This window comes from Variovorax sp. GW823-FHT04F07 (assembly GCF_058795995.1).
The window spans coordinates 1-111580 of the sequence record NZ_JBXAIG010000004.1; the positions used below are offsets into that span (position 1 = coordinate 1).

Consider the following 111580-nt stretch of genomic DNA (forward strand, 5'->3'; position numbering starts at 1 on the left):
GAATGTCCCCCGGGCTTCGCCCTCCTCCTTGATTTCGCTGCGGGAAGCACCCAGTGTCCTGCGCACGGGAAGCGGCGCTGGTGTGCGGCCGATCAACGACCGCACCGCCCAACGCTCACGCCGATGCGGTGCCTTGCGCAGCGAAATCAAGGAGGAGGCCGCAGGCCGGGGGACATTCGCGGAGCAAGGCTCCCCGTCGGCGGGAGCGTCGCCCTGAACAGCAGCGCTGAATCAGGGCGCGTTGCCCTGCGGCCCCACAGGCGGTGGCGCCGCGCGCCCACTCGAGCCCGGTGCCAGCTTGCGTCCGAAGGACTCGCCCACGTTACGCACGGGCCGGCTGGCTTTTTCCGACACGTTGCTCACGCCGCGCCGCGTGGCCGCATCGGCGCGGTTGACGCCGCGGCCGGCGGCGTTGGTGCCGCGCTGCACGCTGCCCACCACCTTGCCGCTGCGCGAGGGCGACTTGATCGTGTGGGCGCGTTCGGCCTGGGGCGGGTTGTCGGCGCTCTGCGCCTGCGCGATGACGGGCAGCCAGAGCGCGGCGGCGATGGCGGCGAGCGATGCGGTGGTGATGTGAAGCTTCTTCATGGCGTCGTCCCCTGGGAGTGGTCTTCGGATTCGGCGGCGGCCGCGCGGGCCATGCGTTCGCTCTTCCAGTACACGTCGTCGCCGCCGTTCATGCGGTTGAGCACGCGTGCGAGCACGAAGAGCAGGTCGCTGAGCCGGTTGAGGTACTGGCGCGGCGCGTCGTTGAGTTCGGTGGTGGCGCCCAGCGACACCACCGCGCGCTCGGCACGCCGCGCCACGGTGCGGCACACGTGCGCGAGCGAAGCGGCGCGCGTGCCGGCGGGCAGGATGAATTCGGCCAGACGCGGCAAGGCGGCGTTGTGGTCGGCCAGCGCGTTGTCGATCTGCAGCAGCGCTTCGGGCTTGAGCAGCGTGAAACCGGGCATCGAGAGTTCGCCGCCGAGGTTGAACAGCTGGTGCTGCACATCGACCAGCAGCTCGCGCACGGGCTCTGGCAGCGGTTCGCACAGCAGCACGCCGATGTGCGAGTTGAGTTCGTCCACGTCGCCCATCGCGTGCACGCGCAGGTGGTCCTTGGGCACACGGGTGTTGTCGCCCAGGCCGGTGGTGCCGTCGTCGCCGGTGCGGGTGGCGATCTGGGAAAGTCGGTTGCCCATGGGCGCTCCTCTCGGTTCAGGTCGTGAGGCCGGCTGCGTCGATCTTGCCGGCCAGCCATTGCAGTCCGGCCAGATGCTGATGGTCGTGGCTGCACAGGTAATGGATGAGGCTGCGCATCGTGAGCGGGCCGTAGCCCTCGAACACGGCCGTGCGCGCGAGCTGTGCGTCGCTCAGCTGCGAGATGATTTCCATCGTCTGCACGCGCGCCAGGCGGAACTCGGCGAGCACCGCTGCAGGGTCGGCCGCGCCGTAATGGCGCTCGATGGCCAGCGGCTCGCTGTCGATCGATGCGAGCGTCGGATGGGTTTCGGCGAGCGTGCGGCGAAAGCGCACGTGGTAGCCCTCGATCTCGATGTCGCGCACATGGCACAGCTGCTCGATGGCGGTGAAGGCCTCGCTGGGCACGCCCTCCCACGAAGGCGGCGCCCAATGCCGGAAGGCTTTGGGAATGGCCGCGTAGTGAGCTTCGAGCTGCGAGGGAAAGGCCGCGAGGGCTGCAAGGGTCGTGGGGTTCATGTCTTTTACCGAAGCGCATTATGGTGCGCGCTCCGTAAAATGACCGATCCCCCTCAGCCCCTCCAGGAGACGCCCGATGAACGCCCCGACTTCCACCTCGCACCTGATGCCGGCGCTTCATCTGCGCGATGTCCCTGCAGCCCTGATCGACGGGCTGAAGGCGCGCTTCGGCGACAACTGTTCCACGGCGATGGCGGTGCGCACGCAGCACGGGCGCGACGAGTCGTCGTTCGACGCACCGCCACCCGCGGCCGTGGTGTTCGCCGAAAGCACGCAGGATGTTGCCGATGCCGTGAAGCTCGCGAGCGAACACAGCGTGCCGGTCATTCCCTTCGGCGTGGGTTCTTCGCTCGAAGGCCACCTGCTCGCGGTGCAAGGCGGCATCAGCATCGACGTGTCGCGCATGAACCAGGTGCTGTCGATCAACGCCGACGACCTCACGGTGACGGTGCAGCCCGGCGTCACGCGCAAGCAGCTCAACGAAGAGATCAAGAGCACGGGCCTGTTCTTTCCCATCGACCCGGGCGCCGACGCCTCCATCGGCGGCATGACGGCCACGCGCGCCAGCGGCACGAACGCGGTGCGCTACGGCACGATGCGCGAGAACGTGCTGGCGCTCGAAGTGGTCACGGCCAGCGGCGACGTGATCCGCACGGGCACGCGCGCGAAGAAGTCGTCGGCCGGCTATGACCTCACGCGCCTCATGGTGGGCAGCGAAGGCACGCTGGGCGTGGTCACCGAGGTCACGCTGCGCATCTACCCGCTGCCCGAGGCGGTGTCGGCGGCGATCTGCTCGTTCCCGAGCATCGAGGCCGCGGTGCGCACCACCATCGAGACGATCCAGCTGGGCGTGCCGATCGCGCGCGTGGAGCTCATCGACGTGAACACGGTGCGCATGGTGAACGCCTACGCCAAGCTCAACCTGCGCGAAGAGCCGATGCTGCTGATGGAATTCCACGGCTCGCCCGCCGGCGTGAAGGAGCAGGCCGAGACGGTGCAGGAACTCGCGAGCGGCCACGGCGGCAACGCCTTCGAATGGGCCAGCACGCCGGAAGAACGCACGCGCCTGTGGACCGCGCGGCACAACAGCTACTTCGCGGCCGTGCAGTCGCGCCCGGGCTGCCGCGTGATCTCGACCGACACCTGCGTGCCGATCTCGCGCCTGGCCGATTGCCTGCTCGACTCGGTGGCCGAAGCCGATGCCAGCGGCATCCCCTACTTCCTCGTCGGCCACGTGGGCGACGGCAACTTCCACTTCGGCTACCTGCTCGATCCGAACATCCCCGAAGAGCGCGTGAAGGCCGAAGAACTGAACCATGCGCTGGTGAGCCGCGCGCTGGCCCTCGAAGGCACCTGCACGGGCGAGCACGGCGTGGGGCTGCACAAGATGGACTTCCTGGTGACCGAAGCCGGCGTGGGCGCGATCGACATGATGCGCACGATCAAGCGCGCGCTCGATCCGAAGAACATCATGAACCCGGGCAAGATCTTCAGCCTCTGATCCCTCGCGATCACGCATCAATGAAAAAGCCCGGCGGCTCGCAAGAGCGCCGGGCTTTTTCGTGGCCCGAAGGCCCGCGTTTTGTTCTTACCTGCGGCGACGTGCCGGTGCCGGCTCCGGCGGCACGTAGGTCTGCGAAGGCGCAGCGCCCCCATCGACACCCAAGCGGCCACCGCCGCCCAGGCCCTGGCCGCGCACCGTCTGCGCCTTGTAGTTGCGCAGCGAACGAACCATCTGGTTGAAGGCGTCCATGAAGGCTGCGGCAATCACCTTGCCCTGCGCCGTGTTGGTGTAGCCGCCGAGGCCACCGGCGCCGCTGCGGCCGGCCAGGCCACCGAAGGCGCCGAAGTCGGTCTTGGAGGCGCTGCCTTCGGCAGCAGCCACCTGCACGCCCGAGCGGTTGTCGATGAGCGTCAACAGCGCGCTGGCTTCCTTGGTCTGCAGACTGCCGCCGACGGCCGCGATGGCGCGGCCACGGCCACCGCCCACGAGGCCGCCGAGCGCACCACCGATGCCGCCGGCATCGCTGTTGCTGAACACGATCTCGGGCGACAGGCCATAGTCGGATGCCACCATCTGGCCGCGGCCGAAGTTGCTGCCGCCGCGCATCTCGCCCGACTGCTGCAGCGCGCGTTCACGCGTCATCGCGTTCATGCCGGCCGCGCCGCGCTCGACCACGATGAAGCAGTTCGATTGCTGCACCAGCAAACGCAACAGATTTGCAGTAGGCGGCAGGCGGTACTCGCCCGTGAGGATGGTGTACCAGCCGGCGTTGACGTTCTCGACCAGCGAGACAGTCCCGAGCGGCGATTCGCAGCGCTCGAGCTGGCTGCTCTCGCCCGAGGTGGCACCGCCGGCGGCGCTGCCGGTGGCCATGGTCTTGGCCGACTGGCTGCCCATCTGCATGTCGGTGGTGGCGCAGCCCGTGAGCAGCAGTGCGCCGACGGCGACTGCGGCGAGCGGGAACTTGGTGGCGAAGAACGGCATGGTCGACTCCCTCGTTTCGATGGTGGTGGTCTTGCAGGGCTGAAAGAAAAACCGCGATCGAGGATACGCGCAAAGGATTGCAGGAATCAATCAAACGAACGCAGGGGTCCGTCTTCGCAACGCAAGCCGAACTAGGCCGTTCGGCGGATGCGCTCGATGAGTCCGTTGAGCGCCTCGATGGAGCCGAAGTGGATCGCCAGCTCGCCGCTTTCGCCGCGCTTCGTGCGCTTCTTGATGCGCACCTCGACCTCGGCCGTGAGCAGGTCGGCCAGCTCTTCTTCCACGCGCTGCAGGTCGCGCGACTTCTCGCCGGCATTGCCGCGCCGCGAGGGCGTGAGCGTGAACTCGGCCGCGAGCTTCTTCACCAACGCCTCGGCCTCGCGCACCGACATCTTCTTGGCGGCGATCTGGTTGGCGGCGGTGATCTGCGTGCCGCGGTCGAGCGACAGCAGCGCGCGCGCGTGGCCCATGTCGATGTCGCCGGCCATCAGCATCAGCTGCGCGGGCTCGGCGAGGTTCAGCAGGCGCAGCAGGTTGCTGGCGGCACTGCGCGAACGGCCCACGGCCTGGGCCGCCATTTCGTGAGTGAGCCCAAACTCGGTCACCAGGCGTTGCAGGCCTTGGGCCTCTTCCAGCGGGTTGAGGTCTTCACGCTGGATGTTCTCGATGAGCGACATGGCCGCCGCGGCCTCGTTGGGCACGTCGCGCACCAGCACCGGCACGGTATCGAGGCCCGCGAGCCGGGCGGCACGGAAGCGCCGCTCGCCCGCGATGATTTCGTACTCGGCGTTCTTGGCCGCGGCCGACTCGGCGTCGAGCCGGCGCACCAGGATCGGCTGCATGATGCCCTGCACCTTGATGCTCTCGGCCAGCTCGTAGAGCGCGCCCTCGTCCATGCGGGTGCGCGGCTGGTAGACGCCGGCCACCATCTGGTCGAGCTTCAGGGTGTTGGGGTTCTGCGGGGCGCCGCCCTCTTCCGTGGCGCGGTCGCCGCCATTGCCGAGCGGATCGGCGGAGGGTGCGGCCGTCGGGCCGAGCAGCGCTTCGAGGCCGCGGCCCAGGCCCTTGGGTTTCTTGGTCGCCATCAGTGCGTGTCTTTCGAGAGGTCGTTCAGGAGTTTCCGGCCTTCGGGCCAGTCGCCCAGGCCGGATTCGGCGTTCAGGTGGCCGCCGGTGCCGGCATCGATGAAGCGTGCGCCCCAGTCGCGGGCCAGCTGCTTCGAGCGCGAGGCTTCGCAGTACGGGTCGTCGTTGGCCGCGATGAGCACGGCCGGGAACGGCAGCGGCTGGCGCACGATGGGTGCCCAGCCGGGAATCAGTTGGCGCAGGTCGTCGCGCTCCAGGTCGCCGGGCGCCACCAGCAGCGCGCCGCGCACCTTGTGCGTGTTGCGCGAGTGGGCCGCCCAGGCGGCGGTGAGGATGCAGCCGAGGCTGTGGGCAGCCAGCACCACTTGGCCCGGCGCGGCCAGCACTTCTTCTTCGAGGCGGATCGACCAGTCGCCGCGCAGCGGGCGCATCCATTCGTGCTGGTCGACGCGGTGGTCGCCGTAGACCGACTCCCAGCGGGTCTGCCAATGGCCGGGGCCGCTGTTCTGCCATCCGGGCAGCAGCAGGATGCGGGGTTCACTCATGGCTGGTTGCTACGAACTTGATAGCGCCTGCCGCCCATCGGGCGAGCATCAGACGGGGTTTTGATCGGTATCGGCGACGGAAGCAGAAGGCGCAGCGGCCAGCACATCGTCAGGAATCGGCAGGTCGGGCACCACGCGCGGCGGGGGCGTGACCGGCGGTGCCACCGCGCCCGAGGCGAAGGCGCTCGCGGGCGGCATCTTGGCGACCAGCTCTTCCGCGAAGGCGATGAAGGCCTGGCTGCCGCGGGCGGACGGGTCGAACACCACGCCCGGCAGGCCGTAGCTCGGCGCTTCGGCCAGGCGCACATTGCGCGGGATCACGGTGTCGAACACCTTGTCGCCGAAGTGGGACTTGAGCTGCTCGCTCACCTGCTGCTGCAGCGTGATGCGCGGATCGAACATCACGCGCAGCAGGCCGATGATCTGCAGGTTCTTGTTGAGGTTGGCGTGCACCTGCTTGATGGTGTTGACCAGGTCCGTGAGCCCTTCGAGCGCGAAGTACTCGCACTGCATCGGCACGATCACGCCGTGGGCCGCGCACAGACCGTTGAGCGTGAGCAGGCTCAGGCTCGGCGGGCAGTCGATCAGCACGAAGTCGTACTCGGCGCCGACCGCGGCCAGCGCGGTGCGCAGGCGTTTTTCGCGGCGGTCGAGCGCCACCATTTCGACTTCGGCGCCGGCCAGCTCACGGTTGGCACCCAGCACGTCGTAGCTGGCTTCGGCCTCCACGAGCTTGTCGGACTTCACCCGCGCCTCGGCCACCGAGGCCGATTCGAGCAGCACGTCGTACACCGTGAGCTCCAGCTGGCGCTTGTCGATGCCCGAACCCATGGTGGCGTTGCCCTGGGGGTCGAGGTCGATCATCAGCACACGCTGGCCCACCTTGGCCAGGCCGGCGGCGAGATTGACGGTGGTGGTGGTCTTGCCGACGCCGCCCTTCTGGTTGGCGATGCAGAAAATCTTGGCCATGTGTCGTCAGTGCGGGTCGTCGGGGTCGGTCAGCGCGAGATCGCGAGCTTGATGCCGAAGGCAATCAGGAAGGTGCCGGCCAGCTTTTCGAGCGTGGCCGAGATGCGGGGATTGGCGCGGATGCGCTCGGCCAGGAAGTGCGTGAGCAGCGTCGAGGTCAGGCCGTACAGGAAGGTCAGCGCGGCGATGGTCACGGCCATGGCGCCGAAGGTGATGACACCCTGGTGGCGCGCCGGATCGACGAACAGCGGGAAGAAGGCCATGTAGAACACGATCGCCTTGGGGTTCAGCAAGGTGATCGTCAGCGCCTGGCGCAGGAAATGGCTCGGGCGGATGTTCAGGATCGGTGCCGCGCCGGGCTTGGCCAAGAGCATCTTGAGGCCGAGCCACGCCAGGTAGGCGGCGCCCAGCCACTGCACGGCCTTGAAGGCGGCCGGGTAAGCAGCCAGCACGGCCGACACGCCCGCCACCGCTGCCCACATCAGGACCTGGTCTCCCAGAATCACGCCGAAGGTCGCTGCCAGGCCGCCGCGAATGCCGCCTTTGCTGGTCGAAGTGATCAGCGCCAGATTGCCCGGACCGGGAATCAGAAGGAACAGGACGATGGCGGCGACGAATGCGCCGTAGTCAGCGATGCCGAACATGGAATTTGCCTCGAAAAAGAGAGCCAGGGGGAGGCTTCGAGTCTAAGGCAGGCCAGCGCCGGGAAGATTGCTCCGGCACCGGCTTTTGCCGGCGCCGTCGCATCTTTTACGAAATCAGGCGGCCTCTTTGCGCGCCCAGACGATGCAGCGCTCGGCGTCCAGGCCCGGCACCGTCAGTTGTTCCACGTGAAACACTGCGACGCCGGCCGGCAAGGCGGCCAGTTCGTCGGTCGGCACCTTGCCCTTCATGGCCAGCCAGACACCGCCCGGTGCCAGCAGGTGCACCGAGCCATTGAAGAAATCGGGCAGCGACGCGAAGGCGCGCGAGCTGATCACCTCGTAGCTGCCGGCCAGCGATTCGACCCGCGCATGCAAGCCGCGCAGGTTCGGCAGCTCCAGTTCGGCCGCCACCTGCTGCACGAAGGCGGCTTTCTTGGCGACGGCATCGAGGCAGCTGACCTCGATGTCGGGCCGCATGATGGCGATCACCACGCCCGGAAGACCACCGCCGGAGCCGACGTCGAGCAGCCTGCCCTTCCCTGCCCACTCGCGCTGCAGCGGTGCGACGGCCGCGAGGCTGTCGAGCAGGTGGTGCGTCATGACGCCGGCCGGGTCGCGCACGGCCGTCAGGTTGTAGACCTTGTTCCACTTGAGCATCAGCGTGCCGTAGGCCAGCAGCTGTTCGCCCTGCGTGTCGGACAGGGCCACGCCCAGGGCGGCTGCGCCTGCGCGCAGCGTGTCGAGGGGCGTCGCGCTCATGGTGCGGTGTGCGGCTCGGTGGCAGCAGCTTCGGTGGTTTCTGTGGTCGCGGCGGTCTCGGCGGCATCGCGGGCGAAGGCCTTGTGCCCGCCCTTGCGCAGGTGAATCATCAGCAGCGAGATCGCGGCGGGCGTCACGCCCGAGATGCGCGATGCCAGCCCCAGCGTTTCGGGCCGGTGCTTGTCCAGCTTCTGGCGCACCTCGAAGCTCAGGGCCTTGACCTGGCCGTAGTCGAAATCGGCGGGCAGCTTCAGGTTCTCGAAGTGGGCGGCGCGCTCCACTTCGTCGTGCTGGCGCTCGATGTAGCCGGAGTACTTGGCCGAGATCTCGATCTGCTCGATCTCGGAAGCGCTCAGCGCCGACGACGGACCGTACTTGCCGCCGTCCAGCGACATCAGGGTTTCGTAGTTCACGTCGGGCCGGCGCAGCAGGTCGGCCAGGTTGTATTCGTGCTCGATGGCTTTGCCCAGCACCCGGGCCGACTCGGTCGCCGGCAGGTTGCGCGGGTTCACCCAGATCGACTTGAGCCGCTCTGTTTCACGTGAAACAGCGTCGCGCTTGCGGCTGAAAGCGTCCCAGCGCGCGTCGTCCACGAGGCCCAGCTTGCGCCCTGCTTCGGTCAGGCGCATGTCGGCATTGTCCTCGCGCAGCTGCAGCCGGAACTCGGCGCGGCTGGTGAACATGCGGTACGGCTCGGTCACACCCTTGGTGATCAGGTCGTCGACCAGCACACCCAGGTAGGCCTCGTCGCGGCGCGGCAGCCAGGCGTCTTCGCCCCGGCACTGCAACGCGGCATTGATGCCGGCGAACAGGCCCTGGGCCGCCGCCTCTTCGTAGCCGGTGGTGCCGTTGATCTGTCCGGCAAAGAACAGGCCGCGGATCGCACGGGTCTCGAAGCTGCTCTTGAGCTCGCGCGGATCGAAGTAGTCGTACTCGATGGCGTAGCCCGGGCGCAGGATGTGGGCGTTTTCCAGGCCCGGCATCGAACGCACCAGCTGGTACTGGATGTCGAACGGCAGGCTGGTCGAGATTCCGTTCGGGTAGTACTCGTTGGTCGTCAGGCCTTCGGGCTCCAGAAAGATCTGGTGGCTGTCTTTGTCGGCGAAGCGGTTGATCTTGTCTTCGACGCTCGGGCAGTAGCGCGGACCGACGCCGTCGATCTTGCCAGTGAACATCGGGCTGCGGTCGAAGCCCGAGCGGATGATGTCGTGCGTGCGCTGGTTGGTGTGCGTCACCCAGCACGGCATCTGCTGCGGGTGCATCTCGACCTTGCCCATGAAGCTGAACACCGGCATCGGCCCTGCCCCGCCGGGCATGCCGTCGCCGGGTTGTTCGGTGCACTTCGAGAAGTCGATGCTGCGGCCGTCCAGACGCGGCGGTGTGCCGGTCTTCAGGCGGCCCTGCGGCAGCTTGAGTTCCTTCAGGCGCGCCGACAGGCTGATGGCCGGCGGGTCGCCCGCGCGGCCGGCCTGGTAGTTGTCGAGGCCGACGTGGATGCGGCCGTCGAGGAACGTGCCCGCGGTCAGCACCACGGTGCGCGCGCGGAAGGCAATGCCCACCTGCGTGACGGCACCGACCACGCGGTCGCCCTCGATCATCAGGTCGTCGACGGCTTGCTGGAACAGACTGAGGTTCGGCTGGTTTTCCAGGCGGTGGCGGATCGCGGCCTTGTACAGCACACGGTCGGCCTGCGCCCGCGTGGCGCGCACGGCCGGGCCCTTGCTCGAATTGAGGATGCGGAACTGGATGCCCGCCTCGTCCGTGGCAATGGCCATCGCGCCGCCGAGCGCGTCGACCTCCTTCACGAGGTGGCCCTTGCCGATGCCGCCGATCGACGGGTTGCAGCTCATCTGCCCCAGCGTCTCGATGTTGTGGGAGAGCAGCAGCGTCTTGGCGCCCATGCGTGCGGAAGCGAGCGCGGCTTCGGTGCCGGCATGGCCACCGCCGACGACGATCACATCGAATTCTTCGGGGTACAGCATTGGAAAAGGGGGCGCACCACAGACGCGTGCGCGGCGCAAAAAAGGGCACTAATTTTAAGCGGCGATGCCCTGCCGCAACCCCTGTGTGGACAAGCTAGGGAGCCGCGCCAAAATCGGCCTGGAGCCTTGTCGGCATTGCGCAGTTTGCTATATATTTAATAGCAAACAACCCGCGTCGGGCGGTCACTTGGAGGGTCAGAGCACCGGTTCGGGCTTCTCGATGCCCCGCAGCTCGCCGCTGGGTGCCGGCGTGCGCGGCGCAATGGCCCGCTCGTCCTGCAATTCGCGCACGGCGAGCTTCTTGTCGGTCATGCGCACCGCGCCGAAGATCGTGGAGAAGGCCACGTCCTTCGCGTCGCGCCCCGTGCCCACGCGCACCAGCCGGTCGACGGGCGCCATGCGCGTCGGATCGAACAGCACCCACTGCCCGCCGAGCCAGGCTTCGAACACGGCATGGAAGTCCTGCGGCGGTTCGTCGAACCACACATAACCCACCACCAGCCGCGCCGGGATGTTGAGCGCGCGGCAGAAGGTGATGCCCAGGTGCGCGAAGTCGCGGCACACGCCCGCGCGCTGCACGAACACCTCGCGCGCGGTGGTGGTCGAGTCGCTGCTGCCCGGCACGTAGACGATGCTGTCGTGGATCCAGTCGGCAATCGCCTGCACGCGGCCGATGCCCGGCGGCAGGTCGCCGAAGAGCTGCTGCGCGCAGCGCGCCAGCAGGTCCGACTCGCAGTAGCGCGTGGGCAGCAGGTCGCCCAGCACCGCGTCGGGCAGCTGGCTCACCGGCACCTCGGGCAAGGTGGCCGGCACATGCACCACCGGGCGCCGCACCGTCGCGCGGTAGGCGATGGTCAGCGGCCCGGGCGCCGCGTCGAAACGCACGAAGCGGTTGCCGCTGTCAGCCTCGCAGCCCACCCGCAGCCGCGCGGGCGGCGCGATGGTGAGCGTCTCGGCCAGCACCGCCTGCGCGCCCGTGCGCGCGGCCTCGATGTTCAGCCGCAGGTGCGCCGGGGCGTCCACCTCGTAGTCCAGGCGCAGGTCGACGTGCGACAGGTGCATGGCATGGGGCAAGGCGGTCAATCGAGCGCCTTCTTCACCGCGCCCACGCCGAGTGCGGCCAGCACCACGAACAGCACCGCCAGCACGAGGAACAGGCCGAACAGCAGCTTGGCGATGCCCGCCGCGCCGGCCGCCACGCCGCCGAAGCCCAGCAGACCCGCCACGAGCGAGATGACCGCAAAAATGATCGCGTACTTGAGCATGGTGAACCACTCCTTGGTTGCTTTGCAGCGGGCATGCGCCGCCGTGTCCGGACTGTAGGAAGGCCCACCGTGCCGCCCGATAGTCGGCGCGCGCGAGCCGCCGTAGGACAAAAACGCGATGCGGCCAAACCCGCTAGCATCCCCTGCGGTCGCACAGATCTTTTCCTTCTATCCATTGGAGTTTTTTCGAATGAAGCTGTACTACTCGCCCGGCGCCTGCTCGCTCTCCCCCCACATCGCGCTGCACGAAGCGGGCATCGCCTTCGAGCCCGTGCTGGCCAGCACCAAGAGCCACAAGCTGCAGGACGGCACCGACTACTACGGCATCAACCCGCTGGGCTACGTGCCGATGCTCGAGCTCGACGACGGCACCCGCCTGCGCGAAGGCCCGGCCATCGTGCAATACATTGCCGACCTCGCGCCCACCAAGAACCTCGCACCCGCCAACGGCACCATGCCGCGCTACCGCCTGCAGGAGTGGCTGACCTTCATCGGCACTGAGATGCACAAGGGCTTCAGCCCGCTGTTCAACCCGGCCATGCCCGAGGAAGCCAAGTCCATCTCCAAGGACAAGCTCAAGGCCCGCTTCCAGTGGCTCGACGGCGAACTCGCCGCCAAGCAGTACCTGATGGGCGAGCATTTCAGCGTGGCCGACGGCTACCTGTTCACCGTGACCAACTGGACCAAGCCCACCGGCGTGGACATCTCGGACTTCCCCAACGTGCTGGCCTGGCACGCCCGCGTGGCTGCCCGCCCCGCCGTTCAGGAAGCGATGAAGGCCGAAGGCCTGCTGAAGTAAGCAAAAGCGCGCAGAACGCGACGCCAGCGACGATCCGAGTCACCACAGGGAAAACCCGGATCACCGCAGCCACAAGCCGCATGCCGCGGCTTTTTTTTCGGGCGACGCTACGGCATCCGTCACCAGGAAGCCGAGCCGCCCATGTCCGAATCCCCTCCCCCTTCTTCTTCCCCGTCCCCTGTCGAGCTGCGCGAAGAGATGCGCGGGCCCGTCATGTGGCTCACCATCGATCGCCAGGAACGCCGCAACGCCATCAACGCGGCCGTGCTCGAGGGCCTGTCCGATGCGCTGGCCCGCGCCAACCGCGACACCGCCGTGCGCGCCGTGGTCCTCACCGGCGCCGGCACGCGCGCCTTCTGCGCCGGCGCCGACCTGCAAAGCGGCACCTCCTTCAAGTTCGACTACGCCGCGCCCTACCAGGGCATGGCCAACCTCTTTCGCCAGGCGCGGCAATCGACCGTGCCGCTGATCGCGCGCGTCAACGGCGCCTGCATGGCGGGCGGCATGGGCCTCATGGCGATGTGCGACATGGCCGTGGCCAGCCGCCAGGCCGTGTTCGGCCTGCCCGAGGTGAAGGTCGGCGTGTTTCCCGCGCAGGTGCTCAGCGTGCTCGGCGGCCTGCTGCCGCGCCGCGTGCTGGCCGAGATGTGCATCACCGGCGAACCGATCGACGCCGCGCAGGCGCTCGAGCTGAAGCTCGTCAACCGCGTGAGCGACGACGTCGACGAGAGCGTCGACTGGCTGCTGGGCCGCCTGCTCGACAAGTCGCCCGCCGCCATCCGCCGCGGCCTGTACACGATGAAGAAGATCGAGGCCATGGCCTTCGAGGAATCGATGGCCTTCACCGAAAGCCAGATCGGCCTGTTCGCGCTCACCGAAGACGCGGCCGAAGGCCAGCTCGCCTTCCGCGAGAAGCGCAAGCCGCAATGGAGCGGCCGATGAACAGCAACAAACACAACGGCCGCGTCGTCCGCATCGGCGGCGCCTCCGGCTTCTGGGGCGACAGCAGCGTGGGCGCGCCGCAGCTCGTGGCCAGCGGGCAGATCGACTACCTCGTGTTCGACTACCTCGCCGAGCTCACCATGTCGATCCTCGCGGGCGCACGGCTCAAGAAGCCCGAGCTGGGCTACGCGACCGACTTCGTGGCGGTCGCGATGAAGGCCGTGCTGAAAGACGTCGTGAAACAGGGCATCCGCGTCGTGAGCAACGCGGGCGGCGTCAACCCGCAAGGCTGCGCCGATGCGCTCGCGGCACTGGCCGCCGAGCAAGGCATCACGCTGAAGATCGCCGTGGTCAGCGGCGACGACGTGTCGCCGCTGCTGCCCGAACTGCGCGCCTCGCAACCGCCCGTGCGCGAACTGCAGAGCGGCGCGCCGCTGCCCGAGCGCGTGCTCAGCGCCAATGCCTACCTGGGCGCGCGCCCGGTCCAGGCCGCGCTCGACGCGGGCGCGCAGGTCGTCATCACCGGCCGCTGCGTCGACTCGGCCGTCACGCTCGGCGTGCTGATGCACGAATTCCAATGGCAGCCCGGCGACCACGACCTGCTCGCCGCGGGCAGCCTCGCGGGCCACATCATCGAGTGCGGCTGCCAGGCCACCGGCGGCCTGCACACCGACTGGGACACCGTGCCCGACTGGCCGAACATCGGCTACCCCATCGTCGAATGCGCCGCCGACGGCAGCTTCGTCGTCACCAAGCCCGCGGGCACCGGCGGCAAGCTCACGCCCGCCGTGGTTGGCGAGCAGATGCTCTACGAAATCGGCGACCCTGCCGCCTACCTGCTGCCCGACGTGGTGGCCGACTTCACGCAGGTTCGCATCGAACAGGCGGGCGAACACCGCGTGCGCGTGCACGGCGCGCGCGGCCGCGCACCCACCGGCCGCTACAAGGTCTGCGCCACGTATGTCGACGGCTTCAAGACCGCGGCGCAGCTCACGATCGTCGGCTTCGACGCGGTGGCCAAGGCGCGGCGCACCGGCGAAGCGATCCTCGCGCGCACCGGCGCCCTCTTCGCACAACAGGGCCTCGGGCCCTACAGCGGCACGCAGCTCGAAGTGCTCGGCGCCGAGTCCTGCTACGGCCCGCACGCGCAGACACAGGCGCTGCAGATCCGCGAGGCCGTGCTGCGGCTCGCCGTGACGCATCCGCGCAAGGACGCGCTGGAGCTGTTCGCGCGCGAGGTCGCGCCGGCCGGCACCTCGTGGGCGCCCGGCACCACGGGCGCGGGCGGCGGGCGCGCCTCGGTGTCGCCGTCGATCCGGCGGTACGCGTTCCTGCTCGACAAGGCGCGCGTGAGCCCGCAAGTGCGTGTCGATGGGCAGGCCGTCGATGTGCCCGCGGCGCACGCCACCAGCGACGACCCGCCTGCGGTGCACACCAACGATGCACGGCCCCTCGCCACGCCCGGCGACGACGCCATCGAGGTCCCGCTGATCCGCCTCGCGTGGGCCCGCAGCGGCGACAAGGGCGACACCTCGAACATCGGCGTCGTCGCGCGCCATCCCGAGCTGCTGCCGCTGCTGCGCGCGCAGCTCACCGAGGCCCGCGTGGCCGCATGGCTCGCGCACCTGGTGCAGGGCCGCGTCACGCGCCACGAGGTGCCCGGCATCCACGCCTTCAACTTCGTCTGCGAACAGGCGCTGGGCGGCGGCGGCATGGCCTCGCTGCGCAACGACCCGCTCGGCAAGGGCATGGGGCAGATCCTGCTGGCGCTGCCCGTGCGCGTGAGCCCGGCGCTGCTGGCGCGGCTGCTTCCTTAGCACCAATCGGGACAACCGTGCGACAGCAGGGTTGAGACGGGCGGCTTAGCCTTGCGCCTGTTTCAACTCTGCCCCCTCAATCCACGATGTCCACCCTTTTCGACCCCGTCCAGGCCGGCGACCTCCAGCTCGCCAACCGCATCGTGATGGCGCCGCTCACGCGCAACCGCTCGCCCAACGCGATCCCGCCCAACATCGCCGCCACCTACTACGCCCAGCGCGCCAGCGCCGGCCTGCTCATCACCGAAGCCACCGCCATCAGCCACCAGGGCCAAGGCTACGCCGACGTGCCCGGCCTCTACGGCACCGAGCAACTCGACGCCTGGAAGCGCGTGACCGACGCCGTGCACGCCGAGGGCGGCAAGATCGTCGTGCAGCTGTGGCACGTGGGCCGCGTCTCGCACACCGAACTGCAACCCGGTGGCGGCAAGCCCGTCGCGCCCTCGGCCATCACCGCCAAGACCAAGACCGTGCTCATCAAGGACGGCGTGCCCACCTTCGTTGAAACGTCCGAGCCGCGCGCGCTCGACGCGGCCGAACTGCCCGGCATCGTCCACGCCTATGCCGCGGCCGCACGCAACGCCGTCGAGACCGCAGGCTTCGACGGCGTCGAGCTGCACGGCGCCAACGGCTACCTGCTCGACCAGTTCCTGAAAGACGGCAGCAACAAGCGCACCGACGACTACGGCGGCTCCATCAAGAACCGCGCGCGCCTGCTGCTGGAGTCCACGCGCGCCGTGGTCGACGCCGTCGGCGGCGGCAAGACCGGCATCCGCCTGTCGCCCGTCACACCCGCCAACGACGCGCACGACAGCGACCCGCAGCCGCTGTTCACCTACGTCGTGCAGCAGCTCGCGCCGCTGAACCTGGCCTACATCCACATCATCGAAGGCGCCACCGGCGGCCCGCGCGAAATCGCCGACCGCCCCTTCGACTACGAAGCCCTCAAGGCCGCCTACCGCGCCGCCGGCGGCAAGGCCGCCTGGATGGTCAACAACGGCTACGACCGCCCCCTGGCCGAAGAAGCCGTGAAGGAAGGCGACGACCTCGTGGCCTTCGGCAAGCCCTTCATCTCGAACCCCGACCTGGTGCGCCGCCTGCGCGAGCACGCGCCGCTCAACGAGCTCGACAAGGCGACGATGTATGGGGGTGGGGTGAAGGGGTATACGGACTATCCGGCGCTGGGCTGAGCCCACGGCAGCCCCTGAGGGCCATGGCAAGATGCGGCGGACCTCTTCATCAACGTCCGCCTGCAGGAGCGCAACGCCATGGCCCGCATCGAACAACGGCTCGGAGCACTCGGCCTCGTGCTGCCCCCACCGGTCACGCCACCACCCGGCGTCATCCTCCCCTTCCAGTTCGTCCGCCTCATCGGCCGGCGCGCGATCGTCTCGGGCCATGGCCCGCTGGATGCCGACGGCCGCATCGCCGCTCCGCTCGGAAAACTCGGTGCCGAACTGACCGTCGAGCAGGGCTACACCGCCGCGCGCCTCACCGGGCTCGCGATGCTCGGCAGCCTGCAGCGCGCGCTCGGCGACCTGGACCGCATCACCGCATGGACGCGCGTGTTCGGCATGGTCGCTTCGGCACCCGGCTTTCAGCAGCAGCCGGCGGTCATCAACGGGTTTTCCGACCTGATCCTCGAGCTCTTCGGTCCCGAGGTCGGCGCGCATGCGCGCAGCGCCGTGGGCATGGCCGAGCTGCCTTTCGGCATCCCGGTGGAGATCGAGGGCGAGGTCGAGTTCGACGCGTGAGCGACAACGCTGCATCCTGGCACCTGCGCCGCGCCACCGCCGCCGACGTGGCGGCCGTCACCACGTGCGCCGTCGAAGCCTTCCGCACCTACATCGCGCGCCTGGGCCTCACGCCGCGGCCGATGACGCGCGACTATGCGCAGGCCATCGCCCATCTGCAGGTGTGGGTGGCCGAGTGCACGGGTTCGCAGATCGGCGCGGCGCTGCTGCTCGACGTCACCGACGAAGGCTTCCTCATCGACGTGATCGCGGTCCACCCCGACCGCCAGGGCAGCGGCGCGGGTCGCGCCTTGCTCGAACTGGCCGAGCGCGAAGCACTGCGCCAGGGCCACGCATCGATCTACCTGTTCACGAACGAGAAGATGACCGAGAACCTCGCGCTCTACCAGCGCATCGGCTATGTCGAGTTCCGGCGCGAATCCCTCGACGGGCGCACACGCGTCTATCTGCGCAAGCCACTGACAAGCGCGTGAACGGTCAGGCGTCATCCCCGAAGGTCACGCTCACGCGCAAGCCGGTGGGCTCCGCGGCGTCGAGCCGCAGCTCGGCCCCCAACAGCTCGGCATAGCGCGCCACGATCGACAGCCCCAACCCCGCGCCCTGCCCCAGCTTCTGGCCCGCGGGCCCTTGCGCCCAGCGCTGCATGAGGTCGCGCTGCGCCTCGAGCGGAATGCCGGGTCCGTCGTCGATCACGCTCAGCGTGCGACCCGCGAGTTCGACGGTGATGGTGCGGCCGCCGTAGCGCAGTGCGTTGTCGATCAGGTTGTCGAGGATGCCCTCCACCAGCGCTTCGTTCGCAAGCACCGTCACGCCGTCGTCGAGGCCGCGCGCACCCAGATCGACACCGCGCGCGTCGGCGCGCGCCAGGTGGCGCAGCACGGTCTGCTCGGCCAGCATGTCGAGCGACACGGGCGTGCGCTGCAGGTCGGTGCGCGCCTCGTCGGCCAATGCCAGCGCCAGCAGCTGGTCGATCAGGTGACTCGCACGCGCCTGCCGTTCGGACACGCGCGTGAGCTGCTCGCGCCACACCTCGGTGTCGTGCTGTGCGAGCCCGTACTCGGCCAGCGCGCGAATGCCGGCGAGCGGCGTGCGCAACTCGTGCGCCACGTTGCCCACGAACTCGCGCTGCGCGCGCACGCTGTGGCGCAGCCGGTCGAACAGCGCATTGACGGCATCGCCGAGGCGCTGCAATTCTTTCGAGGTCTGCGCCACGGCCACTGGCGAGAGGTCGCGCACGTCGCGGGTGTCGAGTGCACGCTGTAGCTCGCCGAGCGGTCGCAGATCGCGTCGGATGCCATGCCAGAGCCACACGGCCAGCAGCACGAGCAGCAGCACCTGCGGCGCCATGGCATAGAACAGCAGCCGCTGCACCAGGGCGGCGCGGCTCAGCGTGGTCTGGGCCACGATCACGCGGTAGGGCATGTGCAGGCCGGGCTCGGCGTCATGATCGAGCACGACGGCACGCAGCACATTGCCGTCGTAGTCGATGTCAGAAAAACGGTAGCGCGAACCTTCGTCGGGCAACGGCGCCTTCAGGTCGCCCCTGCCGGAGATGAGCGTGCCGTCGAGCCGCTGCACCGAGAAGTAGACCTTGTCGGTCTGGTCGAACAGCACGGTCGCCACCTCGCGCGGCGTGAGCAGCAGCTCGATGCCGCGTTCGCCGGCCTGCACGTTGGCCGACAACGCATAGGCGTCGTCGAGCATGCCGCGGTCGAAGGCCTGTTCCGAAAAATAGTTGGCGATGACGAGTGCGATCACCGCACCGGCCATCCAGGTCAGCGCCAGCGGCACCAGCACGTTGCGCAGCACGCGCCGCGTGAGCGAAGGTGCAGTGCGCGTGACCGGTGGGATGGCCTCGCTCACGGGCGGCCTCACACCTCGGCTTCGAGCAGGTAGCCGATGCCGCGCAGCGTGCGGATGCCCGCGCCCGAGCCGAGCAGCTTCTTGCGCAGGCGCGAGATGAAGGCCTCGAGCGCGTTGTCGCCCAGCGATTCGTCGAAACCCGAGAGCTTGTCCGACAGCGCCCGCTTGCTCACGGTGCGGCCCGGCGGGCTCATGAGTTCCCACAGCACCTCGAACTCGCGCGCCGGCAGGTCGAGCGGTGCGTTCGCGACCGCGAAGCGCCGCGCCTTGCGGTCGAGCTTGAGCTGGCCGAGCACCACGATGTCTTCGGTGCCCTTGGCGCGCCGCACCAATGCACGCAGCCGTGCCTCCACCTCGGCGAGGTCGAAGGGCTTGCCCAGGTAGTCGTCGGCGCCGGCGTCGAGCCCGGCGATGCGTTCTTCGGTGCGCCCGCGCGCCGTGAGCACGAGCACCGGCGTGCGGTCGCCGCGCGCACGCGCCTGTCGCAAGGCCATGAGGCCGCTCGCCAGGCCGCTGGTGGGGCTGGCGGTGGCGGGCAGGTTGAGGTCGAGCAGCACGGCATCGAAGGGCTGCACGCGCCACAGGTGGTCGGCATCTTCGACGTTGGTCGACACGTCGACCCGGTGGCCCGCGTCGGCGAGGCTGCGCAGCATCACGTCGCGCAGCACGGTGTCATCTTCCACAAGCAGGATTCGCATGGTGAGTGAATGAGTGGTGGGTGATTTGTGGGTCTGCCCTGGCGATGGACGCGTCAGCGGCCGGTCAGTCGCTCACCGCGATAAACGCGACATGAGCATACGACACACCTTCCGATGAGTGCACGCGATCCCTCCGATCCCTTGAGCCTCGTGTCCCCCGCCGTGCAGCGCACCGCGGTGGTTCTGCTGCATGGTTTATGCAGCACGCCTGACGAGCTGCTGACCGTGCAATCGACCCTGCAGCGCCACGGGTATGCGGTGCAGCCGCTGAGCATCGCCGGCTACTCGTTCGACGCCGCCGCGCCGCTGCAGCAGGCCGTGCCCTTCGAGCGCTGGCTCGACACCCTCGAGGCGCACGTGAAGGCGCTGCGGCGCACGCACGACCGCGTGATGCTGGTCGGCATCTCGGCCGGCGCCTCGCTGGCCCTGGGCGGCGCCATCCGCTGCGGGCGCGAGGTGGACGCGCTGGTGCTCATGTCGACCACGCTGCGCTTCGACGGCTGGGCCGTGCCGCGCACGCGCTTCCTGCTGCCGCTGGCTTTCTACACGCCGCTGGGTCGCCTCTGGCAGTACCGCGAGCGCCCGCCCTACGGCGTGAAGAATGAGCGCGTGCGCACCTGGATCGAGCGCGAGCTGCGGCATCGCCAGGTCTCGCGCGCCGGCAGCGCGGTGATCGGCGTGGGTCACCTGCGCGAGCACGACCGGCTGATCCGCCACGTGCGGCGGCGCCTGAATGACGTGCAGTGCGAGCAGGTGCTGGCGCTGCATGCGCGCGAGGACGAGGTGGCCAGCCTGTCCAACCTCGACCTGCTGGTGCGCGGGCTGCGCTGCGCCTCGCTGCGCACCGTGGTCCTGAACAACAGCTACCACATGATCAGCATCGACAACGACCGCCAGCAGGTCGTGCGCGAGACCCTCGCCTTCGCCGAGACCGTGGCCCACGGCCCGGTGCCCGAACCCGTGTTCCGCGCCCGCGGACTTGTTCTCCACGCCTGACCCCAGGCCAGACCGAAAGGAACCCGCCCATGTCGTCCTCTCCCACCTTCAACAGCATCGCCACCATCCTCGAGACCGACTTCCGCGTCGCGCGCACGGCCATCTCGCCGGCCACCGCGCTGTCGGACCTCGGTCTCGATTCGCTCGCGCTCATGGAGTTCGTGTTCGCGGTGGAAGACGCCTTCCACCTGCGCATTCCCGAAGACCGGCTCGACCCGCGCGAAGCCGGCATCACGCTGCAGCGGCTGTGCGAGGTGATCGACGCCGAGGGCGAGGCCGCCGCCGCACGCGCCGAACCCATGGCAGCGGCCGCATGAGCAGCGGCGCCGCCCATGCCGTGCTGGCGGCCACCGCCACGGCCCACACCGCCGCCGCGCCCGTGCACGTGAGCGGGCTCGGTTTCATCACGCCGCTCGGACGCAGCATCGAGGCCTTCGACGACGCACTGTTCGCCGGCCGCTCCGCGGTGCGCGCGCAGACCCTCGAGATTCCCGGCATGGACCCGATGGCCATCGCCGCCGCCACCTGCGACTTCGACGCCAGCAGCGTGCGCAGCGCCTCGCGCCTGCCGCTCGACCGTGGCACCGCGATGGCCCTGGCCGCCGCACAAGACGCCGCGGTCGATGCCGGGCTCGACCTCGACACCCTCGACCGCGACCGCCTCGGCGTCTTCTGGGGCAGCGGCCTGGCCGGCGCCGGCACTTTCGACGCCACCACGCGCGCGCTCTACGGCGAACAGCGCCGCATGCGCCCCACCACCGTGCTCACCGTGATGCCCAACGCCGCGGTCGCCGAACTGGCGCTGCACTTCGGCGCGCGCGGCGCGGCGCTGGCCTATGCCTGCGCCTGTGCTTCGTCCGCAGTGGCCATCGGCGAAGCCATGCGCGCCATCCGCGGCGGCTGGATCGACATCGCCATCGTCGGCGGCCACGACGCCATGCTCACGCCCGGCGTGATGGCCAGCTGGCACGCGATGCGCGTCATGGCGCCACCGCCGGCCGATGCGCCCGCCACCGCCTGCCGTCCGTTCTCGGGCGACCGCGCGGGCTTCGCCATCGGCGAGGGCGCGGCCGCGCTGGTGCTCGAATCGGAAGCCCATGCGCGCGCCCGCAGCGCCGGCGCGCAGCCCTTCGTGCTCAGCGGCTACGCCAGCAACTGCGACGGCACGCACATCACCAACCCCGACCCGGCCGGCCAGGTGCGCGCGATGCGTGCCGCGCTGCGCGACGCCGGGCTCGTGCCCTCGGACATCGGCCACATCAACTCCCACGGTACGGCCACGAGCGCGGGCGATGCCGCCGAGGCCGCGTCGATCGGCGAACTGTTCGGCAACGCCGCGCCCGTCAGCGCGACCAAGGCGATCCACGGCCACGTGCTCGGCGGCGGCGGCGCCATCGAACTCGTGGCCGCACTGCGCGCACTGGCCCGCGAGACCTTGCCGCCCATCGCCCACCTGCACACGCCGGATGCTGCGTTCGGCAACGTCGACTTCGTGCGCGGCGCGGCACGCGAGGCGCGGGGGCTGCGCCATGTGCTGTCGAATTCCTTCGCCTTCGGCGGCACCAACGCGGTGATCGTGGCGAGCCGGCGCGTCTCGGAGGGCTGAGCTTCGGGGAGGACAAAAGCGGTGCGGTCGTCGGCACCGCCTTGCTATGCTCGGCCGCATCCTGCCCTGCAGACCTCCCAGAAGAAGCGCGACATGCCCCTGCACCGCCTCGCCACATCCTCGGACTTCGACGCCGTCTTCGATCTCTACATGCACGAGCGGGTCGTGCCCTACCTGGGCTACGACCCGATGCCGCGCGACGACTTTCGCCCGATCTTCCAGGGCTTGCTCGACAGCGGTGCGTTCTTCATCTTCGAAGTGGATGGCCAGCTCGCCGGCTTCTACCGCGTCACCCGCTACCCGGGCCGCGCGCAGCATGTGGCGAGCCTGGGCACGCTCGCGGTCGATCCCACATTCCACGGCCGCGGCGTCGCGCAGACCATGGTGACCGACGTGCTCGCGCGGCTGAAGGCCGAAGGCGTTCGCCGCGTCGAGCTGATGGCCGAGAGCGACAACGCCACAGCCCTGCGCTTCTATGCCCGGCTGGGCTTCGTGCAGGAAGGCACGCTGCGCCAGTTCTACCGCCGGGCCGGTGAAGCGGACTTCGTCGACGAGCACCTGATGGCGCTGCTGTTCCACTGATCCACGGTTCGGTCAGTGTTGTTGTTGGTGCTTCGGCTTCCAGCGCCGCAGCAACAGCGCATTGGCCATCACGCTCACGCTCGACAACGCCATCGCCGCGCCGGCCACCACCGGGCTCAGCAAACCGAAGGCCGCGAGCGGGATGCCGGCCACGTTGTAGGCAAAGGCCCAGAACAGGTTCTGCCGGATCTTCGCCACCGTGCGGCCCGAGAGCTCGAGCGCTTCGGCCACGAGCGCGAGGTCGCCGCGCATCAGCGTGATGCCGGCCGCTTCCATCGCCACGTCGGTGCCACCGCCCGAAGGCGCCATCGCGATGCCCACATCGGCTGCGGCCAATGCGGGCGCGTCGTTCGCGCCGTCGCCGACCATCGCGACCACATGGCCGTTCTTGCGCAGCGCGCTCACCTGCTCGGCCTTGTCGGCCGGCAGCACGTCGGCGCGCACGTCTTCGGCCGGAATGCCGAGCCGCGCCGCCATCGCCTGCGCCGCGCGCAGGTTGTCGCCCGAGATCATCACCACGCGAAGGCCGCGCGCACGCAGCGTGCGGATCGCTTCGGCGGCCTGCGGCTTCGGTTCGTCGGCGAAGGCCAGCAGCGCCTGTACATGTGCGGAGCCGGCGTCGTCGAAGCGCAGTAGCGCGGAGACCGTGGCGCCTTGCGACTGCAGGCGCTCGATGTCGGCCTCGGCCGGCATCGCGTCGAGCTCGCGGCACCAGCGCAGGCTCGCGATGGCCCAGGTCGCGCCGTTCACTTCGCCGCGCACGCCGCGCCCCGGCATGGCCTGCATCGCACCGAGCGGCGGCGCCTGCACACCGCGTTCGGCGGCGGCAGACAACACGGCGCGTGCGAGCGGATGCTCGCTGCCGCCTTGCAGGCTGGCGGCCGTGGCGAGCAAGTCGTTCTCGTTCGCCAATGCACCGGCCGCGGGCAGCAGCGCCGTGAGCACGGGGCGGCCCACGGTCAACGTGCCAGTCTTGTCGAAAGCCACGGTGTCGACGCGGTGTGCAATTTCCAGTGCTCGCGCGTCCTTGATGAGGATGCCGTGCTTCGCGGCCACGCCCGTGCCCGCCATCACCGCCACCGGCGTCGCCAGGCCCAAGGCACAGGGACAGGCGATCACCAGCACCGCCACCGCATGAATCAACGCGGTCTCGACGCCGGCACCCGCGACCATCCAGCCCGCGAAGGTGACGAGCGCAATCACCAGCACCACCGGCACGAACACGGCCGCCACCTGGTCGACCATGCGCTGGATCGGCGCCTTGGCGGCCTGTGCGTCCTCGACCAGCCGGATGATGCGGGCCAGCACGCTCTCGGCACCGACCGCGCGCACCTCGATCACCATGCGGCCGTCGCCGTTCACCGCGCCGCCGGTCAAGTTGTCGCCGGGGTTCTTGGCCACGGGCAGCGGTTCGCCCGTGAGCATCGATTCGTCGACCTCGGACTGCCCTTCGAGCACGCGCGCATCGGCCGGCACGCGTTCGCCGGGGCGCACGGCGAGGCGGTCGCCGACCATCACCTCGGCCAGCGGCACGTCGCTTTCCTTGCCGCGTGCGTTGATCAGGTGCGCCACTTCGGGCCGCAGCTGCTGCAGCGCGCGGATCGCCGAGGTGGCCTGGCGCTTGGCACGCGCCTCGAGCCACTTGCCCAGCAGCACCAGCGTGATCACCACCGCCGAGGCTTCGAAGTACAGGTGCGGCACCATGCCATGCCCGGCATGCTCGCCGGTGGCGGCGCGCCACCACAGCCACAGCGACAGGCCGAAGGCCGCGCTGGTGCCCAGCGCCACCAGCAGGTCCATGTTGCCGGTGCGGGCCTTGGCCGCATGCCAGCCCGCGCGGTAGAAGCGCGCGCCGAGCCAGAACTGCACCGGCGTGGCGAGCAGCAGCTGCACCCAGGGCGGCAGCATCCAGCTCTGGCCGACCAGGTCGCCGAGCATCGGCGCCATCAGCGGGATCGACAGCGCCAGGCCGATGGCCACGGGCATGAAGCCGTGCCAGGGCGACAGCGCGGCGGCCTCGTCCTGCGCGGTGCTTTCGGCGCGCGGTTCGTAGCCGGCGGCGCGCACGGCGCGGCGCAGCAGCAGGGCCATGTCCTCGCCGCCGGTGGCCACGATGCGGGCCGACTCGGTGGCGAGGTTGACGCTCACGTTCTGCACGCCGGGCACGTTCTTGAGCGCGCGCTCCACGCGCATCACGCACGAGGCGCAGGTCATGCCGCCGACCGAGAGGTCCAGCGTGGCGGCGGCCGCGGAAGGTTGAGGCTGAATGTGTTCCATGATCCCGAGGCTAAAGCCTGACACCATGGCAAGGTCAAGCGCGGTGGCTTCAAAGCCCTTGGCTGGACGTTGACATCGTGAGAGGGTTGAAACTGGCGTTGTCCCCGATTCGGGTGTTCAATCCTTCCACCCTTCATTCATTCCGACAAGGAGCAACGACGATGAGCCAGAAATTCCAGGTCTCCGGCATGAGCTGCAACCACTGCGTGGAGGCGGTGCAGGACGCGGTGCAGACGGTCGACCCGCACGCGCAGGTCACGGTCGATCTCGAAACCGGTCATGTGGACGTGTTGAGCCAGCAGCCGCGCCAGGACATCGTGGTCGCGATCGAGAACGCCGGCTACACCGTTCAATGATGACGGCGAGCTCCGCCCACGGCCGCCAGGTCGCCATCGGCGAGGCCGCGCGGCTGTCGGGCGTGTCGGCGCGCATGGTGCGCCACTACGAAGGCCTGGGCCTGCTGCCCGCGGTGGCGCGCACCGAGAGCGGCTACCGCCAGTACAACGACGCCGACATCCACACGCTGCGCTTCATCAAGCGCTCGCGCGACCTGGGGTTCTCGATGGAAGAAATCGCCGAGCTGGTCGGCCTGTGGCACAACCGCCGCCGCGCCAGCTCGAGCGTCAAGCGCATCGCGCAAAAGCACCTGGGCGAACTGGAACAGCGCATCGCCGACATGCAGTCGATGCGCAGCACGCTCGCGCACCTCGTGCATTGCTGCCACGGCGATGCGCGGCCCGACTGCCCGATCCTCGACGATCTGAGTCAAGTCTAGGGACTCCCCCAGGCTTCGCGCACTTCGTGTCGCTGCGCCAACCCCCTCGCCGGGGGCGATACCGGTGGCCCGGCAAAGCCGGTTCCACGGTATCCCTGGGAAAAGTCAGGCGTTCTTCACGAGCGACAGGACCTGGCTCGTGTCCAGCGTGCGCGCCCGTTCCTGGATCGCCGGCAGGTACTGCGTCTGCAAGCCCTGCCCTTCCTTCACCACGCTGGAGAACGCGTCCTTCAGCATCTGCGTGGAGAGCGTGCGCCCGCCCGCGTAGTAGCGCTTGGCCACGTGGCCCAGCGCATAGGTCGACGCGAAGCTCATGCCCGAGCTCACGGCCTGCTTGCCCAGACCGCCCAGCAAACCGCCGCCGACCTTGCCCAGCAGGCCGCCGAGCAGCTTGCGCCCGGCCTGCTCCAGGTACTGCGAGGTCAGGCCCACGCCCACGGTGGCCAGGAAATCCTTGATGTGGCCGGTGTCCAGCTGGTAGCCGTGCGCCTGCCCGATGCGGTAGACCAGCTTCATCTGCAGCGGAATGATCGCCATGGTCGACAGCGTCTCGGGCAGCAGCTCGAGCGCGCCGTTGAGGATGGCAGCGTTGAGGATCGCGCGGTCGAGCTCGGTGCTGTCGGGCGCCTGCGGCGCTGCGGGGGCGGTGGCCGTTGCGGCCGCTCCGGCCGTCACCGCGACCGCCGCCGGCACCGCGGCGGCGATGTCTTCCGCCCGCTGCGAGAACTGCGCCGCCGAGGCGTCCAGGCCGAGCGAGCTGCGCACGTCCATCAGGAAGAGCCGCTCCGGCTCCGACTGCACGCCGTCGGCGTCGCACATGCACACCGCCATCTCGTACGCCAGTTGGCGCGACTCGGCGCTTTTCAGCTCGCCGGCCACCGAGGCCAGCGACACCCGCTTCATCAGCACGTCCTGGTAGATCGTCGGCAAGTTCACGCCGTCGGCCTGCGACAGGCCCTCGGCGATGCGCTTGATCTCGGCACGCTCGCGCTCGTGCTTTTCGCCATCGACGAAGGCCGCCAGCAGGCTCAAGGTGACGATCGCTTTTGTTTCAGAAGGTGTCATGTTCGAGTTTTTTCGTCATGTGAAGGAGCGGATTGGGTCCGCCCGGCGCCCGAAGGTTCCTCCACGCGTTCTCCCCACAAAACTGGGGCAACTCTGTGGATAACCCCGGCACTGCTCTGTAGGGGCGTCGCAAGTCATTGATTTGCAATGGAAATCTACAGCCTGCTCAATTAACAGGCAATGAATTTCTCGACCCGAAAACCGCCTTTCGCAGAATTCCGGAAGGCTGTCAAAGGACAACTCTGGGGAGAGTTTTTGCACAAGCCATCGGTTATCCACAGGGCCGGCGGGTTACCCCATGTTGTCCAAGTTGCGGGTACACCACGGAAGCGCGGGTGCGCACAGTGACGCGGGCATGACAAGTCGTTGTCACGTCAAGGAAAAAGCGACCTTTCCACAGACGGGTGCGACCCTTATCTACTACTACTAATTTGAATAAGAAGAATAAGAAGACAGGAAGAGGAAAAGCCGCGCCCGAAAAAAAAGGCCGCGAAAGGCCGCGCCGGTCGCCGGCGCCTCGGGCGAAAAACCGGGCACGGGTCGTCCGTGGCCCTCGCTAACATCGCCGGATGAGCTTCAAACCCCGGATCCTGATTGCCGAAGACGAATCGGGCATCGCCGACACGCTCCAGTACGTCTTGAGCAGCGATGGTTTCCAGCCGATCTGGTGCGCCACGGCCGAAGAAGCCATCGCGCAGTTCGCGCAGGAGCGCCCCGCGCTGGCCATCCTGGACATCGGATTGCCCGACCTGAACGGCTTCGAGCTCTTCAAACGCCTCCAGGCGCTGAACCAGTCGATGGGCGGCCCGGAGGTACCGATGGTCTTTTTGACGGCCCGCAGCGACGAAATAGACCGCGTGGTGGGCCTCGAACTGGGTGCGGACGACTACATTGCCAAGCCGTTTTCCCCCCGGGAACTGGTCGCCCGGGTGCGAACCATCCTGCGACGCAGTGCCAGAAACGGCTCAGGAAGCCCGCCAGCCGCCGCAGCGCCGATTCATGGGGTACCCCATCAAAACGCGCCGGCGCCGCCTCCAGCGGCGCCACAGACCCCTGCAACGCCCTTTTCGCTCGACAGCGAGCGCATGCAGATCCGGTACTACGGACGGCTGCTCGAACTCTCGCGCTACGAATACGGCCTGCTGAAACTCATGGTCCAGCGCCCGGGGCGCGTGTTCACGCGCGACGAACTGCTCGAACTGGTCTGGGACGACGCCAGCGACAGCTTCGACCGCACGGTCGACGCGCACATCAAGACGCTGCGCGCCAAGCTCAAGACCATCGCGCCGGAGGTGGAGCCGATCCGCACGCTGCGCGGCACCGGCTACGCGCTGCACGAAGATCTGCCCGCCAGCAGGGAATGACCCGGCGCACGCGGATCTTCATCGGCATCCTGCTGATCTACACGGCGGGCATCGCCTTCCTGCTGTACCGCGTCGTTTCCGACATCGACCCGCGCTACCGCGAGTCGGCCGAGGAATCGCTGGTCGAGACCTCGCAGCTCATGGCCAGCCTGGTCGAGCAGGACGTGATCGCCGGCGCCATCAACACGGCGCGGCTGGAGCCGCTCTTTCGCAGCGTCTACACGCGCGAGTTCTCGGCCCAGATCTACAACCTGCACAAGAGCCGGGTCGAGCTGCGCGTGTACGTCACCGACCGCACCGGCCGCGTGATGTTCGATTCGCTCGGCCGCCACCTGGGCAACGACTACTCGCAGTGGAGCGATGTGAAGCGCACGCTGGGCGGCCTGTATGGCGCGCGCACCTCGCGCGATGTCGACGGCGACCCGCGCACTTCCGTGATGTACGTCGGCGCGCCGATCCGCTGGAACGACGAGATCGTCGGCGTCGTCAGCGTCGGCAAGCCGGTGCAGAGCTTCGGCCAGTTCGTCGAGGACGCGCGCGTGCGCACCATCTGGGTCGGCGTGGGTTCGGCGCTGGCGCTGCTGCTGCTCACCGTGATCGTCTCGGTCTGGCTGGTGCGGCCCTTCGGCCTGATCCGCGACTACTGGACCTGGGTGCGCGCGCAGCGCAGCCTGAGCCTGTCGCGCATGGCGCGGCGCGCGGTCGACGCGGTGCGCACCGGCTTCGGCGAAATGCGCGACGCGCTCACCGGACGCAACTACGTGGCCGACTACGTGCAGACCTTCACGCACGAAGTGAAGAGCCCGCTCTCGGCCATCCGCGGCGCGGCCGAGCTGCTGCAGGAACCGCAGATGCCGCACGACCAGCGCGAACGTTTTCTGAAGAACATCGAACGCGAAACCCAGCGCATCCAGGAAATCGTCGACCGCATGATGGAGCTCACCGCGCTCGAGACGCGGCGCACGCTCGACCGCACCGAACCCGTGGCGCTGGGCCCGCTCATCGAGGACATTGCCGCCAGCGCGCAACCCGCTGCGTCGCGACGCAACATCCGGTTGATCGTGAACATCCGCGAGCCTGCGCGCGTCGAAGGCGATCCGTTCCTGCTGCGCCGCGCGATCAGCAACCTGCTCGACAACGCGCTCGACTTTTCACCGCCCGACAGCGAGGTGCTGCTGACGCTGGAAACCACCTCGCGGCTGGCGCGCATCAACGTGCGCGACCATGGCCCGGGCATTCCGGACTACGCCCAGGAAAAAGTCTTCGAGAAGTTCTATTCGCTCGCCCGGCCGCACAGCCAGAAGAAGAGCACGGGGCTCGGCCTGGCGTTCGTGAAGGAAATCGCGACGCTGCACCGGGGCCGCATCGACCTGGGCAATGCGACGCGCGGCGGCGCCGTGGCGACGCTCACGCTGCCGCTGCTGTCAACCCATCACTGACCCACGAGCGCGCGGTAGGCCTCGCGCGTCTCGGGGCTCACGGCGTCGAGCAGCTGCTCGTACGAAGTCTGGTGCCGCGCCAGCATGCGCGCCGAGGCCACGGCCTTCGATTTGCAGAACCAGTGGCAGGTGTGCTGCATCAGGAACAGTTCGGCCGACATCGTGAAGGCCTTCGATTTCGGCGAACGGCCTGCCGCATTTTTCGCCACGCCCGTGATGCCGCGCGCATGAATGCGCAGTGCTTCGCGCAGGTCGAAGCTCGCGGACGGGAACAGCGTGGTGGCGAACGGCAAGGCCACCGGCAGCCGGCTCACGCGCGTGTCGGCTTCGGGTTCGCGCGCCAGTTCGGCGGCGAAGGTTTCGAACTGGGCGGCGAGCTTTTCCTCGGTGGCGTCGAGCAGGTGCCAGATCTGCTGGCGGCGCTCGGCGTCGTCTTCGCCGAGGCAGCGCAGGTAACCCTGGGTCAGGCTCTCCATCAGCTTCTCGATCTGGTAGCGGCCCAGATGGCGACCGAGCAGCGCGATGCGCTGGCGCTGTTCCTTGGACTTGAGGATGTAGAAGCCGGCGGCGATCAGGGCCACCAGGGTGAGGATTTCCATGGATGCGAGAAAAGGGGAGAAAAGAGAAGAGGCAAAAAAGAAGCGGGGGCCGCGGCACCGAGTGTAGGCACCGCAGACCGCCCGCGTTTTCCTTCTGCTGGATCGTCTTTTCGTGAAACACCGCGGAACCGGCTTTGCCGGGCCGCTGGTGTTGCCCCCGGCGAGGGGGTTGGCGTAGCGACACGAAGTGCGCGTAGCCTGGGGGAGTGCCGTTACCTGAAGAAATCGAGGATGCGGTTGCGTTCTTCAGGCGGCGGTGGGGCGCCGACCGGCGCGCCCGTCAGCACTTCCACCGGCTGGATCGGCTGCTCGGCGCTTTCCAGGCCCAGGCTCGCCACGTTGTGGCCCGGCGTGAAGTCGTCGAAGTACCATTCGCCGTCGATGCTCACCACGCCGGGCGGTTCGGCCGGCAGGGTCACGGGCACGCCGCGCAGCGCCGACTGCATGTAGCCGATCCAGATCGGCAGGCTCAGGCTGCCGCCGGTCTCGCCGCGCACGCCGAGTTGGCGCGGCGTGTCGTAGCCGACCCAGGCGATGCCCACGCGCGTGGGCTGGAAGCCCGCGAACCAGGTGTCGAAGGAGTCGTTGGTGGTGCCGGTCTTGCCGTACAGGTCGTCGCGCTTGAGCGCCTGGTAGGCCTTGAAGCCGGAGCCGCCCTTGACCACGCTCTGCAGCAGCGATTCCATGATGAAGGCGTTGCGCGCGGGAATGGCGCGGCGGCTTTCGTCGAGCACCGGGGGCTCGGTTTCCATCAGCACCTTGTCCTTGAGGTCGGTGACGCGCGTCACGAGGTACGGGTTCACGCGGTAGCCGCCGTTGGCGAACACCGAGTAACCCACCGCCATCTGGATCGGCGTGACCGAGCCGGCGCCCAGTCCCATCGGCAGATTGGCCGGGTGCTTGTCCTTGTCGAAGCCGAACTTGGTGACCCAGTCTTGCGCGTAGGGCGCGCCGATCGATTGCAGCACGCGCAGCGTGACCAGGTTCTTCGACTTCATGAGCGCGTTGCGCAGCGGCATCGGGCCTTCGAAGCCGCCGTCGAAGTTCTTCGGGTCCCAGGGCTGGCCGCCGTTGGCGGCGGCATCGAACACCAGCGGCGCGTCGTTCACCACGGTGGCCGGCGTGAAGCCCTTTTCGAGCGCGGCCGAGTAGATGAAGGGCTTGAAGCTCGAGCCCGGCTGGCGCCAGGCCTGCGACACGTGGTTGAACTTGTTCTTGCCGAAGTCGAAGCCGCCGACCAGCGCCGTGATGGCGCCCGTGCGCGGGTCCATGCCGATGAAGGCGCCCTCCACTTCGGGCAGCTGCGTGATTTCCCAGGTGTTCTTGGGCGTCTTCGCGACGCGGATCACGGCGCCGCGGCGGATCTTGATGTTGGGCGGTGCCTTCGCGGCCAGGCCGGACTGCGCGGGCTTGAGGCCCTCGCCCGAGATCTCGAAGGCTTCGCCGTTGGCGCGCACCGCCGTCACTTCCTTGGCGCTGGCTTCCAGCACCACGGCCGAGATCACGTCGCCGTTGTCGGGGTGCTCGGCCAGGGCTTCGTCCACCGCCTCGTCGATTTCCTTCTGGCCGCTGGCCGGCAGGTCGACGAACTTCTCGGGGCCGCGGTACACCTGACGGCGCTCGTAATCCATGATGCCCTTGCGCAGCGACTTGTACGCTGCCGCCTGGTCGGCCGCCACCAGCGAGGTGTAGACCTTCATGCCGCTGGTGTAGATGCTGTCGCCGTACTGCGCGTACATCATCTGGCGCACCGTCTCGGCCACGTACTCGGCGTGCAGCCGGTTCGGGTCGGCGGCGTCGCGCAGGTGCAGTTCTTCCTTCTTGGCTTCGGCCGCCTGTTCGGCGGTGATGAAGCCGGTCTCGTGCATGCGGTCGATCACGTAGAGCTGGCGCGCCCGCGCGCGGCGCGGGTTGGCCACGGGGTTGTTGGCGCCGGGCGCCTTCGGCAGGCCGGCCAGCATGGCGGCCTCGGCGATGGTCACCTGCTGCAGCGGCTTGCCGAAGTAGGCCTCGGAGGCGGCGGCAAAACCGTAGGCGCGGTTGCCCAGGTAGATCTGGTTCAGGTAGATCTCCAGGATCTGGTCCTTGCTCAGCTGCTGCTCGAGCCGGAAGGCCAGCACGATCTCCGAGGCCTTGCGGCTGAGCGTGCGCTCCGAGCTCAGGTAGACGTTGCGCGCCACCTGCATCGTGATGGTCGAGGCGCCCTGCTTGCGCCCGCCCTTGAAGCTGGCCACGGCCGCGCGCGCGAAGCCCTTGTAGTCCACGCCGCCGTGGTCGTAGAAGCGCGCGTCTTCCACGGCCAGCACGGCGTCCTTCATGACCTTCGGAATGTTGGCGAAGGGCGTGAGGTTGCGGCGCTCCTCGCCGAACTCGCCGATCAGCGAACCCTCGGCCGTGTACACCCGCAGCGGCAGCTTGGGCCGGTAGTCGGCCAGCTCGGAAATGTCGGGCAGCTTCGGGTAGATGGCGACCACCCCCACGATGGCAGCGCCCAGCAGCGCGACGGCGCCGGCACCGGCCGCGATGGCGCTCCAGCCGGCGATGCGTTTCCACGGGAGCTGGCGCAGCGCACCGGCGGGTTGGGAAGGGCGAGGTTCTTGGGACATGGGATGGGGGCTAGCGAAGAGGTTGGAGCCGTGGCGCGCGCGGGCGTTCCGTCACCCGGGGATCGAGCGCGCCGCGCCGCACGCCTTCCAGCGCGCAGTGCATGGCATCGAAATACTTGTCGTGGTCGTAGGCGATGAGCAGCAGGTCCACCCCGGCATCGAGTGCGCCCAGGGTGGCGTTGCAAAGACCTCGGTTGTAGGCCCCGCCCATCGTGAGGTCGTCGGTGACGAGCAGGCCCTGAAAGCCCCATTCGCCTCGAATCACCTGCCGCACGATTTTGCGTGAGAAAGAGACCGGCGCGTCCGCGTCGAGTTCCCGAAGGATGACATGGCCGAGCATGATCGCGGCATCCGAATGTTTCGACACGTCTTGAAACGGCTTCCAGTCGTGCGCGGCCAGCTGGGCCACGGGCGTGCGCAGTTCGGCACCCATGTGGTGCGTGTCCTCGGTCACGCCGGCCAGGCCGGGAAAGTGCTTGAGCGTGCCGCGCACGCCAGCCGATTCAAGGCCTTGCTCGTAAGCGAGCGCCACCTGCGCGGTGACGTCGGGGTCGCTCGAAATGGCGCGTTCCTCGATGCGGGTGTGCAGGTCCCAGCGGCCCGGGGCGCGGCCGGGGCGCAGGTCGACCACGGGGCTGAAGTTCAGCGTGATGCCCAGTGCGGCAAGCGCCCCGCCCTGCTGCGCGCCGTAGGCGCGGGCACGTTGCAACAGTTCGTGTGCGGGCACGTCGGCCTCGAGCAGGCTGGCGAGTGCCGGCTGGCGGGGCACCATCGGCGACAGGCGCGAGACGCCGCCGCCCTCCTGGTCGGTCGCCACCACCAGCGGCGGCAGGCCGGCCGCCTGTCGCAGCGCCTGCAGGCTGGCAATTTCCGCGCGCAGGGTGTCGGCGCTGCGGCCCTTCACGTTGCGGCCGGTGACGAAGATGCCGCCGATCAGGCCCCGGCGGGCCAGTTCGCGCAGGTCGTGCGCGTCGTCGTAGCCGACGATGAAGCGCGCGCCGAGTGCCTGCGCCACCGGGCCCGAGGCCGCGTTCACTTCCAGCCGGTGCTGGCGCGAGGCCAGTTCGTGGCCCAGCGCCGTCAGCGTCGCGCCCACCGTCAGAGCCAGCGCCACGACACGGCGCGCGCCGCGCGCGCTGCGCCAGGCGATCGCGGCGGCGGCGCACAGCGCGGCGAGCAGCAACGGCAGCTCCTCCTCGCGCAGGAAGCGCAGATGCGGGTCCTTCAGGTGCCAGGCCCAGGCGCACAGCACGGCCAGCAGCAGCCAGCCGAGCACGCCGGGGATGGCGCGCAGCAGTCTCATGCGTCCACCGTGGCCGCCGGCGTGGCCGGGGCGGGTTCGCTGCGGCGCGACAGCGCATACCAGTCGACCTTGCGCGTCACGAGCATCAGCGTGGCCAGCATGCCGAAGATCAGCAGCGCTCCCAGCAGCAGCGCATTGCTTTCCGAGGCCAGCAGGCCGTAGAGCGCGCCGTACAGCAGCGCCACGAAGGCGGCGAACGACAGGCCGCGGCGCCAGCCTTCGAGCACCGCGCTGAAGTACACGGCCAGCAGCGCCACGCTGGCACCGGCCGCGCCCGCGTAGGCCATCCAGAAGGCGAACTTCTCCGACAGCGCGAGCAGCAACAGGAAGAACAGCGCGATCGACAGGCCCACCAGCCCGTACTGCACCGGGTGCAGGCGCAGCTTGCGGAACAGCTCGAACATGAAGGCCGCCATCAGCACCAGGCCGATGAAGAGCGCGCCGTACTTGCCGGCCCGCGTGCTCATCGAATACACGTTGACGGGCTGTGCGAGCGACACGTCGAAGGTCTGCAGCGGGCCCGAGGCATGGCGCGACATGGACGCCGAGGGCGCCGTGCGCACGACGGCCGCCGCGGCGTTCTGCGCGGCATCGCCTTCACCGGCCCACAGGCCGGCGCGCACCTGTTCGCGCGCCGTGGTCACGAGCGAGGACACGCGCCAGTGCGCGTCGAAGCCCTGCGGCGTCACCTGGCGTTGCGTGGCAAGAAAGCGCCCGCCGAAGCTGGGGTGCGCCCACGGCGAACGCAGGTGCGCGGTGGTTTCCTCGGCGATCGGCACCATCGAGAGCGTGTCCTGGCCCACCAGCGAGAGCTTCATGTCGAAGGCCAGCGGCTTGCCCGTCTGCCAGGCGGCGAGCGCGGCGCCCGTGAGCGGCGCGTGGATGCCGTCGGCGTACGTGGCGTTGTCGGGCAGGCCCGGCACGCGCTGGCGAAAGCGCAGCGCCTCGCCGTTGACGGTGAGCGCGGGCGAGCCGTCGAGGCCGCGCAGGTCGCTCACGTGGAAGGCGACGAACGGCGGGCGGAACTCGATTGACGAGCCGCTTTCGCTGTGCGGCACGGCCTGCGGGTCGAAGCCCGCGAAGCCGCCGCCGAGCGCGGCCGTGAGCGTGTAGAACGGAATGCGGAAGATGCCGCGGTAGCGCTCCTGCGGCGCCATGTCGCCCTCGATGTGCAGCTTGTCGGGGAACACGGCGTGCACCATCTCCTTGCTCTGCGGGGCCTGCCCGATCACCTTGCCCTGCGCGTCGCGCAGCGGCTCCATCCAGCGCTCCACGTACGGCACCAGCAGCAGCGGGCCGACCATGGCCTGCGGCCCGGCATAGGACTCGGCCAGTTCGCGCGCGGCCTCCTGCTGGCTTTCGCCGCGGGCGCGGTTCAGGTCGTCGATGCGCGCCAGCGGGATGCACAGCACCAGCAGCAGGAAGAACAGGCCGGCCACCTTGACCAGCACCGAAGCCTGCAGGGCCTTCAACAGTTGAAGCATGGGTTTCTCCCCTCTTTGCGGGTTTTTTCGTGATGAGGCGCCGATGCTCTCCGGCCGATCCGAAGGCCGTATGAAGCCGCCGCGCCGCGCACTTCACACAGACTTCACACAGCGGCGCCTCCGGTTGTGGCGACTTCAACGCGCCTTCCAACTGCCTTCTCGCACGCTCACGACAGTGAGGGCCGTGCAAGTTCGCACGCAGAAGGACACCCGCCATGGACACCCCCACCACCCCACGCCCCGGCCGTTGGCTCTGGCTCGCCACCGTGAGCCTGGCCACCGTGGGTTTCATCGCCATGGGCGCCCGCCCGGTCCACGCGCAGGAAGCGCCCGCCGGTCCGCGCCTGAAGACCGAGAGCCCGTACTTCTTCGTCAAGAGCGACGACCCCTCGGTCGACCGCCTGCCGCTGAAGGGCACCGAGGTCTCGGTCAAGATTTCGGGCGTGATCGCCGATGTCACGGTCACGCAGACCTACCGCAACGAAGGCCAGCGCGCCATCGAGGCGAAGTACGTGTTCCCCGGTTCCACCAAGGCGGCCGTGAGCGGCCTCAACGTGCGCCTGGCCGACCGGCTCATCACAGCGCAGATCCGCGAGAAGCAGCAGGCCAGGATCGAATACGACACCGCCAAGAAGGAAGGCAAGACCGCCGCGCTGCTCGAGCAGCACCTGCCCAACGTGTTCCAGATGAACGTCGCCAACATCCTGCCCGGCGACGACGTGAAGGTCGAGCTGCGCTACACCGAGCTGCTGGTGCCGCAGTCGGGCAACTACCAGTTCGTGTTCCCGACCGTGGTCGGCCCGCGCTACAACTCGCCGCAGTCGCAGAACGCGCAGGCCCAATGGCCGGCGCAGCCCACGCTGCGCGCCGGCGTGGCACCGAGCACCAGCTTCAAGCTCACGGCAAGCATCGACACGCCGATGGGCCTGAAGGAAATCCGCTCCGCCACGCACACCATCGACGTGAAGAAGCGCGACGAAGACCAGCACGCCGACATCACGCTCGGTGCCGACGGCCGCCCCGCCGACAACCGCGACTTCGTGCTCGACTACCGCCTGGCGGGCGAGAAGATCGAGTCGGGCCTCATGCTCTACAAGGGCCAGGGCGAGAACGCAGAAAACTTCTTCCTCGCCATGGTCGAGCCGCCCAAGGCCGTGACCGCCAGCGCCATCTCGCCGCGCGACTACATCTTCGTGGTCGACATCTCGGGCTCGATGCACGGCTTTCCGCTGGACACCGCCAAGACCGTGCTCGAACGCCTGATCGGCGGCCTGCGCCCCAGCGACACCTTCAACGTGCTGCTGTTCTCGGGCAGCAACAAGATGCTGTCGCCGCAGTCGGTGCCGGCCACGCGCGCCAACATCGAGCAGGCGCTCGCCACGATCAAGAACTACAGCGGCAGCGGCAGCACCGAACTGATCCCGGCGCTCAAGCGCGTGTACGCCGAACCCAAGGCACCGAACGTGTCGCGCACCGTGGTGGTGGTGACCGACGGCTACGTGACGGTCGAGCGCGAAGCCTTCGAGCTGGTGCGCAACAACCTGTCGAAGGCCAACGTGTTCGCCTTCGGCATCGGCTCGTCGGTGAACCGCAGCCTCATGGAAGGCATCGCGCGCGCCGGCATGGGCGAGCCCTTCATCATCACCGACCCGGTGCAGGCACCCGAGCAGGCCGCGCGCTTTCGCCGCATGGTGGAGTCGCCCGTGCTCACGAACGTGAAGGCCACCTTCGGCGGCCTGGACGTGTACGACGTGGAGCCGCAGGCGCTGCCCGACGTGCTGGGCGAGCGCCCGGTGATCGTGTTCGGCAAGTGGCGTGGCGAGGCCAAGGGCCGCGTGATCATCGAAGGCCAGGCCGCCACCGGCCCGTACCGCGAGGAAGTGCGCATCACGCCGCAGACGCGCCAGGACACCGCCGCGCTGCGCACGCTGTGGGCACGCCACCGCATCCAGAGCCTGAGCGACCAGGAAGCGCTCGAGGGCAGCGCCGCCTTCAAGGACCGCATCACCGAGCTGGGCCTGAAGTACAGCCTGCTCACGCAGTACACCAGCTTCATCGCGGTGGACAAGGTGGTGCGCAACGTCGCGCCGCAGCACAGCGTGGACGTGAACCAGCCGCTGCCGATGCCGCAAGGCGTGAGCGACCTGGCACTGGGCGCCGAGGTGCCGAGCACGCCGGAGCCGGAAACGCTGGGCGCGATCGCCGTCGTGCTGTCGATGCTGGCCATGCTGCGCCGTCGCGCACGCCGCAACGATCCCCGTCGTTTCACGGCTTGAACACAGGACGCACGACCATGTCTCTGGCAACCCTGGCCCACCACCATCCGCGCGTCGTGGACTGGGCCATCCGCATCGACCGCACGCCAGCCTTCGGCTGGCTCGCGCTGCAGTGCGCCGCGCTCGCGCCCACCTGGGCCTGGATGGCGCGCCGCCTGCAGGACGGTTCCGACGATCCGCTGGGCCTCGTGGCGCTGGTCGCCCTGGCCGCGCTCGCCTGGCAGTGCCGGCGCGAGCTGCGCGCCTCGCCGCGCCTGGGCTGGCTGGCGCTGGCCGGCGTGGGCACCGTGCTCGCCACGCTGCTGCGCACTGGCGGGGGTGGCCTGCCCGCGCTGCCGCCGCTGGCCTCGGGCCTGGTGGCGGTGCTCTCGCTCGCGGCCGGGCTGCTTGCCTTCCTGCCGCGCGGCGTGGCGGCGCTGCCGGTGGCCGGGCTGTCGGTGCTGGCGCTGCCGCTGCTGTCGTCGCTGCAGTTCTACGCCGGCTACCCGCTGCGCGTCGTGACGGCCGAGGCCAGCTGCTGGCTGCTCGCGCCCGGGTTCGAGGTGGCGCGCGAAGGCGCGACGCTGATGGTCGACGGCCGCCTGGTGATCGTCGACGCGCCCTGCTCGGGCGTGCAGATGGTGTGGCTGGGCTACTTCACGGCCTGCGCGGTCGCGCTGTGGGCGCGGCGCAGCGACCGCGCCTTCCTGCGCCGCCTGCCGGCCGTCGGCCTGCTGGTGCTGGCCGGCAACATCGTGCGCAACAGCGTGCTGATCGCCTGCGAAGGCGCCGGCCATGCGCTCGCGCCCTGGGCGCACAACGCGCTGGGGCTGGTGCTGCTGGCCGTGGTCTGCGGCGCCATCGCGCGCCTGATGGTGCCGGCGCGCGTTGCGCCGCGCATCGAACTCGACCGCCCGCTGCCGGGCCTGATCACCGCCGAAGGAGGCCGCCGTGTCGATACCGTTCGTTGAGCGCTGGTTCGCCAACCATTTCATCAACCGCGTGGGCCACAAGAGCGCCTTCGCGCTGGCGATGCTGCTGTGCGTGCTCTGGTCGGCTGCCGCAGCGCTGCGCGCGCCCGCCGAAGAGGCCGACGCCGTGGGTTCCCACGAATGGCCGAGCCAGTGGGACGGCGTGCCGCTGCGCCCGCTGGCGCTGAGCGAGGTGGAGCAGCGCTTTGCCGATCGCTTTCCGGGCGCCATCGGCCGCATGACCGACGGCCAGCAGACGCTGGTGATGCGCGCCGTGAACCGGCCCACGCGCATGCTGCATCCGGCCGCCGACTGCTACCGCGCGCTGGGCTACCGCATCGAGCAGGCGCGGCTGGAACGCGACGCGCAAGCGCGGATGTGGCGCTGTTTTGTGGCGCAACGGCACGGTACGGCAAATTTCCGCGTCTGCGAGCGCATCGTCGACGCCCAAGGCACGGCTTTCACCGACACTTCGGCTTGGTACTGGGCGGCGGCCAGCGGCCAGTCGCACGGTCCGTGGCAAGCTGTCACCGTGGCAAGACCGATGTGATGAGAACGTGTTTGTGAAGAAGACCCTGCGATTCGTGCTTTTCGGGCTGCTGGCCCTCGTCCTGACCGCCCTGGTGGCCATCTTCCTGATCGCCAAGATCGCCCTTGCGCCGGCGGCGGGCGAATGGAGCACCACGGTGAAGGCCGGCCCGCTGTCGTTCGAGATCGGCGTGCCCACCGCGGTGCGCCTGGCGACCTCGTCCTGGTTCGCGCCGCGGCTGAACGGCCACGCGCTCGACACCCGCTTCGGCACCGTGCATTTCACCTGGGACGAGAAAACCGGCCAGCAGCAGATGCGCTGCGCGCCGTGCAGCGCCGACGTGCCGGCGCTGGGCACGCAGCCGATCAAGGTCGAGCGGCTGGTGGCCACCGTGCGGCGCGACGGCAACACGCTGGCCGGCACCTTCGAGGCCACACCCCAGGCGGCCGACAGCAACGCCCTGCTGCAGGGCACCTGGACCGGCCGCCTCGCGCCGAAGAACCTGCAGCTGGACGTCCGCGTGCAGGACGCGCCCATCGCCCGCTGGTACGCCGTGCTCGTGCCGGCGCTGCCCGAGCTGCAGCGTGCCCGCATCGGCGGCACGCTGGCGCTGCAGGCGCAGCTGCTGCTGCCCGACGCCACCTTCGCGGTGCAGCCGACCATCGGCCAGTTCACGGTCGAAGGGCTGGGCACCGAGGCCATGCTGGGCGCGCGCACCAGCTGCGGCCCGTCGGCCAAGCTGGCCAACGACAGCTGGCTGGCGCGCGCGGTCATCGCGGCGGAAGACCAGCGCTTCTTCAGCCACGCCGGCTACGACCTGACCGAAATCCTCGCCTCGATCGACCACAACCAGAAGCCCGGCCAGACCCGGCGCGGGGGCAGCACGCTCACGCAGCAGCTGGCCAAGCTGCTGGTCACCGGCAGCGACCGCACGGCCGAGCGCAAGCTGCGCGAGCTGCTCTACGCGGTCGAGATGGAGCAGACGCTGGGCAAGGCCCGCATCCTGCAGCTGTACCTGGACAACGCCCCGTGGGGTGGCAACCTCTGCGGCGGCGAGGCCGCGGCGCGGCGCTATTTCAAGCGCAGCGCACGCACGCTCGAACCGGCGCAGGCGGTCTGGCTCGCGGCCATGCTGCACAAGCCGCAGGCCGTGCTCGAGCAATGGCGGCGCGACGGCCAGATCGATCCCGACCGCACCAAGTGGGTGGCCGAGAGCGTGCGCGGCATCAGCCGCAACCAGCGCGAGGCGCTGCTCAAGAGCGTGGCTGCGGCCAAGTACGCGCCGCCGGAGGCCGTGCAATGAGCATTGGCCCTCACGACATCGAGGCCATCGAACGCGCCACCGTGGCGGCGGTGGCCCCCGAGGCCTGCGAGGAGCTCGACGGCTGGCTGCTGCCCTTCGACCGCGGCACCGTCAAGCGCGCCCGCTCGGCCGTGCCGCTGCACCGCGACCCGGTCGAGCCCGCCACGCTCGACCGCATCGAAGACCGCTGCGACAGCCGCCAGGTCGCGCCCGCGCTGCGGCTGGCCGACGCCGCCTGCTTCGACACCCTGCGCGCCGAACTCGCGCGCCGGCACTACATGGCCGACAGCCCGACCTGCGTGCAGACCGGCTCGGCGCGGCGCATGCGCGACCTCGTCGCGGCGGACGCGCGGCTGGCCGACGTCGACGCGACGCCCGATCCGGACTGGGCCGCGCTGTTCCTGGGCGAAGGCTTCGACCCGGTCGACGGCGTGCACCGCGTGCGTTCGCTGTCGCGCGCCACGGGCTCGCTCTTTGCCAGCGTGCGCGAAAACGGCGCCACCGTGGCGGCCGGCGCCATGGCCTTCGGCCACGGCTGGGCCAGCGTGCACGGCATGCGCACCGAACAGTCGCAACGCGGGCGCGGCCTGGCCGGGCGCGTGCTCGCCGGCCTGGCGCAGGCGGCGCTGGCGCGCGGCGTCGAGCGCGTGTTCCTGCAGGTCGACGCGCAGAACCAGCCCGCGCTGGCGTTGTACCGCCGCGCGGGCTTCGAGACACGCTGGCAGTACTGCTACTGGCAGCGCCAGCAGTGGCCGCGCTGAGCTGAACCGCTCCGGGCGGCGGGCATCCCCACCGGTGGCGCGGTCGGGCCTTTGGTGCCACCATGGACGGCATGACGAACGTCCACGCCCACCACCACCCCACCGATCCCGTCGCCACCCCGCGCGGCATCGACCACATCGTGGCCGGTGTTTCCACCAGTGACGGCGACGGCGTCAAACTCACCCGTGTGCTGCAGCAGCCGCTGCAGAAGCGGCTCGACCCCTACCTGATGCTCGATGCCTTCGGCAGCGACAACCCGGGCGACTACATCGGCGGCTTTCCGAACCACCCGCACCGGGGCTTCGAGACGGTCACCTACATGATCGCCGGGCGCATGCGCCACCGCGACAGCGCGGGCCACGAAGGCCTGCTCGAGAACGGCGGCGTGCAGTGGATGACGGCCGGCCGCGGCCTCGTGCACAGCGAGCTGCCCGAGCAGGAAGAAGGGCTGATGGAAGGCTTTCAACTCTGGCTCAACCTGCCCGCCAAGGACAAGATGCGCGAGCCCTGGTACCGCGACATCCGCAGCAGCGAGATCCCCGAGTTCACGACCGCCAGCGGCGCGCACGTGCGCGTGATCGCCGGCACCAGCCACGGCGTCGTGGGCGCGGAGCAGCGCGCGCACACCCACCCGCTGTACCTGGACATCACGCTGCCGCCCGGCGCCGAGTTCGCGCAGCCGCTGCCGCCCGACCACAACGCGCTGGTCTACGTGTTCCGCGAATCGCTGTGGATCGCGGGCAGCGAGGTGCCGACGCGGCGCATGGCCATCCTCGCGAACGACCCCGGCAGCGACGGCACGGTGCTGCGCGCCGGCGCCAGCAACCACAGCCCGGCGCGCGCGCTGCTCATCGCGGGCCGTCCGCTGAACGAGCCGATTGCGCAGTACGGGCCTTTCGTGATGAACACGCCCGAGCAGATCAAGCAGGCGGTGCACGACTTCCAGAACGGGAAACTCGGCTGAGCCTGTAGTCGCTCGCCTACCGAAAGACGGCGCGACGTTCGGTTCGCGCCGGCCGGTGCGCGGCCTAGATTGCGGTCATGCCTCCCACGATACGCAAGGGACAGGCGCCGCCGATGCTGCAGCGCGCCGAGTTCCACGACCGCTTCATGCAGAGCTTCCACGACCCGGCGTTCCGGGCCGAGACCGAGGCGCTGCGGCGCCTGGAAGACATCGCCTGGAAAGCCTACGACGAAGGCCGCAAGGCGCCCGTCACGCGCCGCGCCGGGCCGGGCTATGCCGACCCCGACTACGAACTCTCGGTCGACTGGCTCGACGCCCGCGCGCGCATCGACGCGGCGCAGGACGCCTGGGGCCGGCCCGAGACGCGCTCGCGCGTGCTGCTCGTCAACGGCTCGCCGCGCAACGACGGCACCTGTCCCGGTGAAATCTCCAAGACCTGGCGCCTCACGCAGTGCGCGCGCGAGGTGCTCGAAGGCGGCGGCATCGAGGTCGACGTGCTCGACCTGAGCCGGCTCACGTCGGACTACGGCCGCCACATCCACCCGTGCAAGGGCTGCGTCTCCACCGCGATGCCGCTGTGCCACTGGCCCTGCAGCTGCTACCCCAACCACGCGCTGCGCCAGACCGGCGACTGGATGAACGAGATCTACGAACGCTGGGTGGCCGCCCACGGCGTGATCGTGCTCACGCCCACGCACTGGTACCAGGCCGCGAGCCCGCTGAAGCTCATGATCGACCGCCTCGTGTGCGCGGATGGCGGCAACCCCGACCCCACCAGCACGCACGGCAAGAAGCCCGACGAGGCCAAGGCCCTGGAGCTCGAAGGCTGGGGCTACCCCAAGCACCTGGAAGGCCGCGTCTACGGCGTGGTGGTGCACGGCGACGTGGCCGGCCCCGAGGGCCTGCGCCGCAACCTCACGGACTGGCTCGACTGGATGGGCCTGGTCGACGCCGGCGCGCAGGCGCGGCTCGATCGCTACATCGGCTACTACGCGCCCTATGCCACCAGCCACGAGGCGCTGGACGCCGATGCCGACGTGCAGGAAGAGGTGCGCAATGTCGCGCGCGCTGTGGTGCTTGCGGTGGCGGCGCTGCGCGCCGGCAAGCTGCAGGCGCCCGACCGCGGGTTGAAGGCGCCCAGGCCCAAATAAGTCACGCTGCAGGCCGCGGGCCCGCGCTGCGGTTCATGCTTCTTTACGCACGCTCACGTTCGGCTCACGGACGCGTTACAGAGGCGCTCCACACTTCGTCTCACCCGCTGCCCTTTGGTGGCGGACTTCTTCGAAAGGAAGCGACTCTCATGATCTCTCTTCGCCAACGCATCGTCTGGGCCAGCCTGCTGGGTTCGGCCGCCCTCGCCTCTTCGGGTGCCTTCGCTCAGGCGCCGGCCGCCACCGCGCCGTCGACCGCCGCACCCACGGCTGCCACGGCCCCCGCCGATGCCACCGCCGCACCCAAGGCGCAGCACAAGCGCATGGACCCGGCCCAGCGCATGGAGCGCATGAAGGAGCACCGTGCCAAGCGCCTGGCCGCGCTGAAGGACAAGCTCAAGCTCACCAGTGCCCAGGAAGGCGCGTGGAGCAGCTTCACCGAGGCCAGCCAGCCGCCGGCCGGTGCTGCCCGCCCGCAGCGCATGGACCGCGCCGAGTTCGCCAAGCTGACCACGCCGCAGCGCCTGGAGCACATGCAGGCCCGCCAGGCCGAGCGCAGCGCCCGGTTCGCCAAGCGCGCCGAAGCGACCAAGACCTTCTACGCCGCGCTGACGCCCGAGCAGCAGAAGACCTTCGACGCCGAGACCGCGAAGTTCGCGGGCCACGGCCATCGCTTCCATCGCGGTGGGCATGAAGGCCACCACGGTGCGGCGCCTGCCAAGAGCTGAGGCTGACCAGGCGGCCGGCTGAAGGGAGCCGGCCTCCAGGAAAGGGCAGAAAAAAGCCCGCGATGCGTGAAGCATCGCGGGCTTTTTCGTGGGCGCGCGGTGTTACTGCGGCGTGCCCGTCTTCTCGGTCGGGTTGGTCGGCACCGCCGGGCGTTCACCCGGCTGGCCGAAGCGCGGCTTCACGTGCTGCGTCTCGGCGCGCACCTCCGCGCGCGAGCGCTCGCCGGTGGGCGACGGCATCGCGTTGGGCTGGTGGTTCACGGTGGTGCTGGCCTCGCCCTTGGGTACCACGCTGTTGGCGTTGTTGCGGTTCTGCGCGCGGGCCTCGGCCTTCACGGCTTCGCGCGAGACGGGCATCGAGCTGTCGCCCGCCATCGGTTCGACGGGCGCCGGTTTCTGGGCCTGGGCGAGGCCCGCGCCCAGCAGGGCGGCGAGCAGCGCGGTGGGGATCGTCAGGCGTTGCAGGGTGGTCATCATGGAAAGCTCCTTTGCAGATGAAAAAAGGCACAAAGCCGAGCGCGTTGGCATCGGCTTTGAAACCACCGTAGGAGCCTCGTTTCGGGCGCTGTGTGGGGGTGCGGCAGGCCTGCCTGTAGGAGCCCGCCGCCCTTGCGTGAAAGGCACGCGAAGAAGGTGGCGCGTTCCTACAGTCGGCGCGGGCGCGGCCACGTACAACGGGAACACCGATGTCCTCCCCCATCACTTCCCCGCTGCCCGAGGCCGCTGTCGCCGCCGCACCGGCCTCGCTCAAGGTCATGACCGTGAACACCCACAAGGGCTTCACGGCGCTGAACCGCCGCTTCATCCTTCCGGAGCTGCGTGACGCGGTGCGCACGGTGGGCGCCGACGTGGTGTTCCTGCAGGAGGTGATGGGCACGCACGCGCGCCATTCGCGCACCGTGAACAACTGGCCGGAGGCACCGCACTACGAATTCCTGGCCGACACCATGTGGCCGCAGTTCGCCTACGGGCGCAACGCGGTGTATCCGAAGGGGCACCACGGCAACGCCGTGTTGTCGAAGTTTCCGATCGTGCATTTCCGCAACCATGACGTGTCGGTGAGCGGTCCCGAGAAACGCGGCCTGCTGCATTGCGTGCTGCGCCTGCCCGGGCGCACGGTCGACGTGCATGCGATCTGCGCGCACCTGGGGCTGGCCGAGGCGCACCGCCAGCAGCAGCTGGAGCTGCTGTGCCACATCGTGCGCGACGAGGTGCCGGCCGACGCGCCGCTGATCGTGGCCGGCGACTTCAACGACTGGCGCGCCCGCGCACACGACGTGCTGGCCGAAGGCGCGTCGCTGCGCGAGGTGTTCGTGCATGCCCACGGCCGCGCCGCACGCACCTTCCCGGCGCGCCTGCCGCTGCTGCCGCTGGACCGCATCTACGTGCGCAATGCGGGCGCGCACGCGCCCGTGGTGCTGCCGCGCCGGCCCTGGTCGCACCTGTCGGACCATGCCCCGCTGGTGGCGGACATCGACTTGTGAGCAGCGAGGCCCCCATGCGCGACACCCCCGAGCGCGCCGGCCACTGGACCGGCGGCAACCGCATCGACCTGCTGGAGAACGGCGAGGAATTCTTTCCGCGCGTGTTCGAGGCCATCGGCTCGGCGCGGCGCGAAGTGATCATCGAGACCTTCATCCTGTTCGAGGACAAGGTGGGCCTGGCGCTGCACGCGGCCATGCGCGCGGCGGCGCAGCGCGGCGTGAAGGTCGACCTGATGATCGACGGCTTCGGCTCGCCCGACCTCTCGCACGCGTACCTCGAGAGCCTGGCCACGGCCGGCGTCAAGGTGCGCGTGTTCGACCCCGGCCAGCGCTTCCTGGGCCAGCGGCTCAACGTGTTCCGCCGCATGCACCGCAAGATCGTGGTGGTCGACGGCGAGCGCGCCTTCGTGGGCGGCATCAACTACTCCGAGGACCACCTGCTCGACTTCGGCCCCAAGGCCAAGCAGGACTACGCGGTCGAATTGGCGGGGCCGATCGTGGCCGAGATCCACCAGTTCGTGCTGCGCGCGATTGCCGTCGGCGGCAAGGGCGTGGGCTGGTTCCGGAGAAGGCTGAAACAGGCACCGCCCGTGTCGCAGCTGCAGGCCGCGGCGGGCGAGGCCGACGCGATCTTCGTCACGCGCGACAACCGCCGCCACACCAACGACATCGAGCGCCACTACCGCGCCGCGATCCGCGCCGCGCGCGAGCGCATCGTGATCGCCAACGCGTACTTCTTTCCGGGCTACCGGCTCATCAAGGAGCTGCGGCGCGCGGCGCGGCGCGGCGTCGACGTGCGCCTCATCCTGCAGGGCGAGCCCGACATGCCGATCGTGAAGACGGCCGCCGGCATGCTGTACCACCACCTGCTGCACGCGGGCGTGCGCATCTACGAGTACTGCGACCGCCCGCTGCACGGCAAGGTCGCGCTCATGGACGACCGCTGGAGCACCGTGGGCTCGAGCAACCTCGACCCACTGAGCCTGTCGCTCAACCTCGAGGCCAACGTGGTCGTGCGCGACACCGCGTTCAACAAGGTGCTGTGGGAGCGCATGGACCATCTCATGCAGCACAGCTGCAAGCAGATCGGCACGCACGATCTGGCCAGCGAATGGAGCGGCTGGCGGCTGGTGCGCAGCTTCTTCGTCTTCCACTTCTTGCGCTGGTACCCGTCGTGGCTGAACCGGCTGCCGCGCCACGCACCGCGCCTGACGCCGGCCGAGGCGACCGACCTCATGGCGCAGCAGAAGAAACACGGCGACGAGGGCGCGGCGCGCACGGAGACGGCATGAGCGCATCCCTCGCCCTCACGCACCGGCCCTGGTGGCCGTGGGCGCGGCGCGTGGCGATCTGGGCCTTCTTCGGCGCCATCGCCTGGCTGCTGCTGAAGCAGGCGCGCACCATCGACTGGGCCGAGGTGTTCGCCGCACTGCGCGCATTGCCGGGCACCACGCTGCTCGCGGCCGGCGCGCTGGCCGCCGCCAGCTTCGGGCTCTACAGCACCTACGACCTGCTCGGGCGCCACCTCACGAAGCACCGGCTCGGCGCGGGCACCGTGGTCGGCGTGACCTTCATCAGCTACGCCTTCAACCTCAACTTCGGCTCGCTGGTGGGCGGCGTGGCCTTCCGCTACCGGCTGTACTCGCGCCTGGGGCTGGGCAACGAGACCATCACGCGCGTGCTGGGCTTCAGCATGCTGACCAACTGGCTCGGCTACCTCGTGGTGGCCGGCGCGGCGTTCTGCTTCTGGCCGATGGCGCTGCCGCCCGACTGGAAGATCGACGGCGGCGGCCTGCGCATGCTCGGCGCGGTGCTGCTCATGGTGTCGCTGGCCTACTTGGCGCTGTGCGCGTTCTCCGATGGCCACGTCTGGCGCGTGCGCGGCCATGCGCTGCGCACGCCGAGCTTGCCGATGGCCTTGCTGCAGCTGGCGATGTCGTGCGTCAACTGGTCGCTCATCGGCGGCGTGATCTGGGTTCTGCTGCAGGGCGAGGTCGGGTATCCGCAGGTGCTCGCGGTGCTGCTGGTCGCCGCCGTGGCGGGCGTGGTCACGCACGTGCCGGCGGGGCTCGGCGTGCTGGAGGCGGTGTTCGTCGCGCTGCTGGCGCACGAGGTGCCCAGCACCCGGCTGCTGGGCGCGCTGCTGGCCTACCGCGCGCTGTACTACCTGCTGCCGCTGGCCGTGGCGCTCGTCGCCTACCTCGTCACCGAGGCGCGTGCACGGCGTTTGCGCGCGGATGCCGGCAACAACCACAACAAACGTTAAATATTGCCCGCAGAAAGCAATCGATCGGTGAAATGACGGTCAGGAAATGTTGCACTGCAACAATTTTCACTTTGCAGGCCTATAGTGGCCCTCTGTTCCCCTACGTGCCCTCTTCCCATGTCGTCCTTCAGTACCACCGCCCGCGTGGCCAGCCCGCTGATGCAATGGGTCGACCTGGCCCTCAAGACCCACGAGACCCTGCTGTCGTCCGGCACGGTGATCCGCATGCGCTCCGAGCGCATCGCGAAAGCCGGGCTCACGCCCAGCGCTGCCGACCTCGCGGAGTTCCAGTTGATGGGCCACGAAAAGCTAGCGGCAGCCAGCGAATCCGGCCTGGCGATGGCCCGGCAGTGGCACAGCAGCCAGGCCTCGCTGGCCCAGCGCGCATGGCAGCAATGGCTGCAGGGCGCCACGGCGCTCTTCTCGCTGGCCGGCAGCTTCACGCCGGCGCAGGCGGCCACGCACGGCGATGCGCTCGTGCAAGCCACGGCGCGCGGCGCCAGCACGATGGGTCAGTTCACGGGCGTGGCGGCGCGCATTGCGCGCGAAGGCCTCAAGCCGATCCACACAGCGGCCACGTCGAACGCACGGCGGTTGCTGGCCGAACTGCAGGCCTGACGCCGCTGCGTTTCAGGGTTGCGCCGGGACCAGCGTCACCAGCGTGATTTCCGACGGCGCGCCGAAACGCTTCGGCGGCCCCCAGTAGCCGGTGCCCCGGCTCACGTAGATCCACATGTCGTGCAGCTTGTGCAGGCCGGCCGTGAACGGCTGCTGCATCGGCACGAACAGATTCCACGGAAAGAACTGGCCGCCGTGCGTATGGCCCGACAGCTGCAGCTGGTAGCCGGCCGCGGCCGCCACCGGCGCGCTGCGCGGCTGGTGCGCCAGCAGCACGCGCGTGTGCACCAGCGGCGGCGCGTCGTACAGCGCCAGGTGCGGGTCGCTCGCGTGCGCGGCGTCGAAATGGCCGGCGGTGAAGTCGGTCACGCCGGCCAGCACCAGCGCGCTCTCGAACAGCTCTTCGTCGGTCTGCGCGCCGCGCACGTTGCGCGTCTGCAGCACCACGTGCTCGTTCAGCAGCACCTTCAGGCCGAGGCGGCGCAGCTCGTCGATCCAGGCGTGCGCGCCCGCGTAGTACTCGTGGTTGCCCGTGACCACGAAAGTGCCGTGGCGCGCGCGCAGACCCGCCAGCGGCGCGATGTGCTCGCGCAGCTCGGGCACGCTGCCGTCCACCAGGTCGCCGGTGATCGCGATGGCGTCGGCGCCGAGCCGGTTCACCGCGTCGACGATGCGCTGGATGTAGCCGTTGCGGATCGTCGGGCCCACGTGGATGTCGCTGAGCTGGGCGATCGTGAAGCCGGCCAGCGCCGCGGGCAGGCCGCGAATGGGCACGTCGACCTGCTTCACGCCGGCCGTGCGGCGCGCGTTGACGAAGCCGACCAGCGACACGCCCGTGGCCAGCACCAGCACCGCCAGCGCGCTCCAGGGCGTCACCCGGTCCCAGGGCACCTGCAGGCCGCCGAGCGCGCTCGCCAGCCAGGCCAGCAACAGGCCGAGGTCGCGCACCAGCGTGAGCACGAACAGCGAGGAGAACCAGCCCATGCTGATCAGGCCGATCCAGTGCAGCGTCTCGCCCGCGGGCTTCGCCTTGCGGTCGGCGCGGTGGCTGCGCGACACGAAGGGCAGCGGCATCGTGACCGCCGACACCGCCAGCAGCACGAGCGCCAACGGCCACGCAGGCGTGAGCGACGCCAGCGCAGGCAGCAGGCGCAGCGCGATGTAGACGTGCAGCAGCGCGGTCAGGACGCTCAGGGGACGGATCGGCATGAGGACTGGGGGGACGCGGGCATTGCCCGGGACACGTCATCTGCAAGGCGCATGCCGCGCATTCAAGGCGTCGAAAGCTGCCTGGGTCGCTATTTTTTCTATAGCGCAGGGCAACCGGATAGCGGGCGTTGGGGCGACTCGGGCGCGACGCTTCGGTGTCCGCTGCGGCGAGGTGCCGCCGCGCTTACCGCACCGTGCGCGTGCCGGCCGACGCCATGTCGGTGCCCGCCGGCCATTCGAAGAGCGCCTTGGCCGGCGCACCGGGCGACACCAGCAGCGTCTGCTTGAGCGTCTGGCCGCCGATGCGAGCCTCCACTTCATAGCGGCCCGGCTCAAGCCGCGCCACCATGAACGGGCCGCCCGAGACCACGTTGTCGAGCAGCGCGGTGCCGTGGCTGTCGCGCACCGTCACGTGCACGCCGGCCGCGAAATCGGCGCGGCGGCCGTCATTGATCGCGAATTCGAAGCTCGCGGGCCAGCGCGGCGACACGGTTTCCATCAGCTGCGCCTCGTCCTGGCCGATGCCGCCGCTCATGTATTCGACGCCGTGCGCCATGTGGATCGGCGGGTTCATCGCGGCCTGGGCCGGCTGCGCCGAGAGCGCGCCGCCGAGCAGCACCAGCAAGGCGGCGCCAGCCGCCGCGGCCACGGGCCGGGCGTGCGAGAACAGAAACAGGGGGTTGGTGGTGAGAGACATCGGAGCCTTCCTTTCCGGGCGGTGGTGGCGACACGCCACGCAGGAAGGCACTGTGCCGGGCACGACTTAAGGAAGGCTTAACTGCGCGCGGGCCGTCGCGGCCCGCGTCGGGTCAGCGCGCGGCGGTTTGTGCCAGCGCCTGGGGCAGCGGTGGCGCGACCGAGGCCATGTCGAAGTTCGACGGCCAGACGAACGAGGCCCGCGCCGGAATGCCGGCAATCACGACCAGTTGCTGCGTGAGCGTGAGCCCGCCCAGCGTCACGTCGACGTCGTAGGCGCCCGGTTCGAGCCGCGCGAGCATGTAGGGCGCCTGCGTCTGCACTTCCATCACCGTCTGGCCCGTGTACTTCTGGCGGATCTGGATTGCTGCCTTGGCCGGGAAACCCGCCTGCTGTGCGCCCTTGCCGTCGTTCACGCGCAAGTCGATGGTCGCGGCCCAGCGCGGCGCGACCATTTCCAGGAAGGCGGCCTCGCCCTTGGCGGCACCGCCGCACATGTATTCGATGCCCTGCGCGACCTGGATCGGCGGGTTCGAGAACGCATGGGCCGGCGACACGGCCACGAGGAAGGCCGCGGCGACCGATGCGGCGCCCAGAACCAGTGCAGCCACGGGCTGTTGGAAACGCTTGGGGTTCATTGCTCTGTGTGTCCTCGATCTTGCGTGACAGGAAATCCGTCAGGAATTTTGCTTAGCAAGAGTCGGGCTAGATATAGCGTTTACGAGGAAGCTTCTGCGTTGCGCAGGTGAATGCTATTGTTTTCATAGCTGGTGACGCCCGTGTGACGGGTGCCGGTCGCACTTTTCGGGTGTCTTTCATCGGAAACCCTGAGACGGGGCTCGCGGGCGCGCCCCGAGCGAGCGCTTTACGGTCTGTCGCCGGCCCCACGGCCTGTGCTGAATTGGCAACAAAAGACGGAATTGGTGCGCAATTGACTGGGCATTCCCTAGCTATTGGCGGGCGCACAAAGAAATTAGGCTCGGCGCTTCCTTTCAAAGCGTGCAAACCAAATGCTTCATCCAAATCGCCGATTCGTTTTTTTGCTGATGGCTTTGGGACTGGCCGCCCAGGCAAGCGCAGAGCAGCCGGTGCCGATCCGCATCGGCGTCATCGGCCCTTTCACCGGGCCGTCGGCCGATTTCGGCCTGCCCATGCTCAACGGCGTGAAGATGGCCGTCGACGAAATCAATGCCGTGGGCGGGTATCTGGGCCGCTCGCTCGAACTGGTGATCAAGGACGACCAGGCCAATCCGGACACCGGCCGCTCGCAATCCCAGGCCCTCGTCAATGAAAAAGTGGTCGCGACCATCGGCTTCTGCAATACCGGCGTGGCGATGAATTCATTGGCCGTTTTCAATGACGCGAAATTGCCGTTGATCGTGCCCTGCGCCACCGGCTCGCCGCTGACCTCGACCTATCCGCCGGCCACGAGCTACGTATTTCGCACCTCGCCCAAAGACAGTATCCAGGCCCCCTTCGTGGTCGACGACCTGCTGGCGCGCGGCTGGAAACGGGTCGCCGTGTTGCACGACAGCACCGGCTACGGCGAGGCGGGCGCCAAGGATGTCGAGAAGGCGCTGGCGGCCAAGCACCTCAAGCCCGTGTACGTGGGGAGATTTCCGCTTGGGGTGAAAGACCTGACGAAGGAGCTGTCGGAGGCCAAGGCGGCCGGCGCGGACGTCATCTTCAGCTACACCGTGGGCCCCGAGAACGCCGTGATCGCGCGCAGCCGGCAGGCCATCGGCTGGAAGGTGCCGCAGGTCGGCGCCTGGACGCTGTCCTTCCCTTCTTTCATCGAGGGCGCCCGGGAAGCGTCCGAAGGCGCGCTGATGGCGCAGAGCTTCATCGCCGAGCCGAGCAACGAGCGCCGCTCGTCGTTTCTCTCCAACTACGCGCGGAAATTCAACACCAAGCGCATCCCGGTGCCGATGGCCGCCGCGCAGGCCTACGACGCTACCTACCTGCTGGCCCACGCGATGTTCAACGTGCCCAGCGGCAAGCTCGAAGGCCCGTTCATCAAGGCCGCGCTCGAGCAGCCCAAGCGGCCCTACTACGGCGTGGTCACGACCTACGACAAGTCGTTCTCGGAAAACGACAAGGATGCGCTGTCGCCCAACATGCTGGTGATGGGCGTGGTGCGCAACGGGCAGATCAGCTTCGCGTACCCGGAGGACGCGAAGCGCAACCTGTTCGTGCAGCGCAAGCAGTAGGAGGAGTCAAAAAAAAGGGCGCTTGCAGGCGCCCTTTGGTGAACAGCGCGACACCGCCGGTGCCGCGCCATCGATCGATCAGACGTCGATGTTCGCCGCGCGCAGCGCGTTCTGCTCGATGAACTCGCGGCGCGGTTCCACCTCGTCGCCCATCAGCATCGTGAACACGCGGTCGGCTTCGATCGCGTCGTCGATCTGCACGCGCAGCAAGCGGCGCACGGTCGGGTCCATGGTGGTTTCCCACAGCTGCTCGGGGTTCATCTCGCCCAGACCCTTGTAGCGCTGGCGCGAGGTGGCGCGCTCGGCTTCGCCGATCAGCCACTTCATGGCCTGGCGGAAGTCGTCGACCTTCTCTTCCTTGGCGCGTTCGCCCTCGCCGCGCTTGACCAGCGCGCCTTCGGCGCTCAGCAGGCCGCGGAAGGTGTTGGCGGCCTGGGCCAGCGCGTCGTAGTCGGCGCCGTGCACGAAGTCCTGCGAGATCACGCTGGACTTGATGTTGCCGTGGTGGCGGCGGCTGATGCGCAGCAGCGGCTTGTCGGTGCGGGCGTCGAACTCGCTGCTCACCTCGGCCGGCACGCCGGTCGTGTTGAGCTCGCGCAGCTTGGCCTGCAGGGCCACGGCCGAGGCCTCGGCGGCGGCCGGCGTGTCGAGGTCGAGCGCCACGCCGTCGGCGATGGCGCGCAGGGCTTCGGCGTCCATGAAGTTGCGCAGGCGCGCAATCACGGCCTCGGCCACCTGGTGCTTGCGCGCCAGCTCGGCCAGGGTGTCGCCCGACAGCGTGGTCGAGGCGGCGCCGCCGGTCTCGATGCTCGCGTCCTTCAGGGCCACCTTGAGCAGGAAGGCGTCCAGCGCGGGGCCGTCCTTCAGGTACTGCTCTTCCTTGCCGACCTTCACCTTGTACAGCGGCGGCTGCGCGATGTAGATGTGGCCGCGCTCGACCAGCTCGGGCATCTGCCGGTAGAAGAAGGTGAGCAGCAGCGTGCGGATGTGGGCGCCGTCCACGTCGGCGTCGGTCATGATGATGATGCGGTGGTAGCGCAGCTTGGCGACGTTGAAGTCGTCCGCGCCGCCGCCCGCGGTGGTCGCGCCGGCGCGGCCGATGCCGGTGCCCAGCGCGGTGATCATCGTGAGAATTTCGTTGCTGGTGAGCAGCTTTTCGTAGCGCGCTTTCTCGACGTTCAGGATCTTGCCGCGCAGCGGCAGGATGGCCTGGAACTTCCGGTCGCGGCCCTGCTTGGCGGAGCCGCCGGCGGAGTCACCCTCCACCAGGTAGACCTCGCACAGGGCGGGGTCCTTTTCCTGGCAGTCGGCCAGCTTGCCCGGCAGGCCCATGCCGTCGAGCACGCCCTTGCGGCGCGTCATTTCGCGGGCCTTGCGCGCGGCTTCGCGGGCACGGGCTGCTTCGACGATCTTGCCGCAGATGATCTTGGCGTCGTTCGGGCGTTCCTGCAGGTAGTCGGTGAGCAGGCGCCCGACGATGTCTTCCACCGGTGCGCGCACTTCGCTGGACACCAGCTTGTCCTTGGTCTGGCTGGAGAACTTCGGCTCGGGCACCTTCACGCTCAGCACGCAGCACAGGCCTTCGCGCATGTCGTCGCCGGTGACCTCGACCTTCGCCTTTTTCGCGAACTCGTTTTCTTCGATGTACTTGTTGATGACGCGGGTCATCGCGGCGCGCAGGCCCGTGAGGTGGGTGCCGCCGTCACGCTGCGGGATGTTGTTGGTGAAACAGAGGACCTGCTCGTTGTAGCCGCTGTTCCACTGCATCGCCACTTCGACGCCGATGTGCGTGCCGGGGATGCCGCCGTAGGTGTCGGCCGGCTTTTCGCCTGCTGCGTAGAACGAGTTCGGGTGCAGGACGGTCTTGCCCTTGTTGATGAACTCCACGAAGCCGCGCACGCCGCCGGCGCCGGAGAAGTCGTCTTCCTTGCCGGTGCGCTCGTCGAGCAGGCGGATGCGCACGCCGTTGTTCAGGAAGCTCAGCTCGCGCAGGCGCTTGCTCAGGATTTCGTAGTGGAAATCGTTGTTTTCCTTGAAGATTTCCGTGTCGGGCAGGAAGTGCACTTCGGTGCCGCGCTTGTCGGTGTCGCCGATGACCTTCATGGGCGAGACCTCGAAGCCGTTCACGGTCTCGAGCAGGCGGTTCTGCACGAAGCCGCGGCTGAATTCGAGCTCGTGGATCTTGCCTTCGCGGCGCACGATCAGGCGCAGCTTCACGCTCAGCGCGTTCACGCAGGAGACGCCCACGCCGTGCAGGCCGCCCGACACCTTGTAGCTGTTCTGGTTGAACTTGCCGCCGGCGTGCAGTTCGGTGAGCGCGATTTCAGCGGCCGAGCGTTTGGGCTCGTGCTTGTCGTCCATCTTCACGCCGGTGGGAATGCCACGGCCGTTGTCGGTGACGGAGATCGAGTTGTCGGAGTGGATCGTGACGACGATGTCGTCGCAATGGCCCGCGAGCGCTTCGTCGATGGAGTTGTCCACCACTTCGAACACGAGGTGGTGCAGGCCCGTGCCGTCGGAGGTGTCGCCGATGTACATGCCCGGGCGCTTGCGCACGGCTTCCAGACCTTCGAGGATCGTGATCGCACCTTCGCCGTAGCTGGAGTCGGCGGGGACGCCTTCGGGCGCCACGATCTGGATTTCGGGGGTATAGACCGGCTCGGTGTGCGGCACGTCGGGCTTGTTCTCTTCTGCACTCATTCGGATATTCCTCTGTCTCTCACGGGTTTCCCGTGATTTTTCGGGCTCTCAAAAGCTCAATTCGCCGCCTCTTGAAAGCGCAAACCCGCGGGGGGCCGCGGGTCGTGTGCGCAAGGCGCTGTGTTTTCCAGGGTCTAGATGCGCATCGGCATCACGACGTACTTGAAAGATGCGTTCTCGGGGATGGTTAACAAGGCCGAGCTGTTGGAGTCGGCCAGGTCCAGCTTGACCATGTCCTGGTCCATGTTCGACAGCGCGTCGATCAGGTAGGTGACGTTGAAGCCGATTTCGATGCTGTCGCCGCCGTAGTCGATGTCGAGCTCGTCCTGGGCTTCTTCCTGCTCGGCGTTGTTCGACGCGATGCGCAGCGTGCCCGGCTCGATGTTCAGGCGCACGCCCTTGAACTTCTCGCTGGTCAGGATGGCGGTGCGCTGCAGGCTGGCCAGGAGCGGCGCGCGGCCCAGCGTGACGGTGTTCTTGTGGTTCTTGGGAATCACGCGGTTGTAGTCGGGGAACTTGCCCTCGACCAGCTTGGTGACGAACTCCATGCCGCCGAAGCTGAACTTGGCCTGGTTGTTCGCGAACTGCATCTCGATGGCGCCTTCGGCGTCGGACAAGAGGCGCTGCATTTCGAGCACGGTCTTGCGCGGCAGGATCACTTCTTGGCGCGGCACTTCGACGTCGAGCATGGCCGACGAGAACGCCAGGCGGTGGCCGTCGGTGGCCACCAGGCTCAGCTGCTTGCCTTCGGCCACGAACAGGATGCCGTTCAGGTAGTAGCGGATGTCGTGCACGGCCATCGCGAACGAGACCTGCGAGAGCAGGTCTTTCAGCGTCTTTTGCGGCACGCTGAACACGGGGCCGAAATTGGCGGCTTCCTGCACCAGCGGGAAGTCTTCGGCGGGCAGCGACTGCAGCGTGAAGCGGCTCTTGCCGCCCTTGAGCACGAGCTTGCTGGCGCTCGACTCGAGGCTCACGGTCTGGTCGGCCGGCATGGTGCGCAGGATGTCGATCAGCTTGCGCGCACCGATGGTGGTCGTGAAGTTGCCTTCGTCGCCGCCGAGCTCGGCGGTGGTGCGGATCTGGATCTCGAGGTCGCTGGTGGTCAGCTGCAGCTGGCCGCCGGTCTTGCGGATCAGCACATTGGCCAGGATCGGCAGGGTATGACGCCGCTCCACGATGCCGGCCACCGACTGCAGCGCGGCAAGAACTTTGTCTTGGGTTGCCTTCAAAACGATCATGTCTTCTTCCTCTTCTCTTATCTCTTTGAATCAGCTTTCAGGACGCCATTCTCCGCTGTCGCGAGGGGCGTTCTTGATGACATTCGGCTTCAGCCTTTGAGGGTCTGTTCGAGGACGTGCAGCTGCTGGTTGAGTTCGGTGAGCTGCTGGCGCTCGCCCGAAATCTTTCGCACTGCGTGGAGCACCGTCGTGTGGTCGCGACCGCCGAACAGCTCGCCGATTTCCGGCAGGCTCTTCTGCGTGAGCTCCTTGGCCAGGTACATCGCGATCTGCCGCGGCCGCGCAATGCTGGCCGGGCGTTTCTTGCTGTACATGTCGGCGACCTTGATCTTGTAGTAGTCGGCCACTGTCTTCTGGATATTTTCGACCGAGATCTGCCGATTCTGGATCGACAGCAGGTCGCGCAGCGCCTCGCGTGCCAGGGCGATCGAGATCTCCTTCTGGTTGAAGCGCGAGTACGCCAGGATCTTGCGCAGCGCGCCTTCGAGTTCGCGCACGTTGGAGCGCACGTTCTTGGCCACGAAGAAGGCGACCTCCTCGGGCATTTCGGTGCCTTCGACGCGGGCCTTGTTGATCAGAATCGCCACGCGCATCTCGAGCTCGGGCGGCTCGATCGCCACCGTGAGGCCCGAATCGAAGCGCGACACCAGCCGCTCGTGGATGTCGGCCAGCCCCTTGGGATAGGTGTCGCTGGTCATCACGATGTGCGACTTCTTGGCCAGCAGGGCCTCGAAGGCGTTGAAGAACTCTTCCTGCGTGCGGTCCTTGTTGGCGAAGAACTGCACGTCGTCGATCAGCAGCAGATCGAGCGAGTGGTAGCGTTCCTTGAACTCATCGAAAGTCTTGCGCTGATAGGCCTTGACCACATCCGACACGAACTGCTCGGCGTGGATGTAGAGAACTTTGGAATCGGGCCGGTCGGCCAGCAGCCGGTTACCCACAGCGTGCATCAGGTGGGTCTTGCCCAGGCCGACGCCGCCGTAGATGAAAAGCGGGTTGTACAGGTGCCCCGGCATGCCGGCCACGTGCATGGCCGCGGCGCGCGCCATGCGGTTGGCCGTGCCCTCGACCAGGGTGTCGAAAGTGAGCCCCGAATTGAGACGGTTCTTGAAGCCGGCGGCCGCCGGTTCCTCGCCCGGGCCGGCCACGTCGCGCGGCACATCCGTTTCGGCCATGATGGCCATGGGTGCAACACGGACGGGGGTTTCTCGCGGAGCGAGCGCTAACTCGATGGTGACCGGCTGGCCGTACATCTTCTCGGCCATGGCCGCGATCTTGCCCGCGTACTGGGCACGGATCCAGTCGAGCTTGAAGCGGTTGGCGACGAACACCGTCATGCGCGAAAGGTCGTCGGCGACCTGCGCGGTGAGGGGCTTGATCCAGGTGTTGAACTGCTGCTCGGACAGCTCCTGCGCGAGCTGGTCGACGCAGGCCTGCCACAGGCTTTCGCCGATGCCGTCAGTCGACATGGGCGCTTAAAAAAGTGATGGAACCCTCGGGCATTTCTTGTATAGGTATTGTGGATATTCTCTGCTGGAAGGCGCTGGGCATTCTAACTTGTCAAAACCTTATCCACATGCTGCGCTGCACATGGAAAGGCCCGCAAATCCAGTCGAAGATTGTTCCGGCGGCCAATGTTTGCGATAATTGCGGGTTTCCCTGAAAAGCCTTCACAGCGTCTTTCGGGGGCCATCCGAAACTCGCTCCCCCAGCGCTCGCCGGGTTTTTGCATGCCTTCATGCGGAAACCGGCGCAAACAGGGAATCAGGAAACCATCATGAAACGCACTTACCAAGCATCCAAAGTCCGCCGCGCCCGTACCCACGGCTTTCTGGTCCGCATGAAGACCCGTGGCGGCCGCGCCGTGATCAACGCACGCCGCGCCAAGGGCCGCAAGCGCCTGGCCGTCTGACGGCACCCCACCTGCCGTTGTCAGCCGCCGACACGTCCGCGCAGGCTCCTGCAGCTTCTGCGCCTGGCCCCGCCAGCAGCGACGTCCGCGGCCCGGCTTCCTTGCAGCGGCTCAAGACCCGCGCGCAATTCCAGGCCGTCCTCGCAGGTGCCACCGTGGCGCGCACTGCCCATTTCGCATTGCACCGCTGTGCGCTCGATGTTTCTCCATCGGGCGTCGCTTCGCTGTTTCCGTCCGATGAGGTCTGGCTGGGCGCCATGGTGCCCAAGCGCTGGGCACGCCGCGCGGTGACGCGCAACGCCATCAAGCGCCAGATCTACGCCGTGAGCGCCGCGCCCGGCGTCGTGTTGCCGCGTGCCGCGCACGTGGTGCGTCTGCGCGCCGGTTTCGATCGCAAGGCGTTCGTGAGCGCCTCCTCGGACAAGCTCAAGGCCGCCGTGCGCGCCGAGCTCCAGCAGCTGCTGGCGCGCGCCGGGCGTCCGCCGGCACCGGCTGCCGCCTCCCCCGCTCCTGCCTCCGCATGAAACGCCTGCTGATCGGCCTCGTGAAGGGCTACCGCCTGCTGCTGAGCCCCTGGCTCGGGCAGTCGTGCCGCTTCACGCCGACCTGCTCCGTGTATTCGATCGAGGCGCTGGAAGTGCACGGCGCGCTCAAGGGCAGCTACCTGACGCTGCACCGCATCGCGCGCTGCCAGCCCTGGTGCCAGGGCGGCCACGATCCGGTTCCACCGAAATCACAGCGTCGCACTGACAAGTCAGGATCGCTGTTTTCGTCTCTTCTCTCCTCCGACAAGAAGTCTTCGTCATGAACGATATCCGCCGCACGATCCTGTGGGTGATTTTTGGTTTCTCGCTCGTGCTGCTGTGGGACCAATGGCAGGTCTTCAACGGCAACAAGCCGACCTTCCTGCCGTCGACCAAGCCCGCCGCCACGGCGCCGGCCACGGGCAGCGCGGCCAACAACGGCGTGCCGACCGCGGCTGCCGCAGCCGGCGGCACCGCGGGCGCCGTGCCCACGCAGGCGGCCCCGGCCACGCCGCGCGAGCAGGTCGTGGTGACCTCCGACCTGTTCAAGGCGACGATCGACAGCGAAGGCGCCACGGTCAACCACCTCGAACTGCTCAAGTACGACGAAGCCGACCGCACCAAGCGCGTCGTGCTGTTCGAGAACGGCTCGCCCGCCACGCGCTACGTGGCGCAGACCGGCCTGCTGAACCCCGTCGCTGGCGACGCTTTCCCCAACCACCTGACGGCCATGACGCCCAAGGCCGGTCCGCGCACGATGGCCGACGGCCAGAACACGCTCGAGGTGAGCTTCGAAAGCGCCCCGGTCGGTGGCCTGAAGTACATCAAGACCTACGTGTTCAAGCGTGACGACTACGTCATCGGCGTGCGCCACGAAGTGGTCAACGTGAGCGACCAGCCGCGCGACGCGCAGCTGTACATGCAGCTGCTGCGCCACGGCACCGTGGCCGCCGGCACCATGTTCGGCACCAACACCTTCACCGGTCCGGCCGCGTACACCAACGAGAAGAAGTTCCACAAGCTCGACTTCAAGGACATCGCCAAGGGCAAGGTCGAGCCGCCGCCGCCGGCCAACGACGGCTGGATCGCGATGGTGCAGCACTACTTCGCGTCGGCCTGGCTGCTCAAGGGCGACCCGGCCAGCGAACAGCTGCGTCGCGAATTCCGCGTGAAGGACCTGGGCGACAACCTCTTCACCGTGGCCATGGTCGCCACGCTGCCGAAGATCGCCCCGGGCGCCACGCAGGTCGTGAACAGCGCGCTGTTCGCCGGCCCCGAAGAAGAAAAGAAGCTCGAAGCCATCGCCCCCGGTCTGGACCTGGTGAAGGACTACGGCATCTTCGCGATCATCTCCAAGCCGCTGTACTGGCTGCTCACGCAACTGCACGGCATCCTGGGCAACTGGGGCTGGGCGATCGTCGCGCTGGTGGTGCTGCTGAAGGCGGCCTTCTACTGGCTCAACGCCAAGGCCTACGCCAGCATGGCCAAGATGAAGGCCATCAACCCCAAGATCATGGAAATGCGCGAGCGGCTGAAGGACAAGCCGCAGGAAATGCAGCAGGAAATGATGCGGATCTACAAGACCGAGAAGGTCAATCCGATGGGCGGCTGCTTCCCCATCGTGATCCAGATCCCGGTGTTCATTGCGCTGTACTGGGTGCTGCTGTCGTCGGTTGAAATGCGCCACGCCCCGTGGATTGGCTGGATCACCGACCTGTCGGCACCCGATCCCTGGTACATCCTGCCGATCGTCATGACGGCCACCTCGCTGTTCCAGACCTGGCTCAACCCGACGCCGCCCGATCCGATGCAGGCCAAGCTGATGTGGATCATGCCGCTCGCGTTCAGCGTGATGTTCATCTTCTTCCCGGCCGGCCTGGTGCTGTACTGGATCACGAACAACGTGCTGTCGATCGCGCAGCAGTGGTTCATCAACAAGCGACTGGGCGTGCTCGGCAAGTAAGCCAGCCGGCCTCCGCCACCCGCAAAGGGCCGCATCCGCGGCCCTTTGCTTTTTGCTGAAAGAATCGCGCTGTCATGACCCTCGCCCGCACCACCGATCCCATCGTCGCCATCGCCACCGCCCCGGGGCGCGGGGCGGTCGGCATCGTTCGCGTGTCGGGCGCCCGGCTGGCGCCGCTGGTCGAGGCGCTGTGCGCCCGCGCCCTCAAGCCGCGCGAAGCCACCTACCTGCCCTTTCGCGATGCGCAGGGCGAGCCGGTCGACCACGGCCTGGCGATCCATTTCCCGACGCCGCACTCCTACACCGGCGAAGACGTGCTCGAGCTGCAGGCGCACGGCGGCCCGGTCGTGCTGCAGCTGTTGCTGTCGCGCTGCCTGGAAGCTGCGGCCGAAATCGATCCGGCCACCGGCCGCCCGCGCCTGCCGGGCTTGCGCGTGGCCGAGCCGGGCGAGTTCAGCCAGCGCGCCTTTCTCAACGGCAAGATCGACCTGGCCCAGGCCGAGGCCATCGCCGACCTGATCGACGCGAGCACCGAGGCGGCCGCGCGCAGCGCCGGGCGCTCGCTGTCGGGCGCGTTCTCGCGCGAGATCCATACGCTGCGCGACGCGCTGATCCACCTGCGCATGCTGGTCGAGGCCACGCTCGACTTCCCTGAAGAAGAGATCGACTTCCTCCAGAAAGCCGACGCGACCGGCCAGCTGCAACGGTTGCAGGCGCAGCTGGCCGCTGTGCAACAGCGCGCCAAACAGGGCGCGTTGCTGCGCGAAGGCATCAAGGTGGTGATCGCGGGCCAGCCCAACGCCGGCAAGAGTTCGCTGCTCAACGCGCTGGCCGGCGCCGAGCTGGCCATCGTGAGCGCCATCGCGGGCACCACGCGCGACGTGGTCTCGCAGACCATCCAGATCCACGGCGTGCCGCTGCACGTGGCCGACACCGCCGGCCTGCGCGACAGCACCGACGAGGTCGAGCAGATCGGCGTGGCGCGCGCCTGGGGCCAGATCGAAAGCGCCGACGCCGTGCTGTTCCTGCACGACCTGACGCGCGCCGGCCAGCCTGACTACGCCGCCGCCGACGCCGAGATCCTGGCCGGCCTGCGGCGCAAGCTGCCGGCGAGCGTGCCGGTGCTCGATGTGTGGAACAAGCAGGACGCAGCGGTTTCGGCCTCGCCGCCGTCCGAAGGCATCGCCCTGTCGGCCAAGACCGGCGCGGGCATCGAGGCGCTGCGCGACCAGCTGCTGGCCATGGCCGGCTGGCAGGCCGTGCCCGAAGGTGTCTACCTGGCGCGCGCGCGCCACGTGCAGGCACTGGCCCGTGTCGAGACGCACCTCGCGCTGGCGGCTGCCCACCTGGCGGCGCAGGCCCAACTGCTCGACCTGCTGGCCGAGGAGCTGCGGCTGGCGCAGAACGCGCTCAACGAGATCACCGGCGAGTTCGGCGCGGACGACCTGCTGGGGGTCATCTTTTCGCGCTTCTGTATCGGGAAATAGCGACACATGCGTGCGCTTCGCCGGGGAAAGCGTAAACAGTTGTAGCCGAACCTCGGGGCCTTCGCGGATACTTCGGATCACTTGCGGGGGTCGAGAAAAACATGTCCATCCAGAACCTGAGCCGCTCCATTGCGGAGAACCTGAGCGCCGACGCGTTCGCGCTGACCTTGAGCGTCGCGCAGTGGGACACGCTCGCGGGTTATCTGCAGCCCATCGAAACCGCGATCGGCGACGTGCTGATCTCGCAGGGCACGCACGACCGCTCGGTGTTCTTCGTCGAAAGCGGCGCCATCAGCGTGCATCGCGTCAGCAGCAAGGAGCAGATGCGCTTGGCCGTGCTGTCGCCGGGCTCGGTGGTGGGCGAAGGCTCGTTCTTCTCGCGCGAGCCGCATGCGGCCAACGTGGTGGTCACCGGCGCGGGACGCGTGTGGCGCCTCACCGCCGTGCGGTTCTCCGAGATGTCGAACCGCCAGCCCAACATGGCGCTGGACATCGCGATGGCGCTCGGCGCCGTGATCGCCAAGCGCATGGCGCACCGCTCCAAGCGGGTGGCCGTCACCTGAGCCTTCCGGCTCGCCGCGCGCTGCCAGCCGCCGCACAACAACAAGAACAAGTCTTCGTTTCCGATCCCGAGAATTGCTGGTGAGCCATGGCCTTGATCTGCCCGGTCTGTGACGCGGACAACCGCGACGGTGCCAATTTCTGCAGAAGCTGCGGTGGCCGGCTGTCGGCCGCCGACCGCGTGCCGCCGCCGGCACCCAGTCCTGCCGACCGCGAATGGGCCACCACCGCACCAGCTCAGCTGCGTGCGCCGACCATTCCCGCACCGTTGTTCGATCCCGCCGAGTCGAAGCGGGCGTCGTCGCCTGCGTCCAACGGCTGGATGCCCGAGCCGCCACCACCACCGCCGCCAGCGGATGAAAAAACCGTGATCGTGGCGCCGGGGCGCGGAGGCGCAGCATCGTCCTTGCCTCCGTCCCCGCGGGCCGACCGGCCAAAGACGCGGATCAAGGTCAAGCGCATCAAACCGCCCGAACCGGTGCTGCGCCCGCGCGGCATCGGGTTGTGGCTGGGGTTGCTCGCGGTCGCGCTGCTGCTGGTGGTCGCGGGCTGGCTGGGCTACGGGACCGGCAGCAAGGCGCCCGAGCCGGCTGTGGCACCGCCTCCTGTCGCCGCGCCGGCGCCCGCCGCGACGCCGCCGGTGGTCGAAGCACCACCGGCCGCGACCGAGCCTGCGCCGCCCGTGGCCGAAGCGCCGCCGGCGGAAGCGGTCACCGAGCCGGCGGAAGCCGCCCCGAAGCCGACGCCCGTCGCGAAGCCGCGCAAGCCTGTGACACCTCCCCCACCGGCGCCCCAGGCCCCGCCCGCCGCAGCACCTGTGGCGGCTGCCCCGGCACCCGCGCCCGCGTCACCGGTCCCGCCGGTCGACCCGCAGGCCCAATGCGGCGACCGCAACTTCATCGCCAAGGCGCAATGCATGGCGGCCCAGTGCGTGAAGCCCGAGTACAGGTCGCACGCACAGTGCGAAGCGGTGCGCCGTCAGCAGCGCATCGAAGAAGAAAAGCGCAACCCGTCGCTCTTGAACTGAGCCCGCGCCGGCGGCCTCAGCCCTTTTGCAGCCGCTCGATGGCAATCGCCAGCGCGGCGGGCTTGCCCGAGAGCACCAGGGTGTCGCCGTCCGACAGCAGCGTGTCGTCGGCCGGCACGCGCGCCTGGCCGTCCTGGCGGCGCAGGCTGGCCACCCGCACGCCCAGCGTCGGCAGCGCAATCCGTCCGAGCGTCTGACCGATGGCGCGTGCGCCCGGCGTGAGCGTGAAGCTGTTCAGGCGCTCGTGGTCGATCTCGTCGGCGTTGTCGTCGTCGGCGCCGTGGAAGTAGCCGCGCAGCAGGTTGTAGCGTGCGTCGCGCTGGTCCTGCACCACGCGGATCACGCGCCGCATCGGCACGCCGACCAGCGCCAGCGCATGGCTGGCGAGCATCAGCGACCCCTCGATGGCCTCCGGCACCACCTCGGTCGCGCCGGCGGCCTGCAGCTTCTCGAGGTCGTGGTCGTCCTGGGTGCGCACGATCACCGGCACGTGCGGCGCGTGGGCGCGCGTGTTGGCCAGCACCTTCATGGCGCCGCCCACGTCGAGGTAGGTGACGACCACCGCACTGGCGCGCGCCAGGCCCGCGGCCATCAGCGCCTGCAGCCGCGCCGCGTCGCCGAACACCACCGAATCGCCAGCCGCGGCCGCTTGGCGCACGCGGTCGGGGTCCAGGTCGAGCGCCATGTAGGGAATGCCTTCGCGCTCCAGGATGCGCGCCAGGTTCTGGCCGCAGCGTCCGTAGCCGCAGATGATCACGTGCTGCGCGGTGTTGATGGTCTTGCGCGCGATGGTCGTCATCTGCAGCGACTGCTGCAGCCAGTCGCTGGCCACCAGCTTTCGCACGATGGCGTTGCTGTACATGATGATGAAGGGCGTGGCCAGCATCGACAGCACCATCGACGCCAGCACCGGGTTGGCCAGCCACGGCGGCAGCAGGTTGCGGTCCTGCGCGAGCGCCAGCAGCACGAAGCCGAACTCGCCGGCCTGCGCCAGGTACAGGCCGGTGCGCAGCGACACGCCCGAGGTGGCGCCCAGCACCCGCGCCAGCACCGTCACCAGCCCCAGCTTGAACAGCAGCGGCACCAGCAGCAGCACCGCCACCAGCAGCCAGCGCTCGACCACGATGTGCCAGTCGAGCGACATGCCGACCGTGATGAAGAACAGCCCCAGCAGCACGTCGTGGAAGGGGCGGATGTCGGTCTCGACCTGGTGCTTGTATTCGGTCTCCGACACCAGCATGCCGGCGATGAAGGCGCCCAGCGCCAGGCTCAGGCCGGCCAGCTCGGTGAGCCAGGCCAGGCCCAGCGTGATCAGCAGCACGTTCAGAATGAACAGCTCCTCGCTGCGCCGCCGCGCCACCAGCGTGAGCCACCAGCGCATGATGCGCGGCCCGCCGTACAGCAGCACGCCGATGAGGAAGGTGGCCTTCACCAGCGCGAAGCCCAGCGCCTTGGCCAGCGCCTCGGGCGGCGCGCCCAATGCGGGAATCAGCACCAGCAGCGGCACCACGGCCAAGTCTTGAAACAGCAGCACGCCCATCACGCGCTTGCCGTGTTCGCTCTCCAGTTCGAGCCGCTCGGCCATCAGCTTGACCACGATGGCGGTGCTGCTCATGGTGAGCGCGCTCGACAGCGCCAGCGTGGTCTGCCACCCCAGTTGCCAGGCCGGCGGCAGCTGCGTGGCGATGATCAGCGCGCCGACGGTGGCCAGCGCCATGGTCAGCAGCACCTGCAGCAGACCCAGCCCGAACACGTGCTTGCGCATGGCGCGCAGCTTGGGCAGGCTGAATTCGAGCCCGATCACGAACATCAGGAACACCACGCCGAATTCGCCCAGGTGGCGGATGCCTTCGGAGTTCTGCGCCAGCGCCAGCGCATGCGGGCCGATGAGCACGCCGGCCGTCAGGTAGCCGAGCATCGGCGGCAGCTTGAGCGACCGGCAGGCCACCACGCCGATCACCGCGGCCAACAGATACAACAGCGTGAGATCGAACGAAGACATAGGCGCCGATGCTAGAGCAATGTCCGTGCCCCGGGCTTCCCCGGGCCATGTGATCGCCGACCGCGCCCGCCTCGTAAAATCCGGCGATGAGCTCCCGCCCCGCCCCGACCCACGTGGTCGACCCCGACGCCATCCTGGCCCGGGCACGCGTCACATTCGACATCGAAGCCGAAGCCGTCCTTGGCCTGAAGGCCCGCGTCGGCCCGAGTTTCGTCGAGGCCGTGCGCAAGATCCTTGAAGTGCGCGGCCGCGTGGTCGTGATGGGCATGGGCAAGAGCGGCCACGTCGGCCGCAAGATCGCCGCCACCCTCGCCTCCACCGGCACGCCCGCGATGTTCGTGCACCCGGCCGAGGCCAGCCACGGCGACCTCGGCATGATCAAGGCGGTCGACCTCGTGCTCGCCATCTCCAACAGCGGCGAGGTCGACGAACTCACCGTGCTGCTGCCGGTGGTCAAGCGCCAGGGCGTGCCCCTGATCGCCATGACCGGGCGCCCCGATTCCACCCTGGCGCGCCATGCCGACATCGTGATCGACGCCGGCGTTGCCAAGGAAGCCTGCCCGCTGAACCTCGCGCCCACCGCGAGCACCACCGCGCAGATCGCCATGGGCGACGCGCTGGCCGTGGCCCTGCTCGACGCGCGCGGTTTCGGCTCCGAGGATTTCGCCCGCTCGCACCCCGGTGGCGCGCTGGGCCGCAAGCTGCTCACCCACGTGAGCGATGTCATGCGCTCGGGCGACGAAGTGCCGTGCGTGCCGCCGACCGCCACCGTCAGCGAGCTGATGCGCGCGATGAGCATCAAGGGCTTCGGCGCCGCCGCGGTGGTCGAGCCCGACGGCCGGGCGCTGGGCATCTTCACCGACGGCGACCTGCGCCGCCTGATCGAGGCCGGCGCCGACCTGCGCACGCCCAAGGCGGCCGACATCATGCACCGCGACCCGCGCACCATCCGCGTCGACGCGCTGGCGGTGGAGGCGGCCGAACTCATGGAGCAATGCGGCATCACCCGCCTGTTCGTGATCGACGGCGCGGGGGTGATCGTCGGCGCGGTGAACACCAACGACCTGATGCGCGCGAAGGTCATCTGATGCCGCTTGATTTCCAGGCCGAGACCCTGCTGGCCGCGCAAGACGTGCGCATCGTCTTCTTCGACATCGACGGCGTGTTGACCGACGGCGGCGTGTACTTCACCGAGCACGGCGAGACGCTCAAGCGCTTCAGCATCCTCGACGGCTACGGTCTCAAGCTGCTGCGCAAGGCCGGCATCACGCCGGCCGTGATCACCGGGCGCGACTCCAAGCCGCTGCGCGTGCGGCTCGAGGCGCTGGGCATCGAGCATGTGCGCTACGGCACCGAAGACAAGCTGCCCGCCGCCGAAGCCATGCTGAAGCAGCTGGGCTTCACCTGGGCGCAGGCCGCCGCCATCGGCGACGACTGGCCCGACCTGCCCGTGCTGACCCGCGTCGGCTTCGCGGCGGCACCGGCCAACGCGCACGCCGAAGTGCGCGCCGTGGCGCGCTACGTCACCGCCGCGCGCGGCGGCGAAGGCGCAGCGCGCGAGTTCTGCGACCTGCTGTTGACGGCCTGCGGCCAGTACCGCCCGCTGCTCGACGCTGCCCTGGGCCCCCGACCATGAGCCCGCAGCTGCGACGCGCCTGGCACCTCACGCGCGATGTGCTCGACCGCACCACCATCTACCTGCCGATCATCCTGATGGCGGGCGTGGCGCTGGGCACCTACTGGCTGGTGCGCAATGCGCCCAAGCTGCTGGAGCCCACCGTCAAGGCGGCGCCCACACACGAGCCCGACTACTTCATGCGGGACTTCGTCATCAAGAACTTCCTGCCCAACGGCGACCTGCGCAGCGAGCTGCACGGCACCGAGGGGCGGCACTACCCGGACACCGACACCATCGAGGTCGACCAGGTGCGCATGCGCTCGGTGTCGCCCGAGGGGCTGGTCACGCGCTCGTCGGCGAACCGGGGGCTGTCGAATTCCGACGGCAGCGAGATCCAGCTGTTCGGCAACGCGATCGTGATCCGCGAACCCGCGGTGAGCGCGAGCGGCAAGGCCACGCCGCGGCTGGAGTTTCGCGGCGAGTTCCTGCATGCGTTCCTCGACACCGAGAAGGTGCAGTCGAACAAGCCGGTCACGCTCATCCGCGGCAGCGACCAGTTCACGGGCGATACGCTCGACTACGACAACCTGAGCGGCGTGGCCAACCTCACGGGCCGCGTGCGCGGCGTGCTGGTGCCGTCGGCCGCCGCGGGCAAGCCGCGCTAAGCGGCTGCCACACAAGAACAAATTCCCGGGAGACGATCCACGCATGACCACCGCCGCACCGCTCGTCTTCATCACCGGCGCCTCCAGCGGCATCGGCCAGGCGCTGGCCGCGTGTTTCTACGACGCCGGCTACCGGCTGGCGCTGGTCGCGCGGCGCACGGGCGAGATCGAAACCTGGGCGGCGGGCCGCCAGCTGGACGCGGGCCGCTACCAGGTCTACGGCGCCGACGTGGCCGACACCGACAGCATCGTGGCCGCCGGCACCGACTGCATCGCGCGCCAGGGCGTGCCCGACGTGGTGATCGCCAACGCAGGCATCAGCATCGGCATCGACACGGCCGAGCGTTCGGACCTCGACGTGCTGGCGCGCACCTTCGTCGTCAACAACGTGGGGCTGGCCGCCACCTTCCATCCCTTCGTGCAGGCCATGGTGCAGCGCGGCAGCGGGCGGCTCGTGGGCATCGGCAGCGTCGCCGCCATCCGCGGGCTGCCCGGGCACGGCGCCTACTGCGCGAGCAAGGCCGGCGTGGTCGCGTACTGCGAAAGCCTGCGCGGGGAACTGCACAACAGCGGGGTGAAGGTCGTCACGCTCTGCCCGGGCTATATCGACACGCCGCTGACGCAGGGCAACCGCTACGGCATGCCCTTTCTCATGCAGCCCGAGGATTTCGCAGCTCAGGCGCTGCGCGCCATCGAGGCTGGCACGAGCTACCGCGTGATTCCGTGGCAGATGGGCGTGGTCGCCAAGGTCATGCGCCTGCTGCCCAATGCCGTGCTCGACCGCGCGGTGCAGGGCCGGGCGCGCAAGAAGCGCAGCGGCGAAGCCTGAGCTTCATCGCCGATTGCATAGCGGGCACAGCGCGCAGGCAAAGAAAAAGGCTCCCGAGGGAGCCTTTTGTGTTTGTGTGCCGTGAGGCATGCGAAGGAGTGAACGGGGTTCAGTACCCACCGTTGCCGCCGCCGCCGTAGCCGCCACCGCCGCTGCGACCACCGCCGCCGCCACGGGGACCTGCGCCGTAGGGGCTGCGGAAACCGCCATCGCCACCACCGCCGCCGCCACCCGAACGACCACCACCGCCGCCGTAGCCGCCGCCGGAACGGCCACCGCCGCCACCACCGTAGCCGCCACCACCGCCGCCGCCGTAGCCACCGCCACCACCGCCGCCATAACCACCACCGCCGCCGCCGCCGCCGTAGCCGCCGCCACCGCTGCGGGGGGGACGTGCTTCCATGGGACGTGCTTCGTTGACGACCACGCTGCGGCCGCCCAGGGGTTGGCCGTTCATGCCGTTGATGGCGGCCTGTGCTTCCGCGTCACTGCCCATCTCGACGAAGCCGAAGCCCTTCGAGCGACCCGTGTCGCGCTCCATCATGACCTTGGCGCTGGTCACTGCGCCGAACTGGCCGAAGGCCTGCTCGAGATCACCGTCGCGCACCGAGTAAGGCAGGTTGCCGACGTAGAGTTTGTTGCCCATCAAGGGACTCCTATAAACACATCAAGAAAAGCGATGGAGTCCCGAAAGCATCACTCAAACGAGAGCCGCCGAGCCGCGCGAAACTGACCGATCACCGAATTGCTCCCGCCCAAAATCAAGAGGGATGCTCGTGCATTATGGGTGAAATATCAAAAAAGCAAGCAGGAATTTGCGTCTTGAGGTAGCGCCTTTCGAAACTAGTGGAAGTTAGCGCACGCCTACCTGTTTGAGCCGGGGGAATTGACGATGCGGCTACAATTTGCCGGTCATTGGGGAGTAGCCGCCTTCCGCATACGAGAAGGGCCCGCGTCAACAGACTTGTCCTTGCCCCACGAGGACATGGCGCGTGCAGTGAACACACCTGGCGAGACCTTTGACCGCACAACTTCGGGAATATGGCCGAAGGTGTTGTGCGGTCAATTGCGTCCTTCGGCCCAAGGAACCCCACATCCATCATGGAAGCTTTTCTCGTTGCAACGGGCGTGGTCGCGCTCGCCGAAATGGGCGACAAGACCCAACTCCTGGCCCTTCTGCTGGCCGCGCGCTTCAGGAAACCCTGGCCGATCGTGTTCGGCATCTTTGTCGCCACGGTCATCAACCACGCGCTGGCCGGCGCGGTCGGCAACTACATCACGCGCTGGCTCGGCCCCGAGGTGCTGCGCTGGATCCTGGGCGGCTCGTTCATCGCCATGGCCGTCTGGATGCTGATTCCCGACAAGCTCGATGAAGACGACGCCCCCGGCGTCTCGAAGTTCGGCGTCTTCGGCACCACGGTGATCGCCTTCTTCTTGGCCGAGATGGGCGACAAGACCCAGATCGCCACCGTCATGCTGGCCGCCCGCTTCACGCAGGACTACGCCTGGGTCGTCGTTGGCACCACGCTGGGCATGATGCTGGCCAATGCGCCGGTCGTGTGGCTGGGCGACAAGATCGTGCGGCGCGTGCCGATCAAGCTCGTGCACGGCATCTCGGCGGCGATCTTCCTGGTGCTGGGCGTCGTGATGATCGTCGGCTGGTAGCAGGAAAAAGTCACGGGGCTATACTTGCCCTGCGCCGATTTGCTTCAGCTTGCGGGCGCTTTATAAATTCTGCTAAAGACGGCTGCCGAACCCGGCTCGTTTTTGGCGAGGCCGGGTTTTTTCATTCATGTCGTCGTCACCTTTGGTCGTCACCCCGCAGTCGATGCAGTTCGCAGGCCCGCTGGCCCTGCGCAGCGGCGCCTCGATCAGCGGCTACACGCTCGCCTACGAAACCTACGGCACCCTCAACGCCGAGCGCAGCAACGCGGTGCTGGTGTGCCATGCGCTCAACGCCTCGCATCACGTCGCGGGCGTGTACGAGGGCCAGGCCCGCTCCGAGGGCTGGTGGGACAACATGGTGGGCCCGGGCAAGCCGCTGGACACCGACCGCTTCTTCGTGATCGGCGTCAACAACCTCGGCTCCTGCTTCGGCTCGACCGGCCCGATGCACGTGAACCCCGCCAACGGCCGCGTCTATGGCGCGGACTTCCCGGTGGTCACGGTCGAAGACTGGGTCGACGCCCAGGCGGCGCTGCTCGATGCGCTCGGCATCCGCACGCTCGCGGCCGTGATGGGCGGCAGCCTCGGCGGCATGCAGGCGCTGTCGTGGACGCTGCAGTACCCCGACCGCGTGCGGCACGCCGTGGTGGTGGCCAGCGCGCCCAACCTCACGGCCGAGAACATCGCCTTCAACGAGGTGGCGCGCCGCGCCATCGTGACCGACCCCGACTTCCACGGCGGCCACTTCTACGAATACGGCGTGGTGCCCAAGCGCGGCCTGCGCATCGCCCGCATGATCGGCCACATCACCTACCTGAGCGACGACGTGATGAACGCCAAGTTCGGGCGCATTTTGCGCAGTGCCGTGGAGGGCGAGGTGGCGGGGCTCGACTACCGCTATTCCACGCAGGACATCGAGTTCCAGATCGAAAGCTACCTGCGCTACCAGGGCGACAAGTTCAGCGAGTACTTCGACGCCAACACCTACCTGCTGATCACCCGCGCGCTCGACTACTTCGACCCCGCGCGCCACCACGGCGGCCAGCTCAGCACCGCGCTCGCGCAGGCCACGGCCAAGTTCCTGCTCGTGAGCTTCAAGACCGACTGGCGCTTCTCGCCCGCGCGCAGCCGCGAGATCGTGAAGGCGCTGCTCGACAACCGCCGCAACGTGAGCTACGCCGAGATCGACGCGCCGCACGGCCACGACGCCTTCCTGCTCGACGACGTGCGCTACATGGGCGTGGTGCGCTCGTACTTCGAACGCGTCGCCAAGGAACTCCAATGAGCGACCTTGCACACCAACGACTGATTGCACAGCTCGTGCCCCAAGGCTCGCGCGTGCTCGACCTGGGCTGCGGCGACGGCGCCCTGCTCGACCTGCTGCAACGCGAACGCGGCTGCACCGGCTACGGCGTGGAGATCGCCGACGGCAACGTGCTGCAGTGCATCCGCCGCGGCGTCGACGTGATCCAGCTGAACCTCGACGAAGGCCTGGCGATGTTCGACGACGCCACCTTCGACGTGGTGCTGCAGATCGACACGCTGCAGCACCTGCGCAATGCCGAGGTCATGCTGCGCGAGACCGCGCGCGTGGGCCGCTTCGGCATCGTCGCCTTTCCCAACTTTGCGCACTGGCCCAACCGCCTGAGCGTGGCGCGTGGGCGCATGCCCGTGACACGCCGCCTGCCCTACCAGTGGTACGACACGCCCAACATCCGCGTCGGCACCTACAAGGACTTCGAGGTGCTGGCCGGCAAGAACAACCTGCGCGTGCTCGACGCCTTCGGCCTGCAGAACGGGCGCGACGTGCGCTGGCTGCCCAACGCGCGCGCCAGCACGGCGGTGTTCAAGTTCGAGCGGGGCGGCTGAGCACGCCGCCCCTGCACCGCACGGACATCGGGTCGGAATGAGCTTCACGCTCGCGCAGCCGGTTCACAGCGACCTGCTCATCAAGAAAAGCCGCTTCATCGGCTGCGTGCAACCGGTGCCCGACCGCGCGGCCGCGCTGGCGGTGGTCGCCTCGCTGCGCGCGGAACACCCGGGCGCCGCGCACGTGTGCTGGGCCCTGATGGCCGGCGGCCAGTCGGCGGCGAACGACGACGGCGAGCCCGGCGGCACGGCCGGGCGCCCCATGCTCGAGGTGCTGCGCCACCAGCAGGTGGAAGGCGCGCTCGCCACCGTGGTGCGCTACTTCGGCGGCGTGAAGCTCGGCGCCGGCGGCCTCGTGCGGGCCTACACCGACGCCGTGGCCCAGGCCCTGCTCGGCGCCATGCTGGTGCCGCTCGTGCGCCAGCGCCACCTGCAGTGCGCCGTGCCCTACGCGCTCGAAGGGCTGGTGCGGCGCGAGCTGGCCGCCATCGGTGCGGTGCTCGAAGGCGTGCAGCACGGCGACGACGTGCGTTTGGCCTTCGCGCTGCCCGCGCCCGAGGCCGACGCCTTCATCGCGCGCCTCGACGATGCTGCGCAAGGGCGCGTCGTCTGGCCGACGGCGTGAGCCGCTTCGCCGGCGCCTTGCCTGGCGTCGGCTCTGTTGCCAGGGTAAGCACGCCGCGCGATGCGAGCGCGATCGGCTCCGCCAGGTCGTCGTCGACGCCGCGCCGCGTCATCTCGGCCGTGACGATGCCGGTGGGCACGGCCAGCACGCCCCAGCCCAGCAGCATCATCACGGAGGCGATCGCGCGGCCCAGGTCGGTCTTGGGCACGAGGTCGCCGAAGCCGACCGTGGCCATGGTCGAGATCGCCCAGTAGATCGCCACCGGAATGCTGGTGAAGCCGTGCGTCGGGCCTTCGACCACGTACATCAGCGTGCCCATCACCAGCACCACCAGCATCACGAAGCCCACGAACACCGTGATCTTGCGGCGGCTGGACGCCACCGCCGACACCAGCGCGCGGTACTCCACCGAATAGCGCGACAGCTTGAAGATGCGGAACACGCGCAGCAGCCGCAGGATGCGCACGTCGATCAGGTACGCCAGCTCGGGCGCAAAGGCCACGAGAAAGGTCGGCAGCAGCGCAAGCAGGTCGATCACGCCGTAGAAGCTCAGCGCGTAGCGCAGCGGCTTGTTCACGCAGCACAGCCGTGCGATGTACTCCAGCGTGAAGAGAATCGTGAACACCCATTCGAGCGCATTGAACAGAGGCCGCCACTGGTCGCGGATCGACTGCACGCTGTCCAGGATGACGACCAGCACGCTCATCACGATCACCGCGATCAACGTCAGGTCGAACCACAGGCCGGCGGGCGTGTCGGCTTCGAAGATCACGGTGAACAGCGTGCGTCGCCAGCCGCGCGCGGGCTTGTCGAACCGCGAGTCGGTGGCGGCGGGCGTGGACAGGGCTTCGATGTTCGGTCGGATCAGGCGGGTCATGCGGGGCATTGTCAGGGGCCCCGGGCGACTTATTCAGTTACGCTTATTGCGCAATGAAGTGCCGCATGCCGTGAGTGCGTTCTTACGATAGTCCCCTTTCTTGAGGAGCTCCCCATTGGCCACACAGTCCCCCTTTTTCGGCAAGCGCGATCGTGACACCGATTCGCTGACGTCCCGTCCCGCACCGCTGGTTGGTTCGGGCACCAATCTCTCGGGCACTCCCGTCAATCCCTCCTCGTTGACCGCGCAGGCCGGCCTGGCCCCGGCGGCTGCGCCTGTTGCCAAGGAAGGCGGCAGCAAGCTCACCGTCGGCCCGAACATCAAGCTCAAGGGCGTCGAGATCACCGATTGCGACACGCTCGTGGTCGAAGGCCTGGTCGAGGCGACGATGGATTCGCGCCTGATGCAGATCGCCGAGCAGGGCGAGTTCAAGGGCTCGGCCGAGATCGACATCGCCGAGATCCGCGGCGTGTTCGACGGCAACCTCACCGTGCGCGAGAAGCTCGTCATCCACTCGACCGGCAAGGTCACCGGCAAGATCCGCTACGGCAAGATCGTGATCGAAGAAGGCGGCCAGCTGTCCGGCGAAATCAGCTTCGGCGCCAAGCCGTCGCTGCAGGCCGCCGCCTGAGGCACCTGACGCGCCCGGTCTGACGACCGTCGATCAGGGCGCTTTCTTTTTCGGTGGGGCCTTCTTGGCCGCCGGCTTCGGCTTGTCCGCGGCGGCGGCCATTCCTGCGTCTGCAGCCGGCGGCGCCCACCCCAGGCGCTGCAGCAAGGCACCGGCCGCGGCCGGTGCCCTTTCCTTGGCGCCGTTGATGAAATACACGAACACGTCGCGCGCCTTCGGCGTCGTGGTCCAGCCTTGCGCGCGCGCGGCCCAGGTGTCCAGCGCCTTGGGCGCGTAGCCGGTCGCAAGCGACGCGTCGGCCATCATGAGCCGCGCATAGGCGACGTCGCCCTCGGGCTCCTCGAACGACGGAAACTTGTCGGCGTCGGTGAACACGGTCGACACCTTGTGCTTCTTCGTGAGCGCCTTGTAGGCGGGCGTGATGAAGCTCTCGTGGCGCACGTCCATCACGTGGCGCAGCACACGGCTGCCCTCCTTCTTCGGCAGCAGCTCCAGGAATGCCTCGAAGTCTTCCGCATCGAACTGCTTGGTCGGCATGAACTGCCAGACGATCGGCCCGAGCTTGTCGCGCAGCTCGGCCACGCCGCTGTCGATGAAGCGCTGGATCGACTCGCCCGCGGTCGCCAGCACCTTGCGGTTGGTGGTGAAGCGCGAGGCCTTCATCGAGAACATGAAGTCGTCGGGCGTGTCGTCGCGCCACTTGCGGAAGGTCTCGGGCTTGAAGGTGCTGTAGTAGGTGCCGTTGATCTCGATGGCGCTGACCTGCCGGCTGGCGTGGTTCAACTCCTTCGCGTGGGCCAGGCCCTTCGGGTAGAAGTTGTCGCGCCAGGGCTCGTAGGTCCAGCCGCCGATCCCCACCTTGATCCGCGTCGATGTTGCCTTGCTCACATTGCGCTCCGGGTTTTGAGATCGCCCGCACTCTACGCGCGCTCGCCGTGAGGCGCAAAATGCGTTTTTTCGTCCCCGCGGAGAATCCCCCGATGAACGCCCCCCTGCACCGTGAAATGCCCGCCGGCACGCTCGACGCGACGCGCGCCCTCTCTGATGTCACCGCCCGATGGGACGGCGACATCGTCAAGCAACTCACCGACTACATCGCCATTCCCGCCAAGTCGCCCGGCTTCGACAAGGACTGGTCGGCCAACGGCTATCTGGAGACCGTGCTGCGCAACGCCGCGGCCTGGGTCGAGGCGCAGAAGGTCGAGGGCCTGAAGCTGGAAATCGTGCGCCTCGAAGGCCGCACGCCGGTGCTGTTCTTCGAAGTGCCGGCCACCGGCACGAACATGGCCGAGACCGTGCTGATGTACGGCCACCTCGATAAGCAGCCCGAGTTCACCGGCTGGCGCAACGACCTCGGCCCGTGGACGCCCAAGTACGAGAACGGCCTGCTCTACGGCCGCGGCGGCGCCGACGACGGCTACGCCGTGTACGCCAGCGTGGCCGCGCTGCAGGCGCTCAAGGCCCAGGGCGTGGCGCACCCGCGCATCGTCGGCCTCATCGAGACCTGCGAGGAAAGCGGCTCCTACGACCTGCTGCCCTACGTCGACGCGCTGCGTCCGCGCCTGGGCGAGGTCGAGCTGGTGATCTGCCTGGATTCGGGCGCCGGCAACTACGACCAGCTGTGGCTCACGACCTCGCTGCGCGGCATGGCCAGCGGCACGCTCAAGGTCGAGGTGCTGACCGAAGGCATCCACTCGGGCGACGCCTCGGGCCTGGTGCCCTCGAGCTTTCGCATCATGCGGCAGGTGCTCGACCGCCTCGAGGACAGCGCCACCGGCCGCCTGCTGCCCGCCAGCTTCCATTGCGAAGTGCCGGCCGACCGCCTCGCGCAGGCCAAGGCCACCGCCGCCATCCTCGGCGACGAGGTCTACAAGCGCTTCCCGTGGGCGCACTACGACTGCGGCGGCTCGACCATGTTCGCGCTGCCGACCACGACCGACCCCGTCGAGGCGCTGCTCAACCGCACCTGGAAGCCCACGCTGTCGGTCACCGGCGCCGAAGGCTTCCCGGCCCTGAAGGACGCGGGCAACGTGCTGCGCCCCTACACCGCCTTCAAGCTCTCGCTGCGCCTGCCGCCGCTGGTCGATGCGGCCGAGACGGTGCAAAAGCTCAAGGCCCTGCTCGAAGACAACGCGCCCTACCAGGCGCGCGTCACCTTCGAAAGCGGCGGCGGCGCCACCGGCTGGAACGCCCCCACCATCACGCCGTGGTTCGAGGACGCGCTCAACAAGGCCTCGCGCGCGCACTTTGGCGCCTCCTGCGGCTACATCGGCCAGGGCGGCACGATCCCGCTGATGAACATGCTGAGCGCCGGTTTCCCGACGGCGCAGATGATGGTCTGCGGCGTGCTGGGCCCGAAGAGCAACGCGCATGGTCCCAACGAGTTCCTGCACGTGCCCTACGCCAAGAAGCTGACGGCCGCCGTGGCCGAGGTCATCGCCGCCCTGCCCGTCGCGCACCGCGCCGCGGCTGCGGAGCCGGTGGCGGCTTGAGCGCCGCGCCGGGCCGCCCCACGCAAGCTCGCTCCCGCTTGGCGGGACGGCGCGCAGCGCCAAGGGTGCACCCATGAACGACACGCTGCCCCTGCCGCACCGCGTGTCGCTGTCCACGCCGGACGGCGAGACGCTGGCGCTGCGGCGGCTGCCCGCCGCCGGCACACCCCGTGCCGTCGTGGTCGTGGTGCACGGGCTGGGCGAGCATGCGGGGCGCTATCACGGCCTCGCCAAGCAACTGCATGCCTGGGGCTTCGCGGTCTGGGCGCACGACCACCACGGGCACGGCGAGTCCACCGGTGCGCGCGGCGGCCTGCCCAGCGAGCTGCGGCTGGTCGACGACCTGGCCCTGGTGATCGACGATGCGCGCCGCGAGAACCCCGGCGTGCCGCTGGTGCTGCTGGGCCACAGCCTGGGCGGCCTGGTCGCCGCGAGCCTGGTGGCGCGCGGCGTGCGGCCGGTCGATGCGCTGGTGTTGTCGTCGCCGGGGCTCGACCCGGGGTTGAACGGCGTCCAGAAGATGCTGCTGGCCGTGCTGCCGCGCATCGCGCCCAACCTGCGCGTGAGCAACGGGCTCGACGACAACTACCTCTCGCACGACCCGGTGGTGGTGCAGGCTTACCGCGACGATCCGCTCACGCACGACCGCATCGGCAGCCGGCTGGCGCGTTTTCTCGCGTACGAAGGCGCCACGGTGCAGCAGCACGCGGCGCGCTGGCCGGTGCCCACGCTGCTGATCTACGCGGGCGACGACCGGCTCGTGCGGCCGGCCGCCAGCCGTGCCTTCGCGGTGGCCGCGGCGCCCAGCGGCAACGTCGAGGCGAAGTGCTTCGACGCGCTGTACCACGAGCTCTTCAACGAGCTCGATGCGGAGCCCGTGTTCGACACGCTGCAGCGCTGGCTCGACCGGCGGTTTCCGGCGGCGGCTGTTCCCGCGCGCGTGGCCTGAGGCTCAGGCCTTGGCCACCGGCGTGCGCCGGCGTTGCGTCTGAGCGAGCCAGAGCAGCGCCGCGCCGGTCAGCACCACCGGCACCAGCGAGCCGTAGTTCAGCAGCTGCCAGCCCTGCGTGGTCACCAGCACGCCCGAAGCGAACGAGGTCAGCGCCAGCGTCGCGAACACGCAGAAGTTGAGCGCGCCCTGGGCCCGGTCGCGCTCCTCGGCCGTGTAGGCCGTGAGCGACAGCGTCGTGCTGCCGGTGAACAGGAAATTCCAGCCCACGCCCAGCAGGAACAGCGCGACCAGGAAGTGGTGCAGGTCCACGCCCGACAGCGCCACCACGATGCAGCCGAGGTTGAGCGCCAGCCCCACCCCCATCACCGGCAGCGCGCCGAAACGGCGGATCAGGTGGCCGGTGAAGAAGCCCGGCGCGAACATGCCGATCACGTGCCATTCGAGCACCAGCGCCGCGTCGGAAAACGGCAGGCTGCAGATCTGCATCGCGATGGGCGTGGCGGCCATCAGCAGGTTCATCACGCCGTAGCTCAGCGCGCCCGCGGCGGCCGACACGATGAACACAGGCTGGCGCATGATCTCGCCCAGCGGCCGGCCGCCGCCCGCTTCCTTGCGGGTCGGCGAAGGCGGGAATTCGATGAAATGCATCACCGCCATCGAGAGCAGCGCCACCGCCGCCAGCGCGATGTAGGCGCCGGCGAAGGGCACGGAGAGCGCCTCGCGCGTGAAGGTCGCCAGGTTCGGCCCCGCCACCGCGCCGATCAGCCCCCCGGCCATCACCATCGACACGGCCTTCTCGCGCCAGGCCGGCAGTGCCAGTTCGGCTGCCGCGAAACGGTAGAGCCCGGCGTTGGCGTTGTAGTAGCCGGCGACCACGGTGGCGAAGCACAGCAGCCAGAAGTTCTTCGAGGACGCCGCGTAGGCGCACAGCAGCGCCGAGCCGACCGCCACCGCCAGCCCGATCTGGAACGAACCGCGGCGGCCGAAGCGCTGCTGCGTGCGCGCCACCAGCCCCGTGCTCAGCGCGCCGCCCACCACATAGCCCATCACCGGCAGCGTGGCCATCCAGCCCTGCGGTGCGATGCCCAGACCCACGAGACCGTTGATGGCGATGAAGGTGACGTTGTTGGTCAGGAGCAGGCCCTGGCAGATGGCCAGGAGCCACAGATTGCGATTCATGGGGCGCGGTTCTACGCGATTGGCCGGCGAAGGCAAGGCGCCGGCCAAAAAAAAGCGCCCTCGCGGGCGCCGGAATTCTGAGAATGAAATTCGCCGGGTGGCAGGTCAGGTCGGCTTGTTGCCTTGAAGCAGTCCGCTGAGCGAGCCCAGCAGGTCGTCCTGGTTGCCGAGGCCTTGCTCGGGCACCTTGCCCTGCGGCGTGAGCTGGTTGATGAGGGCCGGCAGCATGGTGGCCAGCATCGGCAGCAGCATTTGTGCGTTGATGCCAAGTTTGGAAGCGATGGCGGCGATCGTGTCGCCGCCCAACGCGTTCTGCAACTGATCGCCCGACACCGGCTTGTTTTCACCGTTGCCGATCCACGAGCCGATCACGTCGCCCATGCCTGCCTGCTCGAATTTCGAGACCATGCCGCCGAGGCCGCCCTGCCCGCCGTTGTTGGCAAGCAGGCCGCCCAGGGCGCCGGCGAGGCTTCCGAGATCTCCCAATCCCCCGAGGCCACCGCCTTGCGGTTGCTGCTGCTGTGCAGCGCCTCCTAGCACCTGACCGAGTACCGAATCGAGCAACCCCATGACCATTCCTTGGTGTGTGACAGAAACGCTCACATTTTCCAATGTGGCGACCCGCTTGCCGAAAGTGGCGCGGCCACTTTCGAACTGGCAACGTGACAAATTACTTGCTGCGTGCTGCGCGTTTCGGCAGGAGCGCGGGACTGACGCCCTGCACACCGACCAAGCCGAGCACGGTGACGAGCGAATTCTGCGCGCCTTTCCATGCATCTGTCACGTCAATCGACTCGGCCAGCGAGTGGAATCCGCCCGACTTGCCGCCGCCGCCGATGATGATGGCCGGGATGCCCAGCGAAATGGGAACGTTCGCATCCGTGCTGCCGCCGCGCAGCAGCGTCTTGTGGCCGAAAGCACTGTTGGCACGCGTGGCGGCCTCGACGATCACCGAGTCGGGCGGCGTGCGGCCGCCCGGGCGGTCGCCGATGAGCTTGGTGCTCACGCTCAGGCTGGTCACGTTCCAGCGCTTGTTCTCTTCCGCCACGGCCTCGTCGAGCGTGGCGAGGATCTTCTTCTCGGTCTCGAGCAGCGAGGCCATGTCGTCCGAGCGGATGTCGATGGCCATGCGCGCATCGGGCGCGATGGTGTTCACCGAGGTGCCGCCGCCCACGGTGCCGACGGTGAAGGTGGTCTTGGGGAAGCTGGGCGTGCGCACCTCGGCGATCTTGGCGATGGCGCGGCCCATGCCGTGGATCGCGCTGGGCACCTGGCCGAAGGCGCCGAAGCTGTGGCCGCCCGGGCCCTTGAAGGTGACTTCGTAGCGGTGGCTCGCGGTGCCGAGCACCAGCACGTGGCCGTCGGGCGAGGGCTCCAGGCCGACCATGCCGTCGATGTCGAGGTGGTCGCGGAAGATGGCCTTCATGCCGCGCAGGTTGCCCAGCTCTTCCTCGCCGACGTTGGCAACGATCATCAGGTCGCCCACGGTCTGGATCTTGTTGTCGTTGAGCACCTTGAGCCACGACAGCAGCACCGACAGGCCGCGCGTGTCGTCACCGATGCCGGGCGCGAAGAGCTTGCCGTCGCGCTCCTTCACCTTGACGTCGGTGCCCGCCGGAAAGACCGTGTCCAAGTGCGCTGAAATGAGCAGCTTGGGGCCGTTGCCCGTGCCCTTGCGCAGGCCGATCACGTTGCCCTCGGCGTCGATCTTCGCGTCGGGCAGGCCGAGTGCCTTCAGCCGTGCCAGGAAGGCTTCGGCGCGCTTCTGTTCCTTGAAGGGCGGCGCCTCGATCTCGGTCAGCGTCTTCAGTTCTTCGACTGTGCGTTCGTGGTCGGCCTTGACCGATTCCAGCAGCTTGCGGATCGCGGGCGAGGCCATAAGCTGGGTATAGGCCTGGTCGACCGCGGGGCTGACCTGCGCCGGTGTGGGCGCGACGGCCTGGCTTTGGGCGTGAGCGGCGGGCATGGCGCACAGCGCGGCCAGGACGAGGGGGGCGAGACGAAACGCGCGGGATGAACGAGGCATGGGGGGAGCGGTCCTTCCGGGAGGCGGATTGAACAAGGAAAAACGAAGCGGCCATTGTTCCGCAGGCGCCCGGTGTGCGCCTCGCGGAAAACACCCTCCGAACCGCTCAGGCGCCGACGAGCGACACCAGCGCCGCGAGCGCCGCGGTTTCGGCGCGCAGCACCCGCGCACCGAGCGTGGCCGGTGCGAAGCCGCGCGCGATGGCGTCCTGTTCCTCGGTGGCGCTGAGGCCGCCTTCGGGGCCGCTGAGCACGAGCGCCGGTTGCGCGGTGGGTGTCTCTGCGGCCACGGTGGTGACGGCGCGCGTGCCGTCGGCCAGGCTTAGCACCAGTCGCGTCGCTGCCGTATCCGCGGCGGTAGCGCCGCCGAGCCAGCCCGCGAAGGACTGCACTGGATGGATCACCGGCACGCGGTTGCGACCGCACTGCTCGCAGGCCGCAACGGCGATGGCTTCCCAGTGCGCCCGCTTCTTCTCGGCGCGTTCGCCCGACAGGCGCAGCACGCCGTGCGCCGTGGCCAGCGGCTGGATGCTGGTCACGCCGAGTTCGGTGGCTTTCTCGACCAGCCAGTCCATGCGCTCGTTGGCCGGCATGCCGACCGCCAGATGCACGGCGCGGGCCGCTTCGCGCTCCACCTGCGTGTGGGCGCCGACCATCACGGCGACTTCGCTGCGGCCCATGCGCTCGACCGTCGCGGCGTACTCGCCGCCCGCGCCGTCGAACAGGGTGAGCGTGTCGCCGGGCTGCATGCGCAGCACCTGCACATGGCGCGCGGCGCCCGGCGGCAGCGCCAGGCTGGCGCCGGCGGTCAGCGGCACGGAGCAGTGAAAACGGGGCATGCGATGAGATCAGGAGCTGATGGCGCCCGTGGTACGGGCGCTACAGCGATTTTCTTTTTTGGCTTTTTTCAGTTTCTCTTCAGACTCGGCCGTAGGCGAAGCCGGTGACGGCCGTGGTGCCCTCGACCTCGTCGATCACGCGCAGCAGCGGCTTCAATTCGATGTAGCGGCTGGCGGTGGCGCGGATGTAAGCGATGAAGCGAGGTGTGTCGGCCAGGTAGCGCGGCTTGCCGTCGCGCAGCGTGAGGCGCGCGAAGATGCCGGCCACCTTGAGGTGGCGCTGCAGCCCCATCCATTCGACCGCGCGGTAGAAGGCGCCGAAGTCCTCGTCGACCGGCAGCCCGGCCTTGCGCGCGGCGGTCCAGTAGCGGATGGTGATGTCGAGCACGAACTCCTCGTCCCAGCTCAGGAAGGCGTCGCGCATCAGGCTGGCGATGTCGTAGGTGATCGGGCCGTAGACGGCGTCCTGGAAGTCGAGCACGCCCAGCGGCTGGCCGGCGTCGTCGCCCACCATCAGGTTGCGTGGCATGAAGTCGCGGTGCACGTAGACGCTCGGCGACGCGAGGTTGTTCTCGACGATCAGCGCGAAGGCGCGGTCCAGGCGCTCTTTCAGCTGGCCTTCCACGGCCACGCCGCGGTGCTTACCGATGTACCACTCGGGAAAGAGCGCCAGTTCACGCTCGAGCAGGGCCCGGTCATAGGGCGGCAGCACGCCGGGCTTGGAGGCCAGCTGCCAGCGGATCAGCGCGTCGATGGCCAGGTCGTAAAGCGGCCGGTTGGCGTCCGGGCGGGCCGGGTCGATCACGTCGAGCATGGTCTGGCGGCCCAGGTCGTCGAGCAGCAGGAAGCCGTGGTCGCGGTCCCATTCGAGCACCTGCGGCGCCGTCACGCCGGCTTCGGCCATCAGCTGTGCCACCTGCACGAAGGGGGCGCTGTTTTCCTTGTCGGGCGGCGCATCCATCACGATGCGCGTGCCGCCGTCGGTGGTGTCGAGGCGGAAGTAGCGGCGAAAGCTCGCGTCGGCCGACGCCAGTCGGACGGTGTCCGGGCGCAGTTGCCGGGCGTCGGCAATGCCGGCCAGCCAGCCCCGGAACGCTTCGGCCCGCTGCGGATCTGTCCAGAGAATGGCCTGGGCGGGGTGTGGGGTCGTGGACGCCGGGGTCGAAGGTGCTGTCATGGATAATCAATTCTACAAATCCGCCTGGCGCGGCATCCCTGCTCGAGGTCGATCCGACCGGGCGGGGTGGCTGCCGGACCCCGCAACCCGCCGGCTTGCCGCGCCGTCCCGACGATTTTTCGTTCCGAATCGATGCCTACGACCCCACGCGCTGCCTTGCGACGTTCGAGCCCGCCGCTGCCACTGGCCGTGCTGTCGCTGGCGCTGCTGCACGCGCATGGCGCCTTCGCCCAGCAAGCCGGTGTGCTTGAGGGACCGCTCACGCTGAAGCGCACGCCGCTGCTCACCGAGACGCTGACGCCCGTGCAACGCAGCCAGCTGCCCAGCCTCGTCACCGGCGACCGCATTTCCGGCCGCCCCGACCTCGAGACCGTGGTCGAGGGCAACGCCACGCTGCGCCGTGGCCCGGTCGCCATCACGGCCGACCGCCTCGAGTACTACCAGCCCGATGATCGCGCCAAGGCCACCGGCAACGTGCGGGTCAACCAGGCCGGCAACGTGTACGAAGGTCCGGAGCTGGAACTCAAGCTCGAGACCTTCGAGGGCTTCTTCAACAACGTGCGCTACCGCTTCCTCGCGACCGGCGGCCACGGCGAGGCCGAGCGCATCGACTTCGTCGACTCCAACGTCTCGATCGCGCGGCGCGCCAGCTACACCACCTGCCGCCGCGAGGACTTTCCCGGCTGGATGCCGGCCTGGCTGCTGACCGCCGCCACGCTGACCACCGACACCGAGGAAAACGAGGGCGTCGCCATCGATGCGCGCATGAGCTTCATGGGCATCACGACGCCGCCGATCCCGCGCGTGACCTTCCCGCTGTCCAACGAGCGCAAGAGCGGCCTGCTGCCGCCCACCATCGGGCTGGACAACACCAACGGCTTCGAGGTCGCACAGCCCTACTACTGGAACATCGCGCCTAACCGCGACGCCACCTTCACGCCCACGCTGATGAGCAAGCGCGGGCTCAACCTGGCCAGCGAATTCCGCTACCTCGAGAAGGACTACAGCGGCAGCATCCGCCTGGACCTGATGGGCAGCGACCGCCTCGTGGGCCAGCGCTACAACGAGGCGCGCGCCGAGCAGCTGCAGAAGCTGAACAACGGCGAGATCGCGCTCAAGGACCTGAACTTCGGCAAGCCGCCCGACAGCAGCAAGCGCTGGGGCCTGTGGCTCAACCACCACCACGACTTCGACGCCAAGGCGCTGGGCCTGGACTCGCTGTCCGCCAGCCTCAACATCAACCGCGTCAGCGACAACGACTACTGGCGCGACTTCACGCGCACGCCGACGCTGGCGCAGCGCCAACTGCCGAACGATGCCTCACTGAACTGGACCAAGGGCGACTGGAGCGGCGCGGTGCGCGCCCTGCGCTACCAGACGCTGCAGTACAACCTGTCGCCGGTCGTGCCCTCGTACGACCGCGTGCCGCAGATCACGGCCAACTACGCCAAGTACGACTGGCACGGCTTCGACGTTTCGCTGAACACCGACTACTCGCGTTTTCGCGTCAACAGCATCCTGGCCGGCCAGCCCGGCTTCGACCTCATCCAGCAGTCGCAGCCCGACGGCGACCGCGTGTTCGCGCAGGCGGCGATCAGCCGGCCGTTCCTCACGCCGAGTTCGTTCGTCATCCCCAAGCTGCAGCTGCACGCGACCTCGTACAACTACTACCTGCCGCAGTCGTCCATTCCGAAGGTGTCGGTCAACGGTATCGACTACGTGAACGGGATGCCGTACAACCCGAGCCAGCTGTACTTCTTCCCGACCTCGTCGAACCGCGTCGTGCCGACCTTCAGCCTGGACAGCGGCCTGGTCTTCGAGCGCGACGCCAGCTACTTCGGCCGCGCCTTCCGCCAGACGCTGGAGCCGCGCGCGTACTACGTGTACACGCCGTACCGCAACCAGAGCATGCTGCCGAACTACGATTCGGCCGCCAACGACTTCAGCTTTGCGACCATCTACACCGAGAACGCGTTCTCGGGCGCCGACCGCATCTCGGACACCAACGCGCTCACGCTGGGCGTCACGTCCCGCCTGATCGACCCGGGCACCGGCGTGGAAGCCGTGCGCTTCGGCATCGCGCAGCGCTTCCGCTTCGCCGACCAGAAGGTCACGCTGCCGGGCGTCGCGCCGGTCACCGACCGCACCAGCGACCTGCTGCTGGGCGCCCAGATCAACTGGACGCCCAAGTGGAGCCTGGACACGCTGCTCCAGTACAACCCCGATTCGCGCCGCTCCACGCGCAGCGCGATCAGCGCGCGCTACAACCCGGGGCCGTACCGCAACCTCAGCGCCGCCTTCCGCTACCAGGCGCCGAGCACGCCCACCGCAACCGACGGCAACAAGTCGATCGACTTCGGCTGGCAATGGCCGCTCAACGACCTGTGGGGCGACAAGGGCAAGGACCTCGGTCCGGGCAAGGGCGAAGGCGGCGGACGCTGGTACGCCGTGGGCCGCCTGAACTACAGCCTGCAGGACAAGAAGCTCACGGACGGCGTGCTCGGGGTCGAGTACGACGGCTGCTGCTGGATCAGCCGCGTGGTGCTGCAGCGCATCACCACCGGCCAGGTGACGGCCAACACCCGCATCATGTTCCAGCTCGAATTCGTCGGTTTCTCCAGCATCGGCTCGAGCCCGATGCAGGCCCTGCGGCAGAACGTGCAGCGCTACCAGCCGCTGCGTCAACCGACCGAAGCCCCGAGCCGCTTCACCAATTACGACTGAAACGACGACCGTTCACGCCATGAAACACATCCGTTCCCTCATCACCCTGGGTTGCCTTGCGGCCATCGCCGCAACGGCCGGCGCACAGGGCTTTCGTTCCGGCAGCGGCATCACGGACATCATGCGTGCCGGTCCCCGGATCGTGCCGCCGGCGGCGCGCCCTGCCGGCCCCGCGGCGGCGCCGGTGCAGCGCGCGGCCGAGTACATCGTGGCGCTGGTCAACTCCGAGCCCATCACCAACACCGAGGTGCAGTCGCGTGTCACGCGCCTGATCCGCGAGAACCCGGACGCCGAGCGCGTGCCGCGCGCCGAACTCACGCGCCTCGTGCTGGAGCGCCTGATCACCGAGCGCGCGCAGCTGCAGCTGGCGAAGGAAAACGGCATCAAGGTCGATGACGTGGCGATCGACCAGGCCGAGCAGACCGTGGCCCGCCAGAACGAGATCAGCCTCACCGAGCTGCGCAGCCGCGTCGCGGCCGAAGGCATCTCGCCGCGCGAATTCCGCAACGACCTGCGCGACCAGCTGCTGCTCACGCGCCTGCGCGACCGCGAGGTCGAGTCCAAGGTCAAGATCAGCGACACCGAGGCCGACGAGTACCTGCGCGACCAGCGCGAGAGCGCCGTCAAGAACAACGCCCTGCTCAACCTCAACATCGCCCAGCTGCTGGTGGCCGTGCCCGAGAACGCCACCGAGGCGCAGGTCGCGACCGCACAGAAGAAGGCCACCGACCTCGCACAGCGCGCGCGCAGCGGCGAAGACTTCGCCAAGCTGGTGCGCGAAAACTCCGATTCGCCCGACCGCGCCAACGGCGGCGCGCTCGGCCTGCGCAGCGCCGACCGCTACCCGCCCGTGTTCGTCGAGGCCACGCAATCGACCGCGGTGAACGGCATCGCCGGACCCGTGCGCTCGGGCGCCGGCTTCCACGTGCTCAAGGTGCTGACCAAGGCGCAGGTGGGCTCGTCGGATGCGTCCATCACCCAGACCCAGGTGCGCCACATCCTGCTGCTGAACGATCCCAAGCGCACGACCGCGCAGGCGGTGGCCCAGCTGCAGGAATTCAAGCGCCGCGTGCAGGCCGGCACCGCCGACTTCGCCGGCCTGGCGCGCGACAACTCGCAGGACGCGAGCGCCAAGGAAGGCGGCGACCTCGGCTGGTCGCGCCCCGGCCAGTTCGTGCCCGAGTTCGAGGAAGCCATGGACCGGCTCACGCCGGGCCAGATCAGCGACCCCGTGGTGTCGCGCTTCGGCGTCCACCTGATCCAGGTGGTCGGCCGCCGCGAAGCCAAGCTGAGCCAGTCGGAGCAGCGCGAAGCCGCGCGTGCCGCACTGCGCGAACAGCGCGTCGAAGAAGCCTTCACCACCTGGGTGCAGGAAGTGCGCGCGCGCGCCTACGTCGAATACCGCGAGACGCCGCAGTCCTGATGGCCGCGGCAGCGTCTTAGGCCGCGATGGCACAGCACATTGCAAGAAAGCGGTTCGGACAGCACTTCCTGTCCGACGGCGGGATCATCGACGGGATCGTGCAGGCGATCGCGCCGCAGCCTGGCGATGCGATGGTCGAGATCGGGCCGGGGCTGGCGGCGCTCACGCAGCCGCTGGTCGAGCGGCTCGGCCGCCTCACGGTCATCGAGCTCGACCGCGACCTGGCCAAGCGGCTGCGCGAACATCCGCAGCTGGACGTCATCGAGTCGGACGTGCTCAAGGTCGACTTCGCCGAACTCGCGGCCAAGGCTGAACCGAAACTGCTGCGCGTGGTGGGCAACCTGCCCTACAACATCTCCACGCCGATCCTGTTCCACCTGCTGGGCTATGCCCATCTGATCGCCGACCAGCACTTCATGCTGCAAAAGGAAGTGATCGACCGCATGGTGGCCCGGCCCGCCACCTCGGACTACAGCCGCCTGAGCGTGATGCTGCAGTGGCGCTACGACATGGAGAACGTGCTGTTCGTGCCGCCCGAGAGCTTCGACCCGCCGCCGCGTGTGGACAGCGCCGTGGTGCGGATGGTGCCGCTCGCGCAGCCGCCGGTGGTCGATGCGGCGCGGCTCGGCGAGATCGTGCAGGTGGCCTTCAGCCAACGGCGCAAGATCCTGCGGCACACGCTGGGCAAATGGCTCGGGGAGCACGGCTTCGCCGGCGAGTTCGACATCCAGCGCCGGGCCGAGGAGGTGCCGGTGGCCGAATACGTTGCACTGGCCCAGGCCGTTCCCCCATGAAAAAAGCCCGTCGACGGCGGGCTTTTTTTGTGGCGGCGAGCGGTTGCAGTTACGCAGCTGCCAGCCAGTACCCCGCATTGAAGGGGCTGCTCATGCGCAGCGCCAGGGGCGACACGTCGACGAGCTTGTCGGTCGGCATTTTCTCGCCGGCCGGCTCGGTGCTGGCGGCGGGCGTGGCCGCAGCGGCTGCCGTGGCGGTGGTGTTGACTTCGATGCCATCGAGGGTTTCAGCGGTCGGCTGAGCCTCGTTCGCCCGTTCTGCTTGGCTGGTGGATGCAGAACGGGCTACAGAAAAGAATAGAAGCAGCGGAACGGGACCTTGCGATCGCCCCAGTAGTCCGAAGCGTCGCGGAAGATGTCGAGCAGTTGCTCGCGCGCTTCCTTGTCGAACTTGGCGTTGGCCGGGATCTGTTCGAGCACGATGACGAAACCAGGCTGCGGGCCCGATTTATGCAACGGGTCGGTCATGCAGTCGTACAGCGCGTCGAAGTTCTTGCCGAAGTGCGCCGGGAAGGTGAACTGCTGGGCAATCAGGTCGAGCACGTCCTGCTTGGTCTGGGCGTTGCCCAGGTTGGCGTACAGGAAGTGCTGGCCGGCCGCGTTGGCGGCATCCTGCAGGTCGTTCACGCGGAACGCGCGGATCGATTGCACGATGTTCGGGCGTACGGCTCGAAGGGATAAGGTCATATCCGCTGGTCTTTCCATAGTCATCATCATCTCGTCGGGGCGCTTCGGGGCGCCGCTCAGGTCGTTGTCATCGCTCATGGCGCAATCCGTCTGAAACTCGCATAGTGGTCCGCCGTGTACCAGCAGGCTTCGGGCGCCGTGCGCTGCTCGCCACCGCAAACGATCCGCCGGGCACCGCGGTTGCGCGCGCCGGGCGTTGGCACCGTGTACTCGCGGTAATGCCCGCGGCGTGCCGCTGGCAGGATGCGTTCGCGATTGCCGAATACCGTGCCGTCTTTGTCGTACCGGAAGGGGCCACCGTCAAGGATGGCCTGGTAGGTTCGCTGGCCCTGGACCGGCAGATCGGTCAGGGCAATCGATGCCTCGGAGGACGTTTTGTCGGCGCCGAACCATCCGCGGGCCTCGGCCCCCGTCGTCAGAGCCACCAGCATCAAGCTGGTGAGCGCAAACTTAGTGACAGAGGACGTGATCGAGGCGTAAGCCGCCATGGGGCACCACAAGAAAAGAGCGGGGGGTTTGAATTGCGCTCAACCTCGGGGTTAACCCGCAAATTCAAGCCCGCGAGTGTGCACCACGCTGGCGAAAATAGCAAGCGACTGCCCAAAGTTTGAGCAGTCGCGGGGGCAGAAAGCGACGCCTTAAGTTGGCGTCCACTCTCGCCAAATGGCCTATCTCTCGGCGTTTGCGTCGGCCACTGTCAAGGCTGTCATGTTCACGATGCGGCGAACAGTCGCGCTCGCCGTGAGAATGTGCACAGGTTTGGCCGCGCCGAGCAGAACCGGGCCGATGGCGATGTTGCCGCCGGCCGCGGTCTTGAGCAGGTTGTAAGAAATGTTGGCGGCGTCGATGTTGGGGAACACCAGCAGGTTGGCGTCGCCCGCGAGCGCGCTGTGCGGCATGACTACCGCGCGCTGCTTGCTGTCCAGGGCCACGTCGCCGTGCATTTCGCCGTCCACCTCGAGCCAGGGTGCCTGCACGCGCAGCAGGTCGAGCGTCTTGCGCATCTTGACGGCGCTGGGCTCGTTGCTGGTGCCGAAGTTGGAGTGCGACAGCAGCGCGGCCTTCGGCTTGAGGCCAAAACGCATCATTTCCTCGGCCGCCATGGTCGTGATCTCGGCCAGTTCCTCGGGCGTCGGGTCGTAGTTGACGTGCGTGTCGACCAGGAACACCTGGCGGTCGGGCAGCAGCAGGCCGTTCATGCAGGCGTACACCGGCACGTCCTGCGGGGTGCTGGCGCAGCCGCCGGGGCGCTTGCCGATCACCTGGTCGATATAGTGCAGGTGGATCAGCGTGGTGCCCCAGGTGCCACAGATCATGCCGTCGACCTCGCCCTTGTGCAGCAGCATGGCGCCGATCAGCGTGAGGCGGCGGCGCATCTCGATCTTGGCGGTCTGCACCGTCTGGCCCTTGCGCTCGGTCATGCGGTGGTAGGTCTGCCAGAAGTCGCGGTAGCGGTGGTCCTGCTCGACGTTGACGACGTCGTAGTCGAGCTCTTCCTTCAGGCGCAGGCCGAACTTCTCGATGCGCTGGGCGATGATGGCCGGACGGCCGATGAGCGTCGGGCGCGCCAGGCCTTCGTCCACCACGATCTGCGCGGCGCGCAGCACGCGTTCTTCCTCGCCTTCGCAGTACGCCACGCGCTTCTTCGGTGCGCGCTTGGCGGCGTCGAAGATCGGCTTCATGGTGGTGCCCGAGGCGTAGACGAAGCTCTGCAGCTTGTCGCGGTAGGCGTCCAGGTCCTTGATCGGGCGCAGCGCCACGCCGCTTTCCTCGGCCGCCTTGGCCACGGCCGGCGCGATCTTCATCATCAGGCGCGGGTCGAAGGGCTTCGGAATCAGGTATTCGGGGCCGAAGCTCAGCTTTTCACCGGCGTAGGCGGCGGCCACGCGCTCGCTCTGCTCGGCCTGGGCCAGCTCGGCGATGGCGTGCACCGCGGCAATCTCCATCTCGTCGGTGATGGTGGTGGCGCCCGAGTCGAGCGCGCCGCGGAAGATGTACGGGAAGCACAGGACGTTGTTGACCTGGTTCGGGTAGTCGGTGCGGCCCGTGGCCATGATCACGTCGTTGCGCACCGCATGGGCGTCTTCGGGCGCGATCTCGGGGTTCGGGTTGGCCAGCGCGAAGATCACCGGCTTGGGCGCCATCTTGGCGACCATCTCAGGCTTGAGCACGCCGCCGGCCGACAGGCCGAGGAACACGTCGGCGCCGGCGATCACTTCCGACAGCTTGCGCATGTCGGTTTTCTGCATGTACTGGCGCTTGTCGTCGTCCATCAGCTCTTCGCGGCCTTCGTAGACCACGCCGGCCAGGTCGGTGACGAACACGTTTTCGCGCTTCAGGCCCACCTTGAGCAGCAGGTTCAGGCAGGCCAGCGCCGCGGCGCCCGCGCCTGAGGTGACCAGCTTCACTTCGGCGATGTTCTTGCCGGCCACCTTCAGGCCGTTGAGCATGGCGGCCGCCACGGTGATGGCCGTGCCGTGCTGGTCGTCGTGGAACACCGGGATCTTCATGCGCTTGCGCAGCTCGCGCTCGACGTAGAAGCAGTCCGGGGCCTTGATGTCTTCCAGGTTGATGGCGCCGAAGGTGGGCTCCAGCGAGGCGATGATCTCGACCAGCTTGACCGGGTCCTTCTCGTCGATCTCGATGTCGAACACGTCGACGCCGGCGAATTTCTTGAAGAGAACGCCCTTGCCTTCCATCACCGGCTTGGAGGCCAGCGGGCCGATGTCGCCCAGGCCCAGCACGGCGGTGCCGTTGGAAATGACACCCACGAGGTTGCCGCGCGAGGTGTACTTGAAGGCGTTGGCCGGGTCCTTGACGATTTCCTCGCAGGGCGCGGCCACGCCGGGCGAGTAGGCCAGCGACAGGTCGCGCTGGTTGACCATCTGCTTGGTCGCCGCGATGGCGATCTTGCCGGGGACGGGAAACTCGTGGTACTCGAGGGCGGCACGGCGCAACAGGGCGCGCTTGTCTTCCGGGGTGGGGGTCGAAGGGGACGATGCGGTCGAATCGGACATGTGCCGTTGCTCCTGGTGGCGCTTCTTCTGGGGGCGCCGATTGTAGACCTCGGTCCATACCGCCCTACGCCGCATGGCCGGTGGCAGGCATGACCAAAAGCACGGGGCACCGTCAAGGCCCTGTGGCAATATGTGTGGCTGGGACACAAACCGACAACATCTCGAGAGGAACGACCATGGCCCTGATGGATTTCATCAAGAAACAGTTCATCGACATCATCCAGTGGACCGAGTCCGGCGATGGCACGCTGGCCTGGCGTTTCCCGATGGCCGAGATGGAAATCCAGAACGGCGCCTCGCTCACCGTGCGCGAGTCGCAGATGGCGGTGTTCGTCAACGAAGGCCAGGTGGCCGACGTGTTCGGCCCCGGTATGTACAAGCTCACGACGCAGACGCTGCCCGTGCTCACGTACCTGAAGAACTGGGACAAGCTCTTCGAATCCCCCTTCAAGAGCGACGTCTATTTCTTCAGCACCCGCCAGCAGGTCGACCAGAAGTGGGGCACGCCCCAGCCGATCACGATCCGCGACAAGGACTTCGGCGCCGTGCGCCTGCGCGCCTTCGGCAACTACAGCTTCCGCATCGGCGACCCGAAGCTGTTCCACACCGAAATCTCCGGCACGCGCGACATCTACTCCGTGGCCGACCTCGACGGCCAGCTGCGCGGCCTGGTGCTGCAGAACATCAGCAACGCCATCGCCTCCAGCGGCCTGCCCTTCCTCGACCTGGCGGCCAACCAGATCCAGTTCGCGACCGCGCTGGCGACCCAGCTGGTGCCCGAGTTCGAGAAGATCGGCATCAAGCTCGAGAACATCACGGTCCAGAACGTTTCGCTGCCCGAAGAGCTGCAGAAGATCCTCGACCAGAAGATCGGCATGGGCATGGTCGGCAACGACATGGGCAAGTTCATGCAGTACCAGACGGCGCAGGCCATCCCGAAGTTCGCCGAAGGGGCGGCCGGTGGCGGCGGCATCGCGGGCGACGCGATGGGCCTGGGCGCCGGCGTGGCGCTCGGCCAGGTGCTGGCGCAGAACCTCGCGCAGGGCCTGAGTCCCAATGCGGCGGCCCAGGCCGCGGCCACGACGCAGCAGCCGGCCGTGGCCGTGGTGAGCGCCGCCGACGTGATGACCACGCTCGAGAAGCTCGGCGAACTCAAGACCAAGGGCATCCTCACGCAGGAAGAGTTCGACGCCAAGAAGGCCGAACTGCTGAAAAAGCTCGTCTGATTCGTTGCAATGTTTTCGATAGCGACTGACGCCCGCCCAGCGGGCGTCAGAGGCCTTTTGGGCTTGAATCATTCGTGGCCGGCCGTGCCATCGCACCCGGTGCGCCATGGCTGAGGAAACCGGCTCCCAACGCTACTACCGCGCGCCCTGCCCCGGCTGCGGCGCGCCGGTCGAATTCCGCTCGGCGCAATCGACGCACGCGGTCTGCCCCTATTGCCAGAGCACCGTCGTGCGCCAGGGCGACACGCTCGCGCGCACCGGCAAGATGGCCGAGCTGTTCGACGACTTCAGCCCGCTGCAGCTGTTCGCCGCCGGCCGCATCCAGGACAAGCCCTTCACGCTGATCGGCCGGCTGCAGTACACCTACCCCGGCGGGCGCTGGACCGAGTGGATCGCCGCGCTCGACGGCGACCGCACCGGCGTGCTCAGCGAGGACAACGGCGCCTACGTCTTCGCGCTGCCCTTCGACCTGCAGCGCGCCGCGCCACCGCCCGCCGACCTGCGCGTGGGCGCCACCACCGCCTTCGCCGGCCAGAGCTACACCGTCGCCTCCAACGAACAGGTGGCGCTGACCTCCGCGCAGGGCGAGTTGCCGCACCTGCCCGAGCTCGGCCAAGCGTTCGCGATGGTCGAGCTGCGCAACGACAAGGGGCTGGTGCTCAGCATCGACTACGGCACCGCCCCGCCCACGGCCTACCTCGGCCGCTCGGTGCAGCTGGACGATCTGCAGCTCACTGGCCTGCGCGACGAATCCGCGAAGGACGAAAAGGGCCGCAGCTTCAACTGCCCGAATTGCGGCTCGCCCGTCACGGTCAACCTGGCCGACAGCAAGAGCATCACCTGCGGTTCGTGCAACAGCATCATCGACCTGTCGCAAGGCATCGGCGGCGAACTCAAGCACGCCGAGCAGAACGAGCCGGTGCGCCCGCTCATCGCGCTGGGCAGCATGGGCCAGCTGCAGGGCGCGCAGTGGCAGGTGGTGGGTTTCCAGCACCGCATGGGCCAGGAGCCCGGCGACGACGAGCAGTTCGGCTGGGACGAGTACCTGCTGTACAACAAGAAGCGCGGCTTCAGCTTCCTGGTCGATGCCGAAGACGGCTGGAGCATGGTCAAGCCGACCACCGGCGCGCCCGTGATGGCCGAGAACGGCACCACCGCCACCTACCTCAACAAGCGCTACCAGCAACAGTACGCCTACAACGCCGAGACCACCTACGTGGCCGGCGAGTTCTACTGGCAGGTCGAGCGCGGGCAGAAGACCTTCAACCGCGACTTCGCCAGCGGCGGCGCGCTGCTCTCGATGGAGCGCTCGGCCAACGAGCTGACGTGGTCCTCGGGCAGCAAGATCGACAGCGGCGCTGTGGCCACGGCCTTCAAGCTCGACGCCAAGAAAGACCTGTTCTCGCGCGGCGACGCGCTGCCCGTGAGCGCCGCGTCGGGCATGGGCTGCGGCACGATCATCCTCGTCATCGTGGTCATCCTCTTCGTGCTGATCATGATGAGCAACTGCGGCGGCGGCTCCTCGAGCGGGTACCGCAGCTCGGGCGGTTCGTACGGCGGCTACTCGAGCGGCGGCGGCCACAAATGACGAAGATCGCGCGCAGGCGCTCTCTTGTTTCTCTCTTTATTGCTACGACTGGAGGTCCCCATGGGAATTGAATGGCTGAAACCGGGCGTGGTCCTCGGATCGCTCGTGTATGCGCTGATCGGCGTGGTGGTCTTCTGGATCTGCTTTCTGATCATCGACAAGATCACCCCCTATGACCTGTGGGGCGAGATCGTCGAGAAGCAGAACAGGGCGCTGGCGCTCGTCGTGGCCGCCATGTGCCTCGGCATCAGCGTCATCGTGGCCGCAGCAATCCATTGAGCGACGCGGCCCTGCCCGCGCGCACCCCGGATGCGCGGGGGCCGCAACCCGTGGAGATCGCGCTGCTCGCCAGCGTGTTCGTCGTCGCGGCCTGCGGCCTCGTCTACGAACTGAGCGCGGCCGCGCTGAGCTCCTACCTGCTCGGCGACTCGGTGCTGCAGTTCAGCACCATCATCGGCACCTACCTGTTCGCCATGGGCGTCGGCTCGTGGCTCTCGCGCTACTTCGACCGGCAGCTGCCGGCGCACTTCCTTCGCATCGAACTGCTGGTGGCGCTGATCGGCGGCGCGCTGCCGGCGATCCTGTTCCTGGCCAACGCCTACGTGCCGGGCGCGTTCCGGCTGCTGCTGTACGGCCTCGTGGTGGTGGTGGGCACGCTGGTGGGGCTCGAGATTCCGCTGGTGATGCGCATCCTCAAGCGCAACATCGTGCTCAAGGACCTCGTGTCGCAGGTGCTGACCTTCGACTACCTGGGCGCGCTTGCCGTGTCGGTCGCGTTCCCGCTGATCCTCGTGCCGCAGCTGGGCATGATCCGCACCGGCCTGCTGTTCGGCGTGATGAACGCCGCGGTGGCCGTGTGGGCGCTGTGGCTGTTCCGCCATGAACTGCGCCGCGCCGGCGCGCACGCGGTGGCCTGCTTTCTCACGCTGGCCGCGCTCATCGGCGCCTTCTGGGGCGCCGACCACATCACCACGCTGGCGGAAGACAAGTTCTACCAGGACCGCATCGTCTTCAGCGCCAGCTCGCCCTACCAGCGCATCGTGGTCACGCGCGGCGCGCTGGGCCACCGGCTGTTCCTGAACGGCAACCTGCAGTTCGCCGAGCGCGACGAGTACCGCTACCACGAGGCGCTGGTGCACCCCGCGATGGCCGCGCACGGCGCGCCCAAGAAAGTCGCCGTGCTCGGCGGCGGCGACGGCATGGCGGTGCGCGAAGTTCTCAAGTACCCGTCGGTCGAGTCGGTCACGCTGGTGGAGCTCGATCCGAACATGACGCAGCTCTTCACCACGCACGAGACGCTGGCCGCGCTCAACGGGCACGCGCTCTCGTCGCCGAAGGTGAAGGTCGTCAACACCGACGCGTTCCAGTGGCTGCAGCAGGAGGGCGACACCTTCGACGTCATCGTGGTCGACTTTCCCGACCCGACCAACTTCGCCATCGGCAAGCTCTACACCAACAGCTTCTACGCGCTGCTCGACCGGCGCCTGTCGGCCAGCGGCTACGCCGTGATCCAGACCACCTCGCCGCTGGTGGCGCGCAAGAGCTACTGGACCGTGGCAAGCACCATCGAGTCGGTCGGCCTGAAGGCCACGCCGTACCACGCGCACGTGCCCAGCTTCGGCGAATGGGGCTACATCATCGCCAGCCACCGGCCCTACCGGCAGCCCGACGCGCTGCCGGGCGGCATGCGCTTTCTCACGCCGGCAACGCTGCCCCTGATGTTCGACTTTCCGCTCGACATGGCACGCGTGCCGACCGAAGTGAACCGTCTGTCGAACCAGACCCTTGTCACCACCTACGAGCAGGAGTGGGGCAAGGTCATGGCGCACTGATATGGCTCGCCCCCAGGCTGCGCGCACTTCGTGTCGCTTCGCCAACCCCCTACCGGGGGCAACACCTGCGGCCCGGCAAAGCCGGTTCCGCGGTGTTCCACGAAGGAACCGTGTGCCATGAGGCGTCGTGGCTTTCTTGGCGTCGCTGCCGGTGCAGGCGCCCTGGCGCTGGCCGGCTGCGAGGCGCCGCCGCCGGTCATCGAAGGCGGCTTCACCGGCATCGATGTCGCGCGCGGCCACGCCATGCGCGACGCCACGCTCAAGTCGCAGGCCCCGGCCACCGTCAAACGCACCCGCGTCGTCATCGCGGGTGGTGGCGTCGCCGGCCTGGCGGCGGCGCGTGCGCTGCGCCTCGCGGGCATCGACGACTTCGCGCTGCTCGAACTCGAAGACACCGCCGGAGGCAACGCGCGCGGCGGCTCGGTCGGCGGCATCGCCTGTCCGCTCGGCGCGCACTACCTGCCCACGCCCGGCGACGACGCGCACGAGGTGCAGGACCTGCTCGAAGAACTCGGCCTGCGCCGCCGCGTGGCCGGCCGCTGGACGTATGACGAGCGCCACCTCTGCCACAGCCCGCAGGAACGCCTGTTCTTCCGAGGCGAGTGGCAGGACGGGCTGCTGCCCGTGCACGACGTCGGCGATGGCACGCACGCCCAATACCGCCGCTTCGCACAGCGCATCGACGCCCTGCAGCACGCCGCCCACTTCGCCATTCCCACGCTGCGCTTTGCCGTCACGCCCGAACTGCTCGCGCTCGACGCCCTGCCCTTCGCCGGCTGGCTCGACCGCGAAGGCTTCGACGATGCCCACCTGCGCTGGTACCTCGACTACTGCTGCCGCGACGACTACGGCGCCGGCATCGCGCAGGTGTCGGCCTGGGCCGGCATCCACTACTTCGCGAGCCGGCACGGCTTCCATGCGCCGGGCGACGCGAGCGGCAGCGTCAATGACAGCAACCCCGACCGCGACGGCGTGCTCACCTGGCCCGAAGGCAACGGCTGGCTCACCAAGCAGCTGACCGCGCCGCTGGGCGCGCGCCTGCACACCGGCCAGGTCGTCACGCGCATCGCCGAAGGGCGCGCCGGCGTCGAGGTCGATGCGTGGGATGCCGCGTCGAAATCCATGGTGCGCTGGCAGGCCGAGCGCTGCATCGTCGCGCTGCCCGTCTTCATCGCCGCGCGCGTGGTCGAGAACCCGCCGTCGCTGCTGACGAGCGCCGCCGCGCACGTGCGCTACGCGCCCTGGCTGGTCGCCAACGTGCACCTGCGTGGCCCGCTGGCCGACCGCGTCGGCGCCGCGCCGAGCTGGGACAACGTGATCTACGGCACGCGCGGCCTCGGGTATGTCGATGCGCGCCACCAGGCGCTCGACCCCACGCCGCGCGGCACCGTGCTCAGCTGGTACCGCCCGCTGGGCCCGAGCGGCTACGACACCGGCGACGGCCGCCAGCTGCTGCTCGAGCGCCCGTGGACCGCATGGCGCGACGAGCTGCTGGCCGAGCTGTCGGTGCCGCACCCCGACCTGCCCGCGCTCGCCACGCGCGTCGAGATCACGCGCTACGGGCACGCCATGTCGATCCCGCGCCCCGGGCTGCTCGCGCAGATCGGCGCACTCGGCGACCGCGTGGCCGCGGGCCGGCTGTCGTTCGCGCACGCGGACTGGTCGGGCTATTCGATCTTCGAGGAAGCCTTCACGCGCGGCCACATCGCCGGAACGAACCTCGCATGAAGACGCTGGTGCTCGGCGGCTACGGCAACTTCGGCGCGCGCATCAGCCGCGCGCTGGCGCAGGACCCGGGCATCGAGTTGTACGTCGGCGGGCGCGACCTCGAGCGGGCCACGGCCTTCGCGCAATCGCTGGACGGCAGTGCACGCGGTGTGCGCGTCGATGCGCAGTCGCCCGACCTCGCGCAGGGGCTGGGCTTTCTGGGCGTCGACCTCGTCATCCACACCGCCGGCCCGTTCCAGGGCCAGGACTACCGCGTGCCGCAGGCCGTGGCGGCCGCCGGCGCGCACTACATCGACCTGGCCGACGGCCGGCGCTTCGTCTGCGACTTTCCCGCCGCGATGGACGCCGCCTTCCGCAGCGCAGGCCGCACCGCCGTGACCGGCGCCAGCACCGTGCCCGCGCTGTCGTCGGCGGTGGTCGATCACCTCGCCGCCGGTTGGCAAGGCATCCGCAGCATCGACATCTGCATCGCGCCGGCACAGGGCGCACCGCGCGGCGAAGCGACGCTCGCGGGCGTGCTCGCCTACTGCGGCGCACCGATCCGCGTCTGGCAGGGCGGCCGCTGGACCGAGCAGCCCGGCTGGGCGCATCCCGCGAAGGTGCAGTTCGCGCGCATGAAGCCGCGCCGCGGCGCCTTGTGCGACATCCCCGATCTCGAACTCTTTCCCGCGCGCTACGCCGGCGTGCAGTCGGTCATGTTCCGCGCCGCACTCGAAGTCGGCCTGACCCAGCACGCCTTCGCCTTCCTGGCGTTCCTGCGGCGCACGGGCCTGCTGCGCGCACCGCAGAAGCTGGCGCCGCTGCTGCACGCGACGGGCGGCGTGTTCGATGCGTTCGGCACCGCGCTGGGCGGCATGGTGGTGCGCGTCGAAGGCACCGATGCACACGGCGCCATCGCGCGCCGCGCCTGGCACATCGCGGCGGACGACAACCACGGCCCCGAGATTCCTTGCATGGCCGCCATCCTGCTGGCCCGGCGGCTCGCGCGCGGCGAGGCGTTGCCGGTGGGCGCGCACGCCTGCGCCGGCCTGCTCACGCTGCCCGAGTTCGACCCCGAGTTCGCGCGCTGGGGCATGGTGACGGATGTGATCGACGAAGGGGCGCCCACGCCATGACGCGCCCTGCTGCTGCCGACGGCGACGACCGCCTGCTGCGCCTGAGCCTCGTCGCCGTCTGGCTCTTCACCGCCGTCGCCAGCATCGTCGAGCTCGACGGCCAGAGCCGCCGCGTGCTGGCCGACGCGGGCATCGCCTCGCCGCCGTGGCTGGTGCAGGCGCTGATCGTCGGCGGCGCGGCGGCCGATCTCGCGATCGGCCTGGCGCTGTGGCTGCGACCCGGCCGCGACCCGGCCGCACCGTCTACCTGGCCGCCTTCGCGTTGATGCTCGCCATGACGCTCGTGGCGACCGTGCTGCAGCCGGACCTGTGGCTGCATCCGCTCGGCCCCCTGCTCAAGAACCTGCCCATCGCCGCGCTGCTCTGGCACCTGTACCGACGCGCCACGCCATGAACACCTACCTCGTCCTCAAGTGGCTGCACATCGTCTCCAGCGTGCTGATGGTCGGCACGGGGTTGGGGTCGGCCTTCTACATGTTCTTTGCCAACCGCAGCGGCAGCGTGCCGGCGCAGGCGGTGGTGAGCCGGCTGGTGGTGCGCGCGGACTGGTGGTTCACCACGCCCACGGTCATCCTGCAGCCGGTCACCGGCTTCGCGCTGGCGCACCTGGCGGGCTGGCCGCTGTCGACGCCGTGGCTGGCGTTGTCGCTGGGGCTGTTCGCGTTCGCGGGCGCGTGCTGGCTGCCGGTGGTGTGGCTGCAGATCCGCATGGCGGCCCTGGCGGGGCAGGCGCATCGCGAGGGCGCCGCGCTGCCGTCGCTGTATCTGCGCTACCAGCGCTACTGGGAACTGTTGGGCTACCCGGCTTTCGTGGCCATGGCCATCGTGTTCTGGCTGATGGTGAACAAGCCCGCACTTTCGTTCTGACGTTCGAGACGGGCCGGTGCGCGGGCCCTGTGCGGTTTTCACGCAGACTTCACACACAGCGCCATGGCTTCACAGACCGGGCAGAGACTGTCAGGCGCCAACAAAAACATCGGGGGAGCGTCCATGCTTCAAGTTGCCAATCGAAAACTCGCGTCGCTCAGCGACGTGCTCTTCACCGGACTGGGCCGCGTGCTCGGGTTCCTGCGTCCGCTGGCACGCGGACTCATCGGTTCCTGGCGACCCCCGGGGTGGCTGCGCATCGTGGGCGCCTTTCTTCTCTTCGGGCTGCAGTGGCTGCAGCAACGGCTGGCCTGGGTGGTGCTGCTGGCGTTGCTGGTGCTGGCCGGCTGGTTCGCGAGCCCGCACGTGCTGAAGTGGTGGCACGGCCTCACGCCCGACCGCGTCGAGCCCGTCGTTTCCACGGCGCAGATCGTGGCGCCGCCGCGCACGCAGATCGAAAACGACAAGGGGCCCAACCCGGTCGTCATCAACTTCTCCGCCTCGGTCGCGCCGATCGCGCGCATCGGCCAGGAGGCAACCGGCGTCACCATCGAGCCCGCCATTGCCGGGCGCTGGACGTGGAGCAGCCAGAAGAAGCTCGAATTCCTGCCCACGCAGGATTGGCCAGTCGGCCAGCCCTACAAGGTGCAGCTCTCGAAGGACGCGCTCGCACCGCACATCGAGATCGAGCAGCGCAAGTACGAGTTCACCTCGCCCGAATTCAGCGCGCGCATCGCGGGCGCGGAGTTCTACCAAGACCCGGTGCAGGCCAACGTGCGGCGCGCGCTCTTCCAGGTGCGCTTCTCGCACCCCGTGAGCACGGCAGAGTTCGAAAAGCGCCTGGTGCTGACCTATGACCAGGCCTGCGGCACCTCGATCTTCAGCGTGGGCAAGTGCGCGAGCGAGAAGTTCACCGTCAGCTACGACAAGCTGCGCCTCACCGCCACCCTGCAGTCCGAGCCGCTGCCCATCCCCGAGAAGACGCGCCCCGTGGTGCTCAGCCTCACCTCCGGTGCGGTCGCGCAGAAGGGCGGCCCCGGCCAGCGCAGCGACATCTCGCGCGCGGTCGACATCCCCGGCCTCTTCAGCCTCGACATCTCGAGCATCGACCCCACCATCGTCACGGGCGAGAACGGCGAGCCCGAGCATGTGATGCACGTCACCGCCTCGATGCCGGTGCACGAGCGCGAAATGGCGCGCGTGGTGCAGGCCTGGCTGCTGCCCGCCACGGAAGAAGCCAAGGGCGACCCCGAAGAAAAGTTCGACTGGTCCGCCGACCCCGCGAAGGTCACCGACGCCGTGCTGCGCCGCGCGAAGAAGATCAATCTGCAGCCTATCGCCAGCGAACGCGAAGTGACCGAGATGGTCAGCTTCCGCCTCCCGCAAGCCGAAGGCGGCCGCTACCTGCTGGTGCGCGTGGCCAAGGGCCTCAAGACACCGGGCGGCTACCAGCTCGGCGCGGCGCGGCAAGACGTGCGCCTGCTCAAGACCTTCGCGCCCGAGCTCACCATCATGAGCCAGGGTTCGCTGCTCGCACTTTCCGGTGAACGCAAGCTGCCGATCCTGGTGCGCGACCTGCCCGGCATCCGCCTGGAAATCGGACGCCTGCTGCCGCAGCAGCTGCAGCACCTGGTCACGCAGACCAACGGCGACTTCGCGCATCCGCAGTTCAACGGCAGCCTGCAGTCGGACAACCTCGTCGACCGCTTCCAGAAGGAGATTCCGCTCAGCATCCCCGCCGGCAAGGCGCACTACGAGACCGTCGACTTCGCCGAGTACCTGCGCAGCGACGTGGCCGACCGCCGCGGCGTGTTCCTGCTCAAGGTGCAGGGCTTCGACCCCAAGGCCAAGAAGAAGGCCGAAGGCGATGCCACGCAGGCGCAGCCCGAAGAGGAGCAACAGGAAGAACAGCCCTCGGAAGGCGAAGGCGACCCCGAAAGCGGCAACCCCGAAGACCAGAAGGACCAGCGCCTGGTGCTCGTCACCGACCTGGGCATCGTCGCCAAGAAGTCGCTCGACGGCACGCGCGACGTGTTCGTGCAGAGCATCGCCAACGGTCAGCCCGTGGCCGGTGCGCTGGTCGAGGTGTGGGGCCGCAACGGCATGATCGTCGCGTCGCAATCCACCGACGCCACGGGCGCCGCCAAGCTGCCCAACCTCGCCGGCTACCAGCGCGAGAAAGCGCCTGTGGTGCTGGTGGTGCGCAAGGACGGCGACCTGAGCTTCCTGCCCTTCAACCGCAGCGACCGCACGCTCGACATCTCGCGCTTCGACGTCGGCGGCCTGCGCGCGGCCGGCGTGCCGAACCAGATGACCGCGTACGTGTTCAGCGACCGCGGCATCTACCGCCCGGGCGACACCATGCACATCGCGATGATGGTCAAGGCCGGCAACTGGGCCACGTCGTTGCGCGACCTGCCGCTCGAGGCCGAGATCATCGATGCGCGCGGCCTCAGCGTGCGGCGCGAGAAGCTCAAGCTCGGCCCCGGCGGCGCGGCGGAAATCGCCCACGCCACGCAGGACACCTCGCCCACCGGCAACTACACCGTCAACCTCTACCTGCCGCGCGAATCCTCGCCCGGCAACCCCGAGGTGCAGGGCCTGCTGATCGGCAGCACCACGGTGAAGGTGCAGGAGTTCCTGCCCGACCGCACCAAGGTCGTCGCCAAGCTCAGCAGCGAGGTCGCCGAAGGCTGGGTCAGGCCCAAGGACCTGAAGGCGCTCATCGACGTGCAGAACCTCTTCGGCACGCCCGCGCCCGACCGCAAGGTCGAAGGCACGCTCACGCTGAGCCCGGCTTTCCCGGTGTTCCGCGCGTTCGCCGACTACGCCTTCTTCGATCCGCAGCGCGCCACCGAGAAGCAGGTCGACGACCTGGGCAGCGTGCAGACCAGTGCCGAAGGCAAGGCCGAGTTCGACCTGCGCCTCTCGCGCTTCGATGCAGCGACGTACCAGGTGCACGTGCTCGCCAAGGCCTTCGAGCCCGAAGGCGGACGCAGCGTTTCGGCCGAGGCGCAGACGCTGGTGAGCGACATGCCTTACCTCGTGGGCGTGAAGGTCGATGGCGACACCAGCTACGTGAGCAAGGGCGCCGCGCGCAATGCGACCGTGATCGCGATCGATCCGCAGGCCAAGAAGACGGCCGTGGACGACCTGAAGATCCAGCGCGTGGAGCGCAAGGTGCTGTCGGTGCTCGTGAAGCAGGACAACGGCCTCTACCGCTACGAATCGCGCAAGAAGGAAATCGTGATCGACGAGAAGCCGCTGGCCATCGTCGCCGCAGGCAACACCATCGCGCTCAACACCGCCACGCCCGGCAACTTTGCCTACGTGGTGCGCAATGCGGGCGGGCTGGAGCTGAACCGCGTCGAGTACAGCGTGGCGGGCAACGCGAACGTCTCGCGCTCGCTGGACCGCAATGCCGAACTGCAGCTCACGCTCGACCGCAAGGACTACGAGCCGGGTCAGGAGATCGAGGTGAGCATCCGTGCGCCGTACGTGGGCGCCGGCCTCATCACCATCGAGCGCGACAAGGTCTATGCCCACGCATGGTTCAAGACCGACAAGACCGCCTCGGTGCAGAAGATCACGCTGCCCAAGGACTTCGAGGGCACCGGCTACATCAACGTGCACTTCGTGCGCGACCCGGCCTCGGACGAGGTCTACATGAGCCCGCTGTCGTACGGCGTCATTCCCTTCGCCACGAGCCTTGCAAAGCGCACCGCGAACCTTCAGCTCACCAGCAGCGAACTCGTGAAGCCCGGCCAGACGGTGAAGATGAAGCTCACCAGCGACAAGCCCACGCGCGCCGTGCTGTTCGCGGTGGACGAAGGCATCCTGCAGGTGGCGCGCTACAAGACGCCCGATCCGCTCAAGCACTTCTTCCAGAAGCGGGCGCTCGAAGTGGGCACCCTGCAGACACTCGACCTGATCCTGCCGGAGTTCAAGAAGCTCATGCAGGGTGCCGCCCCCGGCGGTGATGGTGAAGGCGAGCTCGGCAAGCACCTGAATCCGTTCAAGCGCAAGCGCGACAAGCCGGTGGCGTACTGGTCGGGTCTCGTCGATGTGAACGGCAGCCGCGAGTTCAGCTACACCGTGCCCGAGAGCTTCAACGGCAGCCTGCGCGTGATGGCCGTCGCTGTGAACGACGAGACCACCGCCGCCAGGAGCACCCGCACCGTGGTGCGCGGCGACATGGTGATATTGCCGAACGCGCCGCTCGCGATGGCGCCCGGCGACACCGTCGAAGTGGGCGTGGGCCTTGCGAACAACATCGTGGGCTCGGGCAAGGACGTGCCCATTGCGCTCACGCTCACCGCCTCGGGCGGGCTCGAAGTGGTAGGCGATGCGACGCAGACGCTCAAGGTCAACGAGCGCGGCGAAGCGAGCACCAAATTCAACGTGCGCGCCAAACCGGGCGAGCAGGCGGTGCTGGGCTCCTCGGCGCTGGTGTTCACCTCGACGCACAAGACCTTCAGCGCACGCCTGTCGACCGAGGTGAGCGTGCGGCCTGCGTCGCCGTTCGTCACGCTGGTGCAGGCGGGCAGCTTCCAGCGCGCGGGCGAGCTGAGCAGCAAGGCCGACCTGTACCCGAACTTCCGCAAGAGCGATGTCGCGGTGTCCGCCGCGCCGTGGGCCTTCGCGACCGGACTCATGCAGTACCTGGAGGTGTACCCGCACGGCTGCACCGAGCAGATCACGAGCCAGACCTTCCCGGCCGTGCTGCTGTCGGGCCGACCCGAGCTGGTGAAGGAAATGGCGCGCGGCCGCACGCCCGAGCAGGGCCCGATGCCCGAGGCGCGCAAGACCTTCGAGCGCTACCTCGTGCAGCTGCGCGCACGGCAGACGGCCGACGGCGGCTTCTCGCTGTGGCCCGGCGCAGGCACCGACGCCTTCGCCACGCTCTACGCGGTGCACCTGCTCATCGAAGCCAAGGACCACAAGCTGCCCGTGCCGCAAGACCTGCTGCAGAAAGCGAACACGTACCTGCAGGGCTGGCTCGGCAGCGGCGACACCTCGCTCGACGGCTGGCGCCAGCGCACGCAGGCGGCCTACCTGCTCACGCGCCAGGGCATCATCGCGCCGGCCGCGCTGGCCAACCTGCGCGAAGCGTGGCGCAACAAGCAGACGCAAGGCTGGAGCGACGACCTGGGCGCCGTGTACCTCGCCGCGAGCTACCAGCTCGTGAAGCAGGAGCAAGTGGCCAACGAGCTGCTCAACCCGGTGTGGTCCGACCTGCTCGCGCGCACTGAGAAGAAGCAGCGCCGCAACGTGTGGGGCGCCTACTACGACCCGCTGGTGCACGACAGCATGACGCTGCACTTGGTGGGCCGCCACTTCCCCTCGCGCCTGAAGACGCTGAAGCCCGAAGTGTGGGAAGGCATGGGCGCGATGGTGCGCGACGGTTGGTACAACAGCCTGTCGTCGGCCTCGATGCTGCTCGCGGTCGATGCGTACTTCGAAGCGGTGGCGCAGAACGTCGAAGGCAAGCTCACCGCGCAGAGCGTCAACGCGCAAGGGCAGGCCGCGGCACTCGCGCTGGGCTCGGTGAATCCGATCACGCGTGCCGCGGTGCCCGCCGGCACGGCCAAGCTCAAGCTGTCGAACGACAGCGACTTCAACCTGTACTACAGCTGGGCCGAACAGGGCTTCGAGCGCAACGTGCCCACCACGCCGGTGAACCAGGGCCTGGAGATCTTCCATGAAGTGCTCGATGCCAAGGGCAACCCCATCACCAAGGCCAAGCTCGGCGAAGAGGTCACCGTGCGGGTGCGCGTGCGCAGCCTGGAGCGCGCACAGCTCAACGATGTGGCGCTGGTCGACCTGCTGCCAGGCGGCCTGGAGCCGGTGCTGCAGGCCGTGGGCGACGACCAGGAAGCCAATGCCGACGCGCCGATCTGGAAGAAGCGCCTCGGTGGCGGCGGCTCGTGGAAGGTGCAGTACGCCGACATCCGCGAAGACCGCGTGGTGTTCTACGGCGCCGTCGACAAGAACCTGCTCGAAGTGACCTACAAGGCGCGTGCCACCAATGTCGGCGACTTCGTGGTGCCTGCGGCGTATGGCGAGGCGATGTACGACCGGCGCGTGTATTCGCGCTCGGCGGGTGCGCGCTTCCAGGTCGTCGCGAACTGACGCCAGGCAGCGGAGGCCGTCATGCGCTTGAGCGTGAAGTTGGGAAGGCTGCGCAAGCCTGCGCTGTGGGCGCTGGCGGTGGCCTTCCTGCTCGCGCTGCTGCGTCTCTGGCCGCACGCGCCCCTCAGCGAAACCGTCGGCAGCTCGCGCGCCGTGTACGCGCAGGGTGGTGAACTCTTGCGCCTCACCCTCGCAAGCGACGAGCAATACCGCCTCTGGGTGCCGCTCGACCGCATCTCGCCGACGCTGGTCGATGCGGTGCTGCTGTACGAAGACCGCCGCTTCTACGCGCACCCCGGCGTCAACCCTGCCGCGCTCGTGCGCAGCGCGTGGCGCATCGCCAGCGGCGAGCGCAGGCAGGGCGGCTCGACGCTCACGATGCAGCTGGCACGGCGCGTCTACGGCATCGACAGCCGCACGGCCATGGGCAAGATCGCGCAGATCGGCGCGGCGCTCTGGCTCGAGGCGCGCTTCAGCAAGCGCGAGATCCTCGAGGCGTACCTCAACACCGCGCCCTACGGCGGCAACATCGAAGGCGTGCAGGCCGCGAGCCTCATCTACTTCCGCAAGGACGCCGCCAAGCTCAGCCTGCCCGAGGCGCTGACGCTCGCGGTGATTCCGCAGAACCCCGTCAAGCGCATCGCCGAGCGCGGCCGCAATGCCGAACTGCAGTCGGCGCGCGAACGCCTGTGGGCGCTGTGGGCCGAGCGCGATCCGACCGCGAAGCAGCACGCGCCGGATGCACAGCTCGCGCTCTCGGCACAGTCGCGCGGCAGCCTCCCCTTTCTCGCGCCGCACGCCACCGACATGCTGCTCGCGCAGGAGCGCGGTGTGCAGGAAGTGCGCACCACCATCGACCTGCGCATGCAGGCCACGCTCGAACGCGTGATGGGCCAGTACCTGCGCACGCACGCCGACGTGGGCATGACCAACGCGAGCGCACTGCTGCTCGACGCCTCGACCATGCAGGTGCGCGCGCTGATCGGTTCGGCCGACTGGCACAACGACGCCATCGCCGGGCAGGTCAACGGCACGCAGGCCAAGCGCTCGCCGGGCTCCACGCTCAAGCCCTTCATCTACGCACTCGCGCTCGACCAGGGCTTGCTGCATCCGAAGACGATGCTCAAGGACGCGCCGACATCGTTCGGTCCCTACACGCCCGAGAACTTCGACCACCGCTTCGCCGGCCCGCTGCCTGCGCAGGAGGCGCTGATCCGCAGTCGCAACATCCCCGCGGTGGCCGTCGCCGCGAAACTCTCGAAGCCGGGGCTCTACGACTTCATGCGGCTTGCGGGCGTGCAGAAGCTGCAGAGCGAATCGCACTACGGCCTCGCGCTGGTGCTGGGCGGCGGCGAAGTCACGCCCGAGGAGCTCGCGGGCCTCTATGCCACGCTGGCCAACGGCGGCATCTCGCAGCCGCTGCGCTACACGCAGCCCGCGCCCGACGAGCGGCCGGTGCAGCCGCTGCGCCTCTTGAGCGAAGAGGCCTCGTTCATCACGCTGGACATGCTGCGCCACACGCCGCGCCCCGACACCACGCTGCCCGCGCGCCCCGCCATCGCATGGAAGACGGGCACGTCGTGGGGCTTTCGCGATGCGTGGACCGCGGGTGTGTTCGGCCGCCATGTGCTCGTGGTGTGGGTCGGCAACTTCGATGGCACGAGCAACCCCGCGCTGGTGGGCGTCGATGCGGCCGCGCCGCTGTTCTTGCGCATGGTCGATGCGCTGCGTGCCGAGCGGCTCGACCCTGGCGAGATCGCGACGCGCCAGCCGGCCGACCTGCGCCAGGTCGAGGTGTGCACCGCGACGGGCGGGCTGCCCGATGCGCTGTGCCCGGTGCGCACCACCACATGGTTCATCGCCGGCAAGTCGCCGATCCAGGTGAGCAACCTGCACCGCACCGTGTGGGTCGACGAGACGACCGGCAAGGTGGTGTGCAGGCCGCAGCCCAATGCGCGCCAGCAGGTGGTCGAGCAATGGGGCAGCGACATGCGGCGGCTGTTTCGCCAGGCGGGCCTGCCGCGCGCGAGCCTGCCGACCGATGGCTGCGAGAAGGGCGAGGCTTCGGAGACGGCACCGCTCATCACCTCGCCCTTGCGCGGCGTGCGGCACACGCTGCGCGTGAAGAAGCCGGAGCCGCTCGTGCTGCGCGCCGAAGCGGCGGCGGGTACGCAGACGATCTACTGGTTCGCCGATGACGCACTGGTCGGCAAGGCGGTGCCCGGCGAAGGCATCACCTGGATGCCGGACATGGCCGAATCGGGACGGCGCTACGTGCTGCGCGCGGTCGATGACCAGGGCCGCGCCGAGTCGCGAGAAGTGACGGTGGACATCGCACCTTGAGCTGAGCGGATGTCACGGCGGCGTCACGCCTGCCCGGCAAGGTCACGCGTTTTCGACTGAAAGCCTTTTCGTTCATGACGCGCTTCGCTTCCCTCTCTCTGGTCGCCCTGGCCACCGCCTTCGCCTGCAGTGGCGCTGTGGCCCAGACCGCCTTTCCCGCCACGCTCTCCGGCCACGCCGTGCTGCCTGCGCAGAGCTTCGTTGCCGCACCGAAAGACGCGCCCGCCGACCTGCAGGCGAGCGGCAAGTTCACCTCGGGCAAGCGCGTCGAGGCGCTGGGCACCGTCGAAGGCCTCTCGGCCGGCCGTGGCACCGGCGTGTCGGTGCCCTTCAAGGGCCAGCCGCTGCAGGGCCACTCGGGCATCAAGAAGATGGACGACGGCTCGTTCTGGATCCTCACCGACAACGGCGCCGGCGCGAAGGCCAACTCGCCCGACTTCATGCTCTACCTGAACCACTACAAGGTGGACTTCAAGAGCGGCAAGTTCAACCGCCTGAACACCATCTTCCTGCACGACCCCGACAAGAAGGTGCCGTTCCGCATCGTCCACGAAGGCACGAAGCAGCGCTACCTGACGGGGTCGGACTTCGATCCCGAGAGCTTCCAGTTCGCCGGCGGCGCGCTGTGGATCGGCGACGAGTTCGGCCCCTTCCTGATCAAGGCCGACCTGAAGGGCAAGGTGCTCGCGGTGTTCGACACGCAGGTGGACGGCAAGGCCGTGCGCTCGCCCGACCATCCGGCCGTGACCACGCCGGGCGCGCCGGGCGGCGCGGTCGATTTCCAGATCAAGCGCTCCAAGGGCTTCGAAGGCATGGCGTCGTCGAAGGACGGCAGCAAGCTCTACGCGCTGCTCGAAGGCCCGGTGTGGAACGCCGAGGCCAAGGACTACGAGAAGGTCGACGGCAAGGAAGCGCTGCGCGTTCTGGAATTCGACGTCGCAACCGAAAAGTGGACGGGCCGCCACTGGAAGTACGTGCTCGAAGCCAACGGCCACGCCATCGGCGACTTCAACATGATCGACGGCACCACCGGTTTGATCATCGAGCGCGACAACGGCGAAGGCACGAGCGACAAGGCCTGCCCCGAAGGCCAGAAGCGCACCGACTGCTTCCACGACATCGCGAAGTTCAAGCGCGTCTACAAGGTCGAGCTGAGCGACGCGAACGTGGGCGGCGCGGTGCGCAAGATCGGCTACATCGACCTGCTGAACATCGCCGACCCGAACAAGCTCGCGCGCAAGCCGCTGAACGACGGCGTGCTCAAGTTCCCGTTCTTCACCATCGAGAACGTCGACGTGGTCGACGCCACCCACATCGTCGTCGGCAACGACAACAACCTGCCGTTTTCCAGCAGCCGCGAGCCGAACAAGGCCGACGACAACGAGCTGGTGCTGCTCGAGGCCGGCGCGCTGCTGCAGGCGAAGTAAGGCGCCGCGCGCCTTTCAAGGCCCCGCTCGCGGGATGGGCGGGGGCGAGAAAAACCGAGAAGATGAGTATGATTCTCATTCTCCAGGTTTCTCCTCTCCCTCTGTCCCATGAATTTCCGAACGACCTCGCACGTCGTCCGGCGCCCGTCGTGAGCGCCGGCCTCCGCTACCGGATGGGCGTCGCGTCGCGGGCCGTCGCCGCCATCGCGGGCGGCTACGGCGTCGCCGCGCTGTCGGCCGCCGTGCTCGCGCTGGGCCTGCCTGCCCTCTTCGGCATGGCGCGCAGCGAAGCCGCGCTGACCGGCACGCTGGCCTCCTTCCTCGTCTACGCCGTGGCCGTGATGTGGGTCTTCGCCGCGCGCTCGGCGTGGCGCGCCTGGACCGGCCTCGCCATCGCGGCGGCGCTGCAGGGCCTGCTGTTGCTGCTGTGGACCCAGGGCGGCGGAGGTGCCGCATGAAGGAAGGATTCCGTCAGTCGATGGCCTGGCTGCACACCTGGTCGGGCCTGCTGGTCGGCTGGGTGCTTTTCATGGTGTTCGCGGCCGGCACGGCCTCGTACTTCAAGGACGAGATCACCTTCTGGATGAAGCCGGAGCTGCACGCCGTGACGCCTGGCACGGTGCCGCAGCCGGTGGCCGCCGACAACGCGCTGAGTTTCATGCAGCGCCACGCGCCGGATGCCACGCGCTGGTTCATCACCCTGCCCACCGAGCGCGAGCCCGGCGTGAGCCTGCTGTGGGCCAAGCCGCCGCCGCCGCCCGGTTCGCCGCCCGTGGACCGGCGCCGCAGCTTCGACCGCGCCATGCTCGACCCGGCCACGGGCCAGGCGATCACCGCGCCGCGCGAGACGCGCGGCGGCGAGTTCTTCTACCGCCTGCACTTCGACCTGCATTACATGCCCGCGCTCTGGGCCCGCTGGATCGTCGGCTTCTGCGCGATGTTCATGCTCGTGGCCATCGTCAGCGGCATCGTCACGCACAAGCGCATCTTCAAGGACTTCTTCACCTTCCGTCCGAAGAAGGGCCAGCGCTCGTGGCTCGACGCGCACAACGTCACCGCCGTGCTCGCGCTGCCGTACCATGCCATGATCACCTACACCGGGCTGGTCACGCTGATGTTCATGTACATGCCGTGGGGCCCGCAGGTGGCTTACAAGGCGCACGGCGGCAACGACACCTTCTTCGCCGAGGCCTTCCCGGGTGGCGTGCGCACGCAGATCAAGGCCTCGGGCACCAAGGCCGCGCTGGCGCCCCTCGCGCCCATG

101 protein-coding genes, 1 pseudogene and 1 riboswitch (1 of these 103 cut by a window edge) are annotated in these 111580 nt (G+C 68.5%); of the genes and pseudogenes, 63 read left to right on the top strand and 39 right to left on the bottom strand.

Going from position 1 to position 111580, the window contains the following annotated elements:
• Window positions 1-231: 231 nt before the first annotated feature.
• Genes AC1RAA_RS19080 through AC1RAA_RS19090 form a run of 3 tightly spaced genes read right to left on the bottom strand, consistent with a single transcriptional unit; the run spans window position 232 to window position 1701 of the window.
• On the bottom strand, window positions 232-588 hold the full coding sequence (locus AC1RAA_RS19080) for a hypothetical protein (RefSeq protein ID WP_492730018.1): 357 nt from the start codon (window positions 586-588) through the stop codon (window positions 232-234).
• A complete protein-coding gene (locus tag AC1RAA_RS19085; protein ID WP_062473752.1) occupies window positions 585-1184 on the bottom strand; it encodes a cob(I)yrinic acid a,c-diamide adenosyltransferase in 600 nt (199 codons plus the stop codon). The genes AC1RAA_RS19080 and AC1RAA_RS19085 overlap by 4 nt, the downstream gene beginning before the upstream one ends.
• A 16-nt stretch (window positions 1185-1200) precedes the next feature.
• Window positions 1201-1701, bottom strand: a complete 501-nt coding sequence (locus tag AC1RAA_RS19090; protein ID WP_095743043.1) for a DinB family protein — start codon at window positions 1699-1701, stop codon at window positions 1201-1203.
• A gap of 76 nt (window positions 1702-1777) precedes the next feature.
• On the opposite strand from AC1RAA_RS19090, the gene AC1RAA_RS19095 reads away from it, so the two are divergent.
• Window positions 1778-3202 (top strand): FAD-binding oxidoreductase, encoded by a 1425-nt coding sequence (locus tag AC1RAA_RS19095; RefSeq protein WP_492730020.1) that lies wholly within the window; start codon window positions 1778-1780, stop codon window positions 3200-3202.
• Between the two features lie 87 nt (window positions 3203-3289).
• On the opposite strand, the gene AC1RAA_RS19100 is transcribed toward AC1RAA_RS19095, so the two are convergent.
• The 9 genes from AC1RAA_RS19100 to AC1RAA_RS19140 form a co-directional block, all read right to left on the bottom strand.
• Window positions 3290-4189, bottom strand: a complete 900-nt coding sequence (locus AC1RAA_RS19100; protein ID WP_070061439.1) for a CsgG/HfaB family protein — start codon at window positions 4187-4189, stop codon at window positions 3290-3292.
• 131 nt (window positions 4190-4320) lie between these two features.
• Window positions 4321-5274, bottom strand: a complete 954-nt coding sequence (locus tag AC1RAA_RS19105) for a ParB/RepB/Spo0J family partition protein (protein ID WP_062473760.1) — start codon at window positions 5272-5274, stop codon at window positions 4321-4323.
• Window positions 5274-5819: an RBBP9/YdeN family alpha/beta hydrolase gene (locus tag AC1RAA_RS19110; RefSeq protein ID WP_095743041.1), complete on the bottom strand. Its 546-nt coding sequence runs from the start codon at window positions 5817-5819 to the stop codon at window positions 5274-5276. Before AC1RAA_RS19110 ends, AC1RAA_RS19105 begins: the two co-directional genes overlap by 1 nt.
• 48 nt (window positions 5820-5867) lie before the next feature.
• Window positions 5868-6788 (bottom strand): ParA family protein, encoded by a 921-nt coding sequence (locus tag AC1RAA_RS19115; protein ID WP_062473764.1) that lies wholly within the window; start codon window positions 6786-6788, stop codon window positions 5868-5870.
• A 29-nt stretch (window positions 6789-6817) separates the two neighbouring features.
• The gene (locus AC1RAA_RS19120) at window positions 6818-7432 is read right to left on the bottom strand and encodes a LysE family transporter (protein WP_095743039.1); all 615 of its coding nucleotides are present in this window, start codon (window positions 7430-7432) and stop codon (window positions 6818-6820) included.
• Between the two features lie 114 nt (window positions 7433-7546).
• On the bottom strand, window positions 7547-8191 hold the full coding sequence (rsmG, locus tag AC1RAA_RS19125; protein WP_062473768.1) for a 16S rRNA (guanine(527)-N(7))-methyltransferase RsmG: 645 nt from the start codon (window positions 8189-8191) through the stop codon (window positions 7547-7549).
• Window positions 8188-10173: a tRNA uridine-5-carboxymethylaminomethyl(34) synthesis enzyme MnmG gene (mnmG, locus tag AC1RAA_RS19130; protein WP_492730022.1), complete on the bottom strand. Its 1986-nt coding sequence runs from the start codon at window positions 10171-10173 to the stop codon at window positions 8188-8190. Before mnmG ends, rsmG begins: the two co-directional genes overlap by 4 nt.
• Before the next feature lie 195 nt (window positions 10174-10368).
• Entirely contained in the window at window positions 10369-11256 is an 888-nt protein-coding gene (locus tag AC1RAA_RS19135; RefSeq protein ID WP_492730024.1) for a transglutaminase-like domain-containing protein, read from the bottom strand.
• Complete coding sequence (locus AC1RAA_RS19140; protein ID WP_013538518.1) at window positions 11253-11438, bottom strand: DUF1328 family protein; 186 nt, start codon at window positions 11436-11438, stop codon at window positions 11253-11255. Before AC1RAA_RS19140 ends, AC1RAA_RS19135 begins: the two co-directional genes overlap by 4 nt.
• A gap of 190 nt (window positions 11439-11628) precedes the next feature.
• Here AC1RAA_RS19140 and gstA point away from each other — a divergent pair, with 190 nt between their 5' ends.
• From gstA to AC1RAA_RS19170, 6 genes are all read left to right on the top strand, one after another.
• Entirely contained in the window at window positions 11629-12237 is a 609-nt protein-coding gene (gene gstA, locus AC1RAA_RS19145) for a glutathione transferase GstA (RefSeq protein WP_095948432.1), read from the top strand.
• Window positions 12238-12378: 141 nt separating this feature from the next.
• Window positions 12379-13179, top strand: coding sequence for an enoyl-CoA hydratase/isomerase family protein (locus AC1RAA_RS19150; RefSeq protein ID WP_492730026.1), 801 nt, complete (start codon window positions 12379-12381; stop codon window positions 13177-13179).
• On the top strand, window positions 13176-14996 hold the full coding sequence (locus AC1RAA_RS19155; protein ID WP_492730028.1) for an acyclic terpene utilization AtuA family protein: 1821 nt from the start codon (window positions 13176-13178) through the stop codon (window positions 14994-14996). The genes AC1RAA_RS19150 and AC1RAA_RS19155 overlap by 4 nt, the downstream gene beginning before the upstream one ends.
• 86 nt (window positions 14997-15082) lie before the next feature.
• Entirely contained in the window at window positions 15083-16186 is a 1104-nt protein-coding gene (locus AC1RAA_RS19160; protein ID WP_492730029.1) for an alkene reductase, read from the top strand.
• A 78-nt stretch (window positions 16187-16264) separates the two neighbouring features.
• Window positions 16265-16750: a RidA family protein gene (locus AC1RAA_RS19165; RefSeq protein WP_492730031.1), complete on the top strand. Its 486-nt coding sequence runs from the start codon at window positions 16265-16267 to the stop codon at window positions 16748-16750.
• Entirely contained in the window at window positions 16747-17223 is a 477-nt protein-coding gene (locus AC1RAA_RS19170; protein ID WP_492730033.1) for a GNAT family N-acetyltransferase, read from the top strand. The genes AC1RAA_RS19165 and AC1RAA_RS19170 overlap by 4 nt, the downstream gene beginning before the upstream one ends.
• 4 nt (window positions 17224-17227) lie before the next feature.
• Here AC1RAA_RS19170 and AC1RAA_RS19175 read toward each other — a convergent pair whose 3' ends face one another.
• Together AC1RAA_RS19175 and AC1RAA_RS19180 are read right to left on the bottom strand one after the other, a co-directional pair.
• Entirely contained in the window at window positions 17228-18613 is a 1386-nt protein-coding gene (locus tag AC1RAA_RS19175) for a sensor histidine kinase (protein ID WP_492730035.1), read from the bottom strand.
• An 8-nt stretch (window positions 18614-18621) separates the two neighbouring features.
• The gene (locus AC1RAA_RS19180; RefSeq protein WP_492730037.1) at window positions 18622-19311 is read right to left on the bottom strand and encodes a response regulator transcription factor; all 690 of its coding nucleotides are present in this window, start codon (window positions 19309-19311) and stop codon (window positions 18622-18624) included.
• 114 nt (window positions 19312-19425) lie between these two features.
• Here AC1RAA_RS19180 and AC1RAA_RS19185 point away from each other — a divergent pair, with 114 nt between their 5' ends.
• The 4 genes from AC1RAA_RS19185 to AC1RAA_RS19200 all read left to right on the top strand — a co-directional run bounded on the left by AC1RAA_RS19185 (window position 19426) and on the right by AC1RAA_RS19200 (window position 22495).
• Window positions 19426-20307, top strand: a complete 882-nt coding sequence (locus tag AC1RAA_RS19185; RefSeq protein WP_492730039.1) for an alpha/beta hydrolase — start codon at window positions 19426-19428, stop codon at window positions 20305-20307.
• 29 nt (window positions 20308-20336) lie between these two features.
• Window positions 20337-20624 (top strand): phosphopantetheine-binding protein, encoded by a 288-nt coding sequence (locus AC1RAA_RS19190; protein WP_095948423.1) that lies wholly within the window; start codon window positions 20337-20339, stop codon window positions 20622-20624.
• The gene (locus AC1RAA_RS19195) at window positions 20621-21913 is read left to right on the top strand and encodes a beta-ketoacyl-[acyl-carrier-protein] synthase family protein (protein ID WP_492730041.1); all 1293 of its coding nucleotides are present in this window, start codon (window positions 20621-20623) and stop codon (window positions 21911-21913) included. The genes AC1RAA_RS19190 and AC1RAA_RS19195 overlap by 4 nt, the downstream gene beginning before the upstream one ends.
• 93 nt (window positions 21914-22006) lie before the next feature.
• Window positions 22007-22495 (top strand): GNAT family N-acetyltransferase, encoded by a 489-nt coding sequence (locus AC1RAA_RS19200; RefSeq protein ID WP_492730043.1) that lies wholly within the window; start codon window positions 22007-22009, stop codon window positions 22493-22495.
• A 12-nt stretch (window positions 22496-22507) separates the two neighbouring features.
• On the opposite strand, the gene AC1RAA_RS19205 is transcribed toward AC1RAA_RS19200, so the two are convergent.
• Window positions 22508-24772, bottom strand: coding sequence for a heavy metal translocating P-type ATPase (locus tag AC1RAA_RS19205; protein ID WP_492730045.1), 2265 nt, complete (start codon window positions 24770-24772; stop codon window positions 22508-22510).
• Window positions 24773-24933: 161 nt separating this feature from the next.
• On the opposite strand from AC1RAA_RS19205, the gene AC1RAA_RS19210 reads away from it, so the two are divergent.
• Together AC1RAA_RS19210 and cueR are read left to right on the top strand one after the other, a co-directional pair.
• Window positions 24934-25128 (top strand): heavy-metal-associated domain-containing protein, encoded by a 195-nt coding sequence (locus tag AC1RAA_RS19210; RefSeq protein ID WP_062473802.1) that lies wholly within the window; start codon window positions 24934-24936, stop codon window positions 25126-25128.
• Window positions 25128-25547: a Cu(I)-responsive transcriptional regulator gene (gene cueR / locus AC1RAA_RS19215; protein ID WP_492730047.1), complete on the top strand. Its 420-nt coding sequence runs from the start codon at window positions 25128-25130 to the stop codon at window positions 25545-25547. Before AC1RAA_RS19210 ends, cueR begins: the two co-directional genes overlap by 1 nt.
• A gap of 105 nt (window positions 25548-25652) precedes the next feature.
• Here cueR and AC1RAA_RS19220 read toward each other — a convergent pair whose 3' ends face one another.
• Entirely contained in the window at window positions 25653-26612 is a 960-nt protein-coding gene (locus tag AC1RAA_RS19220) for a YcjF family protein (protein WP_492698594.1), read from the bottom strand.
• A gap of 569 nt (window positions 26613-27181) precedes the next feature.
• On the opposite strand from AC1RAA_RS19220, the gene creB reads away from it, so the two are divergent.
• Window positions 27182-27976: a two-component system response regulator CreB gene (creB, locus tag AC1RAA_RS19225; RefSeq protein WP_492730049.1), complete on the top strand. Its 795-nt coding sequence runs from the start codon at window positions 27182-27184 to the stop codon at window positions 27974-27976.
• Entirely contained in the window at window positions 27973-29415 is a 1443-nt protein-coding gene (creC, locus tag AC1RAA_RS19230) for a two-component system sensor histidine kinase CreC (RefSeq protein ID WP_062473809.1), read from the top strand. The genes creB and creC overlap by 4 nt, the downstream gene beginning before the upstream one ends.
• Here creC and AC1RAA_RS19235 read toward each other — a convergent pair.
• From AC1RAA_RS19235 to creD, 4 genes are all read right to left on the bottom strand, one after another.
• Entirely contained in the window at window positions 29409-30014 is a 606-nt protein-coding gene (locus AC1RAA_RS19235) for a hypothetical protein (protein ID WP_492730051.1), read from the bottom strand. The two genes, creC and AC1RAA_RS19235, sit on opposite strands and share 7 nt — an antisense overlap.
• Window positions 30015-30226: 212 nt before the next feature.
• Entirely contained in the window at window positions 30227-32620 is a 2394-nt protein-coding gene (locus AC1RAA_RS19240) for a penicillin-binding protein 1A (protein WP_492730053.1), read from the bottom strand.
• Between the two features lie 10 nt (window positions 32621-32630).
• Entirely contained in the window at window positions 32631-33923 is a 1293-nt protein-coding gene (locus AC1RAA_RS19245) for a glycoside hydrolase family 3 N-terminal domain-containing protein (RefSeq protein WP_492730055.1), read from the bottom strand.
• Window positions 33920-35407, bottom strand: a complete 1488-nt coding sequence (gene creD, locus AC1RAA_RS19250; RefSeq protein WP_492730057.1) for a cell envelope integrity protein CreD — start codon at window positions 35405-35407, stop codon at window positions 33920-33922. Before creD ends, AC1RAA_RS19245 begins: the two co-directional genes overlap by 4 nt.
• Window positions 35408-35622: 215 nt before the next feature.
• On the opposite strand from creD, the gene AC1RAA_RS19255 reads away from it, so the two are divergent.
• The 8 genes from AC1RAA_RS19255 to AC1RAA_RS19290 all read left to right on the top strand — a co-directional run bounded on the left by AC1RAA_RS19255 (window position 35623) and on the right by AC1RAA_RS19290 (window position 44070).
• Window positions 35623-37683: a VIT and vWA domain-containing protein gene (locus tag AC1RAA_RS19255; RefSeq protein ID WP_492730059.1), complete on the top strand. Its 2061-nt coding sequence runs from the start codon at window positions 35623-35625 to the stop codon at window positions 37681-37683.
• A gap of 17 nt (window positions 37684-37700) precedes the next feature.
• Complete coding sequence (gene xrtQ, locus AC1RAA_RS19260; protein ID WP_492730061.1) at window positions 37701-38633, top strand: exosortase Q; 933 nt, start codon at window positions 37701-37703, stop codon at window positions 38631-38633.
• Entirely contained in the window at window positions 38614-39183 is a 570-nt protein-coding gene (locus AC1RAA_RS19265) for a hypothetical protein (protein ID WP_062480445.1), read from the top strand. The genes xrtQ and AC1RAA_RS19265 overlap by 20 nt, the downstream gene beginning before the upstream one ends.
• 13 nt (window positions 39184-39196) lie before the next feature.
• Window positions 39197-40465: a biosynthetic peptidoglycan transglycosylase gene (locus AC1RAA_RS19270; protein ID WP_139702967.1), complete on the top strand. Its 1269-nt coding sequence runs from the start codon at window positions 39197-39199 to the stop codon at window positions 40463-40465.
• On the top strand, window positions 40462-41226 hold the full coding sequence (locus AC1RAA_RS19275; RefSeq protein WP_070063960.1) for a GNAT family N-acetyltransferase: 765 nt from the start codon (window positions 40462-40464) through the stop codon (window positions 41224-41226). The genes AC1RAA_RS19270 and AC1RAA_RS19275 overlap by 4 nt, the downstream gene beginning before the upstream one ends.
• A gap of 71 nt (window positions 41227-41297) precedes the next feature.
• Window positions 41298-42191 (top strand): pirin family protein, encoded by an 894-nt coding sequence (locus AC1RAA_RS19280; protein ID WP_062480448.1) that lies wholly within the window; start codon window positions 41298-41300, stop codon window positions 42189-42191.
• A gap of 77 nt (window positions 42192-42268) precedes the next feature.
• Window positions 42269-43342 carry a flavodoxin family protein gene (locus AC1RAA_RS19285; protein ID WP_492698577.1) on the top strand — a complete coding sequence of 358 codons (1074 nt, stop codon included), beginning with the start codon at window positions 42269-42271 and terminating at the stop codon, window positions 43340-43342.
• 149 nt (window positions 43343-43491) lie between these two features.
• Window positions 43492-44070: a Spy/CpxP family protein refolding chaperone gene (locus AC1RAA_RS19290; protein WP_095743018.1), complete on the top strand. Its 579-nt coding sequence runs from the start codon at window positions 43492-43494 to the stop codon at window positions 44068-44070.
• Window positions 44071-44172: 102 nt separating this feature from the next.
• Here AC1RAA_RS19290 and AC1RAA_RS19295 read toward each other — a convergent pair whose 3' ends face one another.
• Entirely contained in the window at window positions 44173-44547 is a 375-nt protein-coding gene (locus tag AC1RAA_RS19295; RefSeq protein WP_235944255.1) for a serine/threonine protein kinase, read from the bottom strand.
• A 209-nt stretch (window positions 44548-44756) separates the two neighbouring features.
• Between AC1RAA_RS19295 and AC1RAA_RS19300 the strand changes: the two genes are divergently transcribed.
• From AC1RAA_RS19300 to AC1RAA_RS19315, 4 genes are all read left to right on the top strand, one after another.
• Window positions 44757-45554 (top strand): endonuclease/exonuclease/phosphatase family protein, encoded by a 798-nt coding sequence (locus AC1RAA_RS19300; RefSeq protein WP_062480435.1) that lies wholly within the window; start codon window positions 44757-44759, stop codon window positions 45552-45554.
• 14 nt (window positions 45555-45568) lie between these two features.
• On the top strand, window positions 45569-46846 hold the full coding sequence (gene clsB, locus AC1RAA_RS19305) for a cardiolipin synthase ClsB (protein WP_492730065.1): 1278 nt from the start codon (window positions 45569-45571) through the stop codon (window positions 46844-46846).
• Window positions 46843-47820, top strand: a complete 978-nt coding sequence (locus AC1RAA_RS19310) for a lysylphosphatidylglycerol synthase domain-containing protein (protein ID WP_159279084.1) — start codon at window positions 46843-46845, stop codon at window positions 47818-47820. The genes clsB and AC1RAA_RS19310 overlap by 4 nt, the downstream gene beginning before the upstream one ends.
• 117 nt (window positions 47821-47937) lie before the next feature.
• Window positions 47938-48438, top strand: a complete 501-nt coding sequence (locus AC1RAA_RS19315) for a polyhydroxyalkanoate granule-associated phasin (protein WP_492730067.1) — start codon at window positions 47938-47940, stop codon at window positions 48436-48438.
• Between the two features lie 12 nt (window positions 48439-48450).
• Here AC1RAA_RS19315 and AC1RAA_RS19320 read toward each other — a convergent pair whose 3' ends face one another.
• The 3 genes from AC1RAA_RS19320 to AC1RAA_RS19330 form a co-directional block, all read right to left on the bottom strand.
• Complete coding sequence (locus AC1RAA_RS19320) at window positions 48451-49647, bottom strand: metallophosphoesterase (protein ID WP_492730069.1); 1197 nt, start codon at window positions 49645-49647, stop codon at window positions 48451-48453.
• 184 nt (window positions 49648-49831) lie between these two features.
• Window positions 49832-50344, bottom strand: coding sequence for a hypothetical protein (locus AC1RAA_RS19325; RefSeq protein ID WP_492730071.1), 513 nt, complete (start codon window positions 50342-50344; stop codon window positions 49832-49834).
• A 112-nt stretch (window positions 50345-50456) separates the two neighbouring features.
• Entirely contained in the window at window positions 50457-50981 is a 525-nt protein-coding gene (locus AC1RAA_RS19330; RefSeq protein WP_070063968.1) for a hypothetical protein, read from the bottom strand.
• A gap of 408 nt (window positions 50982-51389) precedes the next feature.
• Here AC1RAA_RS19330 and AC1RAA_RS19335 point away from each other — a divergent pair, with 408 nt between their 5' ends.
• Window positions 51390-52553 carry an ABC transporter substrate-binding protein gene (locus AC1RAA_RS19335; RefSeq protein ID WP_487847711.1) on the top strand — a complete coding sequence of 388 codons (1164 nt, stop codon included), beginning with the start codon at window positions 51390-51392 and terminating at the stop codon, window positions 52551-52553.
• Window positions 52554-52631: 78 nt separating this feature from the next.
• Here AC1RAA_RS19335 and gyrB read toward each other — a convergent pair whose 3' ends face one another.
• The 3 genes from gyrB to dnaA form a co-directional block, all read right to left on the bottom strand.
• Window positions 52632-55253, bottom strand: a complete 2622-nt coding sequence (gyrB, locus tag AC1RAA_RS19340; RefSeq protein WP_159279089.1) for a DNA topoisomerase (ATP-hydrolyzing) subunit B — start codon at window positions 55251-55253, stop codon at window positions 52632-52634.
• A gap of 134 nt (window positions 55254-55387) precedes the next feature.
• Window positions 55388-56494: a DNA polymerase III subunit beta gene (gene dnaN, locus AC1RAA_RS19345; RefSeq protein WP_056574900.1), complete on the bottom strand. Its 1107-nt coding sequence runs from the start codon at window positions 56492-56494 to the stop codon at window positions 55388-55390.
• An 89-nt stretch (window positions 56495-56583) separates the two neighbouring features.
• Complete coding sequence (gene dnaA / locus AC1RAA_RS19350; RefSeq protein ID WP_062480418.1) at window positions 56584-57963, bottom strand: chromosomal replication initiator protein DnaA; 1380 nt, start codon at window positions 57961-57963, stop codon at window positions 56584-56586.
• A gap of 308 nt (window positions 57964-58271) precedes the next feature.
• Here dnaA and rpmH point away from each other — a divergent pair, with 308 nt between their 5' ends.
• The 7 genes from rpmH (at window position 58272) to AC1RAA_RS19385 (ending at window position 63968) form a co-directional block, all read left to right on the top strand.
• Entirely contained in the window at window positions 58272-58406 is a 135-nt protein-coding gene (gene rpmH, locus AC1RAA_RS19355) for a 50S ribosomal protein L34 (protein ID WP_007834827.1), read from the top strand.
• A gap of 101 nt (window positions 58407-58507) precedes the next feature.
• The gene (locus tag AC1RAA_RS19360; protein ID WP_492730073.1) at window positions 58508-58930 is read left to right on the top strand and encodes a ribonuclease P protein component; all 423 of its coding nucleotides are present in this window, start codon (window positions 58508-58510) and stop codon (window positions 58928-58930) included.
• A complete protein-coding gene (gene yidD, locus AC1RAA_RS19365) occupies window positions 58927-59214 on the top strand; it encodes a membrane protein insertion efficiency factor YidD (RefSeq protein ID WP_056574909.1) in 288 nt (95 codons plus the stop codon). The genes AC1RAA_RS19360 and yidD overlap by 4 nt, the downstream gene beginning before the upstream one ends.
• Window positions 59211-60893: a membrane protein insertase YidC gene (yidC, locus tag AC1RAA_RS19370; protein WP_070063368.1), complete on the top strand. Its 1683-nt coding sequence runs from the start codon at window positions 59211-59213 to the stop codon at window positions 60891-60893. The genes yidD and yidC overlap by 4 nt, the downstream gene beginning before the upstream one ends.
• A gap of 74 nt (window positions 60894-60967) precedes the next feature.
• Window positions 60968-62380, top strand: coding sequence for a tRNA uridine-5-carboxymethylaminomethyl(34) synthesis GTPase MnmE (gene mnmE, locus AC1RAA_RS19375; RefSeq protein ID WP_492730075.1), 1413 nt, complete (start codon window positions 60968-60970; stop codon window positions 62378-62380).
• Between the two features lie 101 nt (window positions 62381-62481).
• Window positions 62482-62943: a Crp/Fnr family transcriptional regulator gene (locus AC1RAA_RS19380; RefSeq protein WP_070063366.1), complete on the top strand. Its 462-nt coding sequence runs from the start codon at window positions 62482-62484 to the stop codon at window positions 62941-62943.
• A gap of 86 nt (window positions 62944-63029) precedes the next feature.
• Window positions 63030-63968 (top strand): zinc ribbon domain-containing protein, encoded by a 939-nt coding sequence (locus AC1RAA_RS19385; protein WP_159274221.1) that lies wholly within the window; start codon window positions 63030-63032, stop codon window positions 63966-63968.
• Window positions 63969-63984: 16 nt separating this feature from the next.
• Here the strand turns inward: AC1RAA_RS19385 and AC1RAA_RS19390 are convergent, their stop codons facing one another.
• Window positions 63985-65970 (bottom strand): monovalent cation:proton antiporter family protein, encoded by a 1986-nt coding sequence (locus AC1RAA_RS19390; protein ID WP_139702954.1) that lies wholly within the window; start codon window positions 65968-65970, stop codon window positions 63985-63987.
• 86 nt (window positions 65971-66056) lie between these two features.
• Here AC1RAA_RS19390 and AC1RAA_RS19395 point away from each other — a divergent pair, with 86 nt between their 5' ends.
• From AC1RAA_RS19395 to AC1RAA_RS19410, 4 genes are read left to right on the top strand one after another with little or no spacing between them, the layout of a single operon-like run.
• On the top strand, window positions 66057-67058 hold the full coding sequence (locus tag AC1RAA_RS19395; protein WP_062473617.1) for a KpsF/GutQ family sugar-phosphate isomerase: 1002 nt from the start codon (window positions 66057-66059) through the stop codon (window positions 67056-67058).
• A complete protein-coding gene (locus tag AC1RAA_RS19400) occupies window positions 67058-67606 on the top strand; it encodes a KdsC family phosphatase (RefSeq protein ID WP_492730077.1) in 549 nt (182 codons plus the stop codon). Before AC1RAA_RS19395 ends, AC1RAA_RS19400 begins: the two co-directional genes overlap by 1 nt.
• Window positions 67603-68253, top strand: a complete 651-nt coding sequence (gene lptC, locus AC1RAA_RS19405) for an LPS export ABC transporter periplasmic protein LptC (protein ID WP_062473614.1) — start codon at window positions 67603-67605, stop codon at window positions 68251-68253. The genes AC1RAA_RS19400 and lptC overlap by 4 nt, the downstream gene beginning before the upstream one ends.
• Before the next feature lie 43 nt (window positions 68254-68296).
• Window positions 68297-69082, top strand: coding sequence for an SDR family oxidoreductase (locus tag AC1RAA_RS19410; RefSeq protein ID WP_492730078.1), 786 nt, complete (start codon window positions 68297-68299; stop codon window positions 69080-69082).
• 109 nt (window positions 69083-69191) lie between these two features.
• Here the strand turns inward: AC1RAA_RS19410 and rbp are convergent, their stop codons facing one another.
• On the bottom strand, window positions 69192-69728 hold the full coding sequence (gene rbp / locus AC1RAA_RS19415) for an RNA-binding regulator (protein ID WP_492730080.1): 537 nt from the start codon (window positions 69726-69728) through the stop codon (window positions 69192-69194).
• Window positions 69729-69987: 259 nt separating this feature from the next.
• Window positions 69988-70174, top strand: a riboswitch (yybP-ykoY riboswitch).
• Between the two features lie 9 nt (window positions 70175-70183).
• Between rbp and AC1RAA_RS19420 the strand changes: the two genes are divergently transcribed.
• The 4 genes from AC1RAA_RS19420 to AC1RAA_RS19435 all read left to right on the top strand — a co-directional run bounded on the left by AC1RAA_RS19420 (window position 70184) and on the right by AC1RAA_RS19435 (window position 73241).
• Window positions 70184-70747, top strand: a complete 564-nt coding sequence (locus tag AC1RAA_RS19420) for a TMEM165/GDT1 family protein (RefSeq protein ID WP_062473609.1) — start codon at window positions 70184-70186, stop codon at window positions 70745-70747.
• A gap of 127 nt (window positions 70748-70874) precedes the next feature.
• Window positions 70875-72032 carry a homoserine O-succinyltransferase MetX gene (gene metX / locus AC1RAA_RS19425; protein WP_492730081.1) on the top strand — a complete coding sequence of 386 codons (1158 nt, stop codon included), beginning with the start codon at window positions 70875-70877 and terminating at the stop codon, window positions 72030-72032.
• The gene (gene metW, locus AC1RAA_RS19430) at window positions 72029-72616 is read left to right on the top strand and encodes a methionine biosynthesis protein MetW (RefSeq protein ID WP_070063357.1); all 588 of its coding nucleotides are present in this window, start codon (window positions 72029-72031) and stop codon (window positions 72614-72616) included. The genes metX and metW overlap by 4 nt, the downstream gene beginning before the upstream one ends.
• Before the next feature lie 37 nt (window positions 72617-72653).
• Entirely contained in the window at window positions 72654-73241 is a 588-nt protein-coding gene (locus AC1RAA_RS19435; protein ID WP_492730083.1) for an IMPACT family protein, read from the top strand.
• On the opposite strand, the gene AC1RAA_RS19440 is transcribed toward AC1RAA_RS19435, so the two are convergent.
• Window positions 73186-74118 (bottom strand): ion transporter, encoded by a 933-nt coding sequence (locus tag AC1RAA_RS19440; protein ID WP_492730085.1) that lies wholly within the window; start codon window positions 74116-74118, stop codon window positions 73186-73188. The genes AC1RAA_RS19435 and AC1RAA_RS19440 overlap by 56 nt on opposite strands.
• Before the next feature lie 115 nt (window positions 74119-74233).
• Here AC1RAA_RS19440 and AC1RAA_RS19445 point away from each other — a divergent pair, with 115 nt between their 5' ends.
• Window positions 74234-74749 carry a bactofilin family protein gene (locus tag AC1RAA_RS19445; RefSeq protein WP_070063354.1) on the top strand — a complete coding sequence of 172 codons (516 nt, stop codon included), beginning with the start codon at window positions 74234-74236 and terminating at the stop codon, window positions 74747-74749.
• 33 nt (window positions 74750-74782) lie between these two features.
• On the opposite strand, the gene AC1RAA_RS19450 is transcribed toward AC1RAA_RS19445, so the two are convergent.
• Window positions 74783-75637, bottom strand: a complete 855-nt coding sequence (locus AC1RAA_RS19450; protein ID WP_492730087.1) for a DUF72 domain-containing protein — start codon at window positions 75635-75637, stop codon at window positions 74783-74785.
• Between the two features lie 92 nt (window positions 75638-75729).
• Here AC1RAA_RS19450 and AC1RAA_RS19455 point away from each other — a divergent pair, with 92 nt between their 5' ends.
• Both AC1RAA_RS19455 and AC1RAA_RS19460 read left to right on the top strand, forming a co-directional pair.
• A complete protein-coding gene (locus AC1RAA_RS19455; RefSeq protein WP_139702948.1) occupies window positions 75730-77241 on the top strand; it encodes a M20 family metallopeptidase in 1512 nt (503 codons plus the stop codon).
• 73 nt (window positions 77242-77314) lie between these two features.
• Window positions 77315-78190, top strand: coding sequence for an alpha/beta hydrolase (locus AC1RAA_RS19460; RefSeq protein ID WP_492730090.1), 876 nt, complete (start codon window positions 77315-77317; stop codon window positions 78188-78190).
• A 3-nt stretch (window positions 78191-78193) separates the two neighbouring features.
• On the opposite strand, the gene AC1RAA_RS19465 is transcribed toward AC1RAA_RS19460, so the two are convergent.
• The 5 genes from AC1RAA_RS19465 to AC1RAA_RS19485 all read right to left on the bottom strand — a co-directional run bounded on the left by AC1RAA_RS19465 (window position 78194) and on the right by AC1RAA_RS19485 (window position 83413).
• Window positions 78194-79372 carry an MFS transporter gene (locus AC1RAA_RS19465; RefSeq protein WP_492730095.1) on the bottom strand — a complete coding sequence of 393 codons (1179 nt, stop codon included), beginning with the start codon at window positions 79370-79372 and terminating at the stop codon, window positions 78194-78196.
• A 105-nt stretch (window positions 79373-79477) separates the two neighbouring features.
• On the bottom strand, window positions 79478-79942 hold the full coding sequence (locus AC1RAA_RS19470; RefSeq protein WP_095948391.1) for a YidB family protein: 465 nt from the start codon (window positions 79940-79942) through the stop codon (window positions 79478-79480).
• A gap of 100 nt (window positions 79943-80042) precedes the next feature.
• Window positions 80043-81398 (bottom strand): M20/M25/M40 family metallo-hydrolase, encoded by a 1356-nt coding sequence (locus AC1RAA_RS19475; protein WP_492730099.1) that lies wholly within the window; start codon window positions 81396-81398, stop codon window positions 80043-80045.
• Window positions 81399-81504: 106 nt separating this feature from the next.
• Window positions 81505-82236 carry a 16S rRNA (uracil(1498)-N(3))-methyltransferase gene (locus AC1RAA_RS19480; protein WP_492730103.1) on the bottom strand — a complete coding sequence of 244 codons (732 nt, stop codon included), beginning with the start codon at window positions 82234-82236 and terminating at the stop codon, window positions 81505-81507.
• 79 nt (window positions 82237-82315) lie between these two features.
• A complete protein-coding gene (locus AC1RAA_RS19485) occupies window positions 82316-83413 on the bottom strand; it encodes an aminoglycoside phosphotransferase family protein (protein WP_492730105.1) in 1098 nt (365 codons plus the stop codon).
• A 132-nt stretch (window positions 83414-83545) separates the two neighbouring features.
• On the opposite strand from AC1RAA_RS19485, the gene AC1RAA_RS19490 reads away from it, so the two are divergent.
• The 4 genes from AC1RAA_RS19490 to AC1RAA_RS19505 are packed head-to-tail and all read left to right on the top strand — an operon-like array spanning window position 83546 to window position 88596.
• Window positions 83546-86137 carry an LPS-assembly protein LptD gene (locus AC1RAA_RS19490; RefSeq protein ID WP_492730107.1) on the top strand — a complete coding sequence of 864 codons (2592 nt, stop codon included), beginning with the start codon at window positions 83546-83548 and terminating at the stop codon, window positions 86135-86137.
• A gap of 19 nt (window positions 86138-86156) precedes the next feature.
• Window positions 86157-87560, top strand: a complete 1404-nt coding sequence (locus AC1RAA_RS19495; protein WP_062473582.1) for a peptidylprolyl isomerase — start codon at window positions 86157-86159, stop codon at window positions 87558-87560.
• Between the two features lie 26 nt (window positions 87561-87586).
• Window positions 87587-88354 (top strand): 16S rRNA (adenine(1518)-N(6)/adenine(1519)-N(6))-dimethyltransferase RsmA, encoded by a 768-nt coding sequence (rsmA, locus tag AC1RAA_RS19500; protein WP_492730109.1) that lies wholly within the window; start codon window positions 87587-87589, stop codon window positions 88352-88354.
• A complete protein-coding gene (locus AC1RAA_RS19505) occupies window positions 88351-88596 on the top strand; it encodes a hypothetical protein (RefSeq protein ID WP_174250289.1) in 246 nt (81 codons plus the stop codon). The genes rsmA and AC1RAA_RS19505 overlap by 4 nt, the downstream gene beginning before the upstream one ends.
• A 43-nt stretch (window positions 88597-88639) precedes the next feature.
• Here AC1RAA_RS19505 and AC1RAA_RS19510 read toward each other — a convergent pair whose 3' ends face one another.
• The 3 genes from AC1RAA_RS19510 to AC1RAA_RS19520 all read right to left on the bottom strand — a co-directional run bounded on the left by AC1RAA_RS19510 (window position 88640) and on the right by AC1RAA_RS19520 (window position 92058).
• Window positions 88640-89065 carry a barstar family protein gene (locus AC1RAA_RS19510; protein WP_095747788.1) on the bottom strand — a complete coding sequence of 142 codons (426 nt, stop codon included), beginning with the start codon at window positions 89063-89065 and terminating at the stop codon, window positions 88640-88642.
• A gap of 50 nt (window positions 89066-89115) precedes the next feature.
• Window positions 89116-89529, bottom strand: coding sequence for a guanyl-specific ribonuclease (locus tag AC1RAA_RS19515; protein ID WP_056574987.1), 414 nt, complete (start codon window positions 89527-89529; stop codon window positions 89116-89118).
• 180 nt (window positions 89530-89709) lie between these two features.
• Window positions 89710-92058, bottom strand: a complete 2349-nt coding sequence (locus AC1RAA_RS19520; RefSeq protein WP_062473579.1) for an NADP-dependent malic enzyme — start codon at window positions 92056-92058, stop codon at window positions 89710-89712.
• A 176-nt stretch (window positions 92059-92234) separates the two neighbouring features.
• On the opposite strand from AC1RAA_RS19520, the gene AC1RAA_RS19525 reads away from it, so the two are divergent.
• The 13 genes and pseudogenes from AC1RAA_RS19525 to AC1RAA_RS19585 form a co-directional block, all read left to right on the top strand.
• Window positions 92235-93284, top strand: a complete 1050-nt coding sequence (locus AC1RAA_RS19525) for an SPFH domain-containing protein (RefSeq protein WP_101490731.1) — start codon at window positions 92235-92237, stop codon at window positions 93282-93284.
• 106 nt (window positions 93285-93390) lie between these two features.
• Window positions 93391-94872 (top strand): DUF4178 domain-containing protein, encoded by a 1482-nt coding sequence (locus AC1RAA_RS19530; protein ID WP_492730112.1) that lies wholly within the window; start codon window positions 93391-93393, stop codon window positions 94870-94872.
• Window positions 94873-94932: 60 nt separating this feature from the next.
• On the top strand, window positions 94933-95151 hold the full coding sequence (locus tag AC1RAA_RS19535) for a DUF350 domain-containing protein (protein ID WP_062473571.1): 219 nt from the start codon (window positions 94933-94935) through the stop codon (window positions 95149-95151).
• Entirely contained in the window at window positions 95148-96704 is a 1557-nt protein-coding gene (locus AC1RAA_RS19540) for a polyamine aminopropyltransferase (protein ID WP_492730114.1), read from the top strand. Before AC1RAA_RS19535 ends, AC1RAA_RS19540 begins: the two co-directional genes overlap by 4 nt.
• Window positions 96705-96821: 117 nt before the next feature.
• A complete protein-coding gene (locus AC1RAA_RS19545) occupies window positions 96822-98432 on the top strand; it encodes an FAD-dependent oxidoreductase (RefSeq protein ID WP_492730116.1) in 1611 nt (536 codons plus the stop codon).
• Entirely contained in the window at window positions 98429-99547 is a 1119-nt protein-coding gene (locus tag AC1RAA_RS19550) for a saccharopine dehydrogenase family protein (protein WP_492730118.1), read from the top strand. The genes AC1RAA_RS19545 and AC1RAA_RS19550 overlap by 4 nt, the downstream gene beginning before the upstream one ends.
• Window positions 99544-99941: pseudogene (locus AC1RAA_RS19555) on the top strand (DoxX-like family protein). Before AC1RAA_RS19550 ends, AC1RAA_RS19555 begins: the two are co-directional and overlap by 4 nt.
• The gene (locus AC1RAA_RS19560) at window positions 99938-100414 is read left to right on the top strand and encodes a DUF2269 family protein (RefSeq protein WP_492730120.1); all 477 of its coding nucleotides are present in this window, start codon (window positions 99938-99940) and stop codon (window positions 100412-100414) included. Before AC1RAA_RS19555 ends, AC1RAA_RS19560 begins: the two are co-directional and overlap by 4 nt.
• 123 nt (window positions 100415-100537) lie before the next feature.
• A complete protein-coding gene (locus tag AC1RAA_RS19565; protein WP_492730122.1) occupies window positions 100538-106546 on the top strand; it encodes an alpha-2-macroglobulin in 6009 nt (2002 codons plus the stop codon).
• 21 nt (window positions 106547-106567) lie between these two features.
• Window positions 106568-108889 (top strand): penicillin-binding protein 1C, encoded by a 2322-nt coding sequence (pbpC, locus tag AC1RAA_RS19570; protein WP_492730124.1) that lies wholly within the window; start codon window positions 106568-106570, stop codon window positions 108887-108889.
• A 74-nt stretch (window positions 108890-108963) separates the two neighbouring features.
• Window positions 108964-110316, top strand: coding sequence for an esterase-like activity of phytase family protein (locus AC1RAA_RS19575; protein WP_492730126.1), 1353 nt, complete (start codon window positions 108964-108966; stop codon window positions 110314-110316).
• A 149-nt stretch (window positions 110317-110465) separates the two neighbouring features.
• Complete coding sequence (locus AC1RAA_RS19580) at window positions 110466-110774, top strand: DUF3649 domain-containing protein (RefSeq protein WP_370680729.1); 309 nt, start codon at window positions 110466-110468, stop codon at window positions 110772-110774.
• Window positions 110771-111580: the beginning of a PepSY-associated TM helix domain-containing protein gene (locus tag AC1RAA_RS19585; RefSeq protein ID WP_492730128.1), read on the top strand. Its footprint extends 843 nt past the window's final position; 810 of the gene's 1653 nt are visible here — the first part of the coding sequence; it begins with the start codon at window positions 110771-110773; the stop codon falls past the right edge of the window. Before AC1RAA_RS19580 ends, AC1RAA_RS19585 begins: the two co-directional genes overlap by 4 nt.

What these genes read in the sequence shown, in the direction of transcription:
- AC1RAA_RS19080 (WP_492730018.1), bottom strand. Translation starts at nt 588, where the DNA reads ATGAAGAAGCTTCACATCACCACCGCATCGCTCGCCGCCATCGCCGCC.
- AC1RAA_RS19085 (WP_062473752.1), bottom strand. Translation starts at nt 1,184, where the DNA reads ATGGGCAACCGACTTTCCCAGATCGCCACCCGCACCGGCGACGACGGC.
- AC1RAA_RS19090 (WP_095743043.1), bottom strand. Translation starts at nt 1,701, where the DNA reads ATGAACCCCACGACCCTTGCAGCCCTCGCGGCCTTTCCCTCGCAGCTC.
- AC1RAA_RS19095 (WP_492730020.1), top strand. Translation starts at nt 1,778, where the DNA reads ATGAACGCCCCGACTTCCACCTCGCACCTGATGCCGGCGCTTCATCTG.
- AC1RAA_RS19100 (WP_070061439.1), bottom strand. Translation starts at nt 4,189, where the DNA reads ATGCCGTTCTTCGCCACCAAGTTCCCGCTCGCCGCAGTCGCCGTCGGC.
- AC1RAA_RS19105 (WP_062473760.1), bottom strand. Translation starts at nt 5,274, where the DNA reads ATGGCGACCAAGAAACCCAAGGGCCTGGGCCGCGGCCTCGAAGCGCTG.
- AC1RAA_RS19110 (WP_095743041.1), bottom strand. Translation starts at nt 5,819, where the DNA reads ATGAGTGAACCCCGCATCCTGCTGCTGCCCGGATGGCAGAACAGCGGC.
- AC1RAA_RS19115 (WP_062473764.1), bottom strand. Translation starts at nt 6,788, where the DNA reads ATGGCCAAGATTTTCTGCATCGCCAACCAGAAGGGCGGCGTCGGCAAG.
- AC1RAA_RS19120 (WP_095743039.1), bottom strand. Translation starts at nt 7,432, where the DNA reads ATGTTCGGCATCGCTGACTACGGCGCATTCGTCGCCGCCATCGTCCTG.
- rsmG (WP_062473768.1), bottom strand. Translation starts at nt 8,191, where the DNA reads ATGAGCGCGACGCCCCTCGACACGCTGCGCGCAGGCGCAGCCGCCCTG.
- mnmG (WP_492730022.1), bottom strand. Translation starts at nt 10,173, where the DNA reads ATGCTGTACCCCGAAGAATTCGATGTGATCGTCGTCGGCGGTGGCCAT.
- AC1RAA_RS19140 (WP_013538518.1), bottom strand. Translation starts at nt 11,438, where the DNA reads ATGCTCAAGTACGCGATCATTTTTGCGGTCATCTCGCTCGTGGCGGGT.
- gstA (WP_095948432.1), top strand. Translation starts at nt 11,629, where the DNA reads ATGAAGCTGTACTACTCGCCCGGCGCCTGCTCGCTCTCCCCCCACATC.
- AC1RAA_RS19150 (WP_492730026.1), top strand. Translation starts at nt 12,379, where the DNA reads ATGTCCGAATCCCCTCCCCCTTCTTCTTCCCCGTCCCCTGTCGAGCTG.
- AC1RAA_RS19155 (WP_492730028.1), top strand. Translation starts at nt 13,176, where the DNA reads ATGAACAGCAACAAACACAACGGCCGCGTCGTCCGCATCGGCGGCGCC.
- AC1RAA_RS19160 (WP_492730029.1), top strand. Translation starts at nt 15,083, where the DNA reads ATGTCCACCCTTTTCGACCCCGTCCAGGCCGGCGACCTCCAGCTCGCC.
- AC1RAA_RS19165 (WP_492730031.1), top strand. Translation starts at nt 16,265, where the DNA reads ATGGCCCGCATCGAACAACGGCTCGGAGCACTCGGCCTCGTGCTGCCC.
- AC1RAA_RS19180 (WP_492730037.1), bottom strand. Translation starts at nt 19,311, where the DNA reads ATGCGAATCCTGCTTGTGGAAGATGACACCGTGCTGCGCGACGTGATG.
- AC1RAA_RS19185 (WP_492730039.1), top strand. Translation starts at nt 19,426, where the DNA reads ATGAGTGCACGCGATCCCTCCGATCCCTTGAGCCTCGTGTCCCCCGCC.
- AC1RAA_RS19190 (WP_095948423.1), top strand. Translation starts at nt 20,337, where the DNA reads ATGTCGTCCTCTCCCACCTTCAACAGCATCGCCACCATCCTCGAGACC.
- AC1RAA_RS19195 (WP_492730041.1), top strand. Translation starts at nt 20,621, where the DNA reads ATGAGCAGCGGCGCCGCCCATGCCGTGCTGGCGGCCACCGCCACGGCC.
- AC1RAA_RS19200 (WP_492730043.1), top strand. Translation starts at nt 22,007, where the DNA reads ATGCCCCTGCACCGCCTCGCCACATCCTCGGACTTCGACGCCGTCTTC.
- AC1RAA_RS19205 (WP_492730045.1), bottom strand. Translation starts at nt 24,772, where the DNA reads ATGGAACACATTCAGCCTCAACCTTCCGCGGCCGCCGCCACGCTGGAC.
- AC1RAA_RS19210 (WP_062473802.1), top strand. Translation starts at nt 24,934, where the DNA reads ATGAGCCAGAAATTCCAGGTCTCCGGCATGAGCTGCAACCACTGCGTG.
- cueR (WP_492730047.1), top strand. Translation starts at nt 25,128, where the DNA reads ATGACGGCGAGCTCCGCCCACGGCCGCCAGGTCGCCATCGGCGAGGCC.
- AC1RAA_RS19220 (WP_492698594.1), bottom strand. Translation starts at nt 26,612, where the DNA reads ATGACACCTTCTGAAACAAAAGCGATCGTCACCTTGAGCCTGCTGGCG.
- creB (WP_492730049.1), top strand. Translation starts at nt 27,182, where the DNA reads ATGAGCTTCAAACCCCGGATCCTGATTGCCGAAGACGAATCGGGCATC.
- creC (WP_062473809.1), top strand. Translation starts at nt 27,973, where the DNA reads ATGACCCGGCGCACGCGGATCTTCATCGGCATCCTGCTGATCTACACG.
- AC1RAA_RS19235 (WP_492730051.1), bottom strand. Translation starts at nt 30,014, where the DNA reads ATGGAAATCCTCACCCTGGTGGCCCTGATCGCCGCCGGCTTCTACATC.
- AC1RAA_RS19240 (WP_492730053.1), bottom strand. Translation starts at nt 32,620, where the DNA reads ATGTCCCAAGAACCTCGCCCTTCCCAACCCGCCGGTGCGCTGCGCCAG.
- AC1RAA_RS19245 (WP_492730055.1), bottom strand. Translation starts at nt 33,923, where the DNA reads ATGAGACTGCTGCGCGCCATCCCCGGCGTGCTCGGCTGGCTGCTGCTG.
- creD (WP_492730057.1), bottom strand. Translation starts at nt 35,407, where the DNA reads ATGCTTCAACTGTTGAAGGCCCTGCAGGCTTCGGTGCTGGTCAAGGTG.
- AC1RAA_RS19255 (WP_492730059.1), top strand. Translation starts at nt 35,623, where the DNA reads ATGGACACCCCCACCACCCCACGCCCCGGCCGTTGGCTCTGGCTCGCC.
- xrtQ (WP_492730061.1), top strand. Translation starts at nt 37,701, where the DNA reads ATGTCTCTGGCAACCCTGGCCCACCACCATCCGCGCGTCGTGGACTGG.
- AC1RAA_RS19275 (WP_070063960.1), top strand. Translation starts at nt 40,462, where the DNA reads ATGAGCATTGGCCCTCACGACATCGAGGCCATCGAACGCGCCACCGTG.
- AC1RAA_RS19280 (WP_062480448.1), top strand. Translation starts at nt 41,298, where the DNA reads ATGACGAACGTCCACGCCCACCACCACCCCACCGATCCCGTCGCCACC.
- AC1RAA_RS19285 (WP_492698577.1), top strand. Translation starts at nt 42,269, where the DNA reads ATGCCTCCCACGATACGCAAGGGACAGGCGCCGCCGATGCTGCAGCGC.
- AC1RAA_RS19290 (WP_095743018.1), top strand. Translation starts at nt 43,492, where the DNA reads ATGATCTCTCTTCGCCAACGCATCGTCTGGGCCAGCCTGCTGGGTTCG.
- AC1RAA_RS19295 (WP_235944255.1), bottom strand. Translation starts at nt 44,547, where the DNA reads ATGATGACCACCCTGCAACGCCTGACGATCCCCACCGCGCTGCTCGCC.
- AC1RAA_RS19300 (WP_062480435.1), top strand. Translation starts at nt 44,757, where the DNA reads ATGTCCTCCCCCATCACTTCCCCGCTGCCCGAGGCCGCTGTCGCCGCC.
- clsB (WP_492730065.1), top strand. Translation starts at nt 45,569, where the DNA reads ATGCGCGACACCCCCGAGCGCGCCGGCCACTGGACCGGCGGCAACCGC.
- AC1RAA_RS19310 (WP_159279084.1), top strand. Translation starts at nt 46,843, where the DNA reads ATGAGCGCATCCCTCGCCCTCACGCACCGGCCCTGGTGGCCGTGGGCG.
- AC1RAA_RS19315 (WP_492730067.1), top strand. Translation starts at nt 47,938, where the DNA reads ATGTCGTCCTTCAGTACCACCGCCCGCGTGGCCAGCCCGCTGATGCAA.
- AC1RAA_RS19320 (WP_492730069.1), bottom strand. Translation starts at nt 49,647, where the DNA reads ATGCCGATCCGTCCCCTGAGCGTCCTGACCGCGCTGCTGCACGTCTAC.
- AC1RAA_RS19325 (WP_492730071.1), bottom strand. Translation starts at nt 50,344, where the DNA reads ATGTCTCTCACCACCAACCCCCTGTTTCTGTTCTCGCACGCCCGGCCC.
- AC1RAA_RS19330 (WP_070063968.1), bottom strand. Translation starts at nt 50,981, where the DNA reads ATGAACCCCAAGCGTTTCCAACAGCCCGTGGCTGCACTGGTTCTGGGC.
- AC1RAA_RS19335 (WP_487847711.1), top strand. Translation starts at nt 51,390, where the DNA reads ATGGCTTTGGGACTGGCCGCCCAGGCAAGCGCAGAGCAGCCGGTGCCG.
- gyrB (WP_159279089.1), bottom strand. Translation starts at nt 55,253, where the DNA reads ATGAGTGCAGAAGAGAACAAGCCCGACGTGCCGCACACCGAGCCGGTC.
- dnaN (WP_056574900.1), bottom strand. Translation starts at nt 56,494, where the DNA reads ATGATCGTTTTGAAGGCAACCCAAGACAAAGTTCTTGCCGCGCTGCAG.
- dnaA (WP_062480418.1), bottom strand. Translation starts at nt 57,963, where the DNA reads ATGTCGACTGACGGCATCGGCGAAAGCCTGTGGCAGGCCTGCGTCGAC.
- rpmH (WP_007834827.1), top strand. Translation starts at nt 58,272, where the DNA reads ATGAAACGCACTTACCAAGCATCCAAAGTCCGCCGCGCCCGTACCCAC.
- yidD (WP_056574909.1), top strand. Translation starts at nt 58,927, where the DNA reads ATGAAACGCCTGCTGATCGGCCTCGTGAAGGGCTACCGCCTGCTGCTG.
- yidC (WP_070063368.1), top strand. Translation starts at nt 59,211, where the DNA reads ATGAACGATATCCGCCGCACGATCCTGTGGGTGATTTTTGGTTTCTCG.
- mnmE (WP_492730075.1), top strand. Translation starts at nt 60,968, where the DNA reads ATGACCCTCGCCCGCACCACCGATCCCATCGTCGCCATCGCCACCGCC.
- AC1RAA_RS19380 (WP_070063366.1), top strand. Translation starts at nt 62,482, where the DNA reads ATGTCCATCCAGAACCTGAGCCGCTCCATTGCGGAGAACCTGAGCGCC.
- AC1RAA_RS19385 (WP_159274221.1), top strand. Translation starts at nt 63,030, where the DNA reads ATGGCCTTGATCTGCCCGGTCTGTGACGCGGACAACCGCGACGGTGCC.
- AC1RAA_RS19390 (WP_139702954.1), bottom strand. Translation starts at nt 65,970, where the DNA reads ATGTCTTCGTTCGATCTCACGCTGTTGTATCTGTTGGCCGCGGTGATC.
- AC1RAA_RS19395 (WP_062473617.1), top strand. Translation starts at nt 66,057, where the DNA reads ATGAGCTCCCGCCCCGCCCCGACCCACGTGGTCGACCCCGACGCCATC.
- AC1RAA_RS19400 (WP_492730077.1), top strand. Translation starts at nt 67,058, where the DNA reads ATGCCGCTTGATTTCCAGGCCGAGACCCTGCTGGCCGCGCAAGACGTG.
- lptC (WP_062473614.1), top strand. Translation starts at nt 67,603, where the DNA reads ATGAGCCCGCAGCTGCGACGCGCCTGGCACCTCACGCGCGATGTGCTC.
- AC1RAA_RS19410 (WP_492730078.1), top strand. Translation starts at nt 68,297, where the DNA reads ATGACCACCGCCGCACCGCTCGTCTTCATCACCGGCGCCTCCAGCGGC.
- rbp (WP_492730080.1), bottom strand. Translation starts at nt 69,728, where the DNA reads ATGGGCAACAAACTCTACGTCGGCAACCTGCCTTACTCGGTGCGCGAC.
- AC1RAA_RS19420 (WP_062473609.1), top strand. Translation starts at nt 70,184, where the DNA reads ATGGAAGCTTTTCTCGTTGCAACGGGCGTGGTCGCGCTCGCCGAAATG.
- metX (WP_492730081.1), top strand. Translation starts at nt 70,875, where the DNA reads ATGTCGTCGTCACCTTTGGTCGTCACCCCGCAGTCGATGCAGTTCGCA.
- metW (WP_070063357.1), top strand. Translation starts at nt 72,029, where the DNA reads ATGAGCGACCTTGCACACCAACGACTGATTGCACAGCTCGTGCCCCAA.
- AC1RAA_RS19435 (WP_492730083.1), top strand. Translation starts at nt 72,654, where the DNA reads ATGAGCTTCACGCTCGCGCAGCCGGTTCACAGCGACCTGCTCATCAAG.
- AC1RAA_RS19440 (WP_492730085.1), bottom strand. Translation starts at nt 74,118, where the DNA reads ATGACCCGCCTGATCCGACCGAACATCGAAGCCCTGTCCACGCCCGCC.
- AC1RAA_RS19455 (WP_139702948.1), top strand. Translation starts at nt 75,730, where the DNA reads ATGAACGCCCCCCTGCACCGTGAAATGCCCGCCGGCACGCTCGACGCG.
- AC1RAA_RS19460 (WP_492730090.1), top strand. Translation starts at nt 77,315, where the DNA reads ATGAACGACACGCTGCCCCTGCCGCACCGCGTGTCGCTGTCCACGCCG.
- AC1RAA_RS19465 (WP_492730095.1), bottom strand. Translation starts at nt 79,372, where the DNA reads ATGAATCGCAATCTGTGGCTCCTGGCCATCTGCCAGGGCCTGCTCCTG.
- AC1RAA_RS19470 (WP_095948391.1), bottom strand. Translation starts at nt 79,942, where the DNA reads ATGGGGTTGCTCGATTCGGTACTCGGTCAGGTGCTAGGAGGCGCTGCA.
- AC1RAA_RS19475 (WP_492730099.1), bottom strand. Translation starts at nt 81,398, where the DNA reads ATGCCTCGTTCATCCCGCGCGTTTCGTCTCGCCCCCCTCGTCCTGGCC.
- AC1RAA_RS19480 (WP_492730103.1), bottom strand. Translation starts at nt 82,236, where the DNA reads ATGCCCCGTTTTCACTGCTCCGTGCCGCTGACCGCCGGCGCCAGCCTG.
- AC1RAA_RS19485 (WP_492730105.1), bottom strand. Translation starts at nt 83,413, where the DNA reads ATGACAGCACCTTCGACCCCGGCGTCCACGACCCCACACCCCGCCCAG.
- AC1RAA_RS19490 (WP_492730107.1), top strand. Translation starts at nt 83,546, where the DNA reads ATGCCTACGACCCCACGCGCTGCCTTGCGACGTTCGAGCCCGCCGCTG.
- AC1RAA_RS19495 (WP_062473582.1), top strand. Translation starts at nt 86,157, where the DNA reads ATGAAACACATCCGTTCCCTCATCACCCTGGGTTGCCTTGCGGCCATC.
- rsmA (WP_492730109.1), top strand. Translation starts at nt 87,587, where the DNA reads ATGGCACAGCACATTGCAAGAAAGCGGTTCGGACAGCACTTCCTGTCC.
- AC1RAA_RS19505 (WP_174250289.1), top strand. Translation starts at nt 88,351, where the DNA reads ATGAAAAAAGCCCGTCGACGGCGGGCTTTTTTTGTGGCGGCGAGCGGT.
- AC1RAA_RS19510 (WP_095747788.1), bottom strand. Translation starts at nt 89,065, where the DNA reads ATGACTATGGAAAGACCAGCGGATATGACCTTATCCCTTCGAGCCGTA.
- AC1RAA_RS19515 (WP_056574987.1), bottom strand. Translation starts at nt 89,529, where the DNA reads ATGGCGGCTTACGCCTCGATCACGTCCTCTGTCACTAAGTTTGCGCTC.
- AC1RAA_RS19520 (WP_062473579.1), bottom strand. Translation starts at nt 92,058, where the DNA reads ATGTCCGATTCGACCGCATCGTCCCCTTCGACCCCCACCCCGGAAGAC.
- AC1RAA_RS19525 (WP_101490731.1), top strand. Translation starts at nt 92,235, where the DNA reads ATGGCCCTGATGGATTTCATCAAGAAACAGTTCATCGACATCATCCAG.
- AC1RAA_RS19530 (WP_492730112.1), top strand. Translation starts at nt 93,391, where the DNA reads ATGGCTGAGGAAACCGGCTCCCAACGCTACTACCGCGCGCCCTGCCCC.
- AC1RAA_RS19535 (WP_062473571.1), top strand. Translation starts at nt 94,933, where the DNA reads ATGGGAATTGAATGGCTGAAACCGGGCGTGGTCCTCGGATCGCTCGTG.
- AC1RAA_RS19545 (WP_492730116.1), top strand. Translation starts at nt 96,822, where the DNA reads ATGAGGCGTCGTGGCTTTCTTGGCGTCGCTGCCGGTGCAGGCGCCCTG.
- AC1RAA_RS19550 (WP_492730118.1), top strand. Translation starts at nt 98,429, where the DNA reads ATGAAGACGCTGGTGCTCGGCGGCTACGGCAACTTCGGCGCGCGCATC.
- AC1RAA_RS19560 (WP_492730120.1), top strand. Translation starts at nt 99,938, where the DNA reads ATGAACACCTACCTCGTCCTCAAGTGGCTGCACATCGTCTCCAGCGTG.
- AC1RAA_RS19565 (WP_492730122.1), top strand. Translation starts at nt 100,538, where the DNA reads ATGCTTCAAGTTGCCAATCGAAAACTCGCGTCGCTCAGCGACGTGCTC.
- pbpC (WP_492730124.1), top strand. Translation starts at nt 106,568, where the DNA reads ATGCGCTTGAGCGTGAAGTTGGGAAGGCTGCGCAAGCCTGCGCTGTGG.
- AC1RAA_RS19575 (WP_492730126.1), top strand. Translation starts at nt 108,964, where the DNA reads ATGACGCGCTTCGCTTCCCTCTCTCTGGTCGCCCTGGCCACCGCCTTC.